Source organism: Sinomicrobium endophyticum (genome assembly GCF_052983315.1).
This window is the reverse complement of sequence record NZ_JBRKIS010000016.1, coordinates 1-91,359: the sequence shown is the minus strand read 5'-3', so window position 1 is coordinate 91,359 and position 91,359 is coordinate 1. Positions and strand designations below refer to the sequence as shown.

71 protein-coding genes and 1 tRNA gene are annotated in these 91,359 nt (G+C 44.1%); 52 read left to right on the top strand and 20 right to left on the bottom strand.

What is annotated here, in order from left to right:
• The first annotated feature begins 370 nt into the window (after positions 1 to 370).
• The 4 genes from ACVBDU_RS04640 to ACVBDU_RS04625 all read left to right on the top strand — a co-directional run bounded on the left by ACVBDU_RS04640 (position 371) and on the right by ACVBDU_RS04625 (position 4,930).
• Positions 371 to 1,762: a M16 family metallopeptidase gene (locus ACVBDU_RS04640; protein ID WP_447178602.1), complete on the top strand. Its 1,392-nt coding sequence runs from the start codon at positions 371 to 373 to the stop codon at positions 1,760 to 1,762.
• Positions 1,759 to 3,147: a M16 family metallopeptidase gene (locus tag ACVBDU_RS04635; protein ID WP_447178601.1), complete on the top strand. Its 1,389-nt coding sequence runs from the start codon at positions 1,759 to 1,761 to the stop codon at positions 3,145 to 3,147. Before ACVBDU_RS04640 ends, ACVBDU_RS04635 begins: the two co-directional genes overlap by 4 nt.
• A gap of 179 nt (positions 3,148 to 3,326) precedes the next feature.
• Positions 3,327 to 4,187, top strand: coding sequence for a helix-turn-helix domain-containing protein (locus ACVBDU_RS04630; RefSeq protein WP_447178600.1), 861 nt, complete (start codon positions 3,327 to 3,329; stop codon positions 4,185 to 4,187).
• Between the two features lie 275 nt (positions 4,188 to 4,462).
• On the top strand, positions 4,463 to 4,930 hold the full coding sequence (locus ACVBDU_RS04625; protein ID WP_447178599.1) for a YHS domain-containing (seleno)protein: 468 nt from the start codon (positions 4,463 to 4,465) through the stop codon (positions 4,928 to 4,930).
• 104 nt (positions 4,931 to 5,034) lie between these two features.
• Here the strand turns inward: ACVBDU_RS04625 and ACVBDU_RS04620 are convergent, their stop codons facing one another.
• Together ACVBDU_RS04620 and ACVBDU_RS04615 are read right to left on the bottom strand one after the other, a co-directional pair.
• On the bottom strand, positions 5,035 to 5,823 hold the full coding sequence (locus tag ACVBDU_RS04620) for an SDR family NAD(P)-dependent oxidoreductase (protein ID WP_447178598.1): 789 nt from the start codon (positions 5,821 to 5,823) through the stop codon (positions 5,035 to 5,037).
• 446 nt (positions 5,824 to 6,269) lie between these two features.
• Positions 6,270 to 7,580, bottom strand: coding sequence for a spondin domain-containing protein (locus tag ACVBDU_RS04615; protein ID WP_447178597.1), 1,311 nt, complete (start codon positions 7,578 to 7,580; stop codon positions 6,270 to 6,272).
• A 261-nt stretch (positions 7,581 to 7,841) separates the two neighbouring features.
• Here ACVBDU_RS04615 and msrA point away from each other — a divergent pair, with 261 nt between their 5' ends.
• The 7 genes from msrA to ACVBDU_RS04580 all read left to right on the top strand — a co-directional run bounded on the left by msrA (position 7,842) and on the right by ACVBDU_RS04580 (position 14,720).
• Complete coding sequence (gene msrA, locus ACVBDU_RS04610; protein WP_447178596.1) at positions 7,842 to 8,519, top strand: peptide-methionine (S)-S-oxide reductase MsrA; 678 nt, start codon at positions 7,842 to 7,844, stop codon at positions 8,517 to 8,519.
• 84 nt (positions 8,520 to 8,603) lie between these two features.
• Positions 8,604 to 9,044 carry a peptide-methionine (R)-S-oxide reductase MsrB gene (msrB, locus tag ACVBDU_RS04605; protein ID WP_447178603.1) on the top strand — a complete coding sequence of 147 codons (441 nt, stop codon included), beginning with the start codon at positions 8,604 to 8,606 and terminating at the stop codon, positions 9,042 to 9,044.
• 463 nt (positions 9,045 to 9,507) lie between these two features.
• A complete protein-coding gene (gene pdxH, locus ACVBDU_RS04600; RefSeq protein ID WP_447178595.1) occupies positions 9,508 to 10,155 on the top strand; it encodes a pyridoxamine 5'-phosphate oxidase in 648 nt (215 codons plus the stop codon).
• A gap of 77 nt (positions 10,156 to 10,232) precedes the next feature.
• The gene (locus ACVBDU_RS04595) at positions 10,233 to 10,718 is read left to right on the top strand and encodes a SixA phosphatase family protein (RefSeq protein WP_447178594.1); all 486 of its coding nucleotides are present in this window, start codon (positions 10,233 to 10,235) and stop codon (positions 10,716 to 10,718) included.
• Between the two features lie 8 nt (positions 10,719 to 10,726).
• The gene (gene ppk1, locus ACVBDU_RS04590) at positions 10,727 to 12,823 is read left to right on the top strand and encodes a polyphosphate kinase 1 (RefSeq protein WP_447178593.1); all 2,097 of its coding nucleotides are present in this window, start codon (positions 10,727 to 10,729) and stop codon (positions 12,821 to 12,823) included.
• A 120-nt stretch (positions 12,824 to 12,943) separates the two neighbouring features.
• Positions 12,944 to 13,855, top strand: a complete 912-nt coding sequence (locus tag ACVBDU_RS04585; RefSeq protein ID WP_447178592.1) for a Ppx/GppA phosphatase family protein — start codon at positions 12,944 to 12,946, stop codon at positions 13,853 to 13,855.
• A gap of 103 nt (positions 13,856 to 13,958) precedes the next feature.
• Positions 13,959 to 14,720, top strand: a complete 762-nt coding sequence (locus ACVBDU_RS04580) for an alpha/beta hydrolase (RefSeq protein WP_447178591.1) — start codon at positions 13,959 to 13,961, stop codon at positions 14,718 to 14,720.
• A gap of 108 nt (positions 14,721 to 14,828) precedes the next feature.
• Here ACVBDU_RS04580 and ACVBDU_RS04575 read toward each other — a convergent pair whose 3' ends face one another.
• Entirely contained in the window at positions 14,829 to 15,164 is a 336-nt protein-coding gene (locus ACVBDU_RS04575) for a sigma-70 family RNA polymerase sigma factor (protein ID WP_447178590.1), read from the bottom strand.
• 442 nt (positions 15,165 to 15,606) lie between these two features.
• Positions 15,607 to 16,437, bottom strand: a complete 831-nt coding sequence (locus ACVBDU_RS04570; RefSeq protein WP_447178589.1) for a UDP-2,3-diacylglucosamine diphosphatase — start codon at positions 16,435 to 16,437, stop codon at positions 15,607 to 15,609.
• Positions 16,438 to 16,776: 339 nt separating this feature from the next.
• Between ACVBDU_RS04570 and aroC the strand changes: the two genes are divergently transcribed.
• From aroC to ACVBDU_RS04555, 3 genes are all read left to right on the top strand, one after another.
• The gene (gene aroC / locus ACVBDU_RS04565; RefSeq protein WP_447178588.1) at positions 16,777 to 17,841 is read left to right on the top strand and encodes a chorismate synthase; all 1,065 of its coding nucleotides are present in this window, start codon (positions 16,777 to 16,779) and stop codon (positions 17,839 to 17,841) included.
• Positions 17,842 to 17,914: 73 nt separating this feature from the next.
• Positions 17,915 to 19,453 carry a dicarboxylate/amino acid:cation symporter gene (locus tag ACVBDU_RS04560; RefSeq protein WP_447178587.1) on the top strand — a complete coding sequence of 513 codons (1,539 nt, stop codon included), beginning with the start codon at positions 17,915 to 17,917 and terminating at the stop codon, positions 19,451 to 19,453.
• 112 nt (positions 19,454 to 19,565) lie between these two features.
• On the top strand, positions 19,566 to 20,531 hold the full coding sequence (locus ACVBDU_RS04555; RefSeq protein ID WP_447178586.1) for a YpdA family putative bacillithiol disulfide reductase: 966 nt from the start codon (positions 19,566 to 19,568) through the stop codon (positions 20,529 to 20,531).
• An 18-nt stretch (positions 20,532 to 20,549) separates the two neighbouring features.
• On the opposite strand, the gene ACVBDU_RS04550 is transcribed toward ACVBDU_RS04555, so the two are convergent.
• From ACVBDU_RS04550 to ACVBDU_RS04535, 4 genes are all read right to left on the bottom strand, one after another.
• Positions 20,550 to 20,927 (bottom strand): DUF4258 domain-containing protein, encoded by a 378-nt coding sequence (locus tag ACVBDU_RS04550; protein ID WP_447178585.1) that lies wholly within the window; start codon positions 20,925 to 20,927, stop codon positions 20,550 to 20,552.
• Positions 20,928 to 20,970: 43 nt separating this feature from the next.
• Positions 20,971 to 22,170, bottom strand: coding sequence for an alanine dehydrogenase (locus tag ACVBDU_RS04545; RefSeq protein WP_447178584.1), 1,200 nt, complete (start codon positions 22,168 to 22,170; stop codon positions 20,971 to 20,973).
• 36 nt (positions 22,171 to 22,206) lie between these two features.
• Positions 22,207 to 22,683, bottom strand: a complete 477-nt coding sequence (locus ACVBDU_RS04540; protein WP_447178583.1) for a hypothetical protein — start codon at positions 22,681 to 22,683, stop codon at positions 22,207 to 22,209.
• 237 nt (positions 22,684 to 22,920) lie between these two features.
• Positions 22,921 to 23,178, bottom strand: coding sequence for a hypothetical protein (locus tag ACVBDU_RS04535; protein WP_447178582.1), 258 nt, complete (start codon positions 23,176 to 23,178; stop codon positions 22,921 to 22,923).
• A 540-nt stretch (positions 23,179 to 23,718) separates the two neighbouring features.
• Between ACVBDU_RS04535 and ACVBDU_RS04530 the strand changes: the two genes are divergently transcribed.
• On the top strand, positions 23,719 to 26,154 hold the full coding sequence (locus tag ACVBDU_RS04530) for an outer membrane beta-barrel protein (protein ID WP_447178581.1): 2,436 nt from the start codon (positions 23,719 to 23,721) through the stop codon (positions 26,152 to 26,154).
• A 15-nt stretch (positions 26,155 to 26,169) separates the two neighbouring features.
• Here ACVBDU_RS04530 and ACVBDU_RS04525 read toward each other — a convergent pair whose 3' ends face one another.
• Positions 26,170 to 27,291 carry a C1 family peptidase gene (locus tag ACVBDU_RS04525; protein ID WP_447178580.1) on the bottom strand — a complete coding sequence of 374 codons (1,122 nt, stop codon included), beginning with the start codon at positions 27,289 to 27,291 and terminating at the stop codon, positions 26,170 to 26,172.
• A gap of 59 nt (positions 27,292 to 27,350) precedes the next feature.
• Between ACVBDU_RS04525 and ACVBDU_RS04520 the strand changes: the two genes are divergently transcribed.
• The 13 genes from ACVBDU_RS04520 to ACVBDU_RS04460 all read left to right on the top strand — a co-directional run bounded on the left by ACVBDU_RS04520 (position 27,351) and on the right by ACVBDU_RS04460 (position 43,924).
• Complete coding sequence (locus ACVBDU_RS04520) at positions 27,351 to 28,193, top strand: 1,4-dihydroxy-2-naphthoyl-CoA synthase (protein ID WP_447175274.1); 843 nt, start codon at positions 27,351 to 27,353, stop codon at positions 28,191 to 28,193.
• Between the two features lie 72 nt (positions 28,194 to 28,265).
• A complete protein-coding gene (locus tag ACVBDU_RS04515; RefSeq protein ID WP_447178579.1) occupies positions 28,266 to 29,168 on the top strand; it encodes a 1,4-dihydroxy-2-naphthoate polyprenyltransferase in 903 nt (300 codons plus the stop codon).
• Positions 29,169 to 29,204: 36 nt separating this feature from the next.
• Positions 29,205 to 29,882 carry a metal-dependent hydrolase gene (locus tag ACVBDU_RS04510; RefSeq protein WP_447178578.1) on the top strand — a complete coding sequence of 226 codons (678 nt, stop codon included), beginning with the start codon at positions 29,205 to 29,207 and terminating at the stop codon, positions 29,880 to 29,882.
• Positions 29,883 to 29,897: 15 nt separating this feature from the next.
• Positions 29,898 to 30,932, top strand: coding sequence for an o-succinylbenzoate synthase (locus tag ACVBDU_RS04505; RefSeq protein ID WP_447178577.1), 1,035 nt, complete (start codon positions 29,898 to 29,900; stop codon positions 30,930 to 30,932).
• Between the two features lie 11 nt (positions 30,933 to 30,943).
• Positions 30,944 to 31,897, top strand: a complete 954-nt coding sequence (locus ACVBDU_RS04500) for a CPBP family intramembrane glutamic endopeptidase (RefSeq protein ID WP_447178576.1) — start codon at positions 30,944 to 30,946, stop codon at positions 31,895 to 31,897.
• A 22-nt stretch (positions 31,898 to 31,919) separates the two neighbouring features.
• On the top strand, positions 31,920 to 33,014 hold the full coding sequence (locus ACVBDU_RS04495) for an AMP-binding protein (protein ID WP_447178575.1): 1,095 nt from the start codon (positions 31,920 to 31,922) through the stop codon (positions 33,012 to 33,014).
• A gap of 97 nt (positions 33,015 to 33,111) precedes the next feature.
• Positions 33,112 to 33,185: transfer RNA gene (locus ACVBDU_RS04490), tRNA-Arg, on the top strand.
• A gap of 638 nt (positions 33,186 to 33,823) precedes the next feature.
• On the top strand, positions 33,824 to 36,967 hold the full coding sequence (locus ACVBDU_RS04485; protein WP_447178574.1) for a SusC/RagA family TonB-linked outer membrane protein: 3,144 nt from the start codon (positions 33,824 to 33,826) through the stop codon (positions 36,965 to 36,967).
• Between the two features lie 39 nt (positions 36,968 to 37,006).
• Positions 37,007 to 38,959: a RagB/SusD family nutrient uptake outer membrane protein gene (locus ACVBDU_RS04480; RefSeq protein WP_447178573.1), complete on the top strand. Its 1,953-nt coding sequence runs from the start codon at positions 37,007 to 37,009 to the stop codon at positions 38,957 to 38,959.
• A gap of 28 nt (positions 38,960 to 38,987) precedes the next feature.
• Positions 38,988 to 40,208: a DUF5000 domain-containing lipoprotein gene (locus tag ACVBDU_RS04475; RefSeq protein ID WP_447178572.1), complete on the top strand. Its 1,221-nt coding sequence runs from the start codon at positions 38,988 to 38,990 to the stop codon at positions 40,206 to 40,208.
• 29 nt (positions 40,209 to 40,237) lie between these two features.
• Positions 40,238 to 41,497, top strand: a complete 1,260-nt coding sequence (locus ACVBDU_RS04470) for a DUF4998 domain-containing protein (protein ID WP_447178571.1) — start codon at positions 40,238 to 40,240, stop codon at positions 41,495 to 41,497.
• A gap of 2 nt (positions 41,498 to 41,499) precedes the next feature.
• Positions 41,500 to 42,648 (top strand): hypothetical protein, encoded by a 1,149-nt coding sequence (locus ACVBDU_RS04465; RefSeq protein WP_447178570.1) that lies wholly within the window; start codon positions 41,500 to 41,502, stop codon positions 42,646 to 42,648.
• Positions 42,649 to 42,709: 61 nt separating this feature from the next.
• The gene (locus ACVBDU_RS04460; RefSeq protein ID WP_447178569.1) at positions 42,710 to 43,924 is read left to right on the top strand and encodes a hypothetical protein; all 1,215 of its coding nucleotides are present in this window, start codon (positions 42,710 to 42,712) and stop codon (positions 43,922 to 43,924) included.
• Positions 43,925 to 44,031: 107 nt separating this feature from the next.
• On the opposite strand, the gene ACVBDU_RS04455 is transcribed toward ACVBDU_RS04460, so the two are convergent.
• Positions 44,032 to 46,221: a xanthine dehydrogenase family protein molybdopterin-binding subunit gene (locus ACVBDU_RS04455; protein ID WP_447178568.1), complete on the bottom strand. Its 2,190-nt coding sequence runs from the start codon at positions 46,219 to 46,221 to the stop codon at positions 44,032 to 44,034.
• Between the two features lie 87 nt (positions 46,222 to 46,308).
• Positions 46,309 to 46,773, bottom strand: a complete 465-nt coding sequence (locus ACVBDU_RS04450; RefSeq protein ID WP_447178567.1) for a (2Fe-2S)-binding protein — start codon at positions 46,771 to 46,773, stop codon at positions 46,309 to 46,311.
• 221 nt (positions 46,774 to 46,994) lie between these two features.
• Here ACVBDU_RS04450 and ACVBDU_RS04445 point away from each other — a divergent pair, with 221 nt between their 5' ends.
• Both ACVBDU_RS04445 and ACVBDU_RS04440 read left to right on the top strand, forming a co-directional pair.
• The gene (locus ACVBDU_RS04445) at positions 46,995 to 47,513 is read left to right on the top strand and encodes a DinB family protein (protein ID WP_447178566.1); all 519 of its coding nucleotides are present in this window, start codon (positions 46,995 to 46,997) and stop codon (positions 47,511 to 47,513) included.
• Positions 47,514 to 47,833: 320 nt separating this feature from the next.
• Positions 47,834 to 48,805 carry a hypothetical protein gene (locus ACVBDU_RS04440; RefSeq protein WP_447178565.1) on the top strand — a complete coding sequence of 324 codons (972 nt, stop codon included), beginning with the start codon at positions 47,834 to 47,836 and terminating at the stop codon, positions 48,803 to 48,805.
• 159 nt (positions 48,806 to 48,964) lie between these two features.
• Here the strand turns inward: ACVBDU_RS04440 and ACVBDU_RS04435 are convergent, their stop codons facing one another.
• The 5 genes from ACVBDU_RS04435 to ACVBDU_RS04415 form a co-directional block, all read right to left on the bottom strand.
• Positions 48,965 to 49,258 carry a hypothetical protein gene (locus tag ACVBDU_RS04435; protein ID WP_447178564.1) on the bottom strand — a complete coding sequence of 98 codons (294 nt, stop codon included), beginning with the start codon at positions 49,256 to 49,258 and terminating at the stop codon, positions 48,965 to 48,967.
• Positions 49,259 to 49,332: 74 nt separating this feature from the next.
• Entirely contained in the window at positions 49,333 to 50,301 is a 969-nt protein-coding gene (locus ACVBDU_RS04430) for a deoxyhypusine synthase family protein (RefSeq protein WP_447178563.1), read from the bottom strand.
• 143 nt (positions 50,302 to 50,444) lie between these two features.
• Positions 50,445 to 51,329, bottom strand: coding sequence for an agmatinase (gene speB / locus ACVBDU_RS04425; RefSeq protein WP_447178562.1), 885 nt, complete (start codon positions 51,327 to 51,329; stop codon positions 50,445 to 50,447).
• A 272-nt stretch (positions 51,330 to 51,601) separates the two neighbouring features.
• Positions 51,602 to 53,002 (bottom strand): type III PLP-dependent enzyme domain-containing protein, encoded by a 1,401-nt coding sequence (locus ACVBDU_RS04420; RefSeq protein WP_447178561.1) that lies wholly within the window; start codon positions 53,000 to 53,002, stop codon positions 51,602 to 51,604.
• A gap of 404 nt (positions 53,003 to 53,406) precedes the next feature.
• A complete protein-coding gene (locus tag ACVBDU_RS04415) occupies positions 53,407 to 54,096 on the bottom strand; it encodes an NUDIX hydrolase (protein ID WP_447178560.1) in 690 nt (229 codons plus the stop codon).
• A gap of 299 nt (positions 54,097 to 54,395) precedes the next feature.
• On the opposite strand from ACVBDU_RS04415, the gene ACVBDU_RS04410 reads away from it, so the two are divergent.
• From ACVBDU_RS04410 to ACVBDU_RS04360, 11 genes are all read left to right on the top strand, one after another.
• Entirely contained in the window at positions 54,396 to 55,940 is a 1,545-nt protein-coding gene (locus ACVBDU_RS04410) for an alpha-N-arabinofuranosidase (RefSeq protein WP_447178559.1), read from the top strand.
• 48 nt (positions 55,941 to 55,988) lie between these two features.
• Positions 55,989 to 57,689, top strand: coding sequence for a ribulokinase (locus tag ACVBDU_RS04405; protein ID WP_447178558.1), 1,701 nt, complete (start codon positions 55,989 to 55,991; stop codon positions 57,687 to 57,689).
• The gene (locus ACVBDU_RS04400; protein ID WP_447178557.1) at positions 57,682 to 58,380 is read left to right on the top strand and encodes an L-ribulose-5-phosphate 4-epimerase; all 699 of its coding nucleotides are present in this window, start codon (positions 57,682 to 57,684) and stop codon (positions 58,378 to 58,380) included. Before ACVBDU_RS04405 ends, ACVBDU_RS04400 begins: the two co-directional genes overlap by 8 nt.
• 64 nt (positions 58,381 to 58,444) lie before the next feature.
• Positions 58,445 to 59,941 carry an L-arabinose isomerase gene (araA, locus tag ACVBDU_RS04395; protein ID WP_447178556.1) on the top strand — a complete coding sequence of 499 codons (1,497 nt, stop codon included), beginning with the start codon at positions 58,445 to 58,447 and terminating at the stop codon, positions 59,939 to 59,941.
• 68 nt (positions 59,942 to 60,009) lie between these two features.
• Complete coding sequence (locus ACVBDU_RS04390) at positions 60,010 to 61,179, top strand: aldose epimerase family protein (RefSeq protein WP_447178555.1); 1,170 nt, start codon at positions 60,010 to 60,012, stop codon at positions 61,177 to 61,179.
• Positions 61,180 to 61,250: 71 nt separating this feature from the next.
• Positions 61,251 to 62,867: a sodium:solute symporter gene (locus tag ACVBDU_RS04385; RefSeq protein ID WP_447178554.1), complete on the top strand. Its 1,617-nt coding sequence runs from the start codon at positions 61,251 to 61,253 to the stop codon at positions 62,865 to 62,867.
• A 254-nt stretch (positions 62,868 to 63,121) separates the two neighbouring features.
• Positions 63,122 to 66,139, top strand: a complete 3,018-nt coding sequence (locus ACVBDU_RS04380; protein ID WP_447178553.1) for a SusC/RagA family TonB-linked outer membrane protein — start codon at positions 63,122 to 63,124, stop codon at positions 66,137 to 66,139.
• 7 nt (positions 66,140 to 66,146) lie between these two features.
• Positions 66,147 to 67,823, top strand: a complete 1,677-nt coding sequence (locus tag ACVBDU_RS04375) for a RagB/SusD family nutrient uptake outer membrane protein (RefSeq protein ID WP_447178552.1) — start codon at positions 66,147 to 66,149, stop codon at positions 67,821 to 67,823.
• 32 nt (positions 67,824 to 67,855) lie between these two features.
• Positions 67,856 to 69,766, top strand: coding sequence for a DUF4859 domain-containing protein (locus ACVBDU_RS04370; protein WP_447178551.1), 1,911 nt, complete (start codon positions 67,856 to 67,858; stop codon positions 69,764 to 69,766).
• Between the two features lie 131 nt (positions 69,767 to 69,897).
• Entirely contained in the window at positions 69,898 to 72,234 is a 2,337-nt protein-coding gene (locus ACVBDU_RS04365; protein WP_447178550.1) for an alpha-L-arabinofuranosidase family protein, read from the top strand.
• A gap of 79 nt (positions 72,235 to 72,313) precedes the next feature.
• The gene (locus tag ACVBDU_RS04360; RefSeq protein WP_447178549.1) at positions 72,314 to 75,007 is read left to right on the top strand and encodes a DUF5695 domain-containing protein; all 2,694 of its coding nucleotides are present in this window, start codon (positions 72,314 to 72,316) and stop codon (positions 75,005 to 75,007) included.
• Here the strand turns inward: ACVBDU_RS04360 and ACVBDU_RS04355 are convergent.
• The gene (locus tag ACVBDU_RS04355) at positions 75,004 to 75,807 is read right to left on the bottom strand and encodes a serine O-acetyltransferase (protein WP_447178548.1); all 804 of its coding nucleotides are present in this window, start codon (positions 75,805 to 75,807) and stop codon (positions 75,004 to 75,006) included. The genes ACVBDU_RS04360 and ACVBDU_RS04355 overlap by 4 nt on opposite strands.
• 300 nt (positions 75,808 to 76,107) lie before the next feature.
• Between ACVBDU_RS04355 and ACVBDU_RS04350 the strand changes: the two genes are divergently transcribed.
• The 8 genes from ACVBDU_RS04350 (at position 76,108) to ACVBDU_RS04315 (ending at position 84,337) form a co-directional block, all read left to right on the top strand.
• The gene (locus tag ACVBDU_RS04350; RefSeq protein WP_447178547.1) at positions 76,108 to 77,643 is read left to right on the top strand and encodes a YifB family Mg chelatase-like AAA ATPase; all 1,536 of its coding nucleotides are present in this window, start codon (positions 76,108 to 76,110) and stop codon (positions 77,641 to 77,643) included.
• Positions 77,644 to 77,689: 46 nt separating this feature from the next.
• On the top strand, positions 77,690 to 78,784 hold the full coding sequence (locus ACVBDU_RS04345; protein ID WP_447178546.1) for a DUF2891 domain-containing protein: 1,095 nt from the start codon (positions 77,690 to 77,692) through the stop codon (positions 78,782 to 78,784).
• Complete coding sequence (locus ACVBDU_RS04340; protein ID WP_447178545.1) at positions 78,784 to 79,986, top strand: Nramp family divalent metal transporter; 1,203 nt, start codon at positions 78,784 to 78,786, stop codon at positions 79,984 to 79,986. Before ACVBDU_RS04345 ends, ACVBDU_RS04340 begins: the two co-directional genes overlap by 1 nt.
• Positions 79,987 to 80,036: 50 nt before the next feature.
• Positions 80,037 to 80,750 carry a 5-oxoprolinase subunit PxpA gene (gene pxpA / locus ACVBDU_RS04335; protein ID WP_447178544.1) on the top strand — a complete coding sequence of 238 codons (714 nt, stop codon included), beginning with the start codon at positions 80,037 to 80,039 and terminating at the stop codon, positions 80,748 to 80,750.
• Between the two features lie 282 nt (positions 80,751 to 81,032).
• Entirely contained in the window at positions 81,033 to 81,758 is a 726-nt protein-coding gene (pxpB, locus tag ACVBDU_RS04330) for a 5-oxoprolinase subunit PxpB (protein WP_447178543.1), read from the top strand.
• On the top strand, positions 81,751 to 82,611 hold the full coding sequence (locus ACVBDU_RS04325; protein ID WP_447178542.1) for a 5-oxoprolinase subunit C family protein: 861 nt from the start codon (positions 81,751 to 81,753) through the stop codon (positions 82,609 to 82,611). Before pxpB ends, ACVBDU_RS04325 begins: the two co-directional genes overlap by 8 nt.
• 100 nt (positions 82,612 to 82,711) lie before the next feature.
• Positions 82,712 to 83,026, top strand: a complete 315-nt coding sequence (locus tag ACVBDU_RS04320) for a hypothetical protein (RefSeq protein WP_447178541.1) — start codon at positions 82,712 to 82,714, stop codon at positions 83,024 to 83,026.
• A 138-nt stretch (positions 83,027 to 83,164) separates the two neighbouring features.
• The gene (locus ACVBDU_RS04315) at positions 83,165 to 84,337 is read left to right on the top strand and encodes a HEPN domain-containing protein (protein WP_447178540.1); all 1,173 of its coding nucleotides are present in this window, start codon (positions 83,165 to 83,167) and stop codon (positions 84,335 to 84,337) included.
• 75 nt (positions 84,338 to 84,412) lie between these two features.
• On the opposite strand, the gene ACVBDU_RS04310 is transcribed toward ACVBDU_RS04315, so the two are convergent.
• Entirely contained in the window at positions 84,413 to 85,777 is a 1,365-nt protein-coding gene (locus tag ACVBDU_RS04310; protein WP_447178539.1) for a tetratricopeptide repeat protein, read from the bottom strand.
• Between the two features lie 655 nt (positions 85,778 to 86,432).
• On the opposite strand from ACVBDU_RS04310, the gene ACVBDU_RS04305 reads away from it, so the two are divergent.
• Both ACVBDU_RS04305 and ACVBDU_RS04300 read left to right on the top strand, forming a co-directional pair.
• On the top strand, positions 86,433 to 87,533 hold the full coding sequence (locus ACVBDU_RS04305) for a Gfo/Idh/MocA family protein (protein WP_447178538.1): 1,101 nt from the start codon (positions 86,433 to 86,435) through the stop codon (positions 87,531 to 87,533).
• Positions 87,534 to 87,924: 391 nt separating this feature from the next.
• Positions 87,925 to 88,590: a uracil-DNA glycosylase gene (locus ACVBDU_RS04300; protein ID WP_447178537.1), complete on the top strand. Its 666-nt coding sequence runs from the start codon at positions 87,925 to 87,927 to the stop codon at positions 88,588 to 88,590.
• A gap of 63 nt (positions 88,591 to 88,653) precedes the next feature.
• Here the strand turns inward: ACVBDU_RS04300 and ACVBDU_RS04295 are convergent, their stop codons facing one another.
• Both ACVBDU_RS04295 and ACVBDU_RS04290 read right to left on the bottom strand, forming a co-directional pair.
• Entirely contained in the window at positions 88,654 to 89,505 is an 852-nt protein-coding gene (locus tag ACVBDU_RS04295; RefSeq protein ID WP_447178536.1) for a substrate-binding domain-containing protein, read from the bottom strand.
• Positions 89,506 to 89,580: 75 nt separating this feature from the next.
• Positions 89,581 to 90,738 (bottom strand): formylglycine-generating enzyme family protein, encoded by a 1,158-nt coding sequence (locus ACVBDU_RS04290; protein ID WP_447178535.1) that lies wholly within the window; start codon positions 90,736 to 90,738, stop codon positions 89,581 to 89,583.
• Positions 90,739 to 91,093: 355 nt separating this feature from the next.
• Between ACVBDU_RS04290 and ACVBDU_RS04285 the strand changes: the two genes are divergently transcribed.
• A partial coding sequence (locus ACVBDU_RS04285; protein WP_447178008.1) for a transposase occupies positions 91,094 to 91,359 on the top strand: 266 nt, incomplete at its 3' end.

Here is a 91,359-nt window from a genome sequence, read left to right as displayed (position 1 = left end):
TTATTTGGCGCTACCAAACTCGTCAAACATGCCTCGATAGACAAAAAATATACTCAAAAATCCATCTTTTCTGGTAGTGTTAACAGGCCCTAGTTGGAATACGGCCCGAAACAAAGGTAAATTGGGCTCGAAAAGAACACCTGATAACCGAATAACCAAGGCTTAGTTTCATTCCCTGTAAAACCGGAAAATACTGTTCCTCTCATTGGATTATGTCCGTTAAATGACTGGTATTTCTTTTCAGGGTGTAACATTTATTCCAATTTTTCGTCTATTAATTTATGATATCCAAAGCATTAGGTATTTGTCTTTTTTGTATTTTGGATGTCTGGTACCCAACACACCAAGTTAAACTTTAACATTATTCTTCATGAAGCTAAACATTACGTTCTTAATGATGTGCCTGTTTTTCATTTCCTGTAAAAACAGCACGGAAACTACCGAAGAGAAAACGGCCGGAACTTATAAAGTTCCGGTGGAATATTATAAGCTGAACAACGGCCTTAAAGTGATTCTCTCACAGGACAAAACTTCTCCGACGGCAATAGTTGCGGTGTATTACAATATCGGTTTCCGCATAGAACCGAAAGACAGGACCGGATTTGCCCATTTATTCGAACATATGATGTTCCAGGGATCCAAGAACCTTGGGAAGATGGAATTTATCAACCTCGTACAGAAAAACGGCGGTGTGCTCAACGGTTCCACGAGGTTTGATTTTACCAATTATTTTGAGATCGTACCGTCTAATAAACTCGAAACCATGTTGTGGGCCGAAGCAGACCGGATGAAAGGACTGGATATAACCCAGGAAAACCTTACCAACCAGCAGGGAGTCGTTAAAAATGAGGTTAAGGTAAATGTACTTAACCAACCCTATGGCGGATTTCCCTGGCTTGACATGCCGCAATATGCCAACGAGAACTGGTATAACGCACATAATTTTTACGGAGATCTCGAAGACCTGGATGCCGCTAACCTTGAAGATGTGGAAGATTTTTTCAAGACGTATTACGCTCCTAACAATGCTGCATTGGCCGTTGTAGGAGATTTTGATACGGATGAGACCAGGGCGTGGATAGAAAAATATTTCGGTGGAATACCCGCTGTTGAACTGCCTGCACAGCCAGATATTTCCGAACCCGTACAGGAAGCGGAAAAACGTTTTGTAAAAGATGACTCTCTTGCCAATAAGCCCGCCATAGCCGTGGCATATAAAATGCCGGAAAGAAATACCCCGGAATATTTTGCCATGGGCCTGCTGGACCAGATACTGGCACAGGGAGATAATGCTTTGTTAAAGCGGAAACTGGTCAACGAAAAAGGATATACTTCCGGTATAAGCGGAGGAATAAACTACCTGGGAAATATGTTTAACTACAAAGGCCCCATGATTTGGATGTTTGACTTCACTTATGATAACGGTACTACCGAAGACGAAGTTATCGGTGCCGTAGACCAGGTCATGGACAGCCTGAAACTGGAGATTACTCAAAAAACGCTGGACGGGGCCGTAGTAAAAATGAGATCCAGACTTTACGATGACCTCGGAGGTACGTTTGGGGTGGGAAGGGCCGATCTGCTATGTAGTTTTGCCCTTTTTGACGATGATCCGGACAGGATCAATTCCCTGGAAGACGAATTCAAAAATATTACGCCGGAGATCATCCATAAGGCCGTCGACGATTATCTGAAGCCTGCCAACAGGACTATCCTGAGAGTTAATCCTTTATTAGCCAACGATAAAAATTCAGCGCAATGAGAAAACTTATTCTAAACTGTATATTAGCCGCCTTCGTACTCACCGCAACCGCCCAGGAAAAGGAACAACCGCCGCGGGGGGGAGCCCCCAAAGACTTTAAACTGCCCGAAAAACAGGAGATAACTCTGGATAACGGCATCCGGCTTGTTATGGTGCCTTACGGAGCCATCCCCAAAGCAACCATAAACATAACCGTAAAAACGGGAAACATACACGAACAGGAAAATGAAGTATGGCTGAGTGACCTCGTCGGTGACCTGATGGAAGAGGGGAGCACCACTAAAGACACCAGGGCAATTTCGGATGCTATGGCCTCTATGGGTGGTAACCTGAATATTTCCGTATCCAGTCACGCCACAACTCTTCATGCCAATGTACTGTCCGAATTTACCCCGAAAGCCATAACGACTATGGCGGAGGTACTGATGCATCCCAAATGGCCGGAATCGGAACTGGACCGGTTGAAAAACGACATGAAAAGAAACCTGAGCGTGCGTATGTCCAGGCCACAGGCACAGGTAACAAAGGAGTTTTATGCTTCTCTTTACCCGGACCATCCTTATGGCAGGGTATATTCTACAGATGAAATGATAGATTCCTATACTACGGGAGATATTAAGAAGTTTTATTCGGAGAATTTTGGAGCGAAACGTACGGTGATCTATGTAGTAGGCAAGTTTGACACATCTGCCGTGGAAAAAGCGGTAAAAGAGGCCCTTTCTTCATGGACAGAAGGACCTGAAGTTTCTTACCCTACTGCTACGGCTGTTACCAAAAATACAGTCAGGATTATAGACAGGCCGGGAGCTCCGCAATCTACCATCATGTACGGATTACCTACCGTAGACCCTTCCAGTCCGGATTACCTGGCGATGGATATCACCAATTCCCTTTTAGGGGGATCTTTCGGGTCCAGGATAACCAGTAATATCCGCGAAGACAAGGGGTATACCTATTCTCCGTACAGTAACCTGGACAGCCGGTATAAAACCGGTGTCTGGTATGAAGCCGCGGATGTAACCTCGGAGTTTACCGGGCCTTCCATAGCGGAAATTAAAAAAGAGATAGTAAAGCTGCAGGAAGAAGCCCCGACGGAAGAAGAACTGGAAGGGATTAAGAATTATGAATCCGGAATTTTTGTTTTGCGAAACTCCACTCCTGGAGGAATAATAGGACAATTGAATTTCCTGGATCTGCATGAACTCCCGGAGTCCTGGCTGAAGGATAAGGTAAAGAACATTTATGCCATTACCCCGGAAAAAATCCAGGAAATGACCAAAAAATATATAAAACCGGGAGAAATGACCCTTATTGTGGTAGGAGATAAAGAAAAGATCAAAGATCAGGTAGAGGAAACACTGGATAAAAGTAGTCTGAAAGAATAATTTATGTATCATATCCGGCACCTGCCGGAAGTTACCTATGTATACTAAAAGAGCAGGGAAAAACATCCCTGCTTTTTTTATGCTGTGGTTACCGTTTTGTCTTGGTATGATATTTGTTTTAAAAACTTTAATTTTACATGGTATCGTTTATTATCCATTATTAAAATAAAAGAGCCTTTATGCCATTAATATGCCGCAATAACAAGACTGCATCGGAATTCCGGTTAATTCTCGGCGAAAGTAATTTCAATCGCAGGTTTTACGGCAGGGACCGGAAAGACCGGTTTCTTACCATCGCATGGAATCGTGGAAAACCCCAAACCGTGGTTGTAGACGGTATTGCATATGATTTTCCTGAAAACAGCGTTCTGGCCCTGATAATCAACCAGACCTTTGATTTTTCAGATCCGGAATCTGTAGTGGCCTGGCAGTTTAACCGGGAGTTTTACTGTATTGTAGACCATGACAGGGAAGTGGGGTGTGTCGGGTTTTTGTTCTACGGTTCTTCTCAACTGATGTTTGTCGATATAGATGAAACGCAGCAGGATAAACTGAACACTTTGTTGAAAGTATTCCAGGAAGAATTTGAAATGAAAGATATCATACAGGAAGATATGCTTCGAGTCCTTCTCAAACGTCTCATAATTATTGTTACCAGGCTGGCCAAAAAGCAATACCTGGCCGGGGATATGAATGATGAAAAACTGGATATTATCCGCAAATTCAATTTACTGGTGGAAACTTATTATAAGAAGGAACACGGGGTTAAATTCTACGCAGACCAGTTGTGCAGGTCACCCAAAACCCTCTCTAACCTCTTTGCCATGTACAACAATAAATCTCCCCTCTCCGTGATCCAGTACCGTATTGTGCTGGAAGCAAAACGGCTGCTGATGTATACCGATAAATCCATCAAGGAAATTGCTTACGAACTGGGATATGACGATGCTGCGTATTTCAGTAACTTCTTTAAAAAACAAACTTCTTTTGCCCCTTCCGAATTTAAGAATGCGGAAGCTTCACCGGTAGTAGGAATATAAGATAAGAAGGAATTGTTATTTTGGAAAAGAGTGAACTATTCTTATCCGGAGCTTTGGATTTGAAATCCATCGTGATCGGACCTTTTTTATGATTTTTCTTAACTTCGGACATACATAATGTATTTCGGGAATTTTAGGCAAGTCATCGGGAAGTCTTTTTATGTCTCTTTTTCCCGGCAGAGAATAAATTTGCTGAAAAACAATCGGATATTCATATGCTCCGGAAATACGTGGTATGTCCGGGTAAGAATGGAATTCTTCTAAAACAATTAACAATGAAAAAAATAATTTTTGGTATTGCAATAGTAGCAGTGGTAATCATTGCCGGCATTTTTATCTTTTCCGGATCTTCGGGATCTGATGCATCGGAAGTATTTGTTTCGGATGGGAAAGCTATAAAGGGATATGATCCCGTAGCATTTTTCGAAGTGTCTGAGCCCGTTATGGGAAAGGAACAGTTTTCTTATGACTGGAACGGCGCTACCTGGCTGTTTTCCAGTAAAGAGAATATGGACAGGTTTAAAGAAAACCCCGAGGGCTACGCGCCGCAATACGGAGGATATTGTGCATACGGAACTTCACAGGGGCATAAGGCACCGGTGGAAATAGATACCTGGTCGGTAATTGATGGTAAGCTGTACTTTAATTATAATGGAAAAGTCAAGGAGACATGGGATGAAAACCGGGCGGAATTCATTTTGGAAGCTGATAAAAACTGGCCTAAAGTAAAAGGGGAGGAATAATAAACAGTTCTTTACACCTTGGCAGGAATTGAGTTAACGAAAAGAAAATATGAAAATTACCCATTGTGTGTTTTTGGACAAAATACACAATGGGTAAAAAATATCTACATAGAGCGGTGATTTGCAGCCCGTTTTTGCATGGCATCATAAACAGTACTTACTTTCTTGTCAAATTCAAGCGGTTTTTCAAAATTCGTTTTTTCGTCTTCCAGTCTTTGGTCTCCGCCAAGGACGACCCTGATCTTTTTATCCATAAGCCCTTCTAAGGTAAGTTGTGCTACGAGTTCCGGAGAGTCCATATTTCCAGTAGCGGCCGTTTCCATCATCGGTGTGTCCGTTGCTGTGGGATAGACGGTCATTACATGTATGGAAGTACCGTTGAGTTCCCTTCGCATAGCTTCGGAAAACCTGCTTACCGCAGCCTTGGTCGCAGCATAAGTAGCATAAAAAGGCATACCTATCAATCCCAGTCCGGAGGATACGTTTATAATGGCGGCCTCCTCACTATCTCTCAGTAGGGGCAGTGTGTATTTGGTAAGCAATATCAGTCCCGTTACATTGATGTTCAGTTGCGAGATAATATCTTCATCACTTGTTTTTTCCAGGGAACCTGCGCTTACTACACCTGCGTTATTAATAAGAATATCCAGTTTTCCCCATTGTTTGTTGACAGTTGTGGAAATTTGTTTTAAATCTTGAGGTTTAGCAACATCGCCGGTAAGAAAGAGGAAGTCCGCATTCGGGAAATCGGCTTTAAGAGGTTTCATTTTTTCCGCACTGCGACCTACTACCGCAAATGAGGTTACACCTTTTTGATATAATTCGTTTATGATGGCTTTTCCTATTCCGCTGGACCCTCCGGTAATTAAAACTTTTTTTGTCTTAAAATTCATGATATGATATTTTTATATGTTAGATTTCTCCATGATGTTTTTGGTCACAAATACACAGATTTGTTTTTTGTAAGACTTGTGTATAAGTTGTTTTATTAGATTCATTCATATTTTTTGTTTAACTATATGCCGATTTCCGAAGGAAACAATGACTGCATAAGCGGAACCAAAGGACGGTTGGTGATGTTTGAGAGGGTGGTTGGTTTATCCTTAATCGGTAAGGCAGCCGGATAGAAAGCATTGTATAGCATTAAAATTCCAAATTCCCGGAATTTCGGCATCCGGTTATAAAAATACGATTTAAATAACGAAAAACCCATTTCATACCTGTCTGATCAACAGTGTATAAGGATTATGTTATCACACCTGTGATTTGAAACTTGTTTTAAGAACGTTGATATCAAAGGGAGAGGGTGTGTAGCCGCTCTCCCTTGAATTAAAGTTAGTTAGTTCAGCGTAATTTTCACCACCTGGTCTAATGATGGCAGTGTTGTAAAACTGTTGGGGTTAGGTACTTCCTGTATGGGCTTTTCCTCCGGAATAACGGAACCACCCAGGTTGATTTGTGTTACACCTGCACCGGGAAACTGGTTTACAGCCGAACCATTATCATATAGTCTGACCATAGAAGAGATATCCCCGGTTTCATCTGCGGATATGCCACTGTCCCCGAGGGCAAAAAACCAGTCGTTTGAGAATCCGTACATGGTGGCTATGGCGATGTGGTCTCCTTCTTCCAGCGTCAGTTCCTGGCTTACCTTTCCACCCGCTGTTCCGTTAACGGAAGGAAGTAGGACCGTGTTTTGCGGATCGGGCAGTATATACGTTGCTTTAATTCCGTTTTTCCCGTTCAGAGAACCGGCCAGGTCCTCGGCATTTCCTGTTTGGGCCAGTAATGTCAATCCCTCACCACGGTCAGTTTCTCCTTCTTTAAAGATCGGGTTGTCTATGCCATTGTATACTACAACAAGGATGGGGGATAGTGGTGTGAAAATACCGGTGTTGTCACTAACATCATCGAAAATCTCCGAATTATCTCCCATTTCCGAAAGTTTTGTGAGTCCACTATAAGTACTTTCTCCTTCCTCATAAAGTGGTGCCGGGTTCAGGGGCGCTCCGCCTGCGATATACGAAACTGCCCATACCCCTGGACTTACCGGGGTTTCATTAGCCGTACCGCCGGAAATGTTTTCGAGAGTCAATGTAAAATAAGAGTCACCGTCATAAGTAAGTGAAACCTTTACCAGTTCGGATGCCGGCAGGTAGGGATTTCCCTGGTCGTCCGTACCGTCTACTTCACGGATAGACTTGGCCTCGGCTTCTCCCGGGTGGTCGACATCGGCGCCTGGCACCTGGTTGACCCTGCTCCCGTTATCCCAAAGTTTCAGTTCTTCCGAAACATCGCCTTCTATCGGATTGCCGTTGTCATCATAAACGGATATTCCCGGGTTTTCAGGGGCAAAGAAAAGGTCGTTGCTCCATCCGTACATGGCGGCAAAGGAAACAGTCTGTTCTTTAGCGGCCGAAAATGAAAATGATACGGATTCTCCCGGAAGGATTACCGGGGCACCCGCACCATCCCCCTCAAAAGTGCCGGACTGCACCAGGGTTTTTGCTTCAAGAACATTTTCTACGGTTAGGATAGCCATTTCGGGAACCGGGTCTCCGGAATTATCGTCATCGTCACTACACGAATATGCAAATACACTTAGCAATAGCAATGTAAGCAATTGATGTGATTTTCTGAATTTTACCATTTCTCTAATTTTTTGTATTTATAAATTATGTCTGACAAAGGTGTAAAAGCATAAAAGAGGAGGAAATAGCAATTTTTCCTCCCGGCATGTAAAAAATTCCCTTAATCCGGAAACCGTATTGTAAAGTGTTTTGGAGAAAAAGAGAAAAATGGCATAAAATATGCAGAGGGAAATATGTACAACAGGACGGGAAGTTCTTATATTTCCTGTACCGTGGTTTTAGACGTATCTTTGATATGCTTTATAAAATTAAAGAAGACAATGATGAAAAGAAAGAATATGGTAAAGATAATCAAAGGCTTATCCTTGTTTGTAGGCGTTTTTGCACTTACTGCATATACGGTATGGGAAAAAGAGAGGAATATGACAACAACCTATCCGTCCGAAGAAAAAATGATTGCCGTAAAAATGGACACGGCTACTTTTGCCGCAGGGTGTTTCTGGTGTGTGGAAACCCAGTTTCAGCAGCTTGAGGGAGTAAAAAAAGTGGTCTCCGGATTTACCGGGGGTACGGTGTCTAATCCTGCTTATAAACAGGTGATCACCGGAAAAACAGGTCACGCGGAGGCCTGTAATATTATCTACGACCCTTCGGTAATTTCATTTGATGAATTGCTCGAAGCCTTTTTTGTTGCGCACGATCCCACGCAGTTGAACCGCCAGGGAAACGATATAGGTACACAATATCGTTCTGCAATATTTTATCACAACAATACACAGAAAGATAAGGCGGAATATTATATAAAACGACTCAATGAAGAAAAAGCTTACGACAAGCCCGTGGTTACCGAGGTGACTCCTTATTCCGTTTTCTATAAAGCGGAAGATTACCACCAGGATTATTACAATCAGAACAAGTCGGAGCCCTATTGCCAGTATGTGATACAACCCAAGCTGGAAAAGTTTAAAAAGGTTTTCAAGCACAAATTAAAACACTGAGACCAGGTAATGAAGATGATAAAAAGCACCCTGTTCATGTCGATGCTACTATGGACATACTGGGGGATAAACGCGCAGGAAAATATGGATACAAAGCACAAAAATAACCCGTACTATTCGCGGACCGATACAGCACATCTCGATGTGAGTGATGCGGAATGGAAAAAGATCCTTTCCCCGGAACTATATCATGTGGCGAGAAAACAGGGAACCGAACGAGCTTTTACCGGGAAATACTGGGACAGCGATACGAAAGGAACCTATTATTGTGCGGTTTGCGGAAACCTTTTATTCCGTTCCGATGCCAAATTTGCCAGCAGTTGCGGCTGGCCCAGTTTCTTTGAAACAGAACGGGAAAACAGTGTAATTTATAAGGAAGACAACTCACACGGCATGCACCGTATAGAAGTGGAATGCGCCCGGTGTAATTCGCATTTGGGACATATCTTCGATGACGGGCCTCCGCCGACTTATAAGAGGTTTTGTATGAATTCCATATCACTGGACTTTGAGCCGGATAAGTAAAAAAAACTGCCCGAAAAGGAACGGTGTTTTAGATAGTGAGGTTGAATCCGATTAAATGGGTCTTATTCCCCAACGCCTGTCCTGATCCCGAAGAATATCGGGATTGCCCCGGGGTAGTTGATTTTTTAGGATATGGAGGTTTAACAGTATATAAGTATCTACGTACCCCGGTTGTTTATGCCGGAAACTTTTTGGAGTAGTGGCTATGACCTGAAACCCGAACTTCTGCCAAGGTCTTATGATAACTTCATTGGTGCTTATCACAATGTTGAACTGTGTACTATAGTGCCTGTTTTCCCGCTATTTTTTTCAGAACGTCAGAAAAACGCAAAATCGCAATCCTTGTATGCCCTGTGTTCATAAATTTGATGTTAAAGGGATATTCAATTCTCTTTTAGTATACCCCAAATGTGAGGTGTAAACGGTATCTTTGCATTGAATACTTTCCTAAATATCACAAACAATGCAAAATGACTTGAGCAACTACAGGAGATCTTACGAAAAGAAAGAATTGCTGGAAACCGAGGTGCCGGAAAATCCGATGGAGTTGTTCCAGACCTGGTTTTATGAAGTTGAGAAAAACGGAGGGGTAGAAGAGGCTAATGCCATGACGGTTTCTACGATTGGGCCGGACGGTTATCCGAAAAACCGGGTGGTCCTGCTCAAAAAATATACACACGAAGGGTTTATCTTTTATACGAATTACGATAGTGAAAAGGGAAAGGCTATTGCCATAAACCCCAATATTTGCCTATCCTTTTTCTGGCCCAACCTGGAACGGCAGGTTATTGTAAAAGGAGTGGCGGAGAAAGTAGCCGGGAACCTGTCTGACGGGTATTTTGAATCGCGCCCCGATGGCAGTAAACTCGGTGCTTTGGCATCTCCCCAAAGTGAAGTTGTTTCGGGTAGAGAAGAACTTGAAGCAGCATTGAAACGCCTGGAAGAAGAATTCAGGGGGAAGGAGATTCCACGTCCGGCCCATTGGGGGGGATATATAGTAAAACCCGTTTCCATAGAATTCTGGCAGGGCCGTCCGAACAGGTTACACGACCGGATACGATACACCCTTAAAAATAAACTGGATTGGAAAAAGGAACGCCTTGCTCCTTGATAAATTGTAAATAAAAGCTTATAATTATATCACGAAAGCAAATCCGTAATCGTTATGATTGTTGAAAAAATGGCTTTATGAAACAACTTACCATCATAAGACATGCCAAATCCTCCTGGGATTACAGTGTGGGAGACAGGGACAGGCCGTTAAAGGAAAAAGGGATCAATGATGCCATTCTTGTGGCTTCGCATGTGAAAGACAAGATACCCATACCAGATGTTGTATTTTCCAGCCCGGCAAACCGGGCGTTGCACACCTGTACTATTTTTTTGAGAATGCTGGATATTCCCCCGGAGAAGTTGCGATTAACCTGGGAATTATATGATTTTTCAGGGGCTTCGGTCGTTAATTTTATCCGAATGTTAAGTGACGATTGTGAAAAAGTTATGATCTTTGGCCACAATCATGCATTTACGGAAGTTTCCAATAATTTTGGGGATCGTTATACGGACAATTTGCCTACCTCGGGAATAGTACACATTACTTTTGAGGGGGACAGCTGGAAAGAGACTGGTAAAGGTACTACCAATCTGATGGTCTTTCCGAAGCATTTACGTTAATAATTTATATGGAAGTAACACAAAACCAATACGTCAACAGGGAACTTAGCTGGTTACAATTTAATGCCAGGGTATTACAGGAGGCAACGGATGAAACCGTACCGCTTATAGACAGGCTCCGGTTTCTCGGAATATTTTCCAATAACCTGGATGAGTTTTTTAAGGTGCGTTATGCAACCGTAAAACGTATAGCGCTCGCAGGCAGGAAAGGAAAGAGCGCTCTTGGAGGAGAAGTAGCCAAAGACTTGCTGGAAGATATTACCAAAATAGTTATAGAACAACAGGCAGAGAGCCAGAACATTCTTCGCTATATTGAAAAAAAGCTGGGAAAAGAGAATATTTTCATTATTAACGAAACTGAAGTATCCGAATCCCAGAAGCAATTTGTGGTGGATTACTTTGTACAGAAGGTCAGCCCGGCACTCGTAACTATTTTCCTCAACGATCTTGCGGAATTTCCGTTGCTGAAGGACAGTGCGGCCTACCTGGCGGTTAAGATGGTAATGAAAAAGGAAAACAAGATGGGAGGATTGAAAAAGATATTTTCCTCCGAACCCGATGAAATACGTTATGCACTGATCGAGATTCCGAAGGATATTGACCGCTTTGTGGTACTGCCGAAAGAAGGGGACAAAGATTACATTATTATCCTCGACGATCTTGTGAGGTATTGTATGCATACCATTTTTAATATTTTTGACTACGAATCGCTCTCTGCTCATATGATTAAAATAACCAGGGACGCGGAGCTTGACATAGACAATGACCTTAGTAAGAGTTTTATCGAAAAAATATCCAGCAGCGTTAAAGGGCGGGAAATAAGCGAACCTGTACGTTTTGTATATGACGAAAAAATAGACAAGGACACATTGCATTTCCTGAAGAATAAAATGCGGATAACGAATACGGACAGTGTCATCCCCGGAGGAAGATATCATAACCGTAGGGATTATATGAATTTCCCGAGCCTTGGCCGGCAAGACCTGTTGTATGACACATTATCACCGTTGCCGGTAGAAGGATTGAGTTTACAGGGAAGTGTGCTGGAAAGGATAGCAAAGAAAGATTATCTTCTTTTTGCCCCGTACCACACCTTTTCGTACGTTATACGTTTTCTTCGCGAAGCGGCCCTGGACCCTAAGGTAAGGACCATAAAAATCACCGTGTATCGTCTTGCCAAGGCATCCCAGGTGGCCAGTAGTCTCATTAATGCCGTAAAGAACGGTAAACAGGTAACCGTACAGATAGAGTTGCAGGCGCGTTTCGACGAAGAAGCAAATATAGAGTATGCCGAGCAATTGCAAAGCGAAGGTGTCAGGCTTATTTTCGGTGTTCCGGGCCTGAAAGTACACAGCAAAATATGCCTGATAGAAAGGGAAGAAAACGACAGGATAAAACGCTACGGGTTTATCAGCACCGGTAACTTTAATGAATCTACAGCGAAAATTTATACGGACTATACTTTGTTTACTTCCAACCAGGCCATACTGAAAGAGGTAAATACGGTTTTTGATTTCTTTGAAACAACATATAAAATAAACAAGTACAAGCACCTTGTGGTATCCCCCCATTACACGGGAAAAGTCTTTTCCAAGCTTATAGACAAGGAGATTGCCAATGTAAAGGCCGGAAAAGAGGGATACCTGAAACTGAAGATGAACAGTATCACCAATTATAAAATGGTAGATAAACTTTACGAGGCCAGTAGGGCAGGGGTAAAAATACAGATGATCGTAAGGGGGGCATGCTGCCTGGTGCCCGGGGTAAAGGGCATGAGCGAAAATATTGAGGTGATTAGTATTGTGGATAAATTTCTGGAACACCCCAGATTGTTTATCTTTGGAAACGAAGGAAATCCGAAGGTCTATATTTCTTCGGCAGATTGGATGACCAGGAATATAGATAACCGGGTGGAAGTGAGTTGTCCTATCTATGATGAAGAAATAAAGAGAGAACTCTTGGAAACCTTTGAAATAGGTTGGAGCGATAATGTAAAGGCAAGAGTTATTTCCGGCAAACAGGACAATGCCTACCGGGAAAATAACCTCCCAAAAGTACGCTCACAGTTAGCCACCTATGATTATTATGTGCAAAAATTAAAATAAAAAGCTAAGGATATATTGAAAATATAAACGGTTCGTTTTCAACTTCTTTACACTGTGGAGTTGAATGAAGACTTACGGACCGGGGACAAAGGGTCAAAGGCCCCCGCGAACAGGTTATATATGATCAGAATACGAAAATTTGCCGCTATTGATATTGGCTCCAATGCCATAAGACTATTGATTAATAACGTAATTGAAGAAACCGGGAAAGAGCCCCAGTTCAAAAAAAGCTCTCTTGTCAGGGTACCTGTCCGCCTGGGGCAGGATTCTTTTACGGTCGGGGAAATATCCAGGGGCAATGCGATTCGTATGGTAGATGCAATGAAGGCTTTTAAACTGCTGATGAAGGTACACAATGTGGAAAAATATATGGCATGTGCCACATCCGCGATGCGGGAAGCGAATAACGGTAATGAACTTGCAGCGGAAATAGAAAAAAAGTCGGGTATACGTATAGAGATCATAGACGGAAAAAAGGAGGCGGCCATTATTGCTTCTACAGACCTTCACCAGCTTATTGAATCGGAAAAATCCTATCTGTATGTGGATGTAGGAGGGGGAAGTACGGAATTTACCATATTTACGAACGGGAAAATAGCAACTTCCAGGTCCTTTAAAATAGGGACAGTGCGATTGCTTAATGAAATGGTGGAAGAAAATGTGTGGAAAGAGATAGAAAAGTGGATAAAGAAGAGTACTAAAAACCTTAAGAGTCTGTCGCTGATAGGTTCCGGAGGGAATATTAATAAACTGTACAAGATGTCCGGAAGAAAACCCGGAGAACCACTGTCTTATATCTGGTTAAATGCCCAATACCAGTTTTTGCAAAGCATCAGTTATGAGGACAGGATATCCGAACTCGGATTAAACCCGGACAGGGCGGATGTTATTATCCCGGCGACACGTATCTTTCTTTCTGCTACCAAATGGAGCGGGGCCAAAAAGATACATGTTCCCAAGATAGGTTTGTCCGACGGTATAGTAAAACTGCTTTATTACAACGATAAAGAGATCGATAATTTACCAACTTGATCTTAACCCAGCCAATCATTATATGTACTGCCAAAATAAATATCTGTGTATTGTATTGCTGTTATTAGGCATGGTTTGCCGCGTACAGGCTCAATCAGGAGAAATGAAACCTCCGGAGGGCTTTGATTCTATACAGACCGATATTCCCAAAGGCAAGGTGGAAACACTGCTGTACGCTTCGAAAACTGTGGGGACAGACCGTAAAGTTACAATATACACGCCTCCGGAATTCTCAAAAGATAAGAAATACAGTGTTTTATACCTTCTGCACGGAATAGGGGGAGATGAAACAGAATGGTATTATCACGGAAAACCCAACGTGATACTGGATAACCTTTACGCGGAAAAAAAACTTGAACCCATGATAGTGGTTATGCCCAACGGCAGAGCCATGAAAGATGACCGTGCAGGCGAAAATATATTCGATGCGGAAAAAATAATGGCTTTTTCCGATTTTGAAAATGACCTCCTGGAAGACCTGATTCCTTTTGTAGAAGCAAATTACCCGGTGTATAGCGACCGGAACAACCGCGCCCTTGCGGGTTTGTCTATGGGAGGGGGGCAAGCGCTGAATTTTGGGCTGGACCACCTGGATACATTTGCCTGGATAGGGGCTTTTTCTCCCGCTCCGAACACCAGGGCGCCGGAAAAACTTGTGCCCCGTCCGGGAGAAGTTATACGACAACTTCGCTTATTGTGGATATCCTGCGGTAATGAAGATGAGCTCTTGTATGTCAGCGAACGAACACATCAATACCTCGGTAAAAAAGGAATTCCGCACACATATTACGTAGAGCCGGGACAGCACGATTTTTCCGTCTGGAAAAACGATCTTTACCAGTTTTCCCAACTACTTTTCATGTAATTCATCCCATTAACGGGCTTATTCTAACGCCTGTCCTGAGCCCGATAAAAGGGCTCAGTACCGAAATGAGTTCGCTAATTTTGTCCTGAACTAAAAGTCTTTTGTATTCTAATTTTCCCCCGAACTCATCTTGTTCCATAAATTTCTGCGGGAATCCTCTTCATTAAAAGCATTGCGAAGTTTTTTATAAATATGGTTGTTACAGACAGATATCAGGAACGAACCGAAAGAATCCGGGTGGACTTCCGATCTTCTTTCCCAGATTTCGGCAAAAACGTCTGTGGTAATCTTCCGGCTGATCTCTTCCGATTTCAGAAAGGACAGGGTAAAGCTGTAAACACGGGAATAGTAGTGTTTGTATACCTTCATATAGGCGTTGATGTCTCCCTCCCTAAGGGATAATAATACATTTTCGGCAGTAATTTTTTCCTGAGGATTTTCCATGTTAAAATTTTACTAGATTAAACTTGTGCCAGGTGTAACTCTGTGAAATACCAGTAGGAATGCCTTTTTCATTCCATTGAACATGGTTATGACCAAATAGCGGTCGGGAGGGGCAAGGCAATTAACAGTTTCTAAAAACTACTTCGATATTTTACAGAATTACACCGGGTGTTTTATACTAAGAGAGAGTTTTATGGCAAATTACCACCTGAAGAGTGGATACGTTATTAAGAAAAGTCATTTCAGAGATAAATACTTACTTATAATTATTTGTTTATCAGGTTTTTAATGGCGTATGTGTTTTTTGAAAATTGTTAATAACTTTACATCCTTTTTGTCATATAAAAAAGCAGAAGAGGGGTTTTTGTATGAATTCGTCGTTAAACTTTTTTCGCTTCAATTAAGGAAGGTTAAATGAATTCATAGAAAAGTATGGAAAGAATTATTTTTTGCCGGTAATCGTAATGGCGGCGAGCAGATCCTTATAACTCATGGATTTCAGATCTTCATCCGTGTAAAAAGGACTTAGTTTGTCATCGTTAAAGCTATAGAGTTCCCAGTGCTTCTTGTGATATTCCAGGGAAGTGAGGTTTTCCACCCAGTCACCGGAGTTGAGATAAAGACAGGTACCGTGCTTGTTTACTTTCCGGATCATTTTTGGTTGATGGATGTGGCCGCATATCACATATTTATATCCGTTTTGTATAGCCAGGTCGGCAGCTACCTTTTCGAAGTCATTAATGTATTTTATGGCTTTTTTTACACTGTTTTTTATTTTTTTGGAGAGGGAGTACTTCTCTTTTCCCATTTTCACCAATCCCCAGTTTATAAACCTGTTGAACAATATGAGAAAGTCATATCCCCAACCCCCGAGTTTGGCGATCCATTTGGTATGCTGTATGGAAGCGTCAAAAACGTCGCCGTGAAAGATCCAGGCTTTTTTTCCGTCCAGTTTCAGGATTAATTTGTCTACGATGGCAATGTTTCCCATGGTAACATCGCTGAATTTGCGAAGCATTTCGTCGTGGTTTCCGGTAATGTAAAATACCTGTGTTCCTTTGGTTGAGAGATCTATGATCTTTTTGATGACCTGCAGGTGTTTTTTGGGAAAGTAGCGTTTCCGGAATTGCCAGATGTCTATGATATCTCCGTTGAGGATAAGTTTTTCCGGGTTTATGCTATTCAGGTAAGAGAGCAATTCACCGGCATGGCAGCCATAAGTGCCGAGGTGAACATCCGATATGACAACAATCTCTACTTTGCGCTTTTTCAAGTCGGAAAAATTTTCTGTAAAGAAAAAAAATATCTGTTAGTTAAAGATTACCTGGCAATTAATTATATATGAGCATATTGTTAAGATATTGTGATCCCGCTGGCTTCGGGACATTCCGGGCACAGCCCGGAACACTCAGCCACCTCGTTTTGGTCAAACATGAAACCTGCAACTTGTAACCCGGTAGCTTCGGTATAACAGCCTGCGGCTGTCACTCAGCCACCTCATTTTGGCTAAATCTGCAACTTGTAACCGTAATTCCTATCTAGTAACCCCAAATTCCATATTAATTTTGAATAATTAATTATTAACATTTACATTTGTTCAAAATCAATTTAGATGGCAGGAAATTCCTTTGGAACGATATTCAAACTTACCACATTCGGAGAATCACACGGACAGGCTTTAGGGGGAATTATAGATGGATGTCCGGCTGGACTGGAGCTTCATTTAGATCAAATACAACATGAACTGAACCGGCGAAAACCGGGTCAGTCCGCTATTGTAACGCAGCGAAAAGAACCGGATGAATTCCGTATACTTTCCGGTGTTTTTGAAGGAAAAACAACAGGTGTACCTATTGGTTTTGTTATTGAGAACACCAACCAGAAGTCACACGACTATTCCCATATCAAAGACAGTTACCGTCCCAGTCATGCCGATTATGTTTACGACCAGAAGTATGGCCTGCGCGATTATCGCGGGGGTGGCAGAAGTTCGGCACGGGAAACGGCATGCCGCGTTGTGGGAGGAGCTATAGCCAAACAATTGTTGAAGGATATTCGTATTGAAGCCTACGTGTCTTCCGTAGGGGATATTTTCCTGGAAAAACCTTACCAGGACCTCGATTTTTCAAAGATAGAAAGCAATCCTGTGCGTTGTCCCGATCCGGAAATCGCTGCGAGGATGGAAGATTACATAAAAGAGATACGAAAACAGGGAGATACTGTGGGAGGTACGGTAACCTGTGTTATCCGTAATATCCCCATAGGCCTTGGAGAACCCGTATTTGACAAACTGCATGCCGATCTCGGAAAAGCCATGCTGTCCATAAATGCGGTAAAAGGTTTTGAATACGGCAGTGGCTTTTGCGGAGCGAAGATGAAAGGAAGCGAGCACAACGACCTGTACAATCCGGACGGTACCACCAAAACAAACCTTTCCGGAGGAATACAAGGGGGAATCAGTAACGGAATGGATATTTACTTCCGCGTTGCCTTTAAACCCGTAGCAACCATTATGCAAAAGCAGGAAACGATAGACCGGGATGGCAATATTATGGAAATGCAGGGAAAGGGGCGGCACGATCCGTGTGTGGTCCCCAGGGCGGTGCCTATTGTGGAGGCCATGGCAGCCCTGGTGCTGGCAGATCATTACCTGTTGAGCAGGAATTCCAAAATATAGCCTGGAATAAGGTATTTCCGGTTCGTCATATTTTGAGAATGACGGGCACTATTGCATTAATTTTAAAAAACTTATGAAGAAAAAAATTGCATTACACTGGCAGATCGTCATAGGAATGGTGTTGGGGGTTGTATTCGGTCTTATTATGGCGAATGTCGGAAAACCGGACCAGGAAATAAAAGATAAGGCAGCTACTTATCACACGGAATTAACAGAATCCCTTTCCAGGCAGGAAGTATTAAAAGAAGAACTGAAGGATCTCAATGCCCGTTTTAGGGAGGGAGATACCGGGGGAATGACTTACCTTGTAGAGAAAGAAAACATAGAACAGGAAATAAGCGCCCTGGAAGAAAAAATAGACACAGATCAAAAAGCACTGCTCGAATTACCGACGGAGCCCACCGGAAAAACGTTTATAGAAAATTGGATATACCCCTTCGGAGAACTGTTCATAAACCTGCTGAAACTCATTGCAATCCCCCTTATTATTGCATCACTTATCAAAGGCGTTGCGGATTTGCAGGACATATCAAAACTATCCAGTATTGGTATCCGCACGATGATTCTGTATATAATTACTACTATTATTGCCATTACCATAGGACTGGGAGTAGCCAATATAATAAAACCGGGATCCGGTATTTCCCAGGAAACCATAGACCGGCTAACCAGTAATCCCGGTAATGCGGATGTGGTAAACCAGAGAATAAGTGATAGCCAGACCAAGACCAAAAACTTCGTAGAATTTTTAGTGGATATTGTTCCGGATAACATTTTCGGGGCTATGGGAGATAATAACCAGATGCTGCAGGTCATATTTTTTACGATTATGCTGGGTGTTTGCATGTTGTTGATAGGAGACAAAAAGGCAAAACCGCTTAAAGACTTTTTCGACAGCCTTAACGATGTTATTTTAAAGATGGTAGATCTCATCATTAAAATTGCTCCGATAGCGGTATTTGCCCTGCTGGCCAATGTAGTTGCGGGGACTAATGATGTGGAGGTGCTGTTAGCTTTATTAAAATATTCGCTTACGGTGATCGGTGCCCTGGCCTTGATGGTAGTTGTTTACATGCTGATCGTAGGTCTTTATATCAAAAAGAATCCGTTGTGGTTCCTGAAACAAATAGCTCCCGTTCAGTTACTGGCTTTTTCTACAAGTTCCAGCGCGGCAACACTCCCTGTTAATATGGAAAGGGTAAGAGATCATGTAGGGGTCGATGAAGAAGTAAGTAGTTTTGTGCTGCCTATCGGTGCAACCATAAATATGGACGGCACAAGTCTTTACCAGGCGGTCGCTACCATATTTATTTGCGAAGCACTTCATTTTGATATCACTTTTGCAGATCAATTGACAATTGTATTTACCGCTTTATTGGCGTCTATAGGTACTGCCGGGGTTCCGGGAGTGGGCGTGGTAATGCTTATCATCGTATTACAATCCATTAATTTTCCGCCGGAAAAACTTCCTTTGGGTATCGCGCTTATTTTATCCGTAGACCGGATACTGGATATGTGCAGAACCGTTATCAATGTAACGGGGGATGCCACAGTGGCTACCGCCGTAGCCAAATCGGTAGGGAAACTGGGAGAACCCAAGCACGTGGATTAGTTGTATACCGGAAAATCCGTATTCTTTTCTAAAGAAAGGTGAAGGCGGTAAGGGCAGGAGGTCGAAGAAAATCCTGCGAATTAAATTTTGTCAGGAGTTAAGAAAGTTTGCTATGCAGGAATATGATGTTTTAATAGTAGGGGGCGGGCCCATAGGTATAGCCTGTGCCCTGGAAGCAAAGAAAAGCGGGCTTAGTTATGTAGTGCTCGAAAAAGGTTGTATAGCCAATTCCCTGTATAATTACCCGCTGAATATGACTTTTTTCTCCACATCGGAGAAACTGGAAATTGACGAAATTCCTTTTATCAGTATAAAAAGCAAGCCCCAGAGAGCCGAAGCGCTGGAATATTACAGGCGTATCGTAACTTCAAACGATCTGGATCTGCGTTTGTTTGAAAAAGTAGAAAATATCGAAAAGGACAACGGCCTGTTTTCTGTTGTATCCTCCAAAGCGGTTTACACGGCAAAACAGGTGATCATTGCAACCGGCTTTTACGATATTCCCAATACCATGGGGGTGCCCGGAGAAGACCTGCCGAAAGTGTCACATTATTACAAAGATCCACATTACTATGCCGGTCAGAAGGTTATCGTAGTAGGGGCAAGTAACTCTTCCGTAGATGCGGCACTGGAAATATACCGCAAGGGCGGTGAGGTGACCATGATAGTCCGGGGAGAAGAAATAGGAAAAAGGGTTAAATACTGGGTTCGGCCGGATATAGTGAATCGTATTGCCGAAGGTTCTGTCAAAGCTTATTTTCAAAGTAATATAGAAGAGATCAGGGAAGAAGAAGTGGTGATCGATACCCCGGAAGGAAAAAAGGTTTTACCCAATGATTTTGTACTGGCACTTACCGGGTACATGCCAAACTTTGCTTTTCTCGAAAAAATAGGAGTCGATTTATCTGATGACGGAAAGTTTTACCCTTCTTATAACACCGAGACGATGGAAACCAATATAAACGGATTATACCTGGCCGGGGTTATCTGCGGGGGTATGGATACCCATCTCTGGTTTATTGAGAACTCCAGGATACATGCAAAGCTTATTATACAGGATATTTTGAAAAAGGCCTGACAAAGACGGGAAAGACACTTACGGGATCAGAGTAATGGAACTGACCCTTGCAATACTGTCACAGTTTTTTACAAATACTTCTACTTTACCTGTTTTTAATAATCCTTCGACGGTATACGTTTTACAGGAATCGAGATGGGTATCGCTTTTGGCGAAAATAACATCTCCGTCGGTAAACACGGAAGTTTTTATGTCGGTGGTGTCTATGGTGTATTCTTTCAGGTTCTTTTGAGCTTCATCTTCATAAACGATAGTTTTGTTCCGGATGTCTTTCAGTACTCTGCAATTGGGAGAATAGCAGAACTCCGCACCTTTTTCCCGAAAAATATAAGCTACAATAACAACACCTATGGCCAGCCCAATAAAGTAGTAGCCGAATCTTCTCAATATCTCCATAAAAACGGGTAATTAATTTCCGGAAGCAAATGATTTTCGGTTTTTAAAAAATCAGGAGGTTAATATCGCTATGCGACAGGTTGAACCATTCGGCTACCGTTTTGTTCGTTAAAATTCCGTGGTAAAAATACAACCCGTTTCGCAAACCGCGGTCAAACCGGAGAGAATTTTCCAGTCCGCCTTCATCCCCGATTTTAAGAAGATAAGGCGTGAATATGTTGCTTATGGAAACGGAGGCGGTACGCGAGTACCTGGCCGGGATATTAGGCACGCAATAATGAACAACACCGTATTTTTCAAAGGTAGGTTTGTCGTGGGTGGTGACTTCGCTGGTTTCGAAACAACCTCCCATATCAATACTTACATCAATAATTACTGCACCGTTTTTCATGTTCTCCACCATAGTTTCGGTTACGACAACCGGTGCACGGTTATTTCCCCTTACGGCACCGATGACCACATCACAACGTCTCAGCGCTTTAAAGAGGTTTTTGGGTTGCAGGGTAGACGTGTACATGGGCTGGCCCAGGCTGGTTTGTATACGGCGGAGCCGTGTGATGGAATTATCGAATATTTTAACACTGGCTCCGAGCCCGAGTGCGGACCTGGCCGCAAACTCGCCTACTGTCCCTGCGCCGAGGATAACTACATCTACGGGAGGAACCCCGCTGATATTACCAAACATGAGGCCATTGCCGTTATTGGCATTGGTCATCAGTTCGGCGGCAATCAGTACGGAAGCTGTTCCGGCGATTTCGCTCAGGGAGCGTACAGCGGGATAATTACCGTCTTCATCGCGGATATACTCAAATGCTATAGCCGTGATCCTTTTCCTGGCCAGTTCCTCGAAATACTTTTTGCTCTGGGTCTTTATTTGCAGGGCAGAGATAAGTATGGTCTGCGGATTGATGAGCTTGAGTTCATCCAGGGATGGCGGTTCTACTTTAAGGATAATGGGGCAGGAGAATATTTTTTTGACATCGTTGGTTACTTCGGCCCCGGCTTCACTGTATTCCCTGTCCGTAAAATTGGCGCCCTCCCCGGCATTGGATTCTATGATAACCCGGTGACCGTGTGCGGTGAGCGCGTTTACAGCGTCCGGGGTGAGACACACGCGTTTTTCCTGATATGCTATTTCCTTGGGAATACCTATAAACAGTTCTCCTTTTTGTTTCAGGACCTCCAGCATCTCTTCCTGCGGCAACAACTGCTGTCTGGTAAATGGCGACGAAGCTACATTCATAATCTTAACACTACAAATACCTGTAAAGCTATAAAATTATTTGGAGAAATCGTCTTCTTCCACCTCATACTTTTTCAATTCTTCATCCAGTTTCTTCATGTCAATGCCGTGAACGATCTTGTCGAAGAGTTTTAGGCGGAGGAGATAGACGATTGGGATAATGATGAGCATTATTGGAATGAGCCAGTATATTTCCATCTCATCTATATATTTGATATTTGCATTTATATTACTAAAAAGCTGGAAAGTGTACATGGCGATGGGGATAAGAATAATGTGATACCACCAATGTCTACAAGTTAAAAACCAGAGAAAAAGCAAGTAAAGAGGGACAAACTTATTTACGAAATTCCAGGCTGCTACATAAAGTGTGCTGAAGTAAGTACTTCTAAAGGTGAATAATGATGTTTCCCATACATCTGTTTCCGGAAAACTTTCGTATAAATAAAATATATATGGGGATATGGCTATTAAAGAGGCCACTATACTTCCGAGCACTAAGGAACGCCTCATTCTTTTTTTCTCCTTTTTTGTTTTCATACAGAAATGGTTGTATAGACTATGATAGAACAAACGTACAATATACAAAGAAAAGAATAAAATGGGAAGAAGTAATTTATGCTTTTGAGATAATAATTCTTGGTATTATCAGGAAATAAAAAATGATTTAATGCACAACGCGCTTAAAAAATTAAACGCGTTGGTTTATAGCGTGTTGCGTAGTCGTCACTCTACTGAAAATGTTGGTCGTTATATATAACCATTAGGGCCTATTTCCCCTGCTTTTTCTTTGTCGATAGCTACGGCATAACCATTGGGACCTATTTCTCCTGCTTTTTCTTTGTCGATAGCCATTGAATAACCATGGGAATCTATTTTACCGACTTTGTTTTTTTCAAAGGTTAATACATTATTAATCTTTTTTTGATTGTTATTGTATAAGAAAAGGAAAACGGCGGTTGAAAAGGATATGAAAGAAATAATGAGGAATAATTTTACTGATTTCATGATAGTTTGCTTTTTGGTTATTTAGTTATAGCAAACCTACCAAAAAATAAAATCTTGTCAATTAATACTTTCGTCGTAACTTTATTACTTTTTATCGAAAAAAAATGGATTTTGAATATTTTTTTTCGTATGAAAAAAGAACTGTACAATATTACATAAAAATTCTTAATAAGATACGGTATTTTTAGTCAAAGTTATTTCTTACAATGTCTGTGAGATGCATTTTCACGAAATTTAGAGACCTTCCACCTCACGTGGTGGTTATGTTCTTATGGCTACGCCTGAATACGTATTTTGTCTGATTAGAATTTGTGATGGCGAAGCCACAAGTCGGGCGAAAAGTCACCTTTTTTGGGGATAGTCCGATTTGAACAAATTCTTTACTTAAGCTTTCATTATATCTATTTTCTGTTTTTCATAACTCTGAAGGACATAATTCTTCCGATATGGAAAGTGGTTCCTCTTTTGTATTTCATTTTTATGCGTTAGATTTCATTAGATTCGATAAAGTGTTTGTTTTTTACGATAAAAAGAATATTTTTGATTGATGAAATAAATTTTATTTTTATAAGGTCTATGGTAAAATGGATTTTTTTACTCACTAATTTTATTTGTTTTTCTACCGTTCTTTTCGCACAGGATTATTATATAGAAGGTAAAATCGTAGATGAAAAGCAAAGCCCACTATCTTATGTAAATGTACTGTTGTTGAAAGAGGAAGATTCTATAGTTGTTCGGGGGACATCCTCCAGTGATAATGGAGATTTTTATATAGGAAATGTAGAAGGAGGAAGTTATATTATAAAAGCATCATATATCGGATATAATACCTATAGAAAATCGATTAAAGTAAATAAGAACCATGAAATAGAAACCATATTTTTAGTGAAGTCAACGGAAAAACTTGCGGAAGTAACAGTAATGGGAAATATCCCTTTCGTTGAAAGGAAAAGTGACCGGCTTGTTTTCAATGTAGAAAATACCTCTTTATCCCAACAGAATTCCTTTGAAATCCTAAAAAATACCCCAGGGGTTCTTGCGATCAATAACCAGATAAAAATAAGAAATACTCCTGCCACTATATATGTTAACGATAAACGTGTTTATCTCAATGGCGATGAATTGCAAAATCTTTTGGAAAATTATCCAGGAACCAATATTAGATCAGTTGAAGTAATTACCAATCCTTCCTCAAAATATGAAGGAGAGGATGGAGCGGTGTTAAATATCATTACATCTAAAAATATTTCTCTAGGTTATAAAGGAAGCGTAAATGTCCATTGGACGGAAGCTATTTTTCCAAAATACAATTTCGGTACAGATCATTACTATAAAAATAATTTTTTAAACCTTTTTGCCAGTTATAGTTATGGCCTGAGAAAGGAATATAAGCATGATAAGAGTTATTTTAATTTTTTTGAAAATAATATTCTGGATGATCAATGGAGTGTTAATTTTCAAAGAATTACAAGATCCTATGCCCACAGCCTGCATTCCATTCTGGACTTTACACTTAATGAAAAAAATTCCCTCAGCATATCTGCCGATATTCTGTATTCACCGGGGAAAATTTTTAGTAACAAGGCGATTACGGATATTTTTGATACCGACCGAGATTTGGTATCTTACTTTCTTACTAACAGTGAGCTGGAAAACGATCGGTCTAACCTGGCTTTTTCTTTAGACTATAATCTTGTTTTAAATGATAAGGGAGCGAAAATGAATACTGCAAGTAATTATATTTATTATGACGATTGGCAGTTTCAATCCCTTTTTACAGATTATTTCAACAACAATGATGAATTAACAAATGCTAATAGTTTCGATTTCCGGGCTGCTCAAAGAAATAATATTTTTACGCAACAATTGGATTTTTCCATTCCCATGAGTTCATTTCATATTGAAACTGGTCTTAAATATTCTACCATAAGCAGTAAAAGCAAAGCCTTATTTGAGGGGGAAGATGTCCCCGAAGATACCGAGAATGATAATTTTAATTATAAAGAAGATATTTATGCAGCATATGGGAGTATGTCCACAGAATGGGAAAAGTGGGCATTGACTTTGGGGCTTCGGAGCGAATATACAGGTGTAGAAGCCAATTCTTTAATTCTTGAAGAGATTAATACACAAAAATATTTTGAGTTGTTTCCTAGTGTAAATTTACAGTATACTTTCACTAATGATAATCAGTTGGAATTAAGCTATAAAAGAAGTTTAAACCGACCGAGATACGGTCGGTTAAACCCTTATAGATATTATTTATATGAAAGACAGTTTTCAGCAGGAAACCCTACGTTGACCAGATCAATAGGAAATAAAATAGCCGTAGATTATATATATAAGAAAAAATATACCCTTTCTCTTTACTATCAACATACCAATGGTTTAATAGAAAGGCTGACTTTTCAAGATAACGAAAACCGAAACATTTACGCTTCCTATTTTAATATAGATAAAGAGTTTCAATATAGTTTAGACTTTATGTATTACGGGTATATCCGGGATTGGTGGTATTTATATGTGTATATGTCTGGATTTTATATGGAAAATACTTTGCAGGCTTTGGAAAGCAACAATGTCATGCATACCAGTAATACGTTAGGATATTTCGGAAGGGCGTATAATCAGTTTGTGCTATCGCAAGATAGGACCTTTACAGCCGACTTGACCTTATATTATTTATCAAATTTTTTATATGGTTCTATAAAGACTGCCCCCCGTTTTTATACCGATATAGGATTTACGAAATCCTTTTGGAATAAGCGACTGGTAGCGACATTAAACTTTACAGATATTTTCAATACCATGAATATATGGCAAAGATCAAGATATCTCAATCAGGATAACGGGTATATCGATATGCCGGAGAGACGCACTGTTTCCATAGGTCTCCGGTACAACTTCGGCAATTACCGCCTAAAAGACAACAAAAGAAACACTACCCCCGACGAACAGGAAAGGTTAGGAGAGTAGTGTCTTATACCTTGTTTAAAGATTTAGCTTTTTGCGTATATCTTTGGATAATCCGTCTTTGTGCAGCATGACAGATATGGCTTTTAGGCGCATGTAGGGAACGCTCATGTTAATATAGCCGCCGCTCTTTCCCACACGGATTTTATCCGTTCCCCAGGAGTTTTTTACCTTGTAATATACATGGCCTTCCTGGTCTTTTACCTTACCTACGATGTGCATCAGGTGGTCGTCGGTGGTATGGTAGTTCTCGAATTCCTGTTGCCGGTATTCCGGGGAGATACTTTTTTCCTGTTTTACATCTTTCAGTATGGCTTTGGTGTCCGTTTCGCTTTCCGGGATAACTGCTACGCCGTCTTTTTGTGAGAAGGTGGGTTCGCTAACATCGCAGTCCAGCGCAAGGGTATACCCGTTTTCGAGAGCGTGGTCTATAACTGTTATGAACTCATCCAGCGGAAGGTTATAGTAACTCCCGTTAGAAAAGTTATCCGGGATGTTGAGTATGAAATCCGAATAAAATGGTTTGTGGGTAAAAGAAGTGACAGACACGTAATTCTCCGGTTGTATTTTGGTCATCTTCAGGAAAGATTCCGGAGTATATTTTTTGTTTTCATAGGTGAATTCTTCCACTCTTTTCCCCAGGTATACATCCAGAACACTTTCAATAGCCTTCTTCCAGTTGGGAGAGAGGGTTTTAGCAGGATTTTCCACGTATACGTTTAACATGCCTTCCAGAACAGAGAGCATTTCGATATGATTGTGTTTTTCCTGTCCCTCTTCTAATCCTGTATAAACACTTTGCGGTACGATACCGTATTCCGCTACACTGTTTATGACATCGTGTGAAAGTCCGCCCTGGCTGAACTGTGTTTTTCCCTGTCGCATGACATAGTTCCACGCTTTTTCGGGGTAAGTGTTCCGCACGTTATACATTTCGGAAATATCGATCTGCTTTCCGGTTATCCGCAGGATCTCCGATTCCAGGAAGGAGGAAGTGGAAAAACTCCAGCACGTCCCCGTAATGCCCTGGCTTATGACCGGGGTGGTTTCCAGGTCCGTAACTGTATCAAAAGTATACTGTTGTGCAAAGGAAAGGGCCGAGAAGCATAAAACGCCCAGCGATACAAGAATCTTTTTCATTATATGGTATTGGGTTAAAAAGACTAAAAAGGATTATTTTTACGCAAAATAACAAAATTATGAGTAAAGCAGATTGGAAAGTTGTCAAAGAATACGAAGATATCACTTATAAAAAATGTGGCGGTGTGGCGCGGATAGCCTTTAACCGTCCCAATGTACGCAATGCTTTTCGTCCGAAGACTGTCGGAGAGCTTTTCGAAGCCTTTCTGGATGCCCGTGAAGATACTTCCATTGGTGTGGTTTTGTTGTCTGCCGAAGGACCATCCACTAAAGACGGGGTGTATTCCTTTTGCAGCGGGGGAGACCAGAATGCCAGGGGACACCAGGGATACGTAGATGATTCCGGGATGCCGAGGCTGAACATACTGGAAGTGCAAAGACTCATTCGTTTTATGCCCAAAGTGGTTATTGCCGTAGTTCCCGGATGGGCTGTTGGCGGAGGGCACAGTCTCCATGTAGTTTGCGATCTTACCCTGGCCAGTAAGGAACATGCTATATTCAAGCAGACAGATGCCGATGTAACCAGTTTTGACGGTGGATACGGTTCGGCTTATCTCGCCAAGATGGTAGGCCAGAAGCGCGCCCGGGAGATCTTTTTCCTCGGAAGGAATTACTCCGCACAGGAAGCTTTCGATATGGGCATGGTAAATGCCGTTATACCACATGAAGAATTGGAGGACACGGCGTTCGAATGGGCACAGGAAATACTCGCCAAGTCACCGACTTCTATAAAAATGCTGAAATTTGCCTTTAACGCTACGGACGACGGTATGGTAGGCCAACAGGTTTTTGCCGGTGAAGCTACCAGGCTGGCTTATATGACAGATGAAGCCAAAGAAGGACGAAACGCCTTCCTGGAAAAGAGAAAACCGGATTTCAGCAATATCAAATGGATTCCGTAACGTTTCCCGAATAAGATTACCCTTACCGGAATTCCGTAGAGGGAATATTATTTTCCTGCTAATATATTTTACATGACAAAAACAAAGGCTTTTATAGTTGCGGCACGGCTCCGGACATTGCCGCTTTCGGTATCCGGAATTATTACGGGTACCGGTATTGCCGCTTCCTGTGGTTTTTTTAACTGGCAGATATGCGTACTCGCGCTCCTTACCACCATCGGCTTCCAGGTGCTTTCCAACTTTGCCAACGATTACGGAGATGGCGTAAAGGGGACGGACAATAAAGACCGTATAGGTCCGCAGCGCGCCTTGCAGAGTGGTGCAATAACCCCCGGGGAAATGAAAAAGGCGATGACCCTGACCATAATAATCACGCTTCTGGTGGCCACACTGCTTATTTATGTTGCTTTCGGAAAAGAAAACTTTCTGCTTTCCCTGATATTTTTCCTGTTGGGGATCGCTTCCATAATAGCGGCCATAAAGTATACGGTTGGGAAATCGGCATATGGTTACAACGGACTGGGAGACGTTTTTGTTTTCCTGTTTTTCGGGCTTCTCAGTGTAGCCGGAAGTTATTTTCTCTATGTGAAAAGCCTGGATTGGACTGTTTTTCTCCCGGCAGCTTCTATCGGTTTGCTCAGTGTCGGGGTACTGAATCTCAATAATATGCGCGATGAAAAAAGTGACGCCGCATCGGGAAAAAATACTTTGGTGGTCAAAATCGGGGGAAAACGGGCTAAAAAATATCATTATACCATTCTGATTACAGCATTACTGCTGTTTTTACTTTTTGCTCTCCTCCAAAGTTTTTATATTTATCAGTATATATTTCTTTTGGCATTTATCCCCGTATTAAAACATATAAAAACGGTAAAGGAGAATGCGGTGCCGAAAGAACTGGACCCGGAGTTGAAAAAACTGGCTATAAGTACGTTTTTGCTGTCACTTCTTTTTACTTTGGGACTTGTTCTATAAACAGAAGTAATCTCAATCCTATTAAACAAACAGAAAATGAAGATCACATATTACGGACACGCGAGTTTAGGAATAGAGGTAAACGATATTCATATTTTGGTAGACCCTTTTATCTCCGGAAATAAAAAAGCCGCATATATAGATATAAACCAGATAAAAGCGGATTATATCCTCGTTACACATGCGCACCAGGACCATACGCTGGATGTGGAGACCATAGCACAACAAACAGGAGCCATGGTTATTGCCAACTTCGAGGTAGCCAATCATTACGGAGACAAGGGGATAGACTTCCATCCGATGAACCACGGTGGTAGCTGGGATTTTGAATTCGGAAAAGTAAAATATGTCAATGCGATCCATACTTCTTCCTTCCCGGACGGTAGTTATGGCGGACAGCCCGGTGGGTTTATCATAGAGGGAGAACATAAAAATATTTACATCGCCGGAGACACAGCCCTTACCATGGACATGAAACTCATTCCCATGTATCTGAAACTCGACCTTGCTATTTTACCTATCGGGGATAATTTTACGATGGGTGTCGATGATGCCATCATAGCTTCCGATTTTGTGGAATGCGATAAGATTCTCGGCTATCACTTTGATACTTTCGGTTATATCGAAATAGATCATGAAGAAGCTAAACGAAAATTTTTTGATAAAGGAAAAGATCTGATGTTGCTTTCCATAGGGGAAAGTATAGAGCTTTAGAGTTATGAACAATAAATGAAAGCATCCTACCGGAAGTATATACTTCAGTTTAAAAGGCCCAGCGGGACTTCAAGGGGAATTCTGAATGAAAAGGAAACCTGGTTTATTTTATTGGAAGATAGCGGCAGAACAGGAATAGGGGAGTGTGGTATTCTCCGAAGCCTGAGTGCGGATGACAGGGAAGATTATGAAGAAAAGCTGAAATGGGCATGCGACAATGTGCATTTGGGAATAGATGATTTATACCGGGAACTGAAAGAATTTCCTTCTATCCAGTTCGGGCTGGAGCAGGCTTTTTTGTCCTTCCGATCGGAATCTCCGTTTCTTTTATACCCTTCCGCATTTACCAATAGTGAAGATTCCATATTTATAAATGGCCTGGTATGGATGGGGAGTAAAGATTTTATGCAGCAACAGATCCGGGAAAAAATTCAACAGGGATTTCGTTGCATTAAGATGAAGATCGGGGCTATAGATTTTGAAACCGAGCTGGAATTGCTTAAATCCGTACGCAGGGAATTTTCGTCTTCGGATATAGAGATAAGGGTCGATGCAAACGGAGCCTTTACTCCCGGCAATGCTTTGCAAAAACTCAACAGCTTATCCGAACTGGAATTACATTCCATAGAACAACCTATCCGGCCGGGACAATGGGAGGAAATGGCCGGTCTTTGTGCCAATACTTCTTTGCCGATAGCCCTGGATGAAGAGCTGATAGGTATTTTTGATCTTTCCGAAAAAAGAGATCTTTTAAAGACTATACAACCGCAATATGTAATTTTAAAACCGAGCCTTGTAGGAGGCTACCGGGGTAGTGAGGAGTGGATACAACTTGCCGAAGATTACAATGCCGGATGGTGGATTACAAGTGCTTTGGAAAGCAATATAGGCCTGAATGCTATTGCGCAGTGGACATACACCCTCCATAACACCATGCCCCAGGGACTGGGAACAGGAAGCCTCTATACAAACAACCTGGATAGTCCTCTGGAAGTAAACAACGGAACATTACAATACAATAAGGATAAGAACTGGGAAATTCAACTCTGAAAAATTAATATATGTATATAGAACAGGCATTTAAGGGAAAGCACGAATTATGGAGGTATATTCTCGGGGTTTTTGTGACTTTCGGGGGAAGTCAGGTTATAGGAAGTTTAGTATTAGGCGCGGCTATGGCTTATAAAGCGTTTACCGGAGGTAATGTAGGCCTGTCCAATCCTATGGATATTCTCACGATATACGACCCGAATATCATGCTCGTATTACTACTGGTTCCTTTCGCTTTAGGGCTGGGAGGGCTCTATCTCTGGATGAAACCGGTCCACGGATTGCCTTTTAAAGTATTGCATTCTGCCAGGCAGAAACTCGACTGGAAAAAAATATTCTTCTCTTTTGGCCTCTGGGGACTTATCAGCATTGTGTTCATATGGGTCGGATATTTCATTTCCCCCGAAGATTACCAATGGAATTTTAAATTGGTGCCTTTTGTTATCATGTGTATTATATCCATACTGCTGATACCATTGCAAACCAGTTTTGAAGAGTATATTTTCCGCGGATATTTAATGCAGGGGATAGGTGTATTTGCCAAAAACCGCTGGGTCCCTTTAGTAGCGACCTCCCTTATTTTCGGGTTCATGCATATTTTTAACCCGGAAATAGGGAAAATAGGATATGTGGCCCTGGTAGCTTATGTAGGTATAGGTTTTTTCCTGGGAATAATAACCCTTATGGATGAAGGGATTGAACTGGCGCTTGGCTTCCATGCCGCCAACAATCTCTTTATAGCGCTGTTTGTTACTGCCGACTGGACAGCTTTCCAGACGCATTCCGTATTAAAAGACCTGTCCGAACCTTCTGTAGGGTTTGAGATCTTCTTTCCCCTTATAGTGATTTATCCCGTATTAACACTCATTTTCGCCAGGAAATACGGCTGGAAGGGATGGAAGGATAAACTGTTTGGAAAAATAACGCCTCCGGCGCCGGAAGAATCCATACAAACTGAGATATAAATAGTAACTACAGATAAAAATCATGACAAACACACCCGTGTTGCCTGTAACATATAAGAACATTCACAATCGCTTTAAACTGAACGGCACCTATTTCAGCAGGGAGGATCTCAGTTTGGTGGCATATGATTTTATAAAAGAAGGAGAACCCTATCAAAAAGTTATCGGCAACTTTTTGCTGGATTGGCTGGACAACCGGGAAACTATTGCCGTTTATACTTCCGGTTCTACGGGGAAACCCAAGAAAATAGAATTAAGGAAACAGCATATGGTGAATTCGGCTATAGCCACGGGAGATTTTTTTGGAATTACAGTAGGAGATACCGCTTTATTGTGTTTACCGGCCGATTATATAGCCGGAAAGATGATGCTGGTGCGTGCTATGATCCTGGGATTGGAAATTGATATGGTTAAGCCATCGTCAAATCCGTTGGAAAGAACAAACAAAGAGTATGATTTTGTAGCTATGACCCCAATGCAGGTACAAAATTCTCTTTCCGGACTGGACCGTATTAAAACCCTGATCGTAGGAGGGGCCCCGATGTCCGTAGATTTAAAAAGAATGCTCGGAAAAACCACATGCGAAGTTTATGAAACCTACGGGATGACAGAAACCGTTACACATATCGCTGCGGGGAAAGTAAATCACCTGAATAACGGAGAACAGCCTTATTTTACCCTGTTACCAGGAGTCGGAATATCACTGGATGACAGAGGCTGTCTGGTGATAAACGCACCGGACATTTCGGATTTGACAATAACCACAAATGACCTGGTAGAACTGGTTTCCGAAAAAGAGTTCCGATGGTTGGGGAGATATGATAACCTAGTGAATTCCGGAGGAGTAAAACTGGTTCCGGAACAGATAGAGAAAAAAATAAAGAAAGTAATACCCGGACGGTTTTACCTGGCGGGAATTCCCGATGACGAACTCGGGGAAAAACTGGTTTTATTTGTGGAAGAGAAAACAAATCCTGGACTGGAAGCAAAAGAAATCCTCAGGAAAATATCCGGATTGGACTTATTGGATAAGTATGAAACCCCGAAAGAAGTCCGCCTGCTAAAAAACTTTAAAGAAACCAAAAGCGGAAAGGTACTAAGGCATAGAGATTTGTAATATGGCTTTCCCGTTAATGTGTAGATTATCCGTATTTGTGTTGTTTTGTACAAAATTCGGTTATATATTTGCACCGCTTTTAAGGAAAAGTAAAAATGGTCACGTAGCTCAGTTGGATAGAGCATCTGCCTTCTAAGCAGACGGTCCCAGGTTCGAATCCTGGCGTGATCACATAAGAGGTGCCAATACGGTGCCTCTTTTTGTTTTTGGGAATGTGCTTAATTCTTTTTTTTCGGATTCTCAATCTCAAAAAATTGGTATTTAAACTACTACTACGTTTTCAAATGCCGGAAGTACGTTCGTAATCTTACATTGGGTTTCCCAAAACAAAATCAATACCGTTTTTAATTTCATCTTTTCTTTTTCTAATTAGTTAATTGCTTCTAAAACTCGAAGCAGAGATCACTAATAATAGTAAAAAAAAACAAGGGTTTAAGTGATGATATTATCCGTATTTAGATTTATTAGTATGAATACAGGAAATATAATAATACCATGAATTTAACTCTTTTTAACGATTTTAGCGCTATTTATCTCCTTCATTGTTAATTAATAATCATTACAAGGTAATATTATGTTAAAATATGTTAATATAGTATTAATGACTCTATTATTTTAACAATATATTTACATCTGTGTATTAAAGACACTTAATTAATTTCCATCTCTCTTTGGATAGAAGATGTAAATCTTCAAAAAAATTATAAAGTGAATTCCGCGTGTTTTCACTTGGCTGACTAGTACCATAACCAATCTAAAACCAAAAGTATGACATGAAACAACTTTACAATTTATCAAAAACATTAGGAATGCTGATTTTACTGTTAAATCCTTTCTTCAGAGGGTTTGCGCAGGAAGAACCGATTACAGTAACCGGTCAGGTCATTTCCGGGGACGATCAGCAGCCGTTACCCGGAGTTACGGTTAAAGTAAAAGGAGTCACCAAGGGAACGACTACCGATTTTGACGGCAATTACGAATTAAGAATAGAACCGGAACAAAGCCTGGTCTTTTCCTATGTGGGTTTTAAGGCCGTGGAAATTCCTGTTAACGGAAGAACCATTGTGAACGTTATACTGCAGCAGGATCTACAGGAGTTGGATGAAACGGTGGTAGTGGGGTTCGGTACGCAAAAGAAAGCGAGCCTTGTAAGTTCCGTAACTACTATTAATCCCAAGGAACTCAAGGGCCCTACAAGTAACCTTACCACAATGATGGCCGGTAGAGTTTCCGGGATGATCGCTTATCAGCGGAGCGGAGAACCCGGAGCGGACAATTCCGATTTTTTTATTCGCGGACTGGGTTCCTTCGGTTCCGGTAAGGTAAATCCGTTGATCCTGATCGACGGGATAGAATCTTCTACCACGGATATGGCGCGCTTACAGCCGGACGATATTGATTCGTTTTCCGTACTAAAGGATGCCGCTGCTGCCGCTATATACGGGGCAAGAGGCGCCAACGGGGTAGTTCTGATCACCACCAAGTCCGGCGAAGCGGGTAAGGTCCGTTTTAAGTTCAGAGCGGAAAACAGGATTTCCTCCAATACGCGAAATTTCAGGTTTGCGGACAATATCACCTATATGAACCTGGCCAATGAAGCAGCATTGACCAGGGATCCGAATTCGGTATTGCCCTATACCCAGACCAAGATAGACCGTACCGCTGCAGGAGACGACCCCTTGTTGTATCCGAATAACAACTGGATAGACCAGTTGATCAAGGATTATACGGTTAATCAGGGATATAATCTCAGCGCGGCAGGTGGCGGAGAGCGGGCGCGATATTATGTAGCGGGAACCTATAATGTGGATAACGGGGTTCTGAAGGTGGATAACATCAATAATTTTAACAGCAACATTAAATTACGCAATTATTCCATCCGCTCCAATGTAGATGTTACCCTTACCGGTACTACAGAAGCTGCAGTAAGGCTCTACGGGCAATTCGACGATTATAACGGCCCGGCAGGGGGCGGGGGAGCTACATTTAGCCGCGCCATTTGGTCCAACCCGGTAAAATTCCCCGCGGTTTATCCTTCCGGGCTATTGCCCTACGTAGAACATCCTTTGTTCGGAGGGGCGGTAGCCGGGCAGGATGGTACGGGATTGCTTACGAATCCCTATGCTGAAATGGTCCGGGGGTACCAGGTATGGAAAAGGTCCAACATCCAGGCCCAGCTCGAACTAAAACAAGACCTGAATTCGATCACCGAAGGGCTTTCTGCCCGTGCCATGGGATACGTAAAGAGGATGTCCTATTTCCAGGTATCCCGGCAATATAATCCCTTTTATTATTCCTCCTCTTTAAATCCTATAGATAACAGCATTAATCTCAGGGTTCTCAATGACGGGGGAGCTAATTCCATAGGAACTCCCGGCAGCGAATACCTGGGATATGACGAAGGAGATAAAGAGATCGATTCGAGGATATACCTGGAAACTGCCATTAATTACAATCGAATATTCGGGGAAAAACACGCGGTATCGGGAATGCTTATCAATATAATTTCCAGCTATGAAACGGGTAATTCGGGTGATCTTCAGTCTTCTTTGGCCCACAGAAACCACGGCATTTCCGGGCGGTTTACATATAGTTATGACGATCGTTACCTGACCGAGTTCAATTTCGGATATAACGGTTCCGAACGCTTTGCCCAAAATCACCGGTACGGTTTTTTCCCTTCCTTCGGAATAGGATACCGTATATCCAATGAAAAGTTCTTTGAACCGCTGAAAAAGGTAGTCAATAACCTGAAATTAAGAGCGACTTATGGTTGGGTAGGAAACGATGCGATCGGGGACGATGAGGATCGTTTTTTCTATCTGTCCGATGTCAACCTTAATAATGCCTTATATGGGGCTAGCTTCGGAGAGACATTTAATTATTACAGGCCCGGGGTCTCCATTTCCAGGTATGCAAATACCCTGATCAGTTGGGAAAAGTCGGAGCAGATCAACATCGGTATGGATATCAATATGTTCAATAATTCCCTGGAAATTATCGTAGATGCCTTCCGGCAACGGAGGAGCAATATTTTACAGCAACGTTCCAATCTCGGTTCTACCATGGGATTGATGGTTATCCCCTCGGCCAATTTCGGGAAAGCGGAAAGCCAGGGAGTAGATGTATCCCTCAACTATAACAAGCAATTATCCCAGAACTGGTGGACCAGCCTGCGGGGCAATTTAACTTATGCCACCAGTAAAATAATAAAGTTTGACGAGAATATTTATCCCGAGAATATGCAATACCGCTACAGAAAAGGACAGTCCATATCCCGTCAATTCGGGTTTATAGCGGAACGGTTGTTTGTGGATGACGAAGAAGTTGCCAATTCACCTTCGCAGTTCGGCACCTATATGGGAGGAGATATCAAGTACAGGGACATGAACGGGGACGGGATGATCACTGCCAATGATATGGTTCCTATAGGGTATCCCACTACCCCGGAGATCGTTTACGGTTTTGGCGGCACTGTCGGTTTTAAGGATTTTGATTTCAGTGCTTTTTTCCAGGGAGTTGCCCGGACATCGTTCTTTATCCACTCGGGAAATATTTCTCCCTTTGTGCTGAATTATGATAATGATACCAACACCTATGCACAAAATGGCCTGTTGGGGGTAATTGCAGACAGTCACTGGTCTGAGGAAAACCGGGATGTATACGCATTCTGGCCGAGACTGAGCGATACTTTTATCGAGAATAATAATCGAACGTCAACCTGGTGGATGCGAAACGGGGCCTTCCTGCGGCTTAAAAATGTGGAGATCGGGTATAATGCCCCCGGTAAACTCCTGGATAAATACGGGATAAAAGGCTTCAGGGTTTACCTGAGCGGAACCAATCTTGCATTATGGAGCAAATTTAAGATGTGGGACCCGGAAATGGGAGGCAGTGGCCTGGGATACCCTATACAATCGGTCTATAACTTAGGGATATTACTCGATTTGTAATAGATGGCTTGCGCATAAAATAAACCATAAAATGAAATCATGAATATCAAATTATATAACCAGTCATATAAGAAATTAATGTGGGTGTCATTGGTCGCTCTATGCTGTGCCATACCATCCTGTAGTGATGATTTTCTGGATGTAGTTCCCGATAATGTATCCACTATCGAACACGCGTTTAAACTTAGGAACGAAGCGGAAAAATATTTGTTCACCTGTTATTCCTACCTTCCCAGGGACGGAGATGTGCACTACAATATAGGCATGCTCGCCGGCGATGAAATATGGATACCATACCAGAAACGGATCACCAGTCATGCCTTTGAAATTGCAAGGGGAAATCAGAGAAGATCAGACCCTTATATGAATGCCTGGCAAGGCAATTACCACGGAGGTGGGCCGGATGACCTTTACGGCCTGTATAAGGCGATACGGCACTGTAATATTTTTTTGGAAAATGTACGGAATACCGATAATGTTCCCGACCTGCGGGATGATGAGAGGAAACGATGGCTGGGAGAAGTCGAATTTCTCAAGGCATACTATCACTTTTATTTGCTCCGGATGTACGGACCGATACCCATTATCGATGAAAATCTCCCTATAGATGCAGCAGAAGAAGAAGTGAATGTAAAAAGACAACCGGTAGACGAATGTGTGGATTATATAGCTGCTCTGCTGGACAGTGCAGCCGAAAAACTTCCGGAAAGCATCACAGACCGCAATCTTGAACTGGGGCGCATCACCAAACCCATTGCTCTGGGTATAAAAGCAAAATTATTATTAATGGCAGCCAGCCCCCTGTTTAACGGGAATCCTGATTTTTCGGGTTTTACGGATAATGACGGTACCCCTTTATTTAATCCTGGCGTAGACGAAACAAAATGGCAAAGAGCGGCAGATGCAGCCCTGGAAGCCATTCGGTCTGCCGAAGGGGCCGGGCACAGTCTCTACAAATTTCCCGGATCATCGTTTTCACTTTCCGATACGACCATGACCCAGATGAGTATACGGCAGGCCATATGTGAGCGCTGGAACCCCGAACATATCTGGGCTAATTCCAATAGCCTCACCGGAAGTTTACAACTCTTTAGTATGGCTCCCCTGCATGTAGAGCACAATCATAACAATGCCACCAAAATACTTTCCCCTCCCTTAAAGATGGCAAGGTTGTTCTATACCCATAACGGGGTACCCGTAAACGAAGATAAAACGCTGGACTTTACAGAGGAAAAAAATCTTCGGGTAGCGACACATGACGAAAGGTTTTATATCGAGGAAGGTTTTGAAACAGCCAGACTGAATTTCGACCGGGAACCCCGATTTTATGCCTCTTTGTGTTTTGACGGGGGAACCTGGTACAAATATGACAGTCCTTCCAATTCCGATGAAGGCACATGGGTGTTGAGAGCGAAATATACCGATTATGGAGGGAGTAGTCACGCCTTTAATTTCAATGAAACGGGGTACTACATCAAGAAACTGGTAGACTGGAACCAATCGACGAGCGAATCGGGGGTTTCCTATAAGACATATGCATGGCCACAGTTGCGCCTTGCAGAGGTCTACCTGATGTATGCCGAAGCCCTGAACGAAACAAGCGGCCCTTCCCCGGCAGTCTATGAATATCTCGATAAGATCCGGGAAAGAGCAGGACTTGAAGGAATAGTAGAGTCCTGGGAAAATTATTCGGTAAACCCCTCCAAGTATGCTTCTAAAGAGGGACTCAGGGAGATCATACACCACGAACGCCTCATCGAACTCGCTTTTGAAGGACACCGTTTCTGGGACCTTCGTCGGTGGAAAAAAGCGGTAGAGACGCTGAACGCACCCATAACAGGATGGAATATAAAGGGAGAAGACTCCAATTCCTACTACCAGGTTCGGACCATTTACCAGCAGCAATTCATCGCTCCCCGCGATTATTTCTGGCCGATAGGGGAAAATGCCATTATACAGAACCCCAACCTGGTGCAAAATCCCGGATGGTAAAGATGTCCAATCATAAAACACACAGACAATGAAAAAGTTAATAAAAAATGGTTTGGCAACGGGTATATTCAAGATGTCCCTTCTCATCATCACCGGGAGTTTTACCGTTGCCTGCAGCGACTCCGACACCCAGGAACCCCTGGAAAATAACCCGGAGGCCCCGGGAGTAGTACACAATATTAAGGTGGAAAACCAGCGGGGAAAGGCCCGGATCACTTATGCGCTTCCTGACGACCGGGACCTGTTATATGTCAAGGCAAAGTACACACTGCCTACAGGAAGGGAGATGGAAACCAAGGCTTCCTATTACGAAAATGCCCTTATCGTGGAAGGTTTTGCCGATACCCTGGAGCACGAGGTGAAATTATATGCCGTAAACCGTAGTGAAGTGGAATCGGAACCCGTTACTGCAATCGTAAAACCGTTGGAAGCACCCCTGTGGGATGTGTACAGGAGCCTCCATGTAGGAGCGGCTTTCGGAGGGGTATATGTCAATGCGGAGAATCCGTACAGGAGCGATGTGGCTGTCCTTATTATGCAGAAGAACGAAAATGACGATTGGGAGATCCATCCTAATAGCATCTATACCTCTACCGATAATATTTCACATTCCGTACGCGGAATGGACACCTTAAAACAGGACTTTGCCTTTACGGTAAGAGACCGGTGGCTCAATTATTCGGATACTTTATACACCAGTATATCTCCCCTGTATGAAACGGCCATTCCCAAGTCCGGGTACAATGGAATGCACCTTCCCGGGGATGCTCCAAGGCATGCCTCTACACCGATGACCGGGATGTGGGATGGCAATATTATGCACTGGCCAGGAATATATATGACCCAGGCAGTCCATCCCGGCGAACATGTTATAACCTTCGATGTAGGGCAATTGGCCAAGCTGAGCCGTATTGTTATATGGGACTATCCCGAGTATTACAACGGGCGTACCTATTATTACCTGCATTGTATGTACCGGTTTGAAGTATGGGGGTCAGACGATCCTCCTGCCGATGGTAGTTTTAACAACTGGCACCTGCTGGGCACCTACCAGGAAGTAAAACCTTCGGGACTTCCCTACGGTGAACAGAACGACGAAGATTATCGTCTCGCCAATGAAGGCTTCAGCTGGGAATTTGATATCAATGTCCCCAAAGTAAGGTATCTGAGGATCAAGTGTCTCAGAAACTGGGGAGGAAGTACAAACCTCGCCATCGGAGAAGTTCAGGTATATGGCGACCCGAGGTAAAAAAAGAAACAAAACATAAAAATAAAATAATGAATAGGAATAATATAAAAACAGGCTTATACGGAATTGTCCTTTGCTTTTTTGCCGTATTGTCATGTTCCGAGATGGACGATTACAAAGAATATGTCCGCGACGGGGAAATTTCATATACCGGTAAGATAGATTCCCTGAAAATATATTCCGGAAGGAACAGGGTACGTGTAGAAGGGCTGTTCAAAGCGGACCCGAAGATCACCGAGTGCCGTATTTACTGGAATGACCGGGCAGATTCCCTGGTGATTCCGGTAACGAAAACAGCAAATCTGGACACGCTTCGTACACTTATAGAAGGACTGGACGAGAACATCTACAATTTTGAGATAAGAACATACGATCAGCTAGGCAACAGTTCGGTGCCGGTATATGCGACAGGAACCGCTTACGGACAGCGTTACCAGGCTTCTCTGATTAACAGGCCCGTAAATAAGAGCGATTTATACGCAGGAGATCTTACTGCTACCGTAGCGTATGCCGGTATGGACCTTACCAGTGGTGTTTTCGCTACGGAAATAATATTCATGGACGGAAATGACGGGGAACACATATTAAGAGTTCCCATAGACAGCACCGGGGTGGAAATAGAAAATTATAAGATCGGCACCGAATATCAGTATCGCACCCTTTTTCTCCCCGATTCTACGAGTATAGATACATTTTATACCGATTATACTTCCATCGATCCCAATATAGTTTACCTGAAAAATTACGAGGCTCCTTTTGAAAGAGAATCTTTTTCGGGAAGATGGGGAATCCTGGCAAACTGGATTACCAATGATGCGGCCAAAAGTCATAATGGCTACGGAGGTACGGACACCAATACCGGTACGGCCTATTTTAACCTCGAATCGGGCTGGGGAACCCCCGAAATAGTGAACGGGAAGGTATACCAAACCGTTACGCTTTCTCCCGGAACGTATACATTTAAAGCCAACCTGAGACAGTCAGGCGGTGCAAACGACACCTGGAATGTAGGCCAGGGCGACCAGGCCTACCTGGTAGTAAGCGAAGGAGACGATCTTCCGGATGTCGATGTCATAGAAACTTCTTCTGCTACCCTGGGGCATGTCCGGGTTCTGCGTGATAACGACCCGGATGGCTTTAAGGTGGAATTTACAATCACGGAAGAAAAACAAGTTTCCGTAGGCTACGCTACAACACAGCCAGGGGGCAACGTAAATGAACAATACCCGGGAACAGCGAACGGAAGACATTGCAATATACGTTCCTTTGAATTTTATAAAATGGATTAAACATGGATGTTCTGAAAAAATCAGCTTACTTTATTCTATTGTTTTGTTCGCTTTCGGCCTGTACGGATGACGATAAACAGGAGGAAACTGACTTGGGTGAGACCCCGGATGTACAGGCCGAAATTCCGGTATTAAAAACACTGGAGATAAGCAACGTAACCCTGAGCACGGCGACAGTAAAGGGAAGCGTTACAAACAACGGCGGGGCATCGGTTACCCGAAGGGGAATATGCTGGGACAGGACCGGAACCCCAACCGTGGATGTGGCATCCGCCGAGGCAGTGTCGGTACGGGCCTCCGGGGAGTTCTCGGCAAACCTGAACAACCTGGAAGAAAACAAGGAATACTATGTCCGGGCCTTTGCTGTCAATAATGCCGGGACAGGATATGGAGAAACCCTGAGTTTTGTTACCGGGAAAAACCAGGAACCCGTACAGCCCATTGTTTTTCTGGACTCTACCTCTTTTGAAAGTCCTGAAAAGTTTACGGAGCATTGGAATATGTTTTACCCCTGGGGGACGGACCACAACGGTTCCGCCCGTATGTATGAAGACCAGGTGACCCTGGAACCGGACGGAGTTTTACGGATGGAGGCAAACCGTGTCTATGAGGATGAAGGGAACAGTACGGCGGACCCGTGGTTGAAAATACGGTACCATTCCGGCGCCATTCATTTCAAGGAGCATATTGTCGTAAACGATTCTCTGCCCTCCTGGGAAATAAGCGGGGATTTTCAGGTGCCTACAATGGTAGGTTCCTGGCCGGCTTTCTGGATTACAGGCGCCTGGAGCTGGCCACCCGAGATAGACATTATGGAGTTTAAAGGAAATAATACTAACTGGCAAAATACGGTTACCGGTCCCGATTGGCAGAACACCTCCTGGCAAACGACTAAGACCACGGTGTCCGATGCAGGAGGATGGCATAACTATAAACTGATTATGAATAAGATCTCCGCCACAGATGTGGATATAGAGCTGTTTATAGATAATGATCATAAAGCTACACATACTGCGGACTTTGTAGGCAAACCGTTCTGGTTGATAATCAATATGCAGATGGAAGGGGCCAGTGGCAGTCCCGGCCCCGAACATGCCGGATACAGGGCCCGGAACATTTATGTAGCCGCCACACCTGCTACAATGCCTTGAAAATAATACTATTGAGATTTCCTTAAATCATATATTAATTATTTAACCTAAATCTTTACGCATGAAAAACACAAACAAATTTTGCGCAATCTTTCTCGCTTTTGCACTGGCATGCAGCGAGGATAATCAAACCTTAGAAGCGGTTGATAATAAGTCAGCCGAAAATATCCCGGGAGAAGTTCCGGAGCTTCAGACCTCGGAAATTAACAATATTACCATAACCACGGCAATAGTCCGGGGAACCATTCTCAAAGACGGGAGTTCCCCCGTAACCGAAAGAGGGGTGTGCTGGGGTGTGGAAAGCTCTCCCGTGAAAGAAGGCCGGAGTGCGGAAGCCTCATCGGTGAAGGCCGGAGGCGAATTTACGGTAAATATCGGGGAACTGCAGGACAATACCACCTACTATGTTCGCGCCTATGCCGTCAACAGTACGGGTACAGCCTATGGGGAAGAGCGTTCGTTTATGACCCAGACCGCAGACCTCCCTGTTGTCCTTACGGAACAACGCCATGTTACGGGAGCGGAAACAGTTTTTGTACGAGCAGAAGTTATTTCCGACAACGGGTTTGCAGTGACCGAAAGAGGAGTGTGCTGGAGTGAAAACCCCGATGCTACCGTCGAAGACGAAAAAATCTCCGCAGGGGAAGGACTCGGAAGTTTTATGAGCCGGGTAAATGACCTGGACCCGGATACGATTTATTACCTGAGGTCATATGCAACCAATTCCAAGGGAACAGCTTACGGAGATGAAATAGAGGTACGGACCATACCACGGGGTAACGTAACCTACACGTTTCACAAGGAATCTGACCCCTCGGGAGAATTGCTCGAACACTACCAGAGGATAGAGGCTGCTATGGAAAGCGCGGTGGATTACTACAATAATTTCACCTCCATACAAAAAGTACTCAATGTATATTACAATCCGGGAGTCCCTACGGCCGACGGGCATATAAACGGTACCATCCGTATAGGTTCCAACGCCGGATATCAGAGAACCGGAACAGCCATGCATGAGATAATGCACACCGTAGGAGTAGGACAGCATTGGAAATGGAACGAACTTATTTCCGGAGGAATATACCAGGGAGAAAGAGCTACCGAAATACTGCGGTTTATGGAAGGGGACGAAGATACGGTTGTAAAAGGAGATGGCCTGCATTTCTGGCCATATGGCATTAACGGCGCTCATGAAGACACGGGAAATGATATGCTCTATACAACCCATGCCCTGATTTTACAGGGAATGAAGAAAGACGGGTTACCGAGTAATTAATTAAGAGTTCTTCACAAGATAAAAGCTTCCTGTTTCCGGGAAGCTTTTCTTGGTTTTATATAATGGGTGGATATGGATGATTTTGGTGTTTTAAGCATCCTGCCAGCTTAGATAATATATTTAGCAATCGGCAATCGCCTTACCCGCTTTCCGCAGGCGTGATAAACGGCGTTGACCATAGCTGCGGCGGCAGGGCCCTGTGCAGCTTCCCCGGCGCCCAGTGGCGGTGCATCCGGACGGTCTATAATGGTAACGTCAACCTCCGGGACTTCATTAAAGCGAAAAATAGGGTAGGAGTTCCAGTCCCTGCTGGTGATCTGTTCCGTATTAAAGGTCACTTCCTCTTTCAGGGTCCAGCTTGCCGATTGTATCATACCGCCTTCCGTCTGGTTTTTCAGTCCGTCCGGGTTAATGGTTTCTCCCGCATCGATAACGCTCCACATTTTTTGCAGGACTACCCGGTTATCTTTATCCACGGCAACCCTGGCAGCCACCGCGCAATAAGCGGCAGTATTCTTATAGCGGGAAAAAGCAATACCCATGCCCGTACCTTCCGGGTGGGTTTCTGCCGAAGTCCGTTCCCGGAGTTTTTGCAAGACATCGCGGGCACGGGGATCGTCCAGGTGCATCAGGCGGAATTCATACGGGTCTTTCCCGGCATGGCCGGCAAGTTCATCCATAAAACACTCTATGGCGAACAAGTTGGCATAGGCGCCTAATGCCCGTAAAGCCGATACACGAAGCGGTCCCTTAAAAAAATGCGCATGTATCTTCTGGTTGGGGATCTGGTAATACGGTTCCGCATTCCGGTACCCGCCGCCGACAAAACCCGGGGAGTTGTCCGTCAAGTTTTTTTTAAGGTACCATGCTGGCAATAGTCTTCCGGGGTTACCTCCGGGCCGGGTACTGTGCGTATCAGACCACAGGTCGTATTCCCAGTGAGTAATACGTCCCTCCGTACTCAGCAGGGCCTTGTTTTCCAGTATCATGGCGCTGCCATAAGGTTCCCAGGCGTGTTCTTCCTGCCGGGACCATTGCAGCCGGATGTGTTTGCCGGGATACGCGCGGGCGAGAAGCGCCACATCCGCGGCCACATCGTCCGCCCCGTTATGGCCGTAACACCCTGCTCCCGGCACACCCTGTACATGAATGTTTTCCTGCGGCATATTCATCAGGCCGCTAAGCGTTTCCCGTAGCGGGAATACGCCCTGGCTGTGTGTCCATATGAATAATTGATCTTCTTTATAAAGCCCCAGGGCACAGGATGGCCCTATGGCGCCGTGCATAATATACGGTTTAAAGTAAGAAGCCGATATCCATTCCTTTTCCGCAGTATCCCCGGCAAAATTTCCCTTGTTCACCACGGTTTCATCTTCGGTAGGGAGAGATTTCAGGTATTCCGGTAATTTTTTATCCGCTATTTCCGGCAGGGGTTCAGATATTGTCCACCTGGCATTTTGCTGCAAATATTCCTGGGCCTTGATTACCGTGTATTCATCCCGGGAAAGAACAGCAAGGAAACTGCCGTCCCTTACGATTTTCAACAACTTCGGAAATTCTTTCCCCGTCGCCTCCTCATCTATCGATTTGAGTTTTGCCTTATACGACGGCGGACGCACCACACGGGCATGTACCATGGCCGGAAAGCGCATATTATGTACAAATACAGGCTGCGCCGTGGCCATAAAGTAAATATCCTTACGGGCTACGGGCTTGCCTATAACACGACGTTCCTTACGGGGTTTTAGCTGTACGGGCAGCCGTACCACGTCTTCAATCTGCCGCCCGTCCAGTACCTCGCTGAAAGATATACCCGTACTGTTTTTATCCGTCCCTATGCGGCCATCGGAGATCCAAAGATCGGCTATGGAGGCGTTCAGGCGAGGAGCGGCGAGTTCCAGTATCTTTTGCCTGGCATAAGCTGCCGCATAACGGACGGACATGGCGCTGCCTTCTATAGAACCACTGCCGGAAGTATAGCCCTCGTTAGGAGTACGGTCCGTATCTGCAATAACCACCTGTACCTTATCCATCTCCATGTACAACTCTTCCGCAGCTACCTGTGCCACTGCCGTACGAATACCCTGGCCTATTTCTATTTTTCCGGTGAATACCCGCAGGCTACCGTCCGGTAGTATCTCAAGCCAGGCATTTACCGAAGCATGGCGGCGAAGTCCGCGGGGAAGTTCCTGTACCGGGGAAAGTACATCCGGAAATGCGGAAACCGCCCCCAGGGTAAAACCAATGGTCAGGCAACCGGTGGTTTTGATAAAGTTTCTTCGGGTCTGTACGGTCATAATAGTAGTGTTTTTTTAGTTCACGGATTTTGTAGTTTCGGAGTCCGGAAGTATGGAGCAGCGTAACGGAACGGAGGTCCGTCCTCTTTATAATTCCGTTTTTTTGATAGCCCGTATCATCCTGGCCTGCACACCGCAGCGGCAAAGTACTCTTTGCATACCGCTCCGTATTTCCTCGTCATTCGGCTTCGGATTGTTCCGCAACAAGGCCACTGCAGCTATGATAGCGCCATTCAGGCAATAACCGCATTGTGCTGCCTGTTCCTCAGCAAAAGCTTTCTGAACGGGGTGAAGGGAATTCGTATCCGGGTCAAGGCCTTCCAGCGTGGTGATCTCCGCTTCCGTAACCGCCTGCACCGGTATGCTGCAACTGGGCACGGCATTGCCGTCCATCAGCACCATACACGCCCCGCACTGCGCCAGTCCGCAACCAAACCTGGGACCGTTGAGTTCCAGGATGTCCCGCAACACGTACAGTAGCGGTGTGGCAGGATCGGCCTCGACAATATGGGCCTTACGGTTGACGGATATTCGGAATGTAGCTGTATTCATGGGTAGTGTTTTGATAACAAGAGAACTACATGTTTGTCTCTTTTCCTATAAATATAAAGAAAAGTTGATGAGCAGTAAAACAGACGTGTTTTTTTAACAGGGTTTTACAGCCGTTTAAATCCTCTTATAAGCCGTGCAGGAAACCGCAAAACCCGATTAAAAAAGAGCGCATTCTATTTGTACCCCACGAAAAAAAATAGCTACCTTTCGTAAAAAATACAATGATACACTCAAGGGAACTCCAGGAAACCGAATACCATTCTTATTACAGCAACTACATCCTCGCCCTGGATGAGACGGAACTGCTTGGCGCATTCAAAAGTACCGAAGCGGAGCTGCTCGATTTTATCCGCGATCTGCCCGAAGACAGGCTGTTGTACCGTTATGCCGAAGGAAAATGGACCGTGGCCGAAGTGCTGCAACACATTATAGATACGGAACGGATATTGGCTTACAGGGCCCTGTGCTTTGCCCGCAACGACAAAACCGATCTCCCCGGATTTGAGCAGGACGATTACGTACCGTACTCCAACGCCCACAACCGGACCAAAGAAGAACTGAAGGTCGATATGAAAGCAACCCGGCTGAATTCGGTATCACTTTTTCACACCTTTACCAATGAAATGCTGATGCGCTCCGGTACCGTAAGCGGTAACCAATTGTCTGTACGTGCTCTTGGCTTTATCATCTCCGGACACTTAAAGCACCACCTGAGAATACTAAACGAGCGGTATTTATAGTTGGTCAGTTAGTGAATTGGAGAGTTTGGAGGAGTATATACTAATATAGCCCACCCAGAGATAGATAATAAAGATTTATCAACGTATCCATATCTTTAAATTCCCCCCCGGGAGAAATACACCATATAGAAGATAAAAAGTCTCTCCCCTCCAGGGGAGATGCCGCAGGCAGAAGGGTGTCCTTCTTCCCTCAACCCAACAAAATCCCCCATTCACTCCCCCCATCTCCCGGGACTACATATTTTTTTGTTAGGTTTTGTTATTCATGTAAGATTTTTTGTTAGTTTTAACATAACATTAACCCTTAATCTTACATTACAATGAAAACAAAACCTTCAATTATGCTAAGGCTGATGATAGCCTTATTGGCGCTGACTATGTATAGCTGCCAGAACGACACCACAGAATTACCGGATGAAGCTGTACAGGAGCAACAGACTACGGAAGACCTGAAAAGCGAACTTACCCCGCTGTCTACCCAGGATTTGCCGGAAGCGGTAAAAGAACAACTGGAACTGACCCGTCAGAACCTGGCTAAATATTTGCCAAACGATCTGCAAATTATGGGTATTGAGCTACTGGGAAGTGTTACCACCGAAAAAGGCGTGGAATTATCTCACCGTACGGTAAAAGACAAAGCCAATGTTATAGCTTATGGCAATATTACCGATCCTGTTTCCGTGCAAATAGACCCTATGGAAAGCCTGTATTCCGGTAAGGGACTGGCAGATACGCAAAGCAGGGTAGAAGAGGCTGCTAAAGAAGAAATAAAGTCCGGCGACAACGTCATGCAGATCACCTGGAAAAGGGGAGAAGCCATCTACAAGACCCAATGCTTCTATCGCGATTCCGGAATTGTATGGGACAATATTCTCAGCGGACTGGTCATGATCGATAAAGACGGGGAGACCGAAACTTCGGAAGAAGCTTCTTCCGGAAAAGAGGAAGATATTCAGGCCAGGACTTATAGCAAGTGGTACAAACGCTGGTGGACGGCTAATTGGCTGTGGGGTTCCAAACGGGGAGAAATGGGGTATAAGATCACTATCTATTATTCTTCCGGAAGGGTTTCCAATACGGATGTAAGCGACTGGGGTTATATTTCTCTCGGAAAAGCAAAGAGTTACAGCAAGATCACCAAAAACTCCGGGGCCTATGGTAAGTGCCAGTACGCCCTGGGCCTGTGTACACCAACGGGATCGCTCAGCTTTAGCTCCAGCAAGTTTAAAGTATCTTTCTCCGGGTTGGGAAGTAATGTCGTAGCCAACGGCAGCAAGTCTTTATACCCGTAAACGGATAATTACCGCATACGGTTTACATATTTAAGCCATGGATACACGAATGTTTTTGTGTATCCATGGCTTTGTTTTTTGGTAATTTACAGAAGGTACGGATGCTGTCCGGCAATAAAAAACTCCTGACGGTATTTCAGGAGTTTTTGTTGTGTTTCTCTATTCTTCGTCTTCTTCCGGATCGTCCGGAATATCTACGGAACTGTTTACATCCCCGGAGTCGAAGTCGTCTTCATCCTCGTCAAAGTTCTCCATGGTATTTGCCAGCCTGGTACTTACTTTTACCAGGTAAACCGCATCATTGGTACGCACTTCCAGTGCTTCCACGGTCTCGTTATTGGCATTCTTAAACTTTATAATGTCGTCATCACCATAACCGTCGGGGTACTTTTCTACCAACAGGGTGAGGATTTCATTGGTAAGTTTCTTATAATCAACTATTACGCGTTTCATACGGGGGAATTGTTAATACTGGCCTAAAAATAAATCAAAATGAATATTGTATGCAAGTTATTTTTTTTCTCATTTTACATATCTAACAAATATGCAAAAATAAGCGGGGCTACTATCGTGGCATCAGATTCTATAATGAACTTAGGCGTGTCTATGTCCAGCTTACCCCAGGTAATCTTTTCGTTGGGGACCGCACCGGAATAGGAACCATAGCTGGTTGTGGAATCGGATATCTGGCAGAAATAGCTCCAGAAGGGGACATCGTGCATTTCCATATCCTGGTAAAGCATGGGTACGACACAAATAGGGAAATCCCCGGCGATACCACCACCAATCTGGAAGAACCCAACGCCTTTCCCGGAATTCTTGCCGTACCAGTCCGCCAGGAAGGCCATATACTCGATACCGCTTTTCATGGTAGACGCTTTCAGTTCGCCTTTAATGATGTAGGAAGCGAAGATATTACCCATAGTGCTGTCTTCCCATCCGGGGACTACTATCGGCAGGTTTTTCTCCGCAGCAGCGTACATCCACGAATCTTTGAGGTCTATTTCGTAATATTCTTCCAAAGCGCCGGAAAGCAAAAGCTTGTACATGTATTCGTGGGGAAAATAACGCTCTCCCTTGTCCTCGGCATCTTTCCATATTTTATAGATGTGTTTTTGCAGGCGGCGGAAGGCCTCTTCTTCGGGGATACAGGTATCGGTAACCCGGTTGAGCCCTTTTTCGAGCAGTTCCCATTCCTCTTTCGGGGTGAGGTCGCGATAGTTGGGCACTCTTTTGTAATGAGAATGTGCAACGAGGTTCATCAGGTCTTCTTCGAGGTTGGCCCCGGTGCAGGAAATGATCTGTACTTTGTCTTTGCGGATCATTTCGGCAAAGATCTTGCCCAGTTCGGCAGTACTCATGGCCCCGGCCAGGGTAACCATCATCTTGGCGCCGTTCTCCAGCTGCTGTTCGTAGGCTTTGGCAGCATCTACGAGGGCGGCCGCGTTGAAGTGCAGGTAATATTTTTCTATAAAGTTTGAAATAGCTCCCTTCATTGTTTTTCTTTTTTATAATTTTTTGGAGGCCCTCCCGTGATAAGAGGGAGGACCTGTTTTTTTGTTTTTCCGAAGGGATGTTCTGTGGAGCATCTCTGCCGGGTGTAATAAAAATATAAAAATATTCTTACAAAACAATTAAATTAATCCTCGTCTTCATCATCGTCCTGCTTCCCGGTGTATTTGAATTTGTAGGCCAGCATTTTATAATATAATTTGGCTGCCAGGAAGTCGGAGGATTTTTCGTTTTCATCCGGACAAAGTTCCATGATATCAAATCCCACCACATTCTTTTTCTTAAATATTTTGCGGAGGAATTCCAGGGCTTCGTACCATAGCAGTCCACCCGGTTCCGGTGTGCCTGTTGAGGGCAGGACGGAGGGGTCAAAAGCATCGAGGTCTATGGTGATGAACACATTTCCGGTCATCTGGTGTACGGCATCGGTCATCCAGTCATTGTCATTGATGATCTCGTGTGCAAAATAAACCTGGTTCTCGTCCATGTTGTCCAGTTCGGCAACATCCATGCTTCGTATGCCCACCTGTATAAGATTGGTGTTCTGGCTGGCTTCGTACAAGGCACAGGCATGATTGCAGGCAGAACCTTCGTATTCTGGTCGCAGGTCGGCATGGGCATCTATCTGTACTACGGTAAGGTCTTCGAAACATTCGTTAAAGGCCCGGATAGTTCCGATGGAAACCGAATGTTCTCCCCCGAAAATAGTAACAAATTTATCCTGGTTGATATAACTTTTGGTAGTCCGGTATACGGTTTCGACCATCTTTTCCGGGGAAGCGTTCTCCGTAATGGGCGGGGCCAGGTATATCCCTTTTTTATAGGGTTCGGTACGTGTTTCTATATCAAACCATTCCATATTATCGGAGGCGTGCAAAAAAGCTTCGGGGCCTTTGTCGGCTCCTTTTTGCCAGGTGCTGGTACCATCATAAGGAACAGGGATCAATACTACCCTGGCATCGTCTATACGAGTGTATTTTTCAGGTATTCCGGCGTATGTTCTCTTGTTCATCGTATTTGTGTTTTTCCCGGGTGACGGCAGACGGGTAACGGGGCTCTGTTTTTAATCCCGACAGTCTTCCGGCATCGGTAATCTGTTTTTTTACTATTAATGTTGTTCGAAGGAAGATAACAGTGTATGTGGTTGTTTTTACATCCGTTTGTTCCCTGTGATCTATCCTTCGGAAATATACAGTTAATTTTCCTGGTCCGGATGTCCGCTTGTTGGCAGAAGGAAGATGTTGTCTCCCGGCACCCGGTTCATGCAGCGGTTAGCTTTCTTTTCTATTTTTCGTCATACCCCAAAATTTTAAGTAAGTCTTCTGCTCTCTGTTGCTCGGCAAATACTTCGGTGGTGATATTGCCGTCCTGGTCTCTATCTATTAATATGTGTTTTGGTGTAGGGATAAGGCAGTGTTGCAAACCGCCAAAACCTCCTATGGTCTCCTGGTATGCCCCGGTATTGAAAAAGCCTATGTACAGCGGTTTTGTCTTGCTGTACTTGGGCAGGTAAATGGCGTTCATGTTCTGCTCACTGTTGTAGTAGTCGTCACTATCGCAGGTGAGTCCGCCCAGGAGCACCCTTTCGTATTCATCGTTCCAGCGGTTTATGGCCAGCATAATAAAACGTTTGCTGATGGCCCAGGTATCCGGCAGGGTAGTGATAAAGGAAGAGTTTATCATGTTCCATTTTTCCCGGTCGTTCTGCTGTTTCTGGTAGAGGACCTCGTATATGGCCCCTCCGCTTTCACCCACGGTAAAACTGCCAAATTCGGTAAAGATATGCGGTACGGGCACATCGGCCTCTTCGCAGGAGATCTTTATCTGGTTAATGATCTCATCGATCATATACTGGTAGTCGTAATTGAAGGCGAGGGAATTCTTGGTAGGAAAACCTCCGCCTATGTTCAGACTATCCACGGTAGGGCAGATTTTTCGCAGTTGTACGTAAACTTTAAGGCACTTAAGGAGTTCGTTCCAGTAGTAAGCGGTGTCTCGTATACCGGTATTGATAAAAAAGTGCAGCATTTTCAGCGTGACTTTTTCATTGTCGGCTATGGCCCTGTTGTAAAACGGTATGATGTTTTTGTATCCTATACCAAGCCTGCTGGTGTAGAACTCAAATTTAGGCTCTTCCTCAGATGCTATACGTATTCCGATATCGAAATTACCGTCTATGTCCTCGCTGAGAAGGTCTATTTCCTCGTAATTATCGATAATGGGAATACATTTTTTATGCCCGCTGTTGATAAGGTCGGCAATGTTCTGCACATATTGTTCGCGTTTGAAACCGTTGCACAATACATAATGCTCTTTGGTGAGCTTTCCCTGTTTCATGAGGTTGTTCACGATATTAATATCAAAAGCGGAGGACGTTTCGATATGGATATCGTTTTTCAGTGCCTCGGTGAGCACGTGCTCAAAATGGGAGCTTTTGGTACAGTAACAATAGTGGTACTTACCGGAGTAATTATGTATTTCCATGGCTTTGTCAAACCATTTTTTTGCCTTTTGTATATTATTGGATATTTGCGGCAGGTATGTGAATTTCAGGGGAGCCCCGTATTTTTTCACCAATGCCATAAGGTCAATATCGTGAAACTTTAGCGAATCGTTATCGAGAGAGAATTCTTCCTGTGGAAAATAATAGGTTTGATCTATGAGATCTATGTATTTCGTTTTCATTCCTGAGCTTTTGTATTATAAAAATAAGGGTTGTTTTGTGGATAACAATATATAATATAAAAGCAAAATGATCAAATACGTAAAAACAGGGCATGGGTTACGGCAGATGCCCCGGAATATGAGTGAAGTTTAGATGTAATTACGGAAGTAAGCTTAAAAACCCGGTCGCTCCATTTGGGAACAGTATATGGCAACGACTTCCTCATTACCATACACCCGGGGTCATAAACAAGTTTCATTCTTATTCAGCCTAATCGGGTACAAAAATGTGCAAAAAAAATAAGTTGCCAAATAAGGACGTGTATTTTTTGAAAAAAAAATCACCTTATTTAATTCACTAAAAAACAGGGTTTTAAAAACATTTCCCCGTTCCTCCGGACATCTGCTGCTCTGTTACGGGTATTTCAGACCCGGAAAGTAAAGCCGTCAGACACTTTTTCCTCGTATTTTTCCTTGTCAAATTCATAGAGGAAAGAGCCTTTTCGGGAGGATGTCATATCCTTTTCCTTTAATTTCACCAGTACATCCATCTGCTTTATCTTTTTCTGGAAATTTCTTTTGTCCAGTTCGTCCCCGAGAATGACTTCGTAGAGCTTTTGCAGTTGCCGCATGGTAAACTTTTTGGGCAGTAGTTCAAAGCCAACGGGATTGGAAGATGTTCTGCGACGCAGGCGTCTAAGGGCTCTATCCAGCATTTGACTGTGGTCGAAGATTAAATCGGGCACTTCGGATATGGAAAACCACTGCGCGGAATGTTCATCCAGCAGTTTCGGATTGTGATCGTTGATATTAATAAGGGCGTAATAAGCGACGGATATGGTTCTTTCCACAGGGTCCCTGTCCACTTTACTGAAACCGTAAAGTTGTTCCATATACACATCGTTAAGACCGGTAAGCGTATGGAGTACGCGATTTGCGGCTTCGTCAAGAGTTTCGTTTTTCTTTAAAAAACCTCCCATTAACGACCATTTTCCCCTTTCCGGCTCAAACCCCCTTTTTATGAGGAGCAACTTGAGATTCTCTTCGTCAAAGCCAAAAATAATACAGTCCACAGCCACGAGGGCTTTGTCTTCTTGATTGTAGTTGTAATCCATTGTTAAGATTTGTTGATTCGATAAAATTAAGAACACTATACAAAGAGGGGAGAAACAGTTTTATGATGCACAGTTTTTGTAAGATATTATTTATGAACGGATAAATATACATTTAATTTCAGGAAAAACCAGAAACACCCCGAAATATTTTGATTTTCGGGATGTGATAAAGATGTAAATCCTCTTGTAAATTGTGTTGTTTGTAATTAGAAGATACTTTTTTTCGGGTTATAATTAGCATTTTAAGATTTTTTAGTTATTTTTACAAATGTAAAACATACACTTTTAACTTTTGATCTATGAAAACCAATACTATTATTCTATCCCTTGCTTTCGGCCTGTCCGCTCTGTGTTCGGAAGCCCAGCAGAAGGTTACCATTCATGCCGATAAAGGAGAGTATACCATAAGTAAACATATATATGGTCATTTTGCGGAACATCTCGGACGCTGTATTTACGATGGCTTTTATGTAGGAGAGGAAAACAAAACGGTTCCGAATACGGCCGGTGTAAGAAATGATATTGTCAAAGCACTTAAAGAACTGAATATACCAAACCTTCGCTGGCCCGGAGGATGCTTTGCGGATACCTACCACTGGAAAGACGGTATAGGCCCGAAGGAAGATCGTCCTACAATCGTGAACCGCTGGTGGGGAGGGGTAACCGAAGATAACAGCTTTGGGACACACGACTTTTTAAATATGTGTGAGCTCCTGGAAACAGAACCATACCTGTCCGGAAATGTGGGTAGCGGAACAGTACAGGAACTCATAGACTGGGTGCAGTACACCACCCACGATGGTAAAAGCCCTATGGCCGACCTGAGAAAAGAGAACGGAAGGGAAAAACCCTGGGATGTAAAATACTGGGGAATAGGAAATGAAGCATGGGGATGCGGTGGTAATATGACCCCGGAATATTATTCGGATGTTTACAGAAAATATTCAACTTTCCTGAGCGGATGGTCTAACGAATCCGGTATATTCCGTATTGCTTCCGGCGCTTCTGATGATGATTATAAATGGACGGAAGTGTTGATGAAGAATATTAAGCACAACCTTATAGAAGGAATGGCCCTGCATCATTACGCCGTAATAGACTGGAATGCCAAGGGATCTGCTTCTGCTTTCTCCGAAAAGCAGTATTTCGAAACTATGGAAAGTGCCCTGGAGATAGAAGAACTGGTTACCAAACACAGTGAAATAATGGACAAGTACGATCCGGATAACAAAATAGCCCTGGTCGTGGATGAGTGGGGAGGATGGTATGAAGTGGAACCTGATACAAACCCCGGATTCCTCTATCAGCAGAACACCATGCGCGATGTAATGATCGCCGGGACTACCCTTAATACCTTTAACAATCACGCCAGAAGGGTAAAAATGGCCAACCTGGCACAGACCGTAAACGTGCTCCAGGCCGTGATACTTACCGATGAGGAGAAAATGATACTTACCCCTACATACCACGTAATGAAAATGTACAGCGTGCACCAGGATGCCACATTGCTTCCGGTTGAATTTGACAATGCAGACTATACATACAACGGAAAAAACCTTCCGGCGCTTTCGGTATCCGCTTCCAGAGACAAGAACGGGGTGGTACACATTTCCCTGGTTAACATAGATCCTTCCAAACCACACACGCTCTCTCTGAATATAGACGGCGTGAACACGAAAGGGGCTACCGGAACCATACTTACCTCGGCTAAATTACAGGATCATAATACTTTTGATAATCCTGAAAAGATCGCCCCGAAGGCATTTAAGGATTTTTCCGGTAAAAAAGGAGAACTGGAAGTGAAGCTTCCCCCGTTTTCCGTGGTTGCTTTAGAATTGAAGTAATTATTTATGTGTGTATATTTAAAATGTTAAAAACAAGATGATAATATAATGAGTAAATATGTAATAGGGCTGGACTTCGGTACGGATTCGGTACGGGCCGTACTGGTAGACACCGCCAACGGGGAGACCCTGGAGAGCGAAGTGCATTGGTACGGACGATGGAAAGAAGGAAAGTACTGCAATGCTCCCGAAAACCGATTCCGGCAACATCCCCTGGACCATATAGAAGGTATGGAGTTTACGATCCGGACCGTAGTGAAAAGGTCCGGTGTAAAGCCGGAAGATGTTGCGGGTATATGTATAGACACCACCGGATCGTCACCCGTCCCCGTGGATAAAACCGGTAAAGCGCTTGCCCTTACTCCCGGTTTTGAAGAAAACCCGAACGCGATGATGGTGCTCTGGAAAGACCATACATCCATTAAAGAAGCAGCCGAAATAAATCACCTGGCCAGGAATTGGGGCGGGATCGATTATACCGAATACATAGGAGGCGTATATTCTTCCGAATGGTTCTGGGCCAAAATACTGCATATTGCCAGGGAAGACCATGTCGTCAAAGAAGCAGCGTGGTCATGGATGGAGCATTGCGACCAGATGACCTTTATTCTCACGGGGGAAAAAGACCAGGAATCCTTTAAACGAAGCCGGTGTGCCGCCGGTCATAAAGCCATGTGGCACGAAAGCTGGGGTGGTCTGCCCGAAGATGATTTCCTTTCCCGCCTGGACCCTTATCTTGCAGAAGTAAAGAACAACCTCTATACCAATACCTATACTTCCGATATGGCGGCCGGGAAGCTGAGTAAAGAATGGAGTGAAAAACTGGGACTTACGGAAAACACCGTAGTTGCCGTCGGGACTTTTGATGCCCATGCAGGCGCTGTTGGAGCAGGCGCGGAGGCTTTTTCCCTCGTTCGGGTAATGGGAACGTCTACCTGCGATATTATGGTAGCCCCGAAAGAGGTTATCGGGAACAATGCCGTAAAGGGAATTTGCGGACAGGTTGACGGTTCGGTAGTACCCGGATGGATCGGCCTGGAAGCCGGACAGTCTGCTTTCGGGGACCTGCTTGCCTGGTTTAAGGAAATCGTGTCCTGGCCCCTGGATCACCTGTTACCGGAAACCCAACTGATTTCGGAAGAAACCAGGAAGCAACTTCTGGAAGAAATAAAAAGTAAGATCATTCCAACCTTATCCGCACAGGCCGAAAAAATACCGGCGGAAGAAAGCGTTCCGCTGGCCCTGGACTGGATAAACGGCCGTCGCACACCTTTTGCCGATCAGGCCCTGAAAAGCGCGATAACCGGACTGAATCTGGGAACCAAAGCGCCGCATATTTTCCGTGCCCTTGTAGAGGCTATCTGTTTCGGTGCGAAGAAGATCGTGGATCGCTTCGAAGATGAAGGGGTAGAGATAAAATCGGTTGTAGGTATCGGCGGTGTGGCAAAAAAGGCGCCTTTTGTGATGCAAACCCTTGCCGATGTGCTGAACAGGCCCATACGTATTGCCGTTTCAGATCAGGCGCCGGCGCTTGGGGCCGCTATTTATGCCGCAGTTGCCGCCGGAGTTTATTCCACCGTGGAAGAAGCGGTAAAAGCGATGGGAAGCCCTATGGAAAAAACATATGAGCCCGGCGCGGAAATGGTGGAAGCTTATAAAGAGAAGTATTCCCGTTACGAAGCCCTGGCCGGATTCATAGAAGAGAGCACACATAAAAAGAACAATGTAAAAGCAACATCCGATGTCTGAATACAAGGAAATAAAAGAAGTGTGTTACCGGGCCAATATGCAGTTGCCCGAACTGGGACTGGTGGTGTATACCTTCGGTAACGTAAGCTGTGTGGACCGGGATAAAAAGGTTTTTGCCATAAAGCCCAGCGGCGTACCCTATGCCGACCTTTCTCCGGAAGACATGGTCATTGTGGATTTTGACAATAATATCATAGAAGGAAAAATGCGTCCCTCATCCGATACCAAAACCCACGCCTATTTATATAAGATATGGGAAGACATAGGCAGTATAGTACACACCCATGCCACCTATTCCGTGGCCTGGGCACAGGCACAGATGGATATTCCTATCTTCGGGACGACCCATGCGGATCACCTGACTACCGATATACCTTGCGCCCCGCCTATGAAAGACGAATATATTCAAGGCAACTACGAACACATGACCGGTAAACAGATTGTGGATTGTTTTGAAGAAAAAGGACTTTCCCACACGGAAGTAGAGATGGTATTACTGGGAAATCACGGCCCGTTTGCCTGGGGAAAAAATGCGGATAAGGCAGTGTACAACAGTAAAGTATTGGAAGAACTGGCCAAAATGGCCTATCTGACCTTGCAGATCAATCCGTCCGCACCCAGGTTAAAAGATACCCTCATACAAAAACACTACAACCGTAAACACGGTAAGGATGCCTATTACGGACAATGAACTCGTCGTTCAATAAAAAGATCAAAAAAAATAAAATAATAATCAGGATAACGAATAGAAAAATATGACAAATCTGAACGATCACGAAGTGTGGTTCGTCACCGGGAGCCAGCACTTGTACGGGGAAGAAACACTACAAAACGTTGCAAGGCACTCGGAGGAAATAGCCGGGTACTTGAACAACAGCAGTGAAATACCCGTAGATGTGGTATTCAAACCTACCGTCACCACACCGGAGCAGATAGCGGCAGTTTGCCGTGAAGCCAACGTGACCGACCGGTGTGTAGGCGTAGTTGTGTGGATGCACACTTTTTCGCCCGCAAAAATGTGGATTAAAGGACTTCAGCTATTAAGTAAACCCATGTGCCACCTGCATACCCAGTATAACGCGGGAATCCCCTGGGATGCTATAGATATGGATTTTATGAATGAAAATCAGTCCGCGCACGGTGGAAGGGAATTCGGGTTTATGGTTAGCAGGTTACGTAAAAACCGTAAGGTAATCACAGGACACTGGAAAGAGGAAAAGGTGCAGAAAAAACTCGGTGTATGGACCCGTGTTGCCGTGGGATGGCATGTATTCCAAAGTGCCAAAATAGCCAGGATAGGAGATAATATGCGCCATGTTGCCGTTACAGAAGGAGATAAAGTGGAAGCCCAGATGCGCTTCGGTTTTTCCGTAAATGGCTATGGCATAGGAGACGTGGTAGAATACCTGAATGCCGTTACCGACAAGCAGGTGGAAGACCTCCTGGCGGTTTATAAAGAACAATACCGTACCGATCACCCCGCATTTAACCAGGCTTCCGTTAAAGACTCTGCCCGTATAGAACTCGGGTTAAGGGCTTTCCTGGAAGAGGGCGGTTTTGGAGGATATACCAATACCTTCGAAGATCTTCACGGTTTTAAGCAACTTCCCGGTATCGCCACGCAAAGGCTTATGGCCGATGGCTACGGATACGGGGGAGAAGGCGACTGGAAAACCGCGGCTTTACTCCATACCATGAAAGTAATGACCCAGGGACTGGAAGGCGGAACTTCCTTTATGGAAGATTACACTTATGATTTCCGCGAGGAAGGTTCCCGCGTACTCGGATCGCATATGCTGGAGATATGTCCGTCCATAGCATCCGAAAAGCCGAAACTGGAAGTACATCCGCTGTCCATCGGAGGGAAAGAAGATCCGGCAAGACTGGTATTTAACGTCGGAGCCGGCCCGGCAATAAATGTGGCTCTGATGGATATGGGCAACAGGTTTCGCCTGGTTGTGAACGAAGTACAGACCGTAGAACCGGAACACGACCTGCCCAAACTTCCCGTAGCCCGGGCATTGTGGAAACCCGAACCCGACCTGGAAACCGCGGCATCCGCATGGATACTGGCCGGGGGATCGCACCATACGGTGTACAGCAAGGCTGCTACTACCGAATTTATGGAAGACTTTGCCGAGATGGCGGGAGTGGAGCTATTGCCCATAGACAAGAACACTATTGTCCGGGATTTTAAGGAAAAGTTACGGTGGAATGAAGTATATTACCACTTGTTTCAAAACAATATGTAACTAAAGAACGGAGACCGGTAAGGAGTCATAGCAGCGCTTACCGGTCTCTGTTCGTAAAAATCTATTTTATGAAAACCCATTATTTAGCTGTGGTATTCTTTGCCTTAGTGGCGTGCAATACCAAACAGAAAAAACAGGCCGAACCACAGGAAAACAAGGTAGTCGAAAAGGAACAACCTTCTGCATCCGTTACCAGTGAAAAGTTCGGTACGTTGCCCGATGGCGGAGAGGTGGAACGCTTTACACTTACCAATGCCAACGGGCTGCAAATGAAAGTCATTACCTATGGCGGAATCATCACCTCGCTGACCACTCCGGACAGGGACGGAAAACAGGCGGATATTGTACTCGGGTTCGATACACTGGAAGGTTACCTGCAGGAAGTACCTTATTTCGGAGCCCTGATAGGGAGGTATGGAAACCGTATCGCCAATGGTAAATTTACCCTGGACGGAAAGGAATACACCCTGGCCAAAAACGACGGTCCGAATCACCTGCACGGTGGTAACAAGGGATTTGATAAAGTCCTCTGGACCGCTTCCGAAGAGACAGCAAAGAACGGGGCCGCACTGAAATTGCAATACCAAAGCAAGGATATGGAAGAGGGATATCCTGGTAACCTGAACGTGACCGTAGTGTACACCCTTACCAATGAGGATGAACTGAAAGTAGAGTACAGCGCGACTACCGATAAAAAGACGGTATTAAACCTGACTCAGCATTCTTACTTTAACCTGTCTCCGGAAAGTGAAACCATCCTGGATCATGAACTGGTATTGAATGCCGATGCTTTTCTGCCGGTTAACAAAACCCTGATACCTACCGGCGAATTGAAGAAAGTAGAAGGAACTCCTTTCGATTTCAGGGAATCCAAGACTGTCGGGCAGGATATAGGGCAGAAAGACACCCAACTGGAATATGGCAAAGGATATGATCATTGCTGGGTACTTAACGGAGAAAACGGTGAGATGAGACAGGCTGCAACATTGTACGATCCGGAAAACGGGCGGAGGATGGAAGTATTTACTACAGAACCTGCAATACAATTTTATTCCGGTAACTTCCTGGACGGTTCCCTGACAGGAAAGGAAAACAAAAATTACGTTCACCGTTCCGGACTTTGCCTGGAAACACAGCATTACCCGGATTCCCCGAACCAACCGGATTTCCCTTCTACGGTACTGAATCCCGGAGAGGAATACCACACGACGACTATTTTTAAATTTACTGTTAAATAAAATATATGGAAAAAGCGGTATATGACATAGTTAGGGTCATGCTATTTCTTTAAAAACCAACCATAAAATACATGAAGAGTTTAGATAATTTGGACTGGATATGCATATCCCTTTACTTCCTGGTCCTGTTCGGGCTGGCGGTTTGGGTGATCATGAAAAAAACAAAAAATACCGAAGATTATTTCCTTGCGGGGAGAAATATCGGTTGGTTTGTCGTAGGGGCATCTATTTTTGCTTCCAACATAGGCTCCGAACATGTTGTGGGGCTTGCGGGAGCCGGAGCCGGAGACAAAATGCCGATGCTGATCTTTGAAATACAGGCCTGGGTGGTGCTTATCCTGGGCTGGGTATTCCTGCCGTTTTATGCCCGTAGCGGCGTATTTACCATGCCGGAGTTCCTGGAGCGCAGGTTCAGCGCAAAATCGCGTTGGTTCCTTTCCGTTGTATCCCTGGTAGCCTATATACTTACCAAGGTTTCCGTAACCATTTATGCCGGGGGAATTGTGGTATCGGCATTGCTCGGTATCAATTTCTGGGTGGGTGCAATTGCTACGGTTATATTAACCGGGGTATACACCATTTTCGGAGGTATGCGTGCGGTGGTTTATACGGAGACCCTGCAAGCCATTATACTGGTTATCGGCGCCGCAGCGCTGACCTTTATCGGTCTCGATTATGTTGGAGGCTGGGGAGAACTCAAAGCAACGCTCGGGCCGGAATACTTTAATATGTGGCGACCACCTTCCGATCCTGATTTTCCGTGGCCAAGCCTGTTTATTACCAGTACCATTATAGGTATATGGTATTGGTGTACGGATCAGTATATCGTACAACGTACCCTTACTGCCAAAAACCTGAAAGAAGGTAGGAGAGGCGCCATCTGGGGAGCATTCCTTAAATTACTTCCGGTATTCCTGTTCCTGGTTCCCGGGGTTATCGCCCTGGCGCTGAAACAAAAAGGACTGTTGCAATGGGAAACTCCGGACGAAGCATTTCCGGTATTGATGAGTAACCTTTTGCCCTCCGGACTTCGCGGATTGGTAGCAGCCGGATTGCTTGCGGCACTGATGAGCTCGCTCGCTTCCGTGTTTAATTCCTGCTCCACGCTGTTTACGGTAGATATTTACAAAAAACTGAGACCGGATACCCCGGAGATAAAGCTGGTGCAAATAGGACGTATAGCCACCCTGATCGTGGTGTTCCTCGGAATCATATGGATACCTATTATGGCCAACATATCCGGTGTGCTATACGAATATCTGCAATCCGTACAATCGTATATAGCTCCCCCGATCACAGCCGTTTTCCTCCTGGGTATTTTCAGTAAGCGTATCAATGCTGTAGGAGCATATACCACCCTGGTGACCGGTTTTATCGTGGGTATGGGAAGGATTGCTATAGAATTGATGAGCAGTAACTTTGCGGAAGGAAGTTTACTTCATACACTGGCTACCGTGAACTTCCTTACGTTCGGTGCGTGGTTCTTCCTTTTCTGTATCGTATTGTTGGTAACCGTAAGTTTACTTACTCCGGCACAGGACGAAAAACAACTCGCGGGACTTACTTTTTCTACCTTATCGAAAGATGATAAAAGCAAAGATAAGAGCTATGGCTGGATAGACATAGCAGCTTCTGTAGTAATACTTGCCATTGTTATCTGGGTTATGATTTCTTTTAACGGTAAGTAGTATATTTATTATACACTGGTAATAGTCTTGCGGGAAAACCTCCTGCAAGGCTATTTTTTTTAACAAAATATCGTTGTTTAATCTACTAATTAAGGATTTTTCTTAAATGTTGATCGGTATTTTAGTATTGAGGCAGAAAAAATGATAATATAGTACTATAATCGGCTAATATCTTATTTAGCAATATGGATAGTGAGTTCATAATTTTATAACGTGTATTTGATACACTTTACAAAACTAACGATTCAAATATTATGAGAACTAACTATCCATCCAATTTTTCATTTTGGAAGACAAGGACAAATTACGGAGTAGGGAACCTGAAACTGTTTCTGCTACTCTGTCTCTGCTGTTCTTTGTCATCTTTTGCACAACAAGTACTTACGGGCAAAGTAACTGATGAGAACGGGGCCCCTTTACCTGGGGTGTCTATTGCGGAAAAAGGCACATCTACAGGGGTTATCTCTGATTTTGACGGAAATTTTCAAATTGCGCTTAGCGGTGGTAATTCCGTTCTGGTATTTTCCTATATGGGGTACAAAACCCGGGAAATAGCCGTAGGTAACCAGACTTCTTTACAGGTAGCCATGGAAGAGGACATAACCAGTCTGTCCGAGGTCGTGGTTATCGGTTACGGGACCCAGGAGAAAAAAGATATAACCAGTGCCGTTACCAGCGTAAAATCGGAAGACTTCCTGGTAGGTAAAATACAGGACGCCTCGGAACTGGTCAAAGGGAAAATTGCCGGGCTTGTCATCACTAAAAGTTCCGGAGATCCCAATGCCACTTCCACCATCATGCTCCGTGGGGTTACCACGCTTACGGGTAATGTCAACCCATTGGTCCTGATAGACGGTGTACCGGGAGAGATTAATACGGTGGCCCCCGAAAATATAGAGTCCATTGACGTGTTGAAAGATGCGTCCGCTGCTGCCATTTACGGGACCAGGGGGGCAAACGGGGTGATTTACATAACCACAAAGGCCGGTTTACGCGAAAGGCCTACGACCATTAACTATATAGGTTATACCTCCATATCCGATTTTTATAAAAATGCCGATTTTATGACTGCTTCCGATATAAGGGAGGGAAAGACCTCCTTTAATGACCGGGGACACAATACGGACTGGGTAGATGCCGTAACCCGTACGGGTTTTATGCACAACCACTCCCTGAATATTGACGGAGGTACAAAAACAACCACATATTCCGGTAATGTATCCTACCGTTATGAGGAAGGGACCATCAGGAAAACAACTAATGACCAGATCAGGGTACAAATGAACCTTTCACAGTATTTTTTGAATAATATGGTGAAAGTGAATATTAACCTTCTGAAGGACTATCGTACTTTGACTCCTAACAATGCCAGTAATACCGATATCAATAATATCTACCGGCAGGCAGTTATACGCAATCCCACGGCGCCTGTCCATGATGAGACCGGCGGATGGGATGAAGAACTGGACCGCTACCAGTATTATAACCCGGTATCCATGCTCAATGAACTTCTGGGTGAGGACGAAAGGGAGAAGACCAACATGATCGGTAACATTACTTTTAAACCCATAGAAAACTGGGAGACCAACCTGATGTTGTCCAACAATCTTTACAGTCGTAAAATTGCGACGTATTCTACATCAAGGTATTATTCATCCAGGGTTACAGGGCTTCAGGGATCGGCCTATATCGGGCATGAAGAGACTAAGCAAAAAACGCTGGAACTGACATCCAATTATAAGTTTAACTTTGACAAACATCGTTTTTCCGTTCTTGGGGGATATAGTTATACCTATCAGCGTGAGAGCGATTTTAGCGTCAGTAATTCCGATTTCCCGACAGATGCCTATGAATACAATAATATCAGCACCGGAGATTTGCTGAAAGACGGAAGAGCGGGTATGAGCAGTTTTAAGGAAGATAACACGCTCATAGGCTTCTTCGGCCGCGTGAGCTACGGGTTTGATAACAAATACAATATCCTGGCCAGTATAAGGCGGGAAGGTTCTTCCAAATTCGGGGACAATCACAAATGGGGAATTTTTCCGGCTGTTTCTGCAGGATGGACCATCAGTAACGAAAGCTTTCTGGAATCGGCGACCTGGATCAATAACCTGAAGTTAAGGGCAGGCTACGGGGTTACAGGACAAAGGCCCGATGACAACTATAGTTCCCTTACCACTTACGAATTTAATAATAGTTACGGTAATTACCTGAATAAGGATGGCGTGTGGATACCCAGCATTCGGGTAGCACAAAATCCGAACCCGGACCTCAAATGGGAAAAAACGGGAGAGATCAACGTAGGGGTTGACTTTTCCCTGTTCGAAGGCCGGTTAGGGGGCTCTCTGGATGTATATAGTAAAAAAACTACGGACCTGATCTACGAATACAATGTTCCCGTTCCTCCGAACCTGGCCAATACGACACTTGCCAATGTAGGGTCTATCCGCAACCGGGGATGGGAATTGATGATTGATGCTGTTCCGGTGAAGAACGATAGCTTTCAGTGGAATTCTACGGTAACCGTTTCCCATAACAGAAGTGAACTACTGAGCTTATCCAACGATTTGTACCAGACCGAAGATTACCGGGATGAAGCATTTGCCGGAGATCCCATTTCTGTCCCTACCCACCGTGTGGAAGTAGGACGTGCCATAGGAGATTTCTGGGGATTGAAGTCCGTAGGAGTTACGGAAGATGGGCTATGGCTTGTAGAGGATCCGCAAACCGGTGAAGCCATGACTTATTCCACCAGTCTCAATAACAATAATTACCGCCAGTATCTCGGAAACGGATTTCCGAAAGTTTATATGGGCTGGAACAATACATTTCGGTATAAGAAATTTGATCTGAGTATGCAGGTGAGCGGACAGTTCGGCTTTAAAATACTCAACGAACAGCGTATGTATTACGAGAACAATTCCATTCAATATAACCGCCTGAGATCGGCCGCAGATCCTGTTTACGGAATAACGCCGCTTTCCAGTGCACAGGCCCAGGCTTTTGTGAGCCATTACCTGGAAAAAGGGGATTTTCTGAAATTCGACAACGTAACCCTCGGGTACAACTTTGACGTGAAAAAAATGGAAAAATATATTTCCGGTCTGCGCCTGTATTGCTCGGCACAAAACTTTTTGACTATTACGGGGTATAAAGGAATGGACCCGGAACTGGCAAATGACAATTTTTTTGCAGCCGGGAATGATTTTCGCGATAAGTACCCCACCATCAGGTCCCTGACCCTTGGCCTCAATGTAACCTTCAAATAATGAAATTATGAAACCGATCAACTATATATCCAGGATTTTTATTACAGGTGCGGTATTTGTGCTTAGCGCCTGTACGGACCTTTCCGAAACCGTATACAGCGATGTCAGCGAGGAGAATATCGAGCTTACCGAAGCCGATATAGAGCGGATGTCAGGTGCTGTTTATGGTGAATTGCGTAGCGTATACTGGGCCTGGAACGGACTTTTCGATATCCAGGAAGAATCGTCCGATCTTATTATGACCCCTTTGCGTATTGGCGTGGGATGGGGAGATCTCTACATTGCCATGCACAAACATTCTTTTAACTCCTATATCGGTCATTTCTGGACCATCTGGAACCATAGCTATAATGGCATAGGTTACGCCAATAAAGTCCTTGACCTGGAAGAAGTACAGCAAAATGCTGCTCTGAAGGCCGAAATGCGCACTATGAGGGCATTATTGTATTATATTCTTTTTGACTGTTTTCGTAATGTAGCCCTCGAAACCACCCAGGATGTGCCGCCGGGATACCTTCCGGAACAGGCAGATCCCCAGGAATTATTCGATTTTATCGTAACCGAACTTACCGAGGCAAAAGAAGATCTGGGAACAGATAAGATTTTCGGTCATCCCAATAAATATGTAGCCTCGATGATCCTGGCTAAAATGTATCTTAATCACAATGCCTGGTTCAACGATTTTTCAAGTAACGAATATTACGAACTGGCACTGGAAGAAGCAGAAGATATCATCATGAACGGGGGCTACTCCTTGTCAGCTTCCTATAAAGATAACTTTAAGGCAGACCTCAACGGGAACCCGGAAGTTATTTTTGCTATTCCACTGGATATGACCTATGCTTCCGGGAATTACCTTGTAAACAAGGCTCTTATTGGTGCGGGAGCAAAGGCTTTCGGATATAACGGGACACCGTGGAACGGGAGTTGTGCCGTGCCGCAGTTCATAGACACCTATCACGAAAACGACAGCCGTCTGGACGATACCTGGGCTAACGGTCAGCAATACGATTATAACAGCGGTGAACCCCTGAGAACCAATGCGGATGACCAGGGCGAAGTGAACCTGGTATATACCAAAGAAGTACATTCCATAGACAACCCCGGGGCTTACATGCTTGAGGGGTACAGGTTTGTCAAAAACGAAATAGTCCCCGGTAATGACGGAACTTATGGCGACGATGTTCCTTTTTTCCGCCTTGCCGACGCGATGTTTATAAAAGCAGAATGTCTGCTCCGCCTTGGACGCAACCAGTCGGAAGCAGCACAATTGATTACCGATGTACGCCAGAGGGCGTTTATGAACCCTACGGATGCCGTTCGTACCGCAGCCGACCTGATGGGAGGCAGCATTTACGATTACGGGCACCGGGAGTGGACCAATCGTGGTGCTACCGTATATGACCCCGATGCTCTTGTTGCAACATATGAAGGAGGAGAAGATATCGAATTCGGAGGACTACTGGACGACCTGGCCTGGGAATTTGTCGGAGAACATCACCGCAGGCAGGACCTTATCCGTTTTCGTGTTACCGGAAAGGACATGAATGTGTATAACGGGAAGTCCTGGTTCTGTAAAGATGCCGAAACAGATCCCCAAACGGCGGTAAATAAGAACGTCTTCCCGATTTTCCAGGATTTTCTTAATTCCAATCCCAACCTGCAGCAAAATCAGGGGTATTAAACCTTTTAATTTAACCTAAATCAAAATCAACCATGAAATTGACCGATTTTAAAACAAAAGAGCAGAAGAACCTTTTAGGTTCATGTATCAAGTTATTTTTGAGTGCAGCCGCTATTGTTATAATGATAGCCGGCTGCGCCAAAGCAGACCCGGATCCGCTGGATCCGGACAACGGCGGGGGTAACGGAGACACCTTTGACCCTTCGGCAGTGGATACTACTAAAATTTATAAGCCGAACGAGTTTGGTAATATGAATTTTTTTGACAGTACCAGTACCTGGTATTACGGCCGTAGCCGGCAATCCGAACATTTCATCGTATTCTGGGGAGCCGATTACGGAAATAACGATCCGGGTTCGGCAGAAACCCCCTCGGCATACCGGGTGGATATTGACGACTTGTTGACCAAGGCAGAGGAATTTTACGCATTGAACATTGATGAACTGAAATTTGCCGAAACAGGAGTGGGCAATTCCAACCTGGATGATTATAAGATGATGATTTTTCTCTATCACCAGGACGAATGGCTGGCAACCGGTGCCGGATATGACAATGTCATCGGGGCATTATGGGTAAGCCCTAACACCTGCCAGCCCGTAGGTTCTACGATTGCCCACGAAATAGGACATAGTTTTCAGTACCAGGTGCATTGCGATCTGGGTGGCGGAGCAGGTTTTCGCTATGGTTTCGGGGGGAATGGCGGTAATGGCTTCTGGGAGCAGACCGCACAGTGGCAGGCTTACCAGAGTTATCCCAACGAGGCGTTTACTTCACATCACTTCGGGGTGTATACCGAAAACTATTTCCGGCACATCTGCCATGAATTCCAGCGCTATGCCAGTTATTTTATACACTATTACTGGGCCGACAAGCACGGTCTGGATGTCGTCGGGAAAATTTGGCGTATGGCCGAAGAACCCGAAGACCCGTTGCAGGCATATATGCGTATTACAGGTATTTCTACTGCACAGCTCAATGAAGAAATTTATGATGCTGCGACCAAATTCGTAACCTGGGACCTGGATGCCATACGCGATACGGGAGAAGATTACATTGGAGCACAGACCTTTAAATGTAACATGCTTAGCGACGGAAGCTATCAGGTAACCTACGATCGTTGTCCGGGCACCACAGGATATAACGTTATACGCCTTGCCGTTCCTGCTGCCGGAACAGAAATATCTACCGAATTTACCGGGATGGTAAATGCTGCCGGATACAACCAGGTACAGGATCCGGGAAGCGCCGGATGGCGTTACGGTTATGTAGCCTTATTGGAAGACGGTACCAGGGTTTATGGGGATATGAATCAGGGAACCGTAAATACGGCAACTTTTACCGTGCCGCAGAACTGCAGTAAACTGTGGTTTGTCGTAACCGGGGCACCAAGTGTTTATGCACCACATCCCTGGGATGAGGACGAAAGTAACGACGATCAGTGGCCCTATAAAGTTAAATTTACAAATACCGATCTTTACGGAAACATTCCAATAGATGATACATTGCCTCCGGCCGATTTAACGCTGACCTATGATGTTAGCTTTCCATTCAGCGGGGACAATTACTCCGGGGGAACCGTAGCACTGGAAGAAGATCTGGCACAACTGGCACAGGCTTTCCTGCTTCAGCCTAATGAAATTACTAATTTGATGGATGACAGTATTACTTTTTACGCCGTGGAAAGTGACGGAAGTCTTAACAGCAATACAACCGCAAACGGATATGGCCATTGGTTCAATGCAACCGGTGATGTAATTGGCTGGGGAGGTGACGCCAGGGTTTATTCCGAGTACGATGCCTCGGTTTTCCGGTTTACTATAGGGCAATATCCGGGACAGACCGCACCCGGGGATACGTATACCATAAAACAAGCGCTGGTATATGAACATGAACCGGGACAAACGGTCCAGGCAACCTTTGTCTTTAATATAACGGTCCAATAAAAGACCGATAAACACCAAAGGAAAAAGCCTGTGGAAATGAGTTCACAGGCTTTACCTCAAAAAATCAAGCCAGGTCCGGTTTACGATGTCGGAATGCTAAGAAATCAAGTATGAGGAACGGAAAGAAACAAATGAAAATTCATCAAACATTAATTATACTGTTTCTGGCAGCATGGATGCCATTCGGATGTTCCGGGGAAAAGGAAACAAAACTACTTTCACCCGGACAAGACAAGAATGCTCCGGATTCCGGCTGGGAAAAAGAATATTACAGCAATCAGGAAACTTATTCCGATACCGTATCCACACAGTTCGATACTCGTGTACTGAAATTACAGTCGGATTCCATGACAGTTTCGAGGTGGTTTAAAAAGGTGAACGTTAAACCATATGCCACTTATAAGGTTTCCGGTTACATCAGGACAGAAGGTGTTTCGGGGGAAAACGAAAATTCAGGTGCTGGTTTTAGGTTAGGTTGGGTTGAATTAGCTAATGACCAGGTGTTTACCGGCGATACGGACTGGACCTATGTGGAAATGGAGTTTAATTCCGGTGGAGAAGACAGTTTTATGATAGAATGCCTGCTTGGAAAAAACGGAAAAGCAAAAGGTAAAGCGGGTTTTGACAATATCCGGCTGGAGGAAATTTCGGCCAGGGTATTGAAACCGGAAGTTACGATAAATATACAGGAAGAGCGCGACCCGATGTCGCCATACATTTACGGTCAGTTTATTGAACACATGGGGAAATGTATATATGGAGGCATATGGGCGGAAATGCTGGAAGACCGTAAATTTTACCACCTGCCGGGCACCGGAAAATCGCCCTGGAAGACGAGTATAGATACGACAGCAATAACCATAGACAACAGTCAGGAATTTTCCAGGGGTAACATTCCCGTAGTAAATATAACCGGGGAAAAATGGACACTCACCCAGGACAGCCTGGCTTTGAAAGCAGGAAAAAGGTATGTGGGAAGAGTCGTTCTACGGCCCGGAAGCGGGATGGATAAAATAGGGATTTCTCTGCATTCCGATGAAAGCGGGGAGGAGCAGATACTGACAATACCCGGCGACGGTTTTGTGAAAATCCCGTTTGAACTGGAGGTATCGTCTGATTCCGATAATGGTAAATTTACCGTTACCTTTTATGGTAGAGGTAAAGTAACACTGGCAGCAGTGTCCCTGATGCCGGCAGATAATGTGCAGGGATTTCGTCCGGACGTACTTGAGCTCATGAAACAATTGGATGCTCCCGTTTATCGCTGGCCCGGGGGAAATTTTGTATCTGGTTACGAGTGGAAAGATGGTATCGGGGATCCGGATACCCGTCCCACAAAATTTGAAAGGGCCTGGAACGGCCTGGAATATAACGATGTAGGAATACACGAATTCATGGAATTGTGCAAACTGCTCGATGCCGAAGCGAATGTTGCTGTAAACACCGGCCTGGGAACTGCGGAAATGGCTGCCAGGGAAGTGGCTTATTTCAACGGGGATGCCTCAACAGCAATGGGAAAGCTTCGAGCAGAGAACGGACATCCCGAACCATATAATGTAAAGTTATGGGCAGTGGGTAACGAAATGTTCGGAGACTGGCAACTGGGACATATGCCGGTGGAAGATTATGTAAAAAAACACAATGAAGTAGCCGAAGCCATGTGGAAAGAAGATCCGGACATCGAACTTATTGGCGTAGGTTTTCCCGGTAAATGGAACGATATGATGTATACGCACAGCAGTAACAATATGACCTACATCAGCGAACATTTCTATAAACAGGACTGGCACTCTGGCGGATTGCTTACTCATGTAAAACAGATACCGGACGTCATCCGGGAAGTTGCGGAGGAACACCGCCGTTGCAGGGAAGAAATTCCGGGCTTGAAGGAAAAGGATATAAAAATAGCTATGGACGAATGGAATTACTGGTATGGTCCGCATGTTTTCGGATTGCTGGGTACCCGTTATTTCCTCAGGGATGCGCTTGGAATTGCCGCCGGTATTAACGAATTTTCGCTTCAATCGGATATTTATTACATGGCCAATTACGCGCAGACCGTAAATGTTATCGGGGCCATAAAAACAACCAAAACGGATTCCTGGATGGAAGGCACCGGGCTGGTTTTAAAAATGTACAGAAAGTATTTCGGAACACGGCCCGTTTCTGTAAACGGAGCCCAGGAACCACTGGATGTAGTGGCAACACTCTCGGAAGATGGTAAAACGCTTACCGTATCGGTAATAAATGCCACTCACGATGAGTATCCGTTAAAAATCAACCTGCCGGGAATAGATGTAGAAGAAGAGGGGAAGCTTATCTCCCTCACCGGAAAAAATGATATGGTATATAACACGGAGGAGAATAAAGATAATATTTTCATTTCGGAAAGAGATATCACCTTAAAGGATAACAGTGTTCAAATCCCACGGGAAAGTGCGGGAATCTATCTGTTTACCGTGAAATAAAACAGCTTCGGACAAAAATTGTCTGTTCCGGGTGCGGAAGAGGAGAAGAATAATTAGTAAATATTAACTGTATAGTATAATGATTAAATTTTTAAAGAGCCGGATGCCTGTAATTCTGATGTTACTTCTGGTACGTATTGCGATTGCACAAGATTATTGGAGCAAGATTACGGAACGCCCTTCGGTAATGGAGCTGGAAAAGGGACATACGACCCATTCTACCGGAGATTTTCAGTTAAAACTGGTAAAATCCTCCCAAACGGTAGCTGCATTGTCGCCTGTCCCGGTTCCTGGTTTTGATTTCACTCCGGGCGATCGTCTCCGTATCCGAGATAAGGACAGCCTGTTTCATTTGGGAGATATTAATTTAAGGGTAAGGCTGTCCGGTGGAGCATGGAAAAATTATTCTACCGCAACCAAACGATCCGAAGTAAAACCATTGACTGTTTCCGGTGATGTACTGGCGGCTGCCGACCTGGCCGGTACACTTCCACGGGATATACCGCTTTCCGTAAAACGTTACTACGAAGCCTGGGAAGGTTCCCTCGTAATGCGTTTTGAAATTACCAATACTTCCGCTTCTGATGTGGAAATAGGCGCCCTGGGAATTCCTATGATATTTAACAACATACTCGAAGGTAAATCCTTAGATGAAGCCCATGCTCAGAATGTATTCTTCGATCCATATACAGGAAAAGACGCGGGTTACCTGGAAGTAAAAAGGCTTCATGGTAACGGCCCTGATCTGTTGGTAATTCCGGAAGAAAATATGCCTTTTGAAGCATATCGCCCCTTACTGGAAGACCCTACGCCCCAAAGTATCGTATTTGAAGGTTTTCACGAATGGATGGCACACAGCAAGGCCTATGCCGAAACGGAATGGGAAGGAGTGGAACAGTGGAACCATCCCACCTCACAAATTTTGCGCCCAGGGGAAATCCGTAACTATTCCCTTAAATTCGTACTTACGGACGCCATAAGACAAATACCTGAAGTATTGAAAGAGGAAGAACGTCCCGTTGCTGTTGGAATTCCCGGGTATGTTTTACCTATGGATGTTAAGGGACAGCTTTTCCTGCAATATGTAGAAGATGTGGATACCTTTAAGGTGGAGCCGGAAGGCGCATTAAAAATTAAAGCAAAAGGAATCACGGCCTCCGGTGCACGGAAATATACGGTTAACGGAAACCAATGGGGCAGGGCACGCCTGACCATCCGGTATAAAAACGGACTGGAACAAACCGTACATTACAACATCATAAAACCGGAAAGGGAAGTTGTAGAAGATTTCGGGAACTTCCTTCTTACCGAGCAGTGGTTTGACAAAGAAGGGGATCCTTTTCACCGTAATCCTTCCGTAATCAGTTATGATTATGAAGAAAAAAGACAGGTAACCCAGGACAGTCGTGCCTGGATAGCCGGTCTTAGCGATGAAGGCGGGGCGGGAAGCTGGCTGGGAGCCATGATGAAACAACTGGTACGGCCCGACAAGGAAGAACTGGAGAAGTTACAGCGTTTTGTCGATGAAACCCTGTGGGGAACCATTCAGCATAGCGAGGGGCCACAGAAATATGGAGTAAAGAAAAGTATATTCTACTACGAACCGGAAAAAATGCCTGCCGGAACTTACGATGAGAGTGTCAATTACGGGACCTGGGCGGCATGGGACAAGAAAGGTGCCGATGATATAGGCCGCTCCTACAATTACCCGCATGTGGCCGCTGCATACTGGGTAATGTATCGCCTGGCGAGATATCACGAAGGGCTGGTCACCAATCATCCGTGGGAGTGGTACCTGGAACAAGCCTATAGCACATCAATTGCCATGGTTGACCTGGCTCCCTATTATGCGCAGTTCGGACAAATGGAAGGAACGGTGTTTCTCGCCATTCTGAAAGATCTGCAACGGGAAAATTATACGGAAATGGCCGGTGACCTGGAAAATCGCATGAAAGAAAGAGCAGAACACTGGAAAAGCCTCAATTATCCTTTCGGAAGCGAGATGCCGTGGGATTCTACCGGGCAGGAAGAAGTGTACATGTGGTCCGATTACTTCGGATTTGATGAAAAAGCAAAAGTCACCCTGGATGCCATACTGGCCTACATGCCCGTAATGCCGCATTGGGCCTATAACGGAAACGCCCGAAGGTATTGGGATTTTCTGTACGGAGGTAAACTTTCGCGTATAGAAAGACAGATACATCATTATGGTTCCGGATTAAATGCAATTCCCGTACTTGCGCATTACCGCAAACATCCGGAGGATATATACCTTTTAAAAGTAGGTTACGGCGGACTTTTAGGTTCGATTTCCAATATTACCGGCGATGGTTTTGGTCCGGCTGCATTTCACTCTTTCCCTTCCACTTTAAAGATAGACGGGTTGTCCGGTGATTACGGCTCCGGGTTTTTCGGATACGCGGTAAACTCGGCCACTTATATAACCAAAGACAAGGATATGGGATGGCTGGCATTTGGCGGAAATTGTATTGCTGAAAATAAAATAATAAAAGTAGAACTCACCACAGCAGCAAAAAACAAGATATACCTGGCCCCGGAAAAATTATGGCTTACCCTTGATGCTGGCAGCTTTAAACAGGTCAATTACGATCCGAAATCCGGGGAAGTGGAATTGATTATAAACGGAAAAGACAAGTTTACTCCTGTAGCATACCTGACTATAGAAGGAGCAGAAAAAAAGCTCCCTTACAAAAAAGAGAAAGGAGCTTATGCTATTCCGTTGAAGAGGAAGGAAACAAGGATTAAACTTTAATCCTGGCTTTTGATCTTTCCGTTAGCTTTGATTTTTATATCCGGCGTGTGGTACACCAGGGAATTTTCCGGTACGGACTCTGTGAGCCACACGTTTCCTCCTATAATACTATTGGCGCCTATTACCGTTTTTCCTCCGAGTATGGTAGCATTGGCATAAATGGTAACATTGCTCTCTACGGTAGGGTGCCTTTTTACGTCCGTAAGAGATTTTTCCACGTGGAGTGCTCCCAGGGTAACCCCCTGGTATATCTTCACGTGGTCTTTTATCAGGGTAGTCTCCCCGATAACGATCCCCGTGGCATGGTCAATAAAGAAAGATTCTCCTATCTGGGCACCGGGATTAATGTCCACTCCGGTAAGCCGGTGGGCATATTCCGTCATCAGCCTGGGGACTATGGGTAATCCGTAAAGGTGAAGCGGTCTGCTAAGCCTGTAAATAGCAATGGCGTAAAATCCGGGATAAGCCAGGCATACCTCTTCAATAGTTCTGGAAGCAGGATCGTTCTCTACAATAGCTTTGGCATCGAGGTTCAGTTTCCTTAGGATTTCCGGAAGTTCGTTGAGGTAACTCTCCCATATCTTAGCGCATGGTTTTCCCGGAGCCCAGCACGCCAGGTCCACAATTTTCTGAAATTCTTCTTCCAGCAGGTTAATGTTATCCGAAACCGAAGTATCACTGTCAAACAACGTGAGGAACAATTGTGAGGCAAAAGCTTCGGTTTTTTCTTTTAGGACGAATTTCAGATTAGGGTTCTGTTTGTGTTTTATTATATTCTCTATAATGGTTTCTTTTTTCATGATGTGTTGTGTTGCTGTTTGCCATAAAAGACAAGTGGTTAAAAAAGCAATTCGGAATAATATATACTAAACACATAAATAGTGTTTCATTTATAAAATCAGGGAAAACGATACAACAGGTCAGGAAAATGCCTGTCGCGAGCCTCTAACAGACACCGATAATGGACTTGACTTTCCAGTAGGTTATATACAGATGATGCAGGTAAAACATGTTATATAACTTTTGACTGTAAATAACAAAGTTAAGAAGCTTCTCTTACATATATGTTAATTTTTATATTTTTAAACAAAAAAGAACATATGCTGACAAAAATATTCGGAAGTGCCGTTTTTGGGGTAGAGGCCACAACGATCACCGTAGAAGTCAATGTTGCAGTAGGAGTAGGGTATCACCTTGTGGGGCTTCCGGACAACGCCATAAAGGAAAGCAATTACAGGATAGCTGCCGCATTGCTGAACAACGGGTATAAGATACCGGGGAAAAAGATAACTATAAATATGGCCCCGGCCGATATGCGCAAGGAAGGATCGGCATATGACCTGACACTTGCCGTAGGTATCCTGGCAGCTTCCGGACAAATAAAGAGTGAAGGGATAGAGGAGTATATTATTATGGGGGAATTGTCCCTGGATGGTAGCCTGCAGCCGATAAAAGGAGCACTTCCCATTGCGGTCCGTGCACGGGAGGAAGGTTTCGGAAAGTTTATTCTCCCGGAACAAAATGCCCGCGAAGCTGCTGTCGTGGAAGGGATTGAAGTATATGGAGTTAAAAATATCCGGGAAGTGATCGAACATTTCGACGGAAAAAAGAATCTGGAACGAACCACAATAGACAAGCATGAGGAGTTTTACAGGAAACTCGATTTTCCGGAACACGATTTTGCGGACGTAAAGGGACAGGAAAGTATAAAACGCTGTATGGAAATAGCAGCTGCAGGCGGACATAACATCATACTTATAGGTCCGCCCGGATCCGGAAAGACCATGCTGGCAAAGCGTTTGCCCAGTATTCTTCCGCCGATGACTTTGAATGAAGCCGTGGAGACTACCAAAATACACAGCGTTGCCGGCCGGACCGAAAGCTCGGGGTTGATGAGCCAGAGGCCTTTTCGTTCTCCACACCACACTATATCGGATGTTGCTCTCGTAGGAGGGGGTACATATCCGCAACCCGGAGAAATTTCACTTTCCCATAACGGTGTGCTTTTTCTCGATGAACTTCCCGAATTCAAGCGTGGCGTGCTGGAGGTCATGCGACAGCCACTCGAAGACCGGGAAGTCACCATTTCCAGGGCAAAATTCACTGTTATCTATCCGTCATCATTCATGCTTGTAGCCAGTATGAACCCCAGTCCCGGAGGATATTTTAACGACCCGGATGCCCCCGTAACTTCTTCACCTGCGGAAATGCAACGCTATCTGGGAAAAATTTCCGGGCCGCTGTTGGACCGGATAGACATACATATTGAAGTTACTCCCGTTCCGTTTGAAAAATTATCGGACAACCGGAAGGGCGAAGCGAGTGTGGAAATACGAAAAAGGGTGACTGCCGCCCGCGAAATACAGTCCGAAAGGTTTAAAAATTCTAAAAATATCCATTATAATGCGCAGATGAATACCCGGCAGATCCGTGAGTATTGCGAATTGGATGATGTTTCGAAAGAATTGCTGAAAAATGCCATGGAAAGGCTTAACTTGTCCGCCAGGGCTTATGACCGGATATTGAAAGTAGCCCGTACCATTGCCGACCTCGAACATTCCGAAAAGGTTTCCGGCAATCACATCAGCGAAGCAATTCAATACCGAAGCCTGGACCGTGAAGGATGGCTTACTTAAAATAATCCGAAATCTCGTCTCTAATATCTAACATCTAATATCTGATATGAAACAATTTTCTACTGTATTGATCCTTTTACTGCTGGTGTGTTGTACCCCCGAAAAATCCAGGGAAAAATCCGGAAAACCGCAACCCGATATCCGTGAAATCACACTGACTCCAGGGGAGGCCAACAGACTGGCCGCATTACCGCTGGCCTGTATGCAAACCGAGTATCCGAATAAGCTGAACCAGACCTTAAGTGATTCTACCGACCTGCAATCACCCGAAAGCCTGCACCCGGCCTTTTACGGCTGTTTTGACTGGCACTCGTCCGTACACGGGCACTGGATGCTGGTAAACCTGCTGAAACAATTTCCGGAGATGGAACGGGCGGAAGAAATAAAAAAGAAGTTAAACGAAAATATTTCCCGGGAAAATATATTGCGGGAAATAGCCTATTTCTCCAAAGAGCCTTCTTACGAACGGACTTACGGATGGGCCTGGTTGCTAAAGCTGGCCGAAGAATTGCATACGTGGAACGATCCTTTGGCAAGAGAACTGGAAGAGAATCTGCAGCCCCTCACGGATGTTATAGTAAGCGGTTACATGAATTTCCTTCCTAAACTGAATTATCCCATACGTATAGGGGAGCATTCCAATACGGCATTCGGGCTCGCTTTTGCTTATGACTATGCAAAGACAGTAAACAATACGCTACTGTTAGAACTTATTACTGCAAGGGCCAGAGACTTTTACCTGCAGGACGCGGATTGTCCCATTACCTGGGAACCCGGAGGTTTCGACTTTTTGTCCCCCTGCCTGGAAGAAGCGGATATTATGCGAAGAGTGTTGCCCAAAGAAGAATTCGGGAACTGGCTACAGAAATTCCTGCCACAGTTAAAGAACAGATCTTTTAACCTGGAACAGGGAATGGTATCCGACAGGGAAGATGGTAAACTGGTGCATCTGGATGGTGTTAATTTCAGCCGTGCATGGTGTTTGTACGGTATAGCCAAAGACTTTCCGGAATACGGTCATTTAAAGCGAATAGCAAACGATCATGTACTTCATTCACTTCCACATATTGTAGATGACAATTACGAAGGAACGCATTGGCTTGGATCTTTTGCGATATATGCCCTGAATACCGCGCACTGATGTTCGGATTTTTCAAAAATATAGGACCAGGCACCCTTGTCGCCGCGGCGTTTATAGGCCCGGGCACGGTTACGGTATGTACGTTGGCCGGAGCAGGATTTGGCTATGCTTTACTTTGGGCTATGGTTCTCTCGGTAATAGCTACCGTAGTTTTACAGGAAATGGCTGTACGTATAGGTATTCTCACCCGGCAGGGACTGGCCGAAATAATAAAAAGGGAATTACGGTCGGATAAATGGTTGAAAGTACCGGCAATGGTATTGGTTTTCTCTGCAGTGGTTATTGGTAACGCGGCCTATGAAGCCGGGAACCTTAGCGGCGCCTCTCTGGGTATTGCAGGGGTTTTCGGGGAAGCATACGGTATTTTTTATCCGGTGATAATAGGCGGAATAGCATGTGTCCTTCTCTGGATAGGAAATTATAAAATTTTGGAACGGTGTATGATAGGACTGGTATTACTCATGAGCCTTTCTTTTTTATGTGCTGCAGTGCTCACCAAACCGGACTGGGAGTCCGTGCTTCAGGGGGCTTTCGTACCGGGGTTTCCAAAGGACAGTATCTTAACTATTATAGGACTGGTGGGAACAACGGTAGTGCCGTATAACCTGTTCCTGCACGCTTCGCTGGTAGGAGAACGGTGGAATAAGGAATCCGACCTGAAACCGGCAAGAAAAGATACCCTGGTATCAATAATACTGGGGGGAATGGTGTCTATGGCGATCATCATAACTGCTGCGGGTAGCGGCCTTACCAATGTGAGTAATGCTATGGATATGGCACATGGGCTGGAACCTTTATATGGCAGGTATGCCACCTATTTTGTGGCTACCGGTTTGTTTGCAGCGGGAATAACTTCCTCCGTTACCGCCCCGCTTGCGGCGGCCTATGTGGCTAACGGATGTTTTGGCTGGAATGCTTCTCTCACGGATATACGGTTCCGGATGGTCTGGATGGTGATCATCGGTATAGGGGTGGTATTTGCTTCCCTGGGACTGAATCCCATAGAACTTATTCTGTTCGCACAGGTAGCCAATGGTATTTTACTGCCCGTAATAGCCCTGTTTTTATGGTGGGTGGTCAATCGTGCGGGAGTGCTTGGCATTCATAAAAACACTTTATGGCAGAATATAGTTTCCGGGATTATTATACTTATAACTATTATCCTGGGATTGCGGAGTATTGCCAAAGTTTTTGGGTGGTAAACCAGAATAATTGGTAAAACTTGTTTTAATAGAGATAAAAACCGATGTGAATGTCTGTAAAACTGAATTGTGATGTAGGCGAAGGGCTGGACAACGAGCATTTGCTGATGCCCTATATATTTTCGTGCAGTATTGCCTGTGGCGGGCATGCCGGAAATATGGAGAGTATGCAAAAAGTGGTAGATCTGGCCGTGCAAAATGACGTGGGGACAGGCGCCCATCCGTCTTATCCGGACCGGGAAAATTTCGGGAGGAAATCCCTCGATATGGAAGAGGAAGAACTGGTAGGATCCCTACAGCAACAGATAGCCGATCTGGAAAACATACTCGGGGAAAAGGGAGTGTCGCTGCATCATATCAAGGCGCATGGGGCTTTATACAACGATATGGCAAAGAACAAAAACATTGCGGAAATATTTCTGTCTGCTATAATACCATACCGCGATCGGGTGCCGGTTTACGTTCCGTATAATTCCGTGATCGAAAAACTGGCTGTTTCAAGGGGATTCCGCATTACTTACGAGGCTTTTGCCGACAGGAACTACAATGATGATCTGAGCCTTGTTGCCAGAAAGATGGAAAATGCTGTGATCCTGGATAAGGAAGAAGTGAGGAAACATGTATTGTTTATGATAAAAGAAGGCAAAGTACGTACCTTAAGTGGCAAAGAAGTGACCATAAAAGCGGATACCTTTTGTTTACACGGAGACAATCCCAATGCGGTTGAAATACTCTGTTATCTAGCGCAAGAGTTACGTGTATAACAATATGTATGAATATTTTTTGTACATGACAAAAATTGAATTTCGATAATCCCTCTCCCGAAAGCTTTCGGGATTGTTACCCCAACCTAAAGGGAGCAAATCGAGGAAAATCAGGCTCCCTTTAGGGGTGGGGTTAAACTGATTTTCCGATCAAATTGTGCAAAACCGATTTTTGTCATGTACTAAGATGAATATTAATAAACAGCTATAAATTATAAATTTACATAGGTTTTACTTTTAAAATATAGAGTTTTTTAGGTACTTAGCAATATGGCTTCAACTTTGAAAAATTATGAACTGGTATATAAACCTATGGGAGAAACGGCTGTTCTTATGGAGTGGCCCCAGGGGATTGACGAAGCCGTTCTGGAAGACGTTATCCGGTTTCGACATGCCATTCATAAAGCTTTTGGGGACAAATGCGAACTGGTACCGGCATATCATTCCCTTTTGGCTATCTTTTCTACAAAAACGGAATCCGGGGAAATAATCAGAAAGTTCCGCAAATTGTATTCCAACCGTAAACACAAACCACTCAAACGACGTTTATGGCATATCCCTGTATGTTATGATAAAGAGTTCGGGCTGGATATTGAGGCTTTGGCCCGGGATAAGGAAATGCCTGCGGAAGAACTTGTGCAACTTCATACGAAAGGGGAGTATACCGTATATGGCATAGGCTTTTTGCCTGGTTTTATGTACCTGGGCGGACTGGATGAACGACTTTTTTCCGCACGCAGGGATGAACCCAGGCTTAGAGTAGCAAAAGGAGCTGTAGGTATAGGGGGAAAGCAGACGGGAGTGTACCCCCAGGAGAGCCCGGGAGGCTGGAATATTATCGGAAATTCTCCTATAAAACTGTTTGATGCATCCCGGAAAAAACCTTGCAGAATAAAGGTAGGTGACAAGGTGAAGTTTTTCAGTGTCAAAAAAGCGGAGCACGAGCTGATAAGTATTGAGGCTGCTGCGGGGGTTTATAAAATAAAGAAAGAGGAGTGGCATGATTAAAGTCTTAAAGCCTGGTTTTTATACCTCCGTTCAGGATTCTGGCAGAACAGGATACAGGCATATGGGAGTGCCGGTTTCGGGTACCATGGATGTTTTTTCGGCTGTGCTTGCCAACAGGTTACTCAATAATGATGATGACGCTGCGGTTGTGGAAATGACGATGACGGGACCGGTACTGGAATTCTCCGAACCTACCCATATTGTGGTTACCGGGGCGGAAATGCAGCCCTTGCTCAATAAAACGGAAATACCGTATAACCGCGTGGTTCGGGTAAAAAGCGGAGATGTGCTTTCGTTTGGTAAATTGCACAGGGGAATCCGTGCCTACCTCGGGATTAAAGGAGGAATAAAAACCGATAAAATACTCCACAGCAGATCATTTTATGTTCCGGTTACCAAAACAGCCCGGATAGGTGAAGGAGGTACTCTGCCCTATGAACCCTTTGAGGGAGATATAGAAAATCTTATAGAGATAAAGATAGATAACGACTTTCTGTTTGAGTCCCGTTTAAAAGTCTGTCCCGGACCAGAATACAAATTGTTATCCGAAGCCGACAGAAAACGGTTGGAGAGTTCAGTTTTTACCGTTTCCAAACAAAACAATCGCATGGCTTATCAGCTGGAAGAACGGTTGTCTCCCAACGATTTCAACATAATTACTTCAGCCACAATACCCGGTACCGTGCAGCTTACCCCTTCCGGAAAAATGATCGTATTGATGCGGGATTGCCAGACCACCGGAGGATATCCACGCATTTTGCAACTTACGGAAAGGAGTATTTCTGTCCTGGCACAGAAAAGGTCGGGTGAACGTGTAGATTTACAGGTTCTTACAAAGAATATTATATCCTGATCTTTATGGGTAGGAAAAAAATCTACTGAAAAAACTATCTTACTTGGGTCCTGTAGAAGTTTCGGGTGTATAATATAAAAGAACTTAAAGCTACACCATTATGAAACAAGAACATTTTATATTAGAAGAACTCCGGAAAATTGCTCCGGCCTATTTCCGGCAATTAATATATTGTCCGGGTAAAGGAGATTACACGGTGGAAATCCGCCAGAGGAGATACCAGAACCTCCCGGACAGGATCTCCGATTTACTGAAATTGTGTATCATGGTCACTGATGAAGAACTCGAAATGAGTTCGGATATTTCCCGTCTGAATTTCAGTATAAACAGCATATTGGGAATGATCTATCCGTTGTTCCCTATGCACGAAAGTAAATTTATTGATATTCTTCGGGATTATTTCCATAAAGATTAAGGTTTTTTCAACCTGTCAGAAGCTTATCCTTATTTAAATCTGAGGTTTTATTTCATCCTTCCCGTTCCCTGCAATAGGCAGGGGGTGGAATCCATTGTCTGAAAATGACCTTTTTCTAATCCTTAAAATATAACACTTATGAAAGATATCACTATTCAAGAGATACTGGCCAAAATAACTACTTTAATAGATACTCAATACATTTACGCATCAGATACTGGAGAAGGGGAAGAAGTAAAAAAGCTGATATTGGTATTATTTCCGGAAGAAGCTTTACCCAGGCAAAAAGATCATTCTTCCATTATAGCACAAATATTGGGAGATCAGGAAGATTTCTTGCTTCGCCTGTACACTTTACAGTATACGGAAAAACAAATTCGGGAAGGAAACCTGTTTTTTCTCCGTATTTGTCAAGACGCAAACCTGGTTTACAAAAATGAGAAGCGTTATCTGAAACCGCCATCGGAAGGCATAGATATAGGAAAAGCACTTGCTGTCGTAGGTCGTCGTTTTGAAATGGAGTATACCAAAATAAAGGCTTTCCGGGAAGGGGTCGACTTTTATTGTGATAAGGAAGATTATTCTCAGGCAGCATTTATGTTGCATCAATCTGTAGAGCTATCTTTTCGTCTGGTAGAAATACTGATGACCGGGAAGGAAAAAATATGCCATAGCATTGCAGAGCATCAGAAATATCTCCGGGATTTTGTTCCGCTGCTCGGAGTGTTATTCAACACGGAAATGGAAAAAGAATACAGGTTATTGCAGTTGCTTGATCGTGCTTATAAAGAGGTGCGATACGGATATAACTATCAGATAAATAAGGAAGATCTGCAATTAGCGCTGGAGAAATATGAAATACTACAAACCGTGGTTCGGGAGCTTTTTAATACTGGGATAAAAACTTATAAAGACAATGAAGTAAGTTCACAATCAAAAGAAAGAGAACCTCCATTGTCTCAAACAGTATCATTGTCTGCAGAAGAAAAGGATGCCGTAAAAAAACGGATAGAATTGCTTATAGAAAAGAAATTTTACAAATATCGGCAAAGTTCCAAAAGAGTATATTACAAGGCGGAGCTTTTGCTGGACAGCCCTTTGGATGTGCTGTTCGGAGTTTCGAGCCTGGTTAAAGTTTGTGTGATGGCTTTGGAATACCCGGAATATGATTTATCCGGAACCATAAGGCAACCTTATATGGATATAAAAGCCGCTTTGGAATTTGCCGTGCAGTTAATGCCATATGACGAAATGGAATGTTTAAATGAAATAATGGAGGAATATCTGAAAACCGGGGTGCCGGTGGTTTGAAAAAAAACGGGTTTACATCCTAAAATTGTAAACCCGGTTTTTTGTATTGTAATGGTTAAAAAAGGTGTGTAGTTACTATAAATTAGGCACTTTTACGCTGCCACCAATCCAACAACTGAAGTTAACTGTTTTTCCGTCCATTCCGGCGCTAAAGATATCCTGCTTGCTGGGAGCCCTTCCCGCGTAGCTGGCAGCAGTTTGTGCCGCACGGCTTTTCAGAGAAGGATCAACCTGTCCAGCTTTCCTTGCCATCTCCGCAGCTTTCCAGTAAATAGCCCTTTTCTCGAAAGTAGTGCTACCACATTCGTTAGCGCTGTTGGCATACAGGGAAGCGATGATCAGGTAAGGTGTACCGTTTGCAGGGTTCGCATTCAGGGCCTGTTGCGCATAATTTCTCGCAGCCGATTTTTGTCCGCTCTTACTCATTTTGGAAGCAATACTGGTCAGTTTGTTTGCTTTTCTAACCGGATCGCTTTCGAGATTGATGGACTGTTTGAAAAATTCGAGGGCTTTACTGGCATTTCCCCGTTCTTCATATAAGGAACCCAAATAGTATTTGGAACTCGCGGAAGGTTCTATCTTATCCAGTGCCTCTACCAGCTTTACGAATAAAGGATCTCCGGTACAATCTTTGGAATCCATTCTTCCCGCGGCACTTTTCAACCATGCAGCATCATTTTGATGTGCATCGAAATTCTTTTTGTATAATGGAACCAGGTTATCACAATCTGCCAGCTTACCAAGTTTGCTGTCTACGCTACTACTTATTTTTTCGTAGTTTTCTCCATTCTGACGGGCACCGGCCAGTATTTGTTTTTCTTTGGCAGTAAGAGTGCCTTCGTCTTCTTTAGCTACATATTTTACAATGATTTCCGCAAGCTCCTGATTCTCTTCCGCAATTTTTTCGGTTACTTCATCATATACATCAAATACTTCCTGGAGTTCTTTTTTACCTTCGTCCTGTAAATCTACGAGGGTAGAGAAGTACAGGTATAAGGCTTTCGGGTTTTTAAAAGCATCTTTGTCTTTTTTGAAAGCCTGGTCCAGAAGATCGTATATTTCTTCTTTGCTTCCCAGTTTATTGTCGTTCTTCAAAAGGGCGATGTCTATCAAACTTCCTACTTCGGTGTAACGCTTTGGGAAATGTTTAGGCCCCGATTGATACAGTTCTGTCAATGTTTTGATATACTGCTCTTTGTTAGCAGGATCTTTTTGGATTTTATCCTTCAGTATCCGTTCACCGTAGTGATATGTGGCCCAATGGAGATCCGGACAGTTTTCATAGACCATTTTCCACGGCTCATAAGCCGAATCATAGTTTTTGTTTTTTGCGTGTTCTGCAAAAATGGAAAGGTTTTGTGGGCATTCCGGGTTCTGCTGTGCAAAACTGAATAGAACGGAACCAAAAATACCTGCCAATACAGAAAAATTCCTTTTCATGATTTATTATTATGGATTAACGTAAATAATCGCAAACTTATAAAAACATTATAAATAAATCCACGGAAAGAAGGGATTTCCCGGACTTAAATACGAAAAAATAAAATTTACCATCGATTTATTACAAAATTTTAAAATATAAATAATGATCGTTTAAGACTACAAGGGGGGCAGGTAAGCTTAAAGTAGATGAAACGGACCATTACTTCAATTATAAACTCGTGTTTATCTTCGGGGCTAAGTAGGTATATATACCTTGCTTTTTAAGGCATAAAACGTTTTTAAATATGAAAAAAGAAGCCGTAGGTTATGAACTTGCAACATAGGCAATAGGCTTTGGTTTCGCAGGGGTACAAAATAGTATATTCCAAAAATACAAAAAATTCCGGAATGGATGGCATATAGTCTTTCGGATACGATGTTTCCGGTTGCCATTGTAAAGCCATTTTCCCTCTTTTTGTGGAATTACTTTTATTGACGGGATAAGAATATAAGATACTGCGTCAACCGAAATTTATAATGTTCTACAGGCTATCATTTCCAGAGCCTTTAATCATACAGATGACCCTACTAATCCGCAGAAGAATTTGATTAACCGCGAAAAATGAATTATATTAGACAGTTTCCCGATCACCTGATATAAAAATCTATAACCATGAACTCTTTATCCAGAAGAACCATATTAAAGACTATAGCCCTGGGGAGTGGTGCTGTTGCTTTTACGCCCGGCCTGTTGTTATCTGCCAGGAATATTTCCAAAGAACGCCTGGGGGTGGCCCTTGTAGGGCTTGGATATTACAGTACTGATTTGCTGGCCCCGGCATTACAGCAGACAAAAAACTGTTATCTCGCGGGGATTGTAACCGGAACTCCTTCTAAGGCAGAAACCTGGAGCAAAAAGTATAATATCCCGGATAAGAACATATACAATTATGAAAATTTTGATACCATAGCGGATAATCCGGATATAGATGTGGTCTATGTAGTCCTGCCGCCGTCCATGCACCGGGAATATTCTATCCGGGCTGCGGAAGCCGGAAAACATGTGTGGTGTGAAAAGCCTATGGCACTTACGGAACAGGAATGCCAGGATATGATAGACGCCTGTAATAAGAATAAAAAATCCCTTGCTATCGGTTACAGACTGCAACATGAACCTAATACACAGGAATACCGGCGTATTGTAGAGGGGAAATTACTGGGAAATGTCAAAAATGTTAATTGTGCTGCGGGATACAGGGATAACCGTACCGATCACTGGAAGCAAAAAAAGGAAATGGGAGGAGGCGCCCTATACGATATGGGAGTTTACGCCATTCAGGGAGCCCGGCTCGGATCTGCTATGGAGCCTGTTGCTGTCGTCTCCGCCGGAATATCCACCACCAGGCCCGAAATTTACAGAAACGGACTGGATGAGACCGCAGTTGCCAGACTAGAGTTTCCGGATGGTGTTTTTGCAGATATAAAAACCAGTTTCGGGGAGAATATTAACTTTCTTAATATAGCGTGCGATGAAGGAGATATCAAGATGGCTCCTTTTTCTGCTTACGAAGGAGTGCGTGGCAGCAGTCCGCTGGGAGAGATCAACCATTCCTATCAGCTTCCCTGGCAGCAGGCAAGACAGATGGATGATGATGCGCTGGCCATTATGCAGAAAAAACCCATGTTGGTTCCGGGAGAAGAGGGGCTACGGGATATCCGTATTGTCGAAGCCATATACAGATCTGCTGCAAATGGCGGAGAAGTAAAGCTGTAAAAAATATTCGGAACGATTTGTTTTTAAGGAATAACAGATCCCAGGGCAAACGTATCATAATTGCGTAATTCCATTTAAGGTTAAAAGCTTCAAGGTTTGTTGTCGGTTACCGGTTTGCCAGTTTTCCGGTTGTTGATGAGTTCGGAGTTGGTTAGTTAGGGAGTTGAAACGGAAACCTTCCCTACAAAACTCCCTCCCGATATATATCGGCACTCCTAAACTTAGCTCCCGCAATCACTATAAATCACCCATCCCTGCAACTTGTAACTTGTAACCTGGAATTTTAAACGTTGCAATTATAGTTTTTTAATGCGTTTGCCCTGAACAGGTCCCCCGACTTTTTGATAAACTTTCGGGATTCGTTATTTTTGGCATGGACAAACCCGAAATAATGAATGTAAACATAAATCCCAGCTGGAAAACCATACTGGAACCGGAATTTGAGAAGCCCTATTTTGCATCCCTGGTAAACTTTGTAAAGACTGAATACCAGAAACATATATGCTACCCGAAAGGGAGCGAGATCTTTTCAGCCTTTGATCATTGTAGCTTTGATGGTACAAAAGTGGTAATTATAGGGCAGGATCCGTATCACGGTCCCGGACAGGCGAACGGACTCTGCTTCTCGGTTAATGATGGTATAGCGCATCCACCTTCGCTTATAAATATTTTTCGTGAAATAGAAGCTGATCTCGGTATTCCTTATCCGAAAAGCGGCAACCTGGAACGCTGGGCCGGCCAGGGAGTACTGCTTCTCAATGCTACGCTGACAGTAAGGGCACACCAGGCAGGGAGTCATCAGAACAAAGGATGGGAAATTTTTACGGATGCTGTAATCCAAAAGGTGTCGGACGAAAAAGAAAATGTGGTGTTTATGTTGTGGGGTGGTTATGCCAAACGAAAGGGAAGCAAAATAGACCGGAACAAACACCTCGTACTGGAAACTGGACATCCCTCGCCACTGAGCGCTAACCGCGGGCTGTGGTTTGGCAATAAACATTTTAGCAAGACCAATGCCTATCTGGAGAGCCTGGGGAAACAGCAGGTGCAGTGGTGATGTTTTGCCAATAAGGAATTTCAGGTTGTATATTTTTCGGGATATACAACCTGAAATGTATGGTCATACAAGAGTTACCAGCTTTTCATAAGGAAGTTTTTCCGTAATAAGGTTTAGCTCCAAAAGCTGGTCCTGTACGGTTTCTATGGTTTTTTTCTCCATAGAGGACTGACTCCATCGGGTTAAAGAAAGCCATTCGCGTATATCTTCGACTTTCTGATCAAATCGATTGGCGAGAGTCCTGTCTATACTTGGTATTTGTTTAAAATCTTCTGTATAGGTATTTATGATTTGTAGAATGTGTTGAATGACTTTCCCGTTTTTTTCCAGTATATCTTCCCGTACGGCGATAACAAAACAGGGCCATGGGGTAGGGCAATCACCTACACGGCGGAATATGCCCCGGTCTACCAGGGGTTTGGTCATAAAACGTTCCCACATAAAATAATCGGCCTTTCCGGTGGTAAGGGCATTTACAGCACCGTCTATGGTATTTACGACCTCAAATCCGAGATTTTCGGTCGCCCACCCCATTTTGCGGGCGTTGACAAAAGACATCAGGTGCGACCCGGAACCGAAACGACTTATCGCAGCTGTAGTGTTACGAAGATCTTCAATTTTGAGGTATGCGGAACCCTGTGCCACATGAATACCCCATACCAGGGGACTTTCTATATAAGTTTGTACGATACGGGACGGGTTACCCACAGTAATGTCTTTTACAATGCCTTCGGTGAGAATAATGGCCATATCCGTTTCCCCGCTACGAAGCATGTCACACATTTTTCCCGTACCTTCGGGAGTATCTTTCCATTGCAGGTCTATGCCCCTTTCTTCAAAAGCTCCTTCTTCAATAGCAAAGTGCCACGGAAGGTTAAAATGTTCCGGAACCCCGGTAATTTTTATGGTTTTCATTAAGTAAACAATTTTATTGTCTATCCAGGAACTTTATTCCGGGATAGACTGAGTTTTCATACTGTATTATCCGATCTATCTTCCGGGGGAAACACACCGGAATCCCGTATGCTGCATGCCTGTATCGGGAGAGGATTTCATACGTGATGTCACCCGGTATCCTTTGCAATAAGACGCATTACACAGGAAAGATCCGCCACGGATCACTTTTTTCGGAACAGTAGGTTCCATGGGGTCGTAGCTGCTTTCCGGCCCTTTCGGATTGTCGGCGGTTTTATCCTGTAATTGTTGATAATAATCGTCACGATACCAGTCTGAACACCATTCCCAAACGTTTCCTGCCATATCATACAGCCCGTATCCGTTCGGAGAAAAGGATTTAACGGGGGCGGCCAGGGTGTAAGTATCCCAGTCGGTATTTTTGTTTGGGAAAGTTCCCTGCCATGTATTGGCTTTTGGCCTTCCCTCTTCGATATCTTCATCTCCCCAGGGATATTTGGTGTCCTTAAGTCCGCCGCGGGAAGCAAATTCCCACTCCGCTTCGGTAGGGAGTCTTTTCCCGGCCCATCTGGCATAGGCATTGGCATCGTCCCAGGAAATATGAACAACAGGATAGTTGTCTTTTCCTTCTATGGAACTTCCAGGTCCTTCGGGATGTTTCCAATCGGCACCTTTCATCCAGCTCCACCATTGCGATGCATCGTTTAAAGGCACCGGGTGCGTCGGAGGAGTAAATACCAGGGAAGCAGCAACAAAAACACTATCATGCGGTTTAGGTGTTCCGGGAGGAAGCTGTTGTTTGATATCTTCCCATTCCGGCGCTTTTTCTGCCGTGGTAACGTAACCCGTTTCTTCTATAAACTCCCGGAATTGGGCGTTGGTCACTTCTGTTTCATCCATCCAGAAACCATTGACGTTTACTTTGTGTAAAGGATATTCATCTCGTCGTCCCTCATCATCGGCGGCCCCCATATAAAATTCTCCTGCGGGTATCCATATCATTCCTTCATGAGAAATATCTCCTTGCGGAATATTTTCGGAACCATTATCAGCATTCCCGGAAAACCTTTCCGGCAACCCGGTTTCGCAAGAAGTTATGGTGTCGGGGACCGTATGTTCCGTATTTTTCTTTTGGGTTTGCTCTTGATCCTTTTTTCCGGAATTACAAGATGTAAGAATGCCGGATAATACCAGGTACAGAACAAAGAAACAGGAGAGATTCTTCAGATACATTCTATCGGATTTTGATTTCGGACCTAAAGGTACTAATAAACGAATAAAATACAGGAGTGAAATGGATGTGAGATCAGGGTAAACATATTATATAAGAGAGGAGCAGTAATTAGTAATCCGTAAGCGGTAACAGTGTTACGGTTCAGGGTTGAGGAGTCCCGATATATCGGGCTGGAGTTGGAGGTATTATTTCTTTGTTATAAGTTACCAGTTTGCCAGTATTTATAATTCTCCAAACCTGGAACCCGGGGCTTCGATACACCCATCGCTGCGCTTGGGCACTCAGCCGCCTACGCTTTGATGCAATGTGACTAAGCCTAACATAGGTTGCCTTTTTTCTTAAACTTAATGTATAATGAAAAAAGGACAAGAACACAGAGTGTTTGATTTAGGCCTCAAATTGCAATTAGTCAAGCAGATTGAAAAGGGAGAACTCCGGGTTCGTGATGTTAGCCAGCTTTATCAGGTAAGTACCACGGCGGTATATAAATGGTTACGTAAATATTCCGATCTTTACGTGAGTAATACACGAATGATAGTGGAAAGTAAAAGTTTATCAAAGAAGCAAAAAGAGCAGGCAGAGCGCATTAAGGAGCTGGAACGGGCTTTGGGTCAAAAGCA

What these genes read in the sequence shown, in the direction of transcription:
- ACVBDU_RS04540 (WP_447178583.1), bottom strand. Translation starts at nt 22,683, where the DNA reads ATGAGGCGTTCCTTAGTGCTCGGAAGTATAGTGGCCTCTTTAATAGCC.
- ACVBDU_RS04445 (WP_447178566.1), top strand. Translation starts at nt 46,995, where the DNA reads ATGATACACTCAAGGGAACTCCAGGAAACCGAATACCATTCTTATTAC.
- ACVBDU_RS04470 (WP_447178571.1), top strand. Translation starts at nt 40,238, where the DNA reads ATGAATAGGAATAATATAAAAACAGGCTTATACGGAATTGTCCTTTGC.
- ACVBDU_RS04440 (WP_447178565.1), top strand. Translation starts at nt 47,834, where the DNA reads ATGAAAACAAAACCTTCAATTATGCTAAGGCTGATGATAGCCTTATTG.
- ACVBDU_RS04300 (WP_447178537.1), top strand. Translation starts at nt 87,925, where the DNA reads ATGAATGTAAACATAAATCCCAGCTGGAAAACCATACTGGAACCGGAA.
- ACVBDU_RS04560 (WP_447178587.1), top strand. Translation starts at nt 17,915, where the DNA reads ATGAAGAAAAAAATTGCATTACACTGGCAGATCGTCATAGGAATGGTG.
- ACVBDU_RS04515 (WP_447178579.1), top strand. Translation starts at nt 28,266, where the DNA reads ATGACAAAAACAAAGGCTTTTATAGTTGCGGCACGGCTCCGGACATTG.
- ACVBDU_RS04345 (WP_447178546.1), top strand. Translation starts at nt 77,690, where the DNA reads ATGAAACAATTTTCTACTGTATTGATCCTTTTACTGCTGGTGTGTTGT.
- ACVBDU_RS04465 (WP_447178570.1), top strand. Translation starts at nt 41,500, where the DNA reads ATGGATGTTCTGAAAAAATCAGCTTACTTTATTCTATTGTTTTGTTCG.
- msrB (WP_447178603.1), top strand. Translation starts at nt 8,604, where the DNA reads ATGGATACAAAGCACAAAAATAACCCGTACTATTCGCGGACCGATACA.
- araA (WP_447178556.1), top strand. Translation starts at nt 58,445, where the DNA reads ATGACAAATCTGAACGATCACGAAGTGTGGTTCGTCACCGGGAGCCAG.
- ACVBDU_RS04525 (WP_447178580.1), bottom strand. Translation starts at nt 27,291, where the DNA reads ATGAAAAAGATTCTTGTATCGCTGGGCGTTTTATGCTTCTCGGCCCTT.
- ACVBDU_RS04615 (WP_447178597.1), bottom strand. Translation starts at nt 7,580, where the DNA reads ATGGTAAAATTCAGAAAATCACATCAATTGCTTACATTGCTATTGCTA.
- ACVBDU_RS04390 (WP_447178555.1), top strand. Translation starts at nt 60,010, where the DNA reads ATGAAAACCCATTATTTAGCTGTGGTATTCTTTGCCTTAGTGGCGTGC.
- ACVBDU_RS04500 (WP_447178576.1), top strand. Translation starts at nt 30,944, where the DNA reads ATGTATATAGAACAGGCATTTAAGGGAAAGCACGAATTATGGAGGTAT.
- ACVBDU_RS04370 (WP_447178551.1), top strand. Translation starts at nt 67,856, where the DNA reads ATGAAATTGACCGATTTTAAAACAAAAGAGCAGAAGAACCTTTTAGGT.
- ACVBDU_RS04415 (WP_447178560.1), bottom strand. Translation starts at nt 54,096, where the DNA reads ATGGATTACAACTACAATCAAGAAGACAAAGCCCTCGTGGCTGTGGAC.
- ACVBDU_RS04580 (WP_447178591.1), top strand. Translation starts at nt 13,959, where the DNA reads ATGAAACCTCCGGAGGGCTTTGATTCTATACAGACCGATATTCCCAAA.
- ACVBDU_RS04450 (WP_447178567.1), bottom strand. Translation starts at nt 46,773, where the DNA reads ATGAATACAGCTACATTCCGAATATCCGTCAACCGTAAGGCCCATATT.
- ACVBDU_RS04485 (WP_447178574.1), top strand. Translation starts at nt 33,824, where the DNA reads ATGCTGATTTTACTGTTAAATCCTTTCTTCAGAGGGTTTGCGCAGGAA.
- ACVBDU_RS04455 (WP_447178568.1), bottom strand. Translation starts at nt 46,221, where the DNA reads ATGACCGTACAGACCCGAAGAAACTTTATCAAAACCACCGGTTGCCTG.
- ACVBDU_RS04460 (WP_447178569.1), top strand. Translation starts at nt 42,710, where the DNA reads ATGAAAAACACAAACAAATTTTGCGCAATCTTTCTCGCTTTTGCACTG.
- ACVBDU_RS04545 (WP_447178584.1), bottom strand. Translation starts at nt 22,170, where the DNA reads ATGAATGTAGCTTCGTCGCCATTTACCAGACAGCAGTTGTTGCCGCAG.
- ACVBDU_RS04375 (WP_447178552.1), top strand. Translation starts at nt 66,147, where the DNA reads ATGAAACCGATCAACTATATATCCAGGATTTTTATTACAGGTGCGGTA.
- ACVBDU_RS04350 (WP_447178547.1), top strand. Translation starts at nt 76,108, where the DNA reads ATGCTGACAAAAATATTCGGAAGTGCCGTTTTTGGGGTAGAGGCCACA.
- msrA (WP_447178596.1), top strand. Translation starts at nt 7,842, where the DNA reads ATGATGAAAAGAAAGAATATGGTAAAGATAATCAAAGGCTTATCCTTG.
- ACVBDU_RS04295 (WP_447178536.1), bottom strand. Translation starts at nt 89,505, where the DNA reads ATGAAAACCATAAAAATTACCGGGGTTCCGGAACATTTTAACCTTCCG.
- ACVBDU_RS04505 (WP_447178577.1), top strand. Translation starts at nt 29,898, where the DNA reads ATGAAAGCATCCTACCGGAAGTATATACTTCAGTTTAAAAGGCCCAGC.
- ACVBDU_RS04435 (WP_447178564.1), bottom strand. Translation starts at nt 49,258, where the DNA reads ATGAAACGCGTAATAGTTGATTATAAGAAACTTACCAATGAAATCCTC.
- ACVBDU_RS04480 (WP_447178573.1), top strand. Translation starts at nt 37,007, where the DNA reads ATGAATATCAAATTATATAACCAGTCATATAAGAAATTAATGTGGGTG.
- ACVBDU_RS04495 (WP_447178575.1), top strand. Translation starts at nt 31,920, where the DNA reads ATGACAAACACACCCGTGTTGCCTGTAACATATAAGAACATTCACAAT.
- ACVBDU_RS04400 (WP_447178557.1), top strand. Translation starts at nt 57,682, where the DNA reads ATGTCTGAATACAAGGAAATAAAAGAAGTGTGTTACCGGGCCAATATG.
- aroC (WP_447178588.1), top strand. Translation starts at nt 16,777, where the DNA reads ATGGCAGGAAATTCCTTTGGAACGATATTCAAACTTACCACATTCGGA.
- ppk1 (WP_447178593.1), top strand. Translation starts at nt 10,727, where the DNA reads ATGGAAGTAACACAAAACCAATACGTCAACAGGGAACTTAGCTGGTTA.
- ACVBDU_RS04310 (WP_447178539.1), bottom strand. Translation starts at nt 85,777, where the DNA reads ATGAAAAGGAATTTTTCTGTATTGGCAGGTATTTTTGGTTCCGTTCTA.
- ACVBDU_RS04325 (WP_447178542.1), top strand. Translation starts at nt 81,751, where the DNA reads ATGATTAAAGTCTTAAAGCCTGGTTTTTATACCTCCGTTCAGGATTCT.
- ACVBDU_RS04585 (WP_447178592.1), top strand. Translation starts at nt 12,944, where the DNA reads ATGATCAGAATACGAAAATTTGCCGCTATTGATATTGGCTCCAATGCC.
- ACVBDU_RS04305 (WP_447178538.1), top strand. Translation starts at nt 86,433, where the DNA reads ATGAACTCTTTATCCAGAAGAACCATATTAAAGACTATAGCCCTGGGG.
- ACVBDU_RS04575 (WP_447178590.1), bottom strand. Translation starts at nt 15,164, where the DNA reads ATGGAAAATCCTCAGGAAAAAATTACTGCCGAAAATGTATTATTATCC.
- ACVBDU_RS04625 (WP_447178599.1), top strand. Translation starts at nt 4,463, where the DNA reads ATGAAAAAAATAATTTTTGGTATTGCAATAGTAGCAGTGGTAATCATT.
- ACVBDU_RS04380 (WP_447178553.1), top strand. Translation starts at nt 63,122, where the DNA reads ATGAGAACTAACTATCCATCCAATTTTTCATTTTGGAAGACAAGGACA.
- pdxH (WP_447178595.1), top strand. Translation starts at nt 9,508, where the DNA reads ATGCAAAATGACTTGAGCAACTACAGGAGATCTTACGAAAAGAAAGAA.
- ACVBDU_RS04535 (WP_447178582.1), bottom strand. Translation starts at nt 23,178, where the DNA reads ATGAAATCAGTAAAATTATTCCTCATTATTTCTTTCATATCCTTTTCA.
- ACVBDU_RS04640 (WP_447178602.1), top strand. Translation starts at nt 371, where the DNA reads ATGAAGCTAAACATTACGTTCTTAATGATGTGCCTGTTTTTCATTTCC.
- ACVBDU_RS04340 (WP_447178545.1), top strand. Translation starts at nt 78,784, where the DNA reads ATGTTCGGATTTTTCAAAAATATAGGACCAGGCACCCTTGTCGCCGCG.
- ACVBDU_RS04555 (WP_447178586.1), top strand. Translation starts at nt 19,566, where the DNA reads ATGCAGGAATATGATGTTTTAATAGTAGGGGGCGGGCCCATAGGTATA.
- ACVBDU_RS04355 (WP_447178548.1), bottom strand. Translation starts at nt 75,807, where the DNA reads ATGAAAAAAGAAACCATTATAGAGAATATAATAAAACACAAACAGAAC.
- pxpA (WP_447178544.1), top strand. Translation starts at nt 80,037, where the DNA reads ATGTCTGTAAAACTGAATTGTGATGTAGGCGAAGGGCTGGACAACGAG.
- ACVBDU_RS04410 (WP_447178559.1), top strand. Translation starts at nt 54,396, where the DNA reads ATGAAAACCAATACTATTATTCTATCCCTTGCTTTCGGCCTGTCCGCT.
- ACVBDU_RS04510 (WP_447178578.1), top strand. Translation starts at nt 29,205, where the DNA reads ATGAAGATCACATATTACGGACACGCGAGTTTAGGAATAGAGGTAAAC.
- ACVBDU_RS04405 (WP_447178558.1), top strand. Translation starts at nt 55,989, where the DNA reads ATGAGTAAATATGTAATAGGGCTGGACTTCGGTACGGATTCGGTACGG.
- ACVBDU_RS04630 (WP_447178600.1), top strand. Translation starts at nt 3,327, where the DNA reads ATGCCATTAATATGCCGCAATAACAAGACTGCATCGGAATTCCGGTTA.
- ACVBDU_RS04635 (WP_447178601.1), top strand. Translation starts at nt 1,759, where the DNA reads ATGAGAAAACTTATTCTAAACTGTATATTAGCCGCCTTCGTACTCACC.
- ACVBDU_RS04385 (WP_447178554.1), top strand. Translation starts at nt 61,251, where the DNA reads ATGAAGAGTTTAGATAATTTGGACTGGATATGCATATCCCTTTACTTC.
- ACVBDU_RS04430 (WP_447178563.1), bottom strand. Translation starts at nt 50,301, where the DNA reads ATGAAGGGAGCTATTTCAAACTTTATAGAAAAATATTACCTGCACTTC.
- ACVBDU_RS04475 (WP_447178572.1), top strand. Translation starts at nt 38,988, where the DNA reads ATGAAAAAGTTAATAAAAAATGGTTTGGCAACGGGTATATTCAAGATG.
- ACVBDU_RS04620 (WP_447178598.1), bottom strand. Translation starts at nt 5,823, where the DNA reads ATGAATTTTAAGACAAAAAAAGTTTTAATTACCGGAGGGTCCAGCGGA.
- ACVBDU_RS04520 (WP_447175274.1), top strand. Translation starts at nt 27,351, where the DNA reads ATGAGTAAAGCAGATTGGAAAGTTGTCAAAGAATACGAAGATATCACT.
- ACVBDU_RS04420 (WP_447178561.1), bottom strand. Translation starts at nt 53,002, where the DNA reads ATGAAAACGAAATACATAGATCTCATAGATCAAACCTATTATTTTCCA.
- ACVBDU_RS04365 (WP_447178550.1), top strand. Translation starts at nt 69,898, where the DNA reads ATGAAAATTCATCAAACATTAATTATACTGTTTCTGGCAGCATGGATG.
- ACVBDU_RS04315 (WP_447178540.1), top strand. Translation starts at nt 83,165, where the DNA reads ATGAAAGATATCACTATTCAAGAGATACTGGCCAAAATAACTACTTTA.
- ACVBDU_RS04360 (WP_447178549.1), top strand. Translation starts at nt 72,314, where the DNA reads ATGATTAAATTTTTAAAGAGCCGGATGCCTGTAATTCTGATGTTACTT.
- speB (WP_447178562.1), bottom strand. Translation starts at nt 51,329, where the DNA reads ATGAACAAGAGAACATACGCCGGAATACCTGAAAAATACACTCGTATA.
- ACVBDU_RS04290 (WP_447178535.1), bottom strand. Translation starts at nt 90,738, where the DNA reads ATGTATCTGAAGAATCTCTCCTGTTTCTTTGTTCTGTACCTGGTATTA.
- ACVBDU_RS04595 (WP_447178594.1), top strand. Translation starts at nt 10,233, where the DNA reads ATGAAACAACTTACCATCATAAGACATGCCAAATCCTCCTGGGATTAC.
- ACVBDU_RS04320 (WP_447178541.1), top strand. Translation starts at nt 82,712, where the DNA reads ATGAAACAAGAACATTTTATATTAGAAGAACTCCGGAAAATTGCTCCG.
- ACVBDU_RS04550 (WP_447178585.1), bottom strand. Translation starts at nt 20,927, where the DNA reads ATGGAGATATTGAGAAGATTCGGCTACTACTTTATTGGGCTGGCCATA.